108 protein-coding genes and 2 tRNA genes (1 of these 110 cut by a window edge) are annotated in these 114109 nt (G+C 70.9%); 54 read left to right on the plus strand and 56 right to left on the minus strand.

Annotated elements, in window-relative coordinates:
* Positions 1-109: 109 nt before the first annotated feature.
* Positions 110-1237 (minus strand): CapA family protein, encoded by a 1128-nt coding sequence (locus tag Q5425_RS30105; RefSeq protein WP_308675719.1) that lies wholly within the window; start codon positions 1235-1237, stop codon positions 110-112.
* A 367-nt stretch (positions 1238-1604) separates the two neighbouring features.
* Between Q5425_RS30105 and Q5425_RS30110 the strand changes: the two genes are divergently transcribed.
* From Q5425_RS30110 to Q5425_RS30130, 5 genes are all read left to right on the plus strand, one after another.
* Positions 1605-2579: a substrate-binding domain-containing protein gene (locus tag Q5425_RS30110; protein WP_308675720.1), complete on the plus strand. Its 975-nt coding sequence runs from the start codon at positions 1605-1607 to the stop codon at positions 2577-2579.
* A 91-nt stretch (positions 2580-2670) separates the two neighbouring features.
* Complete coding sequence (locus Q5425_RS30115) at positions 2671-4209, plus strand: sugar ABC transporter ATP-binding protein (protein WP_308675721.1); 1539 nt, start codon at positions 2671-2673, stop codon at positions 4207-4209.
* Positions 4206-5231, plus strand: coding sequence for an ABC transporter permease (locus Q5425_RS30120; RefSeq protein WP_308675722.1), 1026 nt, complete (start codon positions 4206-4208; stop codon positions 5229-5231). Before Q5425_RS30115 ends, Q5425_RS30120 begins: the two co-directional genes overlap by 4 nt.
* 2 nt (positions 5232-5233) lie before the next feature.
* Entirely contained in the window at positions 5234-5890 is a 657-nt protein-coding gene (locus tag Q5425_RS30125) for an FCD domain-containing protein (protein ID WP_308675723.1), read from the plus strand.
* A 134-nt stretch (positions 5891-6024) separates the two neighbouring features.
* Entirely contained in the window at positions 6025-7119 is a 1095-nt protein-coding gene (locus Q5425_RS30130; RefSeq protein WP_308675724.1) for a glycoside hydrolase family 88 protein, read from the plus strand.
* A 59-nt stretch (positions 7120-7178) separates the two neighbouring features.
* Here the strand turns inward: Q5425_RS30130 and Q5425_RS30135 are convergent, their stop codons facing one another.
* Positions 7179-8174, minus strand: a complete 996-nt coding sequence (locus tag Q5425_RS30135) for an erythromycin esterase family protein (protein WP_308675725.1) — start codon at positions 8172-8174, stop codon at positions 7179-7181.
* Positions 8175-8191: 17 nt separating this feature from the next.
* Here Q5425_RS30135 and Q5425_RS30140 point away from each other — a divergent pair, with 17 nt between their 5' ends.
* Entirely contained in the window at positions 8192-8893 is a 702-nt protein-coding gene (locus Q5425_RS30140) for a TioE family transcriptional regulator (RefSeq protein WP_308675726.1), read from the plus strand.
* Here the strand turns inward: Q5425_RS30140 and Q5425_RS30145 are convergent.
* Positions 8882-9724: an ion transporter gene (locus Q5425_RS30145; protein WP_308675727.1), complete on the minus strand. Its 843-nt coding sequence runs from the start codon at positions 9722-9724 to the stop codon at positions 8882-8884. The two genes, Q5425_RS30140 and Q5425_RS30145, sit on opposite strands and share 12 nt — an antisense overlap.
* A 202-nt stretch (positions 9725-9926) precedes the next feature.
* Positions 9927-10910: a hypothetical protein gene (locus tag Q5425_RS30150; protein WP_308675728.1), complete on the minus strand. Its 984-nt coding sequence runs from the start codon at positions 10908-10910 to the stop codon at positions 9927-9929.
* 382 nt (positions 10911-11292) lie between these two features.
* Here Q5425_RS30150 and Q5425_RS30155 point away from each other — a divergent pair, with 382 nt between their 5' ends.
* Both Q5425_RS30155 and Q5425_RS30160 read left to right on the plus strand, forming a co-directional pair.
* Positions 11293-13491: an NB-ARC domain-containing protein gene (locus tag Q5425_RS30155; RefSeq protein ID WP_308675729.1), complete on the plus strand. Its 2199-nt coding sequence runs from the start codon at positions 11293-11295 to the stop codon at positions 13489-13491.
* Positions 13492-13644: 153 nt separating this feature from the next.
* Positions 13645-13803 carry a hypothetical protein gene (locus Q5425_RS30160; RefSeq protein ID WP_308675730.1) on the plus strand — a complete coding sequence of 53 codons (159 nt, stop codon included), beginning with the start codon at positions 13645-13647 and terminating at the stop codon, positions 13801-13803.
* Positions 13804-13810: 7 nt separating this feature from the next.
* Here Q5425_RS30160 and Q5425_RS30165 read toward each other — a convergent pair whose 3' ends face one another.
* The 7 genes from Q5425_RS30165 to Q5425_RS30195 form a co-directional block, all read right to left on the minus strand.
* Positions 13811-14443: a TetR/AcrR family transcriptional regulator gene (locus Q5425_RS30165; protein WP_308675731.1), complete on the minus strand. Its 633-nt coding sequence runs from the start codon at positions 14441-14443 to the stop codon at positions 13811-13813.
* Between the two features lie 8 nt (positions 14444-14451).
* Positions 14452-15843, minus strand: a complete 1392-nt coding sequence (locus Q5425_RS30170; protein WP_308675732.1) for an MFS transporter — start codon at positions 15841-15843, stop codon at positions 14452-14454.
* A gap of 113 nt (positions 15844-15956) precedes the next feature.
* Positions 15957-16823: an alpha/beta hydrolase gene (locus Q5425_RS30175; RefSeq protein ID WP_308675733.1), complete on the minus strand. Its 867-nt coding sequence runs from the start codon at positions 16821-16823 to the stop codon at positions 15957-15959.
* Between the two features lie 147 nt (positions 16824-16970).
* Positions 16971-19073 carry a hypothetical protein gene (locus Q5425_RS30180; protein ID WP_308675734.1) on the minus strand — a complete coding sequence of 701 codons (2103 nt, stop codon included), beginning with the start codon at positions 19071-19073 and terminating at the stop codon, positions 16971-16973.
* Positions 19074-19242: 169 nt separating this feature from the next.
* A tRNA-Glu gene (locus tag Q5425_RS30185) sits at positions 19243-19314 on the minus strand.
* Positions 19315-19698: 384 nt separating this feature from the next.
* Positions 19699-20097, minus strand: coding sequence for a hypothetical protein (locus Q5425_RS30190; RefSeq protein WP_308675735.1), 399 nt, complete (start codon positions 20095-20097; stop codon positions 19699-19701).
* A 171-nt stretch (positions 20098-20268) separates the two neighbouring features.
* Positions 20269-20341, minus strand: a tRNA-Thr gene (locus tag Q5425_RS30195).
* A 179-nt stretch (positions 20342-20520) separates the two neighbouring features.
* Here Q5425_RS30195 and Q5425_RS30200 point away from each other — a divergent pair.
* The 6 genes from Q5425_RS30200 to Q5425_RS30225 all read left to right on the plus strand — a co-directional run bounded on the left by Q5425_RS30200 (position 20521) and on the right by Q5425_RS30225 (position 28734).
* Positions 20521-22020 (plus strand): threonine/serine exporter family protein, encoded by a 1500-nt coding sequence (locus Q5425_RS30200; RefSeq protein ID WP_308675736.1) that lies wholly within the window; start codon positions 20521-20523, stop codon positions 22018-22020.
* Positions 22021-22102: 82 nt separating this feature from the next.
* Complete coding sequence (locus tag Q5425_RS30205; RefSeq protein WP_308675737.1) at positions 22103-23545, plus strand: trehalose-6-phosphate synthase; 1443 nt, start codon at positions 22103-22105, stop codon at positions 23543-23545.
* 34 nt (positions 23546-23579) lie between these two features.
* Positions 23580-26114: a trehalose-phosphatase gene (otsB, locus tag Q5425_RS30210; protein ID WP_308675739.1), complete on the plus strand. Its 2535-nt coding sequence runs from the start codon at positions 23580-23582 to the stop codon at positions 26112-26114.
* 79 nt (positions 26115-26193) lie between these two features.
* Positions 26194-26730 carry a hypothetical protein gene (locus Q5425_RS30215; protein WP_308675740.1) on the plus strand — a complete coding sequence of 179 codons (537 nt, stop codon included), beginning with the start codon at positions 26194-26196 and terminating at the stop codon, positions 26728-26730.
* Between the two features lie 102 nt (positions 26731-26832).
* Positions 26833-27411 (plus strand): helix-turn-helix domain-containing protein, encoded by a 579-nt coding sequence (locus tag Q5425_RS30220; protein ID WP_308675741.1) that lies wholly within the window; start codon positions 26833-26835, stop codon positions 27409-27411.
* Between the two features lie 48 nt (positions 27412-27459).
* Positions 27460-28734: a serine aminopeptidase domain-containing protein gene (locus Q5425_RS30225; RefSeq protein ID WP_308675948.1), complete on the plus strand. Its 1275-nt coding sequence runs from the start codon at positions 27460-27462 to the stop codon at positions 28732-28734.
* Here Q5425_RS30225 and Q5425_RS30230 read toward each other — a convergent pair.
* A complete protein-coding gene (locus tag Q5425_RS30230; protein ID WP_308675742.1) occupies positions 28731-29324 on the minus strand; it encodes a C39 family peptidase in 594 nt (197 codons plus the stop codon). The two genes, Q5425_RS30225 and Q5425_RS30230, sit on opposite strands and share 4 nt — an antisense overlap.
* Positions 29325-29481: 157 nt before the next feature.
* Between Q5425_RS30230 and Q5425_RS30235 the strand changes: the two genes are divergently transcribed.
* Together Q5425_RS30235 and Q5425_RS30240 are read left to right on the plus strand one after the other, a co-directional pair.
* Positions 29482-30075, plus strand: coding sequence for a sigma-70 family RNA polymerase sigma factor (locus tag Q5425_RS30235; protein ID WP_308675743.1), 594 nt, complete (start codon positions 29482-29484; stop codon positions 30073-30075).
* Positions 30068-31129, plus strand: a complete 1062-nt coding sequence (locus tag Q5425_RS30240) for a hypothetical protein (RefSeq protein WP_308675744.1) — start codon at positions 30068-30070, stop codon at positions 31127-31129. Before Q5425_RS30235 ends, Q5425_RS30240 begins: the two co-directional genes overlap by 8 nt.
* Here the strand turns inward: Q5425_RS30240 and radA are convergent, their stop codons facing one another.
* Together radA and Q5425_RS30250 are read right to left on the minus strand one after the other, a co-directional pair.
* Positions 31130-32488 carry a DNA repair protein RadA gene (gene radA, locus Q5425_RS30245; protein WP_308675745.1) on the minus strand — a complete coding sequence of 453 codons (1359 nt, stop codon included), beginning with the start codon at positions 32486-32488 and terminating at the stop codon, positions 31130-31132.
* Positions 32489-32526: 38 nt separating this feature from the next.
* Entirely contained in the window at positions 32527-33219 is a 693-nt protein-coding gene (locus tag Q5425_RS30250; RefSeq protein ID WP_308675746.1) for a hypothetical protein, read from the minus strand.
* A 286-nt stretch (positions 33220-33505) separates the two neighbouring features.
* On the opposite strand from Q5425_RS30250, the gene Q5425_RS30255 reads away from it, so the two are divergent.
* The 15 genes from Q5425_RS30255 to Q5425_RS30325 all read left to right on the plus strand — a co-directional run bounded on the left by Q5425_RS30255 (position 33506) and on the right by Q5425_RS30325 (position 44998).
* Positions 33506-33997 (plus strand): CarD family transcriptional regulator, encoded by a 492-nt coding sequence (locus Q5425_RS30255; protein ID WP_004559016.1) that lies wholly within the window; start codon positions 33506-33508, stop codon positions 33995-33997.
* Between the two features lie 53 nt (positions 33998-34050).
* Entirely contained in the window at positions 34051-34665 is a 615-nt protein-coding gene (locus Q5425_RS30260) for a 2-C-methyl-D-erythritol 4-phosphate cytidylyltransferase (protein WP_308675747.1), read from the plus strand.
* The gene (ispF, locus tag Q5425_RS30265) at positions 34662-35129 is read left to right on the plus strand and encodes a 2-C-methyl-D-erythritol 2,4-cyclodiphosphate synthase (RefSeq protein WP_308675748.1); all 468 of its coding nucleotides are present in this window, start codon (positions 34662-34664) and stop codon (positions 35127-35129) included. The genes Q5425_RS30260 and ispF overlap by 4 nt, the downstream gene beginning before the upstream one ends.
* 28 nt (positions 35130-35157) lie before the next feature.
* Positions 35158-35553, plus strand: coding sequence for a PPOX class F420-dependent oxidoreductase (locus Q5425_RS30270; protein WP_308675749.1), 396 nt, complete (start codon positions 35158-35160; stop codon positions 35551-35553).
* Positions 35554-35563: 10 nt separating this feature from the next.
* Positions 35564-35959: a PPOX class F420-dependent oxidoreductase gene (locus tag Q5425_RS30275; protein ID WP_308675750.1), complete on the plus strand. Its 396-nt coding sequence runs from the start codon at positions 35564-35566 to the stop codon at positions 35957-35959.
* 21 nt (positions 35960-35980) lie between these two features.
* Positions 35981-36667 (plus strand): HAD family hydrolase, encoded by a 687-nt coding sequence (locus Q5425_RS30280; RefSeq protein ID WP_308675751.1) that lies wholly within the window; start codon positions 35981-35983, stop codon positions 36665-36667.
* A gap of 43 nt (positions 36668-36710) precedes the next feature.
* Positions 36711-38099, plus strand: coding sequence for a cysteine--tRNA ligase (cysS, locus tag Q5425_RS30285; RefSeq protein WP_308675752.1), 1389 nt, complete (start codon positions 36711-36713; stop codon positions 38097-38099).
* Between the two features lie 29 nt (positions 38100-38128).
* Entirely contained in the window at positions 38129-39085 is a 957-nt protein-coding gene (gene rlmB, locus Q5425_RS30290; RefSeq protein ID WP_308675753.1) for a 23S rRNA (guanosine(2251)-2'-O)-methyltransferase RlmB, read from the plus strand.
* Positions 39086-39137: 52 nt separating this feature from the next.
* Entirely contained in the window at positions 39138-40571 is a 1434-nt protein-coding gene (locus Q5425_RS30295; protein WP_308675754.1) for an MBOAT family protein, read from the plus strand.
* Positions 40572-40774: 203 nt separating this feature from the next.
* Entirely contained in the window at positions 40775-41128 is a 354-nt protein-coding gene (locus tag Q5425_RS30300) for a hypothetical protein (RefSeq protein ID WP_308675755.1), read from the plus strand.
* A 45-nt stretch (positions 41129-41173) separates the two neighbouring features.
* Positions 41174-41779 carry a histidine phosphatase family protein gene (locus tag Q5425_RS30305; protein ID WP_308675756.1) on the plus strand — a complete coding sequence of 202 codons (606 nt, stop codon included), beginning with the start codon at positions 41174-41176 and terminating at the stop codon, positions 41777-41779.
* Between the two features lie 72 nt (positions 41780-41851).
* The gene (locus Q5425_RS30310; RefSeq protein WP_308675757.1) at positions 41852-42433 is read left to right on the plus strand and encodes a transglutaminase family protein; all 582 of its coding nucleotides are present in this window, start codon (positions 41852-41854) and stop codon (positions 42431-42433) included.
* Positions 42434-42616: 183 nt separating this feature from the next.
* Complete coding sequence (locus Q5425_RS30315) at positions 42617-43630, plus strand: hypothetical protein (protein WP_308675758.1); 1014 nt, start codon at positions 42617-42619, stop codon at positions 43628-43630.
* 2 nt (positions 43631-43632) lie between these two features.
* Positions 43633-44271, plus strand: coding sequence for a hypothetical protein (locus Q5425_RS30320; RefSeq protein WP_308675759.1), 639 nt, complete (start codon positions 43633-43635; stop codon positions 44269-44271).
* 73 nt (positions 44272-44344) lie between these two features.
* Entirely contained in the window at positions 44345-44998 is a 654-nt protein-coding gene (locus Q5425_RS30325; protein WP_308675760.1) for an HD family phosphohydrolase, read from the plus strand.
* Here Q5425_RS30325 and Q5425_RS30330 read toward each other — a convergent pair.
* Positions 44995-45645, minus strand: a complete 651-nt coding sequence (locus Q5425_RS30330; RefSeq protein WP_308675761.1) for a class II aldolase/adducin family protein — start codon at positions 45643-45645, stop codon at positions 44995-44997. The two genes, Q5425_RS30325 and Q5425_RS30330, sit on opposite strands and share 4 nt — an antisense overlap.
* Before the next feature lie 529 nt (positions 45646-46174).
* Entirely contained in the window at positions 46175-47059 is an 885-nt protein-coding gene (locus Q5425_RS30335) for a hypothetical protein (protein WP_308675762.1), read from the minus strand.
* 286 nt (positions 47060-47345) lie between these two features.
* Here Q5425_RS30335 and Q5425_RS30340 point away from each other — a divergent pair, with 286 nt between their 5' ends.
* On the plus strand, positions 47346-48521 hold the full coding sequence (locus Q5425_RS30340; RefSeq protein ID WP_308675949.1) for a DUF445 family protein: 1176 nt from the start codon (positions 47346-47348) through the stop codon (positions 48519-48521).
* Between the two features lie 51 nt (positions 48522-48572).
* Positions 48573-49781, plus strand: coding sequence for a DUF445 domain-containing protein (locus Q5425_RS30345; RefSeq protein WP_308675763.1), 1209 nt, complete (start codon positions 48573-48575; stop codon positions 49779-49781).
* A gap of 118 nt (positions 49782-49899) precedes the next feature.
* On the opposite strand, the gene Q5425_RS30350 is transcribed toward Q5425_RS30345, so the two are convergent.
* Genes Q5425_RS30350 through Q5425_RS30360 form a run of 3 tightly spaced genes read right to left on the minus strand, consistent with a single transcriptional unit; the run spans position 49900 to position 52544 of the window.
* Positions 49900-50781, minus strand: a complete 882-nt coding sequence (locus Q5425_RS30350; protein ID WP_308675764.1) for a metal ABC transporter permease — start codon at positions 50779-50781, stop codon at positions 49900-49902.
* A 3-nt stretch (positions 50782-50784) separates the two neighbouring features.
* Positions 50785-51630, minus strand: a complete 846-nt coding sequence (locus tag Q5425_RS30355) for a metal ABC transporter ATP-binding protein (protein ID WP_308675765.1) — start codon at positions 51628-51630, stop codon at positions 50785-50787.
* 2 nt (positions 51631-51632) lie between these two features.
* Positions 51633-52544, minus strand: coding sequence for a metal ABC transporter solute-binding protein, Zn/Mn family (locus Q5425_RS30360; RefSeq protein ID WP_308675766.1), 912 nt, complete (start codon positions 52542-52544; stop codon positions 51633-51635).
* 188 nt (positions 52545-52732) lie between these two features.
* Here Q5425_RS30360 and Q5425_RS30365 point away from each other — a divergent pair, with 188 nt between their 5' ends.
* The 5 genes from Q5425_RS30365 (at position 52733) to Q5425_RS30385 (ending at position 57330) form a co-directional block, all read left to right on the plus strand.
* The gene (locus tag Q5425_RS30365; protein WP_308675767.1) at positions 52733-53833 is read left to right on the plus strand and encodes a LacI family DNA-binding transcriptional regulator; all 1101 of its coding nucleotides are present in this window, start codon (positions 52733-52735) and stop codon (positions 53831-53833) included.
* A gap of 102 nt (positions 53834-53935) precedes the next feature.
* Positions 53936-54424 (plus strand): carbonic anhydrase, encoded by a 489-nt coding sequence (locus Q5425_RS30370; protein ID WP_308675768.1) that lies wholly within the window; start codon positions 53936-53938, stop codon positions 54422-54424.
* Positions 54425-54474: 50 nt separating this feature from the next.
* Entirely contained in the window at positions 54475-55425 is a 951-nt protein-coding gene (locus tag Q5425_RS30375; RefSeq protein WP_308675769.1) for a glycosyltransferase, read from the plus strand.
* Positions 55426-55434: 9 nt separating this feature from the next.
* Positions 55435-56310: an A/G-specific adenine glycosylase gene (locus tag Q5425_RS30380; protein ID WP_308675770.1), complete on the plus strand. Its 876-nt coding sequence runs from the start codon at positions 55435-55437 to the stop codon at positions 56308-56310.
* A gap of 63 nt (positions 56311-56373) precedes the next feature.
* Positions 56374-57330 (plus strand): N-acetylmuramoyl-L-alanine amidase, encoded by a 957-nt coding sequence (locus Q5425_RS30385; protein WP_308675771.1) that lies wholly within the window; start codon positions 56374-56376, stop codon positions 57328-57330.
* 85 nt (positions 57331-57415) lie between these two features.
* On the opposite strand, the gene Q5425_RS30390 is transcribed toward Q5425_RS30385, so the two are convergent.
* A complete protein-coding gene (locus tag Q5425_RS30390; protein WP_308675772.1) occupies positions 57416-58162 on the minus strand; it encodes an alpha/beta hydrolase in 747 nt (248 codons plus the stop codon).
* A gap of 74 nt (positions 58163-58236) precedes the next feature.
* On the opposite strand from Q5425_RS30390, the gene Q5425_RS30395 reads away from it, so the two are divergent.
* Positions 58237-59643: a M1 family metallopeptidase gene (locus tag Q5425_RS30395; protein WP_308675773.1), complete on the plus strand. Its 1407-nt coding sequence runs from the start codon at positions 58237-58239 to the stop codon at positions 59641-59643.
* Here Q5425_RS30395 and Q5425_RS30400 read toward each other — a convergent pair.
* Positions 59629-61017, minus strand: a complete 1389-nt coding sequence (locus Q5425_RS30400; RefSeq protein WP_308675774.1) for an ATP-binding protein — start codon at positions 61015-61017, stop codon at positions 59629-59631. The genes Q5425_RS30395 and Q5425_RS30400 overlap by 15 nt on opposite strands.
* A gap of 50 nt (positions 61018-61067) precedes the next feature.
* Here Q5425_RS30400 and Q5425_RS30405 point away from each other — a divergent pair, with 50 nt between their 5' ends.
* Positions 61068-61379, plus strand: a complete 312-nt coding sequence (locus tag Q5425_RS30405) for an antibiotic biosynthesis monooxygenase (protein ID WP_308675775.1) — start codon at positions 61068-61070, stop codon at positions 61377-61379.
* A complete protein-coding gene (locus tag Q5425_RS30410; protein WP_308675776.1) occupies positions 61372-62184 on the plus strand; it encodes a Sir2 family NAD-dependent protein deacetylase in 813 nt (270 codons plus the stop codon). Before Q5425_RS30405 ends, Q5425_RS30410 begins: the two co-directional genes overlap by 8 nt.
* A gap of 25 nt (positions 62185-62209) precedes the next feature.
* On the opposite strand, the gene Q5425_RS30415 is transcribed toward Q5425_RS30410, so the two are convergent.
* Positions 62210-63226, minus strand: a complete 1017-nt coding sequence (locus Q5425_RS30415; RefSeq protein WP_308675777.1) for an endonuclease/exonuclease/phosphatase family protein — start codon at positions 63224-63226, stop codon at positions 62210-62212.
* Between the two features lie 105 nt (positions 63227-63331).
* Here Q5425_RS30415 and Q5425_RS30420 point away from each other — a divergent pair, with 105 nt between their 5' ends.
* Positions 63332-64318 (plus strand): ATP-binding cassette domain-containing protein, encoded by a 987-nt coding sequence (locus Q5425_RS30420; protein WP_308675778.1) that lies wholly within the window; start codon positions 63332-63334, stop codon positions 64316-64318.
* Positions 64315-65124: an ABC transporter permease gene (locus tag Q5425_RS30425; protein ID WP_308675779.1), complete on the plus strand. Its 810-nt coding sequence runs from the start codon at positions 64315-64317 to the stop codon at positions 65122-65124. The genes Q5425_RS30420 and Q5425_RS30425 overlap by 4 nt, the downstream gene beginning before the upstream one ends.
* An 80-nt stretch (positions 65125-65204) precedes the next feature.
* Here the strand turns inward: Q5425_RS30425 and Q5425_RS30430 are convergent, their stop codons facing one another.
* Positions 65205-68369, minus strand: coding sequence for a BTAD domain-containing putative transcriptional regulator (locus tag Q5425_RS30430; protein WP_308675780.1), 3165 nt, complete (start codon positions 68367-68369; stop codon positions 65205-65207).
* A gap of 149 nt (positions 68370-68518) precedes the next feature.
* Between Q5425_RS30430 and Q5425_RS30435 the strand changes: the two genes are divergently transcribed.
* Together Q5425_RS30435 and pcp are read left to right on the plus strand one after the other, a co-directional pair.
* Positions 68519-69952: a M1 family metallopeptidase gene (locus Q5425_RS30435; protein ID WP_308675781.1), complete on the plus strand. Its 1434-nt coding sequence runs from the start codon at positions 68519-68521 to the stop codon at positions 69950-69952.
* A gap of 70 nt (positions 69953-70022) precedes the next feature.
* Positions 70023-70664: a pyroglutamyl-peptidase I gene (gene pcp / locus Q5425_RS30440; protein ID WP_308675782.1), complete on the plus strand. Its 642-nt coding sequence runs from the start codon at positions 70023-70025 to the stop codon at positions 70662-70664.
* Between the two features lie 184 nt (positions 70665-70848).
* Here the strand turns inward: pcp and Q5425_RS30445 are convergent, their stop codons facing one another.
* The gene (locus tag Q5425_RS30445; RefSeq protein WP_308675783.1) at positions 70849-71511 is read right to left on the minus strand and encodes a hypothetical protein; all 663 of its coding nucleotides are present in this window, start codon (positions 71509-71511) and stop codon (positions 70849-70851) included.
* Positions 71512-71673: 162 nt separating this feature from the next.
* On the opposite strand from Q5425_RS30445, the gene Q5425_RS30450 reads away from it, so the two are divergent.
* From Q5425_RS30450 to Q5425_RS30460, 3 genes are read left to right on the plus strand one after another with little or no spacing between them, the layout of a single operon-like run.
* Positions 71674-72054: a hypothetical protein gene (locus Q5425_RS30450; RefSeq protein ID WP_308675784.1), complete on the plus strand. Its 381-nt coding sequence runs from the start codon at positions 71674-71676 to the stop codon at positions 72052-72054.
* Positions 72055-72058: 4 nt separating this feature from the next.
* Entirely contained in the window at positions 72059-73117 is a 1059-nt protein-coding gene (locus Q5425_RS30455) for a hypothetical protein (RefSeq protein WP_308675785.1), read from the plus strand.
* Positions 73110-73598: a YbaB/EbfC family nucleoid-associated protein gene (locus Q5425_RS30460; protein WP_308675786.1), complete on the plus strand. Its 489-nt coding sequence runs from the start codon at positions 73110-73112 to the stop codon at positions 73596-73598. The genes Q5425_RS30455 and Q5425_RS30460 overlap by 8 nt, the downstream gene beginning before the upstream one ends.
* 4 nt (positions 73599-73602) lie before the next feature.
* On the opposite strand, the gene Q5425_RS30465 is transcribed toward Q5425_RS30460, so the two are convergent.
* Positions 73603-75315: an Hsp70 family protein gene (locus Q5425_RS30465; RefSeq protein WP_308675787.1), complete on the minus strand. Its 1713-nt coding sequence runs from the start codon at positions 75313-75315 to the stop codon at positions 73603-73605.
* 105 nt (positions 75316-75420) lie between these two features.
* Positions 75421-77979, minus strand: a complete 2559-nt coding sequence (locus Q5425_RS30470; protein WP_308675788.1) for an ATP-dependent Clp protease ATP-binding subunit — start codon at positions 77977-77979, stop codon at positions 75421-75423.
* Positions 77980-78351: 372 nt separating this feature from the next.
* Between Q5425_RS30470 and Q5425_RS30475 the strand changes: the two genes are divergently transcribed.
* Complete coding sequence (locus Q5425_RS30475) at positions 78352-79176, plus strand: (2Fe-2S)-binding protein (RefSeq protein ID WP_308675789.1); 825 nt, start codon at positions 78352-78354, stop codon at positions 79174-79176.
* Positions 79177-79262: 86 nt separating this feature from the next.
* Here Q5425_RS30475 and Q5425_RS30480 read toward each other — a convergent pair whose 3' ends face one another.
* Positions 79263-79829: a TIGR03086 family metal-binding protein gene (locus Q5425_RS30480; RefSeq protein WP_308675790.1), complete on the minus strand. Its 567-nt coding sequence runs from the start codon at positions 79827-79829 to the stop codon at positions 79263-79265.
* 115 nt (positions 79830-79944) lie between these two features.
* Here Q5425_RS30480 and Q5425_RS30485 point away from each other — a divergent pair, with 115 nt between their 5' ends.
* The gene (locus tag Q5425_RS30485) at positions 79945-80724 is read left to right on the plus strand and encodes a DUF6597 domain-containing transcriptional factor (RefSeq protein WP_396135274.1); all 780 of its coding nucleotides are present in this window, start codon (positions 79945-79947) and stop codon (positions 80722-80724) included.
* 137 nt (positions 80725-80861) lie between these two features.
* Here Q5425_RS30485 and Q5425_RS30490 read toward each other — a convergent pair whose 3' ends face one another.
* Entirely contained in the window at positions 80862-81212 is a 351-nt protein-coding gene (locus Q5425_RS30490; RefSeq protein ID WP_020641935.1) for an Lsr2 family protein, read from the minus strand.
* Between the two features lie 145 nt (positions 81213-81357).
* Positions 81358-82869 (minus strand): lysine--tRNA ligase, encoded by a 1512-nt coding sequence (gene lysS / locus Q5425_RS30495; protein WP_308675792.1) that lies wholly within the window; start codon positions 82867-82869, stop codon positions 81358-81360.
* Between the two features lie 77 nt (positions 82870-82946).
* On the opposite strand from lysS, the gene Q5425_RS30500 reads away from it, so the two are divergent.
* Entirely contained in the window at positions 82947-83699 is a 753-nt protein-coding gene (locus tag Q5425_RS30500) for a methyltransferase domain-containing protein (RefSeq protein WP_308675793.1), read from the plus strand.
* An 83-nt stretch (positions 83700-83782) separates the two neighbouring features.
* Here the strand turns inward: Q5425_RS30500 and Q5425_RS30505 are convergent, their stop codons facing one another.
* Positions 83783-84634: an SDR family NAD(P)-dependent oxidoreductase gene (locus Q5425_RS30505; RefSeq protein ID WP_308675794.1), complete on the minus strand. Its 852-nt coding sequence runs from the start codon at positions 84632-84634 to the stop codon at positions 83783-83785.
* Positions 84635-84672: 38 nt separating this feature from the next.
* Between Q5425_RS30505 and Q5425_RS30510 the strand changes: the two genes are divergently transcribed.
* On the plus strand, positions 84673-85239 hold the full coding sequence (locus Q5425_RS30510; protein ID WP_308675795.1) for a TetR/AcrR family transcriptional regulator: 567 nt from the start codon (positions 84673-84675) through the stop codon (positions 85237-85239).
* On the opposite strand, the gene Q5425_RS30515 is transcribed toward Q5425_RS30510, so the two are convergent.
* From Q5425_RS30515 to Q5425_RS30545, 7 genes are all read right to left on the minus strand, one after another.
* The gene (locus Q5425_RS30515; RefSeq protein ID WP_308675796.1) at positions 85236-86015 is read right to left on the minus strand and encodes a type III pantothenate kinase; all 780 of its coding nucleotides are present in this window, start codon (positions 86013-86015) and stop codon (positions 85236-85238) included. The two genes, Q5425_RS30510 and Q5425_RS30515, sit on opposite strands and share 4 nt — an antisense overlap.
* Before the next feature lie 5 nt (positions 86016-86020).
* A complete protein-coding gene (gene panD / locus Q5425_RS30520) occupies positions 86021-86518 on the minus strand; it encodes an aspartate 1-decarboxylase (protein WP_308675797.1) in 498 nt (165 codons plus the stop codon).
* A gap of 9 nt (positions 86519-86527) precedes the next feature.
* Positions 86528-87433: a pantoate--beta-alanine ligase gene (gene panC / locus Q5425_RS30525; RefSeq protein ID WP_308675798.1), complete on the minus strand. Its 906-nt coding sequence runs from the start codon at positions 87431-87433 to the stop codon at positions 86528-86530.
* Positions 87430-88389, minus strand: a complete 960-nt coding sequence (locus Q5425_RS30530) for a Rossmann-like and DUF2520 domain-containing protein (protein ID WP_396135275.1) — start codon at positions 88387-88389, stop codon at positions 87430-87432. Before Q5425_RS30530 ends, panC begins: the two co-directional genes overlap by 4 nt.
* 89 nt (positions 88390-88478) lie before the next feature.
* Positions 88479-89582 carry a PrsW family intramembrane metalloprotease gene (locus Q5425_RS30535; protein ID WP_308675950.1) on the minus strand — a complete coding sequence of 368 codons (1104 nt, stop codon included), beginning with the start codon at positions 89580-89582 and terminating at the stop codon, positions 88479-88481.
* A gap of 486 nt (positions 89583-90068) precedes the next feature.
* Positions 90069-92372 (minus strand): DUF6779 domain-containing protein, encoded by a 2304-nt coding sequence (locus Q5425_RS30540; protein ID WP_308675800.1) that lies wholly within the window; start codon positions 92370-92372, stop codon positions 90069-90071.
* Positions 92373-92441: 69 nt separating this feature from the next.
* Entirely contained in the window at positions 92442-92903 is a 462-nt protein-coding gene (locus Q5425_RS30545; RefSeq protein WP_308675801.1) for a DUF3180 domain-containing protein, read from the minus strand.
* Between the two features lie 61 nt (positions 92904-92964).
* Between Q5425_RS30545 and Q5425_RS30550 the strand changes: the two genes are divergently transcribed.
* Positions 92965-93900 carry a MerR family transcriptional regulator gene (locus Q5425_RS30550; protein WP_308675802.1) on the plus strand — a complete coding sequence of 312 codons (936 nt, stop codon included), beginning with the start codon at positions 92965-92967 and terminating at the stop codon, positions 93898-93900.
* A gap of 83 nt (positions 93901-93983) precedes the next feature.
* Here the strand turns inward: Q5425_RS30550 and folK are convergent, their stop codons facing one another.
* The 13 genes from folK to dacB all read right to left on the minus strand — a co-directional run bounded on the left by folK (position 93984) and on the right by dacB (position 107487).
* A complete protein-coding gene (gene folK / locus Q5425_RS30555; protein WP_308675803.1) occupies positions 93984-94475 on the minus strand; it encodes a 2-amino-4-hydroxy-6-hydroxymethyldihydropteridine diphosphokinase in 492 nt (163 codons plus the stop codon).
* Entirely contained in the window at positions 94472-94831 is a 360-nt protein-coding gene (gene folB, locus Q5425_RS30560; protein WP_308675804.1) for a dihydroneopterin aldolase, read from the minus strand. The genes folK and folB overlap by 4 nt, the downstream gene beginning before the upstream one ends.
* A complete protein-coding gene (folP, locus tag Q5425_RS30565; protein ID WP_308675951.1) occupies positions 94824-95621 on the minus strand; it encodes a dihydropteroate synthase in 798 nt (265 codons plus the stop codon). Before folP ends, folB begins: the two co-directional genes overlap by 8 nt.
* A 35-nt stretch (positions 95622-95656) precedes the next feature.
* A complete protein-coding gene (gene folE, locus Q5425_RS30570; protein WP_308675805.1) occupies positions 95657-96271 on the minus strand; it encodes a GTP cyclohydrolase I FolE in 615 nt (204 codons plus the stop codon).
* On the minus strand, positions 96240-98645 hold the full coding sequence (gene ftsH / locus Q5425_RS30575) for an ATP-dependent zinc metalloprotease FtsH (protein WP_308675806.1): 2406 nt from the start codon (positions 98643-98645) through the stop codon (positions 96240-96242). Before ftsH ends, folE begins: the two co-directional genes overlap by 32 nt.
* 201 nt (positions 98646-98846) lie before the next feature.
* Positions 98847-99674, minus strand: coding sequence for an ESX secretion-associated protein EspG (locus tag Q5425_RS30580; RefSeq protein WP_308675807.1), 828 nt, complete (start codon positions 99672-99674; stop codon positions 98847-98849).
* A 112-nt stretch (positions 99675-99786) separates the two neighbouring features.
* On the minus strand, positions 99787-100572 hold the full coding sequence (locus Q5425_RS30585; protein WP_308675808.1) for an ESX secretion-associated protein EspG: 786 nt from the start codon (positions 100570-100572) through the stop codon (positions 99787-99789).
* Between the two features lie 56 nt (positions 100573-100628).
* On the minus strand, positions 100629-102020 hold the full coding sequence (locus Q5425_RS30590) for a hypothetical protein (protein ID WP_308675809.1): 1392 nt from the start codon (positions 102018-102020) through the stop codon (positions 100629-100631).
* 22 nt (positions 102021-102042) lie between these two features.
* A complete protein-coding gene (locus Q5425_RS30595) occupies positions 102043-102408 on the minus strand; it encodes a hypothetical protein (RefSeq protein WP_308675810.1) in 366 nt (121 codons plus the stop codon).
* Positions 102409-102565: 157 nt separating this feature from the next.
* Positions 102566-103117, minus strand: a complete 552-nt coding sequence (gene hpt, locus Q5425_RS30600) for a hypoxanthine phosphoribosyltransferase (RefSeq protein ID WP_033261644.1) — start codon at positions 103115-103117, stop codon at positions 102566-102568.
* A gap of 3 nt (positions 103118-103120) precedes the next feature.
* Entirely contained in the window at positions 103121-104080 is a 960-nt protein-coding gene (gene tilS / locus Q5425_RS30605; RefSeq protein ID WP_308675811.1) for a tRNA lysidine(34) synthetase TilS, read from the minus strand.
* Positions 104077-105087: a zinc-dependent metalloprotease gene (locus tag Q5425_RS30610; RefSeq protein WP_308675952.1), complete on the minus strand. Its 1011-nt coding sequence runs from the start codon at positions 105085-105087 to the stop codon at positions 104077-104079. Before Q5425_RS30610 ends, tilS begins: the two co-directional genes overlap by 4 nt.
* 90 nt (positions 105088-105177) lie before the next feature.
* A complete protein-coding gene (gene dacB / locus Q5425_RS30615; RefSeq protein ID WP_308675812.1) occupies positions 105178-107487 on the minus strand; it encodes a D-alanyl-D-alanine carboxypeptidase/D-alanyl-D-alanine-endopeptidase in 2310 nt (769 codons plus the stop codon).
* A gap of 175 nt (positions 107488-107662) precedes the next feature.
* On the opposite strand from dacB, the gene Q5425_RS30620 reads away from it, so the two are divergent.
* On the plus strand, positions 107663-108175 hold the full coding sequence (locus Q5425_RS30620) for an inorganic diphosphatase (protein ID WP_308675813.1): 513 nt from the start codon (positions 107663-107665) through the stop codon (positions 108173-108175).
* A 51-nt stretch (positions 108176-108226) separates the two neighbouring features.
* On the opposite strand, the gene Q5425_RS30625 is transcribed toward Q5425_RS30620, so the two are convergent.
* From Q5425_RS30625 to Q5425_RS30650, 6 genes are all read right to left on the minus strand, one after another.
* Positions 108227-109876 carry an MDR family MFS transporter gene (locus tag Q5425_RS30625; RefSeq protein ID WP_308675814.1) on the minus strand — a complete coding sequence of 550 codons (1650 nt, stop codon included), beginning with the start codon at positions 109874-109876 and terminating at the stop codon, positions 108227-108229.
* A gap of 169 nt (positions 109877-110045) precedes the next feature.
* Complete coding sequence (gene glyA, locus Q5425_RS30630) at positions 110046-111314, minus strand: serine hydroxymethyltransferase (RefSeq protein ID WP_308675815.1); 1269 nt, start codon at positions 111312-111314, stop codon at positions 110046-110048.
* Between the two features lie 142 nt (positions 111315-111456).
* Positions 111457-111879 (minus strand): 50S ribosomal protein L11, encoded by a 423-nt coding sequence (gene rplK, locus Q5425_RS30635; protein WP_308675816.1) that lies wholly within the window; start codon positions 111877-111879, stop codon positions 111457-111459.
* Between the two features lie 33 nt (positions 111880-111912).
* A complete protein-coding gene (locus Q5425_RS30640) occupies positions 111913-112431 on the minus strand; it encodes a gamma carbonic anhydrase family protein (protein ID WP_308675817.1) in 519 nt (172 codons plus the stop codon).
* Positions 112432-112576: 145 nt separating this feature from the next.
* The gene (locus Q5425_RS30645; protein WP_308675953.1) at positions 112577-113782 is read right to left on the minus strand and encodes a M14 family metallopeptidase; all 1206 of its coding nucleotides are present in this window, start codon (positions 113780-113782) and stop codon (positions 112577-112579) included.
* 106 nt (positions 113783-113888) lie between these two features.
* Positions 113889-114109 carry the end of a TetR family transcriptional regulator gene (locus Q5425_RS30650; protein WP_308675818.1) on the minus strand. The gene runs 367 nt beyond the window's last position, so only the last 221 of its 588 coding nucleotides appear in the window; its start codon lies beyond the right edge, outside the window; its stop codon occupies positions 113889-113891.

Genomic DNA, 114109 nt, shown 5'->3' on the forward strand with positions numbered 1-114109 from the left:
ACCTGCGAGACACCAGGACATCCTCCCTCCAGACCACCGTCTGGAATCAAGGTGTCCGGCCCCACGGGGCAACTCCACGTGATGCCCCTCTGATCACGCTTGATGCCCGTTACTTGCCGGGGCGGGTTAGGCCGGATTTGCCGGCCTTCAGGCTCAGGATGTTCTTGTCCGTGTCCTGGAGGGCCTTCGTGACCTGGGCGGACGGTGGGGATGTCGACAAGTCGATCAGGCGGATCGGGGTGTCCAGCTTGATCAGGGTCGGGATGTACTCGGCCTTGTCGACCTTCCAGCGGTCGCCATCGCGGACGAAGCGGAAGCGGGCCGCCGCGCCCTCTTCCGTGTCGCCCTTGGGTTCGGAGTGGCGGGCGATGCTGTTGCCGAGCCCGTAGGCCACCCACTTGTCCCCGATCTTCTCGAACGGCTGGACCACGTGGGCGTGGTGGCCGACGATCAGGTCGACGTCGTCCGACGCCAGGATCTTCTTGGCTTGCGACCGCTGCTCGGCCGTCGGGTCGTGCTGGTACTCGACGCCCCAGTGCAGGCTCGCGATCACGACCTGCGCGCCGGCTTCGCGGGCCTTGCGAGCCGCGGCGAGAACGTCGTCGACGTCGATCTGGTTGGCCAGCCACGGTTTGCCGGCCGGCACCTTGATGCCGTTGAAGCCGAAGCTGTAGGACACCTGGGCGACCTTGACGCCGTTGACGTCGAGGACCAGCGGTTTTGCGGCTTCGGCGGCCGACCGGGCCGAGCCGGTGTGTTTGACGCCGATTTCGTCGAGCTTGTCCAGGGTGCGGGTGACGCCCTCGGCGCCCTGGTCGATCGTGTGGTTGGACGACGTCGAGCAGGTGTCGTACCCGGTGTCCTTGATCGCGTCGGCGATCTCGGGCGGCGCACTGAACGACGGGTAGCCGCTGTACGGGCCGCCCTCCTTCGCCAGCGGCGTCTCGAGGTGGCAGATCCCCAGGTCGGCGCCGGAGATCAGCGGCCTGATCCCGGCCAGCAGCGGCCGGTAGTCGATCTTCCCGCCGCCGTCCGCCTCGGCCTGCTCGGTCAGCGCCGGGTGGATCAGGACGTCGCCGGTGGCGACGACGCTGAACGACCCGTCGGGCGCGGCAGCCGACGACGACGCCGTCGCCTCCGGGAACGGTGTCGGGGCCGGCCCGGACTGCGCCGGGCTGCTGCAGGCGGCCGCCAGGACGGCGAACCCGGCGAGCGCGGCGACGCGGTGCTTCGTCATCGGTCCCCCTAACGTGGTCCGGCCATCCTGCCAGCCGGGCGAACCCGGCAGAGACGGCATCCCGGTCGCCGTGAAACTTCCACCACAGTCGACAACACCGATCAGAACATCGGCACGAGACAAAACCGGACAACGCGCAGCGCAGAGCCGAAAAAATACGATAAATGACCCCCACATGCGCCACCACAGAACTACAGAGAGTAGGTCTCACTCCGCTAACTGCGCCTTGACGCTCCCCGAACGGGTGTTTTGTAATACGAGTCACTTCGCGGTACCCGACAGCCCCACTCGACCTCGGCCCCCATGGGAGCACTCGATGTCCACATACCCGCACAGGTTCCGGACCTGGAGCGTTGTTGGTTGTTGTTTGATTTCCGGAGCCCTGCTGGCCTCCTGCTCCTCCGGCAAAGACACCGCGGCGCCCCAGCAGCAGGCGCCGTCGAACGGCAAGATCACCCTCTACTACCTGCAGAAACAGGGCGACCAGCAGTACTTCGTCGAGCAGGCGCAGGGTGCGCAGGAGAAGGCGAAGGAGCTCGGTGTCGAGCTCAAGGTGGTCAACCTCGGCCAAGACGCCAACAAGGCGATCACCGAACTGGACGCCGCGGTCGCCCAAGGCGCCAACGGGGTCGCCATCGTCGTCCCGGACCAGGCCATCGGCCCGCAGGTGATCGACAAGGCCAAGAGCGCGGGCATCCCGCTGATCGCCTCCGACGACGTCATCAAGGACGGCTCGGGCGCGAAGGCCCCGTTCGTCGGCTTCAACGGCAGCCAGATGGGCGACTCGGTCGGCACCGAGGCCGGCAAGCTGTTCAAGGCCGCGGGCTGGACCGCCGCCGACACGAAGATCATCAGCGCCTTCAAGCAGGACCTGACCGTCTGCACCGACCGCGTCAACGCCTCGAAAGCCGCGTTCGCCAAGTCCGCCGGCGCGGACGTCCCGGTGATCAACGTCGGCACCGACAACTCCCCCGTCGACGCGCAGAACCGTTCCGGCGCGGTGATCGGCTCCAACCCGGGCGTCAAGCACTGGGTGGTCTGGGGCTGCAACGACGAGAACGAGACCGGTGTCGTGACCGCGCTGGCCAACTCCGGCGTCGCCGCGAACAACATCATCGGCGTCGGGCTCGGCGCCTACCTCACCTGCAAGGACTGGGCCGCAGGCAAGGACACCGGCAACAAGGCCGCGCTGTACATCTCCGGCGCCGAGGTCGGTCGTTCGGCGATCCAGGTGCTGGTCGACAAGGTGAAGAACGGCAAGGAGCTGCCCGCCGAGACGATCGCCAAGACCACGATCGTCAACAAGGACAACTACAAGCAGGCCGGCGTCAACTGCACCTGACCAGCTTTCACGTGAAAGCTGCGCTTTGTCCCGCAAAGCGGAGCTTTCACGTGAAAGCTCCGCTCCCGGGTTCCGCCGTAGAAAGGGACACATGTCCGGCTCTCCTCCCGCGCTCGCCGTCGAGGGCATCGGCAAGCGCTTCTCCGGTGTCACCGCCCTCGACGACGTCTCGCTGGAGTTCCGCTCCGGCGAAGTACTGGCCCTGATGGGCGAGAACGGCGCCGGCAAGTCGACGCTGCTGCGTGTGCTATCCGGCGACCAGGGCCCGGACGAGGGCCGGCTGCTCCTGGACGGCACCGAGGTCGCCTTCGACACCCCGCGCGCGGCGATGGCCGCCGGGGTGCGCGTGATCTACCAGGAACCCGAAATCATCCCGCACGTTTCGGTGGCGGAGAACGTCTTCGTCGGCGAGCTCCCCGCGAAGGCGCGGGTGTTCAACCGCCGCACACTCATGAAGGCCACGCACGACGCGCTCGTCGAGTACGGCTTCGAAGGCGTCCTCAACCCGGCCACGCTCGGCGTCGCCCTGTCCGCCGCGCAGCGCCAGATCGTCGAGATCCTGCGCGTGCTCACCGCGGCCACCCCGCCGAAGGTGATCGCGTTCGACGAACCGACGTCTTCCCTGTCGGAACACGAGGTGGAGGCGCTGTTCCGGCTCATCGGCCGGCTGCGCGACAGCGGGGTCGCGGTCGTCTACGTCTCGCACCGGATGAAGGAGATCTTCCAGCTCGCCGACCGCGTCGCCGTGCTGCGGGACGGGAAGCTCGTCGGCGTCCAGCAGGCCGCGGAGACCGACGAACCCAGCCTGGTGCGGATGATGATCGGCCGCGACCTCTCCGCCCTGGAACGCCGGAGCACGCAGGAGGCCGGCGAGGTCGTCCTGCAGCTGACCGACATCACGACCGACGACGTCACCGGCATCTCCCTGCAGGTCCGCGCGGGTGAGGTCGTCTGCCTGGCCGGGCTGGTCGGTGCCGGACGGTCCGAGCTGGCCCGCGCGATCGTCGGTGACCTGCCGATCCGGTCCGGGACCGTGGAACTCGCCGGGAAGCGGCTGCGCGCGCACAACCCGGGTGACGCGGTCAAAGCGGGTATCGGCTTCGCGCCCGAGGAGCGCAAGACGGACGCGTTGCTCATGCAGCGGTCCGTACGCGACAACATCTCGATCTCGGTGCTCGACCGCCTTCGCCGCTTCCGCGTCGTGAAGCGGGCAAAGGAGCGCGCCCTCGTCGAGGAGTACGTACGCGAGCTTCGCGTGCGGACGCCGTCGATGGAGCAGGAAGTCCGCAAGCTGTCCGGCGGCAACCAGCAGAAGGCCGTCCTCGCGCGCTGGCTCGCGCGGAGGCCGAAGCTGCTGATCCTCGACGAGCCGACCCGCGGGGTCGACGTCGGCGCGAAGGCCGAGATCTACCGGATCATCGACGGCCTCGCCGCCGAAGGCATCGCGCTGCTGGTCATCTCCTCGGACCTGCCCGAAGTGCTGACGCTGGCCGACCGCATCCTCGTCATGCGCGCCGGGCGCCTGGCCGGTGAGCTCGGCCGCGAGGAAGCGACCGAGGAAGCCGTGCTGACCCTCGCCATCCCCGAAACCGAACCAGCCGTGGACGAAGCCCAGGAGGTCGGCGCATGAGCACCCCCACGAAGGAAACGTCGGCCCCCGCCGCGCCACCCCAGCCGTCGGCCGCGCGCCGGGTGCTGACCGGCATCGGCGTGCAGAACTCGAGCCTGATCATCACGCTGATCGCGCTGGTGATCCTGCTGAGCGTGCTGAACGAGAACTTCTTCCGCACCAACAACCTGCTGCTGATCGGCAGCGCGATCACCATCATGGGGCTGCTGGCCCTGGTACAGACCTTGGTCATCATCCTGGGCGCGCTGGACATCTCGGTCGGCTCGATGGCCGGGCTGGCCTCGGTCATCTCGGCGATGGTGTTCACCTCGACCGGCAACGCCGAGGTCGGCATCCTCGCCGCGGTCGGCGTCGGCATCCTCTGCGGCCTGGTCAACGGCATGATCATCATCTTCGGCCGGGTCAACCCGGTGGTCGCGACGCTGGCGATGCTCGCCACCTACAAGGGCATCGCGCAGGTCATCTCCGACGGCAAGGCGCAGGGCTACACCGGCGGCGACGACCTGTTCATCTTCCTGGCCAAGGGGTCCGTGCTCGGGCTGCCGTCGCTGGTGTGGGTGTTCCTGATCGTCGCGGCGCTGCTGCACTTCCTGCTCAAGTACACCGACATCGGCCGCAACGTCTACGCCATCGGCGGCAACGACACCGCCGCGCGGCTGGCCGGCATCAACATCAACCGGTACATCATCGGCGTCTACGCCCTGGTCGGCGTGGTCGCGGCGATCGCGGGCGTGCTGATCACCGCGCGCACCGGCTCCGGCCAGCCGACGTCCGGGTCCGAGGGCCTGGAGCTGCAGGCCGTCACCGGCGCCGCGCTCGGCGGCACGATGCTCAAGGGTGGCCGCGGGTCGATCATTTCGACCGTGCTCGCGGTGGTCATCCTGGGCGTGCTCGACAACGGCATGTCCGGGCTGGGCATCAACCCGTTCTGGCAGAACGTGGCCCACGGCGCCCTGCTCGTGATCGCGGTCGTGCTGCAGCAGCTGCGCAGCGGGGAGCGGCGCGTCGGCCTGCCCGAGTAGCGGTGAGCCTCCACGCTCGGATCGTCGACGAACTGGGCAGGCTCATCGTCGAAGGCGTCCTCGGGGACGGGCAGCCGCTCGTCCCCGAGGAGCTCGGCCGCCGGTTCTCCGCGTCGCGGACGGTGGTGCGCGAAGCGTTGCGCGTGCTGGAGTCCAAGGGCATGGTCACCGCCCGGCCGCGGGTCGGGACCTGGACGCTGCCGCCCGAGGCGTGGGACGCGATCGACCCGGACATCATCGCCTGGCGCGTCGGGGGTCCCGACGGCCGCGAGCACCTGCGCGAGCTGCGGGAGCTGCGGCTGGCCATCGAACCGCAGGCGGCGCGGATGGCCGCGCAGCACCGGCGACCGGACGAGCTTTCGGCGATGGCGGCGGCCTACGCGCAGATGGCCGACGCGGTCGAGCGCGCCGACGGCGAAGCCTTCCGGGACGCCGATTCGCGGTTCCACGCGGCGCTGATCCGGGCGTCGGGGAACGCGCTGATCGCGCAGCTGCAGGTGCCGGTGGTCGCCGCCCTGAAGGCGCACGGCGAGCCGATGGAGCTCGTGGCGCATTCCCGGGTGCTGACGCTGGTGCTGGCGAAGGACGCCGACGGCGCCGAGTCCGCGTCCCGCCGGTTGCTGGAAACCGTTGCGGCGTACCGCTCATCGGCACCTTGACACGTCCACCGGGAAGCGCTTCACTCGCTGCGGACGACCGCCGCCATGACGTGCTGAGGCATCAGGGGCTTCGCCCCAAGCCGGGGGCTCCGCCACCCGGACCCCCGCAACCGACCATTGAGGAGGACGCTTTCATGCGTTTCCCGGGAATTCGCGGTTTCGGCGTGCTCGCGGCCGTGGCGTTGACCGGTGGGTTGTTGCCGACGACGGCGGTGGCTTCCGCCGCTTCCTGCGCCGTTTCGGACGAAATGGTCGCCGCGGGCAACTACTGGGCCGCCAACGGCACGAACCCCGCCGCGCCGGACTGGCAGAACGCGACGTTCCACGTCGGCAACCTCGCGCTGGTCCGGACCACCGGCCAGTCCAACCACAAGACGTACCCCTGGGCGCAGGCCAACGCCTACCAGCTCCCGGACGACCCGAAGCGGCCGTTCTTCCCCGACAACCAGGCCGCCGGCGAGGCGTACCTGGACCTCTACACCTACTTCCACCCGGAGATCCCGCTCGACTCGATCCGCACGCGGATCAAGGCCGAAGTGGCTTCGGTGCAGGCGGGCCACCGCGACTACTGGAACTACGTCGACGCGCTGAACATGGCGATGCCGTCGTTCGCGCGGATGAGCCTGATCGACCATGATCCGTCCTATTTGGACGCGATGGATCAGCTCTTCCGCTCTTCGGAACGCAAGCTGTTCAACGAGTTCACCGGCTTGTGGTACCGAGACGCGCGGTTCACGGGCTCGGGCGTGTTCTGGTCCCGCGGCAACGGCTGGGCCCTGGCGGCGCTGACGAAGGTCCTGCAGGTGCTGCCCGCCGACGACCCGCGGCGGCCGGAGTACCTGCGCGTGTTCAAGAAGATGGCCTCGACGCTGGCGCTGGTCCAGCGCCGCGACGGCTTCTGGAACTCCGACCTGCTGAACCCGTGGAACCACGGCGGCCCGGAGTCCAGCGGCACGGCGTTCTTCGCGTTCGGCATCGGCTGGGGTATCAACGCGGGCATCCTCGACGCGGCCCGCTTCCGCCCGGTGGTCGACAAGGCGTGGACGGCGCTGTCGGCGAAGGCACTGCAGCCCAGCGGCCTGGTGGGGTATGTCCAGCCGGTGGGCGACCGCCCGGCCACGGCTCACGCGACCGACACCGCGGCGTACGGGGTGGGCGCGTTCCTGCTGGCGGGCCAGGAAGTGGCCAAGCTCCAGGGCTGCTCGGCAACGGAGGCCCACCGGTCGTGAGTGGTAAGGCGGGTTAGAACCCGCCTTACCACTCACGACGGCCGCGGCAGACTGGGGACTCAGGCGATGTGCCAGACCGCGCCGGCGCCGTCGAGCAGGTCCTGGTCGAGCCCGAAGTAGCCCCGTTCGGGTTTGGTGTCGGTGCGCCGGCGGCCGGCCGGGAGGTCGGCCGTGAGTTTCCAGGTCTCCGTGCCCTGCTGCAGCAAGCCCTCGTAGGTGTCCGGCTCCGGTTCACCGAGGCCGAGGGCTTCGCTGTGGCCGAGGCTGCCGGCGACGAAGGCGTAGCGGTCGCCGAGCAGGGCCGCGACGATCGCCCCCGCACCGGAGCCCGAGCGTTGCAGGTGGCTGTTGTGCGCGAACACCAGCGTCCGGCCGCGTGGACGCTCGAAGTCGCGGATGTCCAGGAGGTTCTCGGCCATGAGCACCGCCCGCACGCCCGCGAGGCGCGAGATCCTCGTGTCCCGGTCGCCGGGCTGGGCCGAGGCCGCGTGGTAGCGCAGCAGGCCGCGTCCCGCGACGGCGTGCACCTTGGCCCGCTCCCAGGCAGCGTCCAGCCGCGGCGCGCGAGCCTGGATGGCGACGAGCAACTCGTCGGCGATGACGCGCAGCTCGCGGGCCTCGGGTGAGGCGCCGGGCGAGGCCGCCGGGTCGAGGATCGCCTCTTGACGGCTCCACCGCTCGTCGTCCCCGGTCAGGGCCGCGATGTCGACGTCGAGGCCGAGGTAGTCGCGGGCGTGTTCGAGGTAGGTGCGCGGGCTGGGCGCGCTGAACATCTCGGTCGGGGCGTCGAAGCCGTGGAACGCCAGCGGCTCGTCGGCCTGCTCGTTGTGTTCGCGCAGCCACGCGAGCAGCTGCCGGTTGGCGTCCACCTCGCCCAGGTTGTGCGAGAAGCCGCCGTCGAGCGCGGCCACCCGGTCGGTCTCCAGCGCGATCGACCGGAAGCCGTGCTCGGCGAGCTGGGCGAAGAGGTCGTTGCGGAGCCGCGCACAGGCCGGTTCGAAGTGGGTGGGCTCGCCCAGCCCGAGCAGTTCGGCGGTGAAGTCGGTGAGGTCCATGTGGTTGAATCGTATCCTTGAACACTCGGTTGAGACCTGCTGACCTCGCCCGCGAGCACGGCATCTCCACGCAGGCGGTCCGCAACTACGAACAGGACGGCTTCCTCCCACCGGCGGCGCGCACCCCGAGCGGCTACCGGGTTTACACGGAAACGCACGCCGCAGCCCTCCGGGCGTTCCTGGCTCTGGTCCCGGCCTACGGGCACGCGACAGCAGGCGGGATCATGCACGCGGTCAACGAAGACGACCTCACCCGCGCGCTGACGCTCATCGACCGCGGCCACGAGCAGCTGCTCCGGGACCGCGAAACCCTCAACACGGTCCGCAAAGCGATCGGGCCGCTGACGACCGGGCCGGTCGGCGAACCGGCCGCGACCGGCTGGTCGATCGGCGAGCTGGCCCACCGCCTCGGCGTCACCGCGGCGACCGTGCGGGCGTGGGAACGGGCGGGCATCCTGGTGCCTTCGCGGAACCGGGCGACCGGCTACCGGGTCTTCCGCGCGGCCGACGTCCGCGACGCCGAGCTGGCCCACCTGCTCCGCCGCGGCGGCTACCCGCTGGCCCACATCGCGACGGTGGTCGGCCAGGTCCGCACCGCGGGTGGCACGGAATCGCTGGTCCAAGCCCTCGAAACGTGGCAGGGCAGGCTCACCGCCCGCGGCCTGGCGATGCTCGACGCGGCCGCGCGGCTCAGCGCGTACCTGGCGTCACGGCCGTGAGCGCGGGTGCAGCCGGTCGTACTCGTGCGCGGCCGAGCGCTGGGTCCGCACCCGCAGCAGGTTTTCCTCGGCTTCGTCGTCGACCTCGTTGAGTCCGAGCTGCACGGCCAGCCGGATCTGCTCGCGGTTTTCGCGGACCACGGCGGAGAAGAAGTCGTCGATCCGCGGGTCGAGGAGGACTTCGAGCAGCACGCGGAAGGACGTGTCGACGCAGGCGCGCACGATCTCGTCGTGGAACGGCAGCCGCTTGAGCTTCCCGAGCTGCGGGTCCGCGGCGATCTTCTCGGCGATGATCGAGCGCAGCTCGTCCTTGTGGGCCCCGAGCGACTTGGCGAGGTTTTCCGGGTAGTTGCCGGTTTCCAGCACCTTGACGACCTCGTCGAGCACCGCGACGGTGACCGGTTTCTTGATCGCCTTCACGATCGGCTCGGAGAGCTTGTCGACGAGCCGGTAGGTGAACTGCTCGCCGACGGCCCGGTCCGCGGCCCGCCCGATCCGCACGAGCAGCAGCACGACGCTGACGAACCGGTGCGCGGCCATGGCCGGGTGCGCGACGGGGATCATGGCGAACAGCTCGTACCAGTTGCGCACGAGGAACTTCCTGGCCCACCGCCGTTTCCGCCACCGCCAGAGGAATTCGAGCAGGAAGATCCCGCAGATCCCGCAGTCGACGTAGAAGATCACCAGCCCGGCTTCTCTGGCGGGCGGGCTGAGCACCATGAACCCCAGCAGCCCGACCGAACCGGCGGCGAGGATGAGCATGACCCAGTCGTCGGCGCGCACGTTCCCGGGCAGCACCCCGCTGTTGAGCTCGGGTTCTCTGGTGACCATGCCCGATGATGACACGGACACCGCAGCTCAGCCGGTCCGGCTCGGTCGCCCAAGTGTCGCGTTTCTGTCCTCTTTTCGTCGCGGTGAAACCCGTCCCGATACGGCATCGTGGACGGTGGCGGTCACGGCGAGGAGGAGCATGGAGCGGACACCGCACAGCCGGCGCGCTCCGGCTTCCGTGGGAACGGCGGTGGCTGGTGGCTCAAGAAGCGGGCTGCCAGCCCACGCCGTAGGACCGCGCGGGCCGCAGGTCGTGGAAACCGGTGCGCACCTCGCCCGCGTTGTCGAGGAACAGCGGCTTGCGGGCCGGCAGCGGGTCCTGGGCATCCTTGGACAGCTCGCCGTCGATGCGCCACACGCGCAGCGGCGGCTTCCGGCGGTCGAACCGGACGTTGAGGTCGAAGCTCTCGCACGGGAATTCCGGCGTGCAGCAGTAGAAGGGCGCCGGCAGCGCGTCCACCCGGATGCGGAAGAAGAACTCGTGCTCGTCGCCGGCGTCCAGCGGCTGCGGCGGCCGCAGGCTGAACGCGACGCGGGTGGAGCTGACCATCCGCACGGAATGCACCTCGCCGCCCGCGACGACGTCGATGCCCAGGCCCGAAAGGTCCGGCTGGCCGGCCGTGCTGGCGGGCCGGGCGAGGGAGATCGCGTGCTCGACGTCGGCGAGCCCGGCGACGTGGCTGACCACCCGCCGGGTCTCGAAGACCTCGGCGGCCGCGGCCCCCGTCAAGGTCAGCCGGACGGCCAGCGCCGACGTGTGCCAGGGACCGTCCTGGCTGACGACCGAGCCGCCGTAGGGCGACGGGGCCCCGTACGCGGCCTCGGCGATCAGGTAGATGACGTCGTCGGCGCGGCGCTGCATCGTGCGCACGTTGCGGTCGGCGCCCGTGCCCAGCAGTTCGAGGCGCTGGGTGTAGCGCTCGTTCGCGCCGGTGCCGAAACCCAGGACGATCCGCGCCGTTTCCCGGTGCGATTCGGGCAGCTTTTCGATCAGCCTTCGAAGCGTTTCGACGACCTTGCCGCGAACCGTTCCCGGGGCATCCTCTTCGTCGACACCGCACACTTCGCGCAAGTGTTCGCCGACGACACCCGGCAGGGTCTTCGCTTGGATGCCCAACCCCTTGCGAAGCAGTTTCAGCTCCGCTGAGAGAGCGTTGATCTTCGCTTCGGCCGCCTCCTGAGCCAAGCCGCCACCTCCGTCGTGGTCGTTGCCGGGAAGTGTACTCGGTCCGTGACACCGTCACCCGTTTCCCCGGTGTTTCCGGATCCAGGAAACAGCGCAGGTCGAAGCGGTGTCCCCGATTCACGCGTGAGAGGCAACGGGAAACACCTGTCTTCGGGAAAATTGCCGGGTCAAGCTTACGTCGTCGAAATCCTTCGGCAACAAGGAACTCGCCGCACGGAAACGGCGGCGACGGCGATCCGGAAAGGGTGAACGCGATGCACACGCACTTCATCATCGTGCTCGGCCAGCTGGTCTCCCTGCTGGGCTGACCACGCACACCGCCGGCGGGCCCGGGCCGCCGGCGAGCCTTCCCCCCGTTCGCCCAATACAGGATGATCGATCCATGCCGGACTTTGGAGCGGAATTGAAACGTCGACGGCTCTCTGTCGGCATGTCACTGACCGGACTCGCGGCGTCCGTCCATTTCACCAAGGGCTACCTGAGCAAGGTGGAGAACGGCAAGGCCCGGGTGAACCGGGACCTCGCCAAGGCCTGCGACCAGGCACTGGACGCCGGCGGAGAACTGCTCGCCCTCGTCGCGGAATCGGCATTCCCCGCGCGCCGCAGCGCCGGCGGCATCGTCGGGCTGCCGGACAGCGGCCGGTACTTCGTCGGCCGCGAAACCGAACTCGAAGCCCTTTCCGCGCTGCTCCTCGGCCCGGACGACGCCCGGGTCGGCGTGGTCCACGGCATGGCCGGGGCCGGCAAGACGGCGCTGGCCGTCGCCGCCGCCCGGCGGGTCGCGGACACCTTCCCGGACGGCTGCCTCTTCTTCGACCTCCGTGGCCACACCCCCGGCGTCGTCGAGCTTTCGGCGGGCGAGGCCCTGCACCGGCTGCTGCGGCTGCTGGACGTCTCGGCCGATCAGCTCCCCGCCGACGAAGACGGCCTGGCCAACCTGGTCCGCGACCAGCTGCGCGGGCGGCGGATGATCCTCGTGCTCGACAACGTCCGGTCCGCCGAGCAGATCCGGGCCATCGTCGACGGCGAGACGACGTCCCGGATCCTCGTGACCAGCCGGGGACGGCTGCCCGCGCTCGACGACGCCTGGCACTTCCCCGTCGGGGTACTGCCGCTCGACGACGCCGTGCACCTCCTCCGGTCCGTCGCCGGCGAGCACGCGCCGGACGACGACGAGGTGGCGACCGAGATCGTCCGGCACTGCGGGCAGCTGCCGCTCGCGGTGCGCATCGTGGCCGCCCGGTTCATCGCCGGCGGCTGGACGGCGGCGAGGCTGCGCGACCGGCTGGCCGACGAAACCACCCGGCTCGGCGCGCTGGAAGACGGCGAGCGAAGCGTCGCGACCGCCTTCACCGTCTCCTACGACGCGCTGCCCGGCGACCAGCAGCGGATGCTGGGGCTGCTGGCCCTGCACCCCGCCGCCGCCGCGGAAACCGGCGCCGTCGAGGCGCTCGCCGGCCTCGACGCGGGCGAAGCGGACCGGCTGGTGGACCGGCTGCACGACGCCCACCTGGTCGTCCGCGACGAACGCGGGTACGTCGAGCTCCACGACCTGATGCGCACCTTCGCGGCGAAGCACGCCCTTCCCCAGGTCGAGCCGGACGACCGCGAAGTCGCGGTGCGCAGGCTGGTCGAGCACCTCGTCGCGCTGACGGTGGCGGCCGACGAACTCGCCGAGCCCTACCGGTTCCGCCCGGCGACCGGCCTGCCGGCCCCGTCCGCCGTGCCTTTTTCCGACTCCGAAAGCGCGCTCGCCTGGCTGGGCGCCCAGTGGCCGACGCTCGCCGACATCATCGAGTCCGCCGCCCGGCACCGGCTGTACGACCGTTGCTGGCAGCTCGCGTTTGTGCTCCGGGCGTTCTTCTTCCGCGAGAAGCTGTTCGAACCGTGGATCCGGACGCACGAGTGCGCGCTCGGAGCCGCGCGAGCGGCCGGCGACCCGAGTGCGACGGGGATGATCCTCAACAACCTCGGCATGGCCTACATCGAGTCGGGCCGCGTCGACGACGCCGTCCGCTTCCACCAGCAGGCCCAGGAGCAGTTCGCGCTGGCCCGCGACGACCGGGGCGCGATCGACGCGCTGTCCAGCCTGGCGTGGGCGCGCCTGTACCGCGGTGAGGCCGGGCCGTCCCTGGCCGATCTGACGACGGTGCTGGCCGTCTACCGCCGGACCGGGCGGACGCGGAACGTGGTGATCGCGTTGCGCGGCATCGCGCTCGCCTCGGTGGCGCTGGACCGGTTCCCCGAGGCGCTGGCCGCCGCGCAGGAGGCGACGGAGCTCGCCCAGCTGCCGGTGGACCGGGCGATGTCGGCCAACTGCGAGGCCTGGGTGCACTTCCGCGCCGGCCGGTGGGACGAGGCCGAGCGGCGCTACCACCGCGCGGCCGAGGTGGCCGACGACGCGGGCAGCGAGTACGAGCGGGCCCGGGCGTTGACGGGCCTGGGAAACACGGCGGCCGGACGCGGAGACCGGCCGGGCGCGGCCCGCTGGTGGGCGGAGGCCGCCGCGTACCGGGTCACGCTCAACCCCGCCGTGCTCGGCGAGGCCGAATACCGGAACCGGCCGGCGTTCGCGGGGTGACGCCGGCCGGGTTTCCCCGCGACAGCCGTTTCCGGCAACGGGAAACGCCTTGTCGGCCCCCGGTTCCAGGGCGCACCATCAATGCAGACCGAATTTCGCGAACACGCAAAATCAATCGAATCCCGTTACCGGGGAAATTGCGAGGAGCCTGCCATGATGGTCGTCTGTTCCCTTTCCGCTCTCCTCCGCACGGCCCTGTTCATCGTCACGCTCGCGCTGGTCGCCGGTTTGACCCTCGCCGGGCCCGCCGCGCCGGCGAGCACGCCCGGCTCCGGCCCGGCGGTGTCCACGACGGAACCCGTCACGCACTGACCGGCCGTCAGCGCTCTTCCGGCCCCAGGTGCTCGATCAGCCGGGCCAGCTGGTCGGCGTACCGCCGGACGAACTCGGGCGAGTCCCCGTCGGCCCCGGTCAGCCCGGCCACCACGTGCGGCAGCGTCACCGGGGCCATCGCCGCGGCCATCAGCAGCACCGTCAGGCAGGCCGGGTCGACCCACTCCGGCAACCGGCCCTCGGCCTTCAGCGCCGAGATGTGCTCCACCGTCCCCGCCAGGCGCTGCGTGCGCGGCGCGTGGTCGGGGTCGGTTTCGGGGCCCTCGTACTCCAGGCCCGACCACGCCAGCAGCCGGACACCGTCGCGGCCGGTCAGCGTCTCCAGCGTGAACCGCCGCACCAGCTCCGACAGCGGCAGGCCCGGGGCCGCCAGCTCGTTCTGCCGCTCTCCCCACTCCTCCGACATCGCGCGGTACAGGCCTTCTTTGCCGTCGAAGTAGTACGAGATCAGCTGCTGGTTCACCCCGGCTCGCGCGGCGATCGCCGCGATCCGCGCCCCCGCGTACCCCTTCGCCGCGAACTCCTCGCCCGCCGCCGCCAGGATCAGGCGCCGGGTGCGCTCCGGATCCCGTTGACGCTCTTGGGGCTTCGGCGAACGGCGGGGCTTCGACGCGGTCACGCCGCGAACTATACGTCAACCAACCGCTTGACTCTGTCAGCCGAACGCCACGACAGCGCGAAGGCCGGCACCAGCACCGCGGCGCTGACCGCGAGTGCGCTCGCCGTCGCGGACGCGGACCCGCTGTCCAAGCGGGTGAAGAAAACCGTGCCGGACAGCGCGATGCCGGTTGCCGTGCCGAGCTGGACGGTCGTGTTCACCACGCCCGACGCGGCACCGGCCCGCTCCGGCCGGATGTCCGCCATCGAAGCCGCGAACAGCGCGTTGAACGCCGCGCCCATGCCCAGCCCGACGGCGATCACCGGCACCGGCAACGCCCACCCGCTCAACGCGGAACCCCGCCACAGCACCAGAACGCCGATCGCGGCCAAGCCGGCCAGCAGCACCGCGACGGCGCCCGCGGTGAACACCCGCCCGAGTTTCGGGGCGAGGCGCATGGCCAGGACGTTGCCCGCGACGATGCCGAGCGTCGACGGCGCGAACGTCAACGCCGCTTCCCACGGCGAGAAGCCGAGCCCGAGCTGCAGGTGCAGCGTCAGCACGAAGAACACGCCGACCGCGGTGTTGACGCAGAACAGGACCGCCTGGCTGCCGGCGAGGTGGCGCAGCAGGTCCGGCGGGAGCAGCGGTTCGCCGCCGCGGCGGAACTGGCGCCGCTGGTGCCACGCGAACACCCCGGACAGCGGGACGGCGGCCGCGAGCAGCACGACGGACCACGCCGGCCAGCCCAGCTCGCGCCCCTGCACCAGCGGGTAGAACACCGCGAACAACGCGGCGGTCAGCAGCGCGAGGCCGACCGGGTCCATGCGGTGCCGGAAGAAGCCCGGCCGGCCCGGCATGGTCGCCACGGCGCCGGCCAGTGCGAGCACCCCGATGGGCAGGTTCACCAGGAAGATCGCCCGCCAGCCGGTGCCGAACAGGTCGGCCTCGGTCAGCGCGCCGCCCAGCAGCGGCCCGGCGAGCCCGCCGACCGGGAACGCGGCCGCGCACCAGGTCATCGCCTTGGGTCGCTCCCGCTCGTCGAACTCCGCGTGGACGAACGACAGGACCTGCGGCACCATCAGGCCGGAGCCGACGCCCTGCACGACCCGCGCGGCGATCAGCACGCCGACGTTCCCGGCGAGACCGGCGGCGAGCGAGGCGGCCGTGAACACGAGCATGCCCGCCACGAACAGCTTCTTCGTGCCGTGGCGGTCGCCCAGGCGCCCGCCCGTGATCAGGGTGAGCGCGAACCCCAGCGCGTAGCCGGCCGAAATCCACTGCAGCGCGGACTCCCCGGTGCCGAGCTCCCGCCGGATGGTCGGCAGGGCCACCGCGACGATCTGGTTGTCGATCATGTCCACCAGCACGGCCAGCACCGCGACCGCCAGTGCCCACCACCTGAGCGCGTGTCTGTCCACGACGTACCCCTTTTTCCCGACAGTGACCGTGACCCAGCCATGGTCAACCAGTCGGACGACTCTGTCAACCATACGTTTGATTGAGTCCGGCAGTCGGTGGAAAAGGTGGGGGATCAGCCCTCGAGGACCTCCCGCAGCTTCTTGGCGAAGGCTTCGGGCTGCCCGGCGTAGCCGAACTCGCCGCCGAGGAAACCGCCGTGGTGACTCGGGAACACCGTGGCCTCCTGCCCGAGCAGCGCGGCGGTGCCGACCGCGGCACGCCCGGTGAGGACCTCGCGGGACTCCTCGCCGACGGCGACGACGATGCGCGTCGGCGCCGCGGTCAGCGCCTCGACGTCGAGCCGGTAGGCGGTCACTGCCAGGGAGCGGTCGGACAGCAGCGGGTCGTCGCGGCGGCCGTCGTCGTCGGCGGGCAGGCCGAACTGGGCCGGGTCCGCCGGCGGGAGCGCGAAGTAGGCGTCGGTGAACTCGCCCGGCCACGACGTCATCGCGAAGAACGCGGCCATCCCGGCCCCGAAGCCCTTGGCCCGGTAGGCGTCCCGCATCGCTTGCCCGGCCCGCTCGGCCGCGGCGGCGTCCGGCAGCGACCCGAGGAGCGGCGGCTCGTGGGCGACCAGGGTGCTGACGTCCCCGGGGTGGGCGGTGACCAGCGCGAGCGTGGCGACGGCGCCACCGCTGCTCCCGAACACCTCGACGGCGCCGGCCCCCAGCACCTGGATCACGGCGTGGAGGTCCTCCGCCTGGACGGCGGGGACGTGGTCCTCGCGCCCGTCCTTGCGGACGCTGCGCCCGAGCCCGCGCGGGTCGTAGGTGACAACGGTGCGGTCGGTGAAGTGCGAAGCCAGCGCGCCGAACCCCTCGGCGGTCATCGGCTGCCCGACCATGAGCAGCGGTGGCCGCGGGCTCTCGGCGGGCGACGGGCCGTGGACGTCGTAGACGATGTCGGCCTCGGGCGTTTCCAGCGTGTGCGTGGTGGCCATGGGTTCCTCCCCGGTTCAGGACTCTTCGGAGACTAAACCGGGGCACCGACAATTTCCGTCGAAGCGAGGAAGGCGAGCGGGCTAAGCCGTTACAAGGAGTAGAAGGAAGCCCGCTCATGGCCTCGCGTCGACAGGATATCCGGTGGGTCAGGCCGGGACCAACCGGTTAAGGGTCTCCAGCGTGATCACCGTCGACCCCGCCGGCAGCCCGTCCGGCCGGTGCAGGCCGACGAACGTGACCGGCTCCGCCGGCCGCGCGCCCGGCTCCCACACGCTCACCTCGGTGCCGCGCAGCAACCCGACGAGGTACCCGACGGTCAGGTACTTCCGCTCCACCAGGCCGCGCGCCAGCACGCTCGTGCTCGCCTGGTTCGTCTCGAGCCGGTTGAACCGGGGCGCGCCGGCGAGGTACAGGTGCAGCCAGGTCGCCGTCCACGTGCCGGCCCGGTCGCGCCCGAAAACCATCGGCAGCGCAACGCGGCCGCGGCCGCGCAGGTCCGAGCGGGTCCGCACGGTGCGGGGCTCGAACGGCGCGCCGGCCTGGGCCCGGTCGCGGAGCATCCAGCCGAACATCGACTCGGCGACGTCGTCGAAGCCTTCGCCGGAGAAGACGTTGACCTGCGGCACCACGTACGCGGCGTCGAGCGAGTCCAGCGGGATGTCGATGAACTCGGTCGCCCCGTGCGGTGCCTCGGTGAGGTCGCCCGAGTACACCGCGCCGCGGTCGTGGTAGTTGGTCCACGAAACGTGCCCGGCGTACCGGAAGTGGGAGTCCAGCAGCAACGCCGACAGGTCGAAGTCGGTGGATTCCCGCGCCTGCCGCCAGTAGGTGAAGAACCGTAGCACTTCCCCTTCGACGTGGGTGCGCGAACCGCGCGGCAGCACGGCGAACCCGTCCTCGGTCGCCTTCCCCGACAGCGGCAGCGCGACGTCGAGCACCGCCGGGTCGACCACCAGGCGCCCGAGGGCGGGCAGGCGGGCGGCGAGTTCGGCGTCGATCAGCGCACCGGCCCGGTCGATCACCTCGCGCGGCAGCGGCGGCCGGGTGTCGTCGGTGACCCACGCGCGACGGCCGCGCGTGGTGAACGCGCGAGCGGCGTCCGGCGAGGCCCGGTTCATCAGGTGCTCGCGCACGGAGCACAGCACCCGTCCGGACACCGAACCCAGCACCTGCCCCATGGCCGCGAGGACGGCGTCCGGCGCGTCGGCCTGCCGCAGCAGCCGGTCCAGCGACCGCATGAGCAGCCCCGGCGCGGCGGTCAGGACCTCGGCCGCGCGCGAGACGTCGCCGTCGGCGAACGCGCGCTCGGCCCGGCCGGCCACCGACGGCACCTTGCGGTCGCCGCGGGCGACGTCGAACACCTCGCGAGCACCCGGGTACGCCGCGGTCTCGTAGGCGTGCAGGTAGCTGCCCAGCCGCTTGAAGCGCTCGGCGAAGCGGGACACGTCACCGAGCTTGCCCGCGTTGTCCGCGACGACCCGGTCGAGCGCGGCCAGCAGCACGCGCCGCTCGCGGCGGGTGAAGCTGCGGAACCGGGTCGGTTCGGCCAGCGTGACGTCGCCGCCGCTGGCCTGGCACGCCGCGCGCAGCACGTCGGTCACGGTGTCCACCGCGACCAGCGGCCGTCCCCCGGCCAGCCGGGCCGCGTTGACCACGGCCCGGTTCTCGCGCACCGGCACGGCGTCGAGCTCGACGTCGCCGCAGCCGACGGCCAGCTCGGCGAGCAGCAGCAGGCCGGCCTCCCCCAGCGGGGTGACCGACTCGGCCAGGGACCGGTACAGCGAGTGGGTTTCCTCCTCGAGCGTGCCGCCCAGGTGGACGACGGTCACCCGGTCCTTGACCGACGCGATCAGCTCGTCGTGCTCGGCGAGCATGTCGGCGAAGCTGTGCTGGTACCGGCCGTAGCCCGGCAGCGTGAGCAGGTCGACGACCTCGGCGCCGCCGGTGTGGCGCAGGCACGAGACCCAGAATTCGACGGTGTCCGGCACGCGCCGCGGGAACTTCTTGAAGTAGGCGTTGTGCCGCACGTGGTCGCCGACCAGGCCGCGGACCGCGTCGACGACGGCCACGGCGAGGTCCATCGCCGCGCCGGTCTCGAGGGCGGCGAGGTGTTCGAGCAGCGCGCGATCGGCCTTGAACCCCACCGAGAGCAGGACGACGTCCAGCTGCCGCGCGACGGCCGATCCATCGCCGGCCGGTGCGGCGGCGCGCGGGACGCGCAGGGTGTGGCGGATGATCTTCTGCAGCATGGTCGGTCCCCAGGTCGGTGGTCGCGCGCCGTGGTGTCGATCCACGTCGGCGGAGCTTATGAGGCTCCGCTGGTTGCCGAACCGCACGCGTGGGTTGGCCGACCGGACTCGCACCGGTTTCGCCCGGGGTCACAGCCCGGGGCCTCGTCTCCTTCGGCTTCGGCCAACGTAGCGCGTCCGGGAGTCGAACCCGGGTCTCCCGGGTGAAAACCGGGAATCCATTCCACTGGACCAACGCGCCGAGCGCGCCCGCGTCCGTGCACTGATTGCGACGAAGACGAGCGCCGGAAAAAAGTTCGTGAAGCACGATATGAAGAAAAGCCGCCCGGATCGGTTTCCCGACGGGCGGCTCCCTGGCCATGACGAGCACTACATCATGACGGGGAGCCGGGAAGATGGTGCCACCGCAGGAAGAAAGCCATCGGCACACACGGGGCAGCGGCGGTGCGCCACGCCTCTCGCGTCCACATGTGCGTCATGACCACTCCTGGGGTTTCGTTGGTGTGGAGCCATCCTGCGACAGGCGAGCGCGGGAGGTCAACGCATTTACCGCATCGAGGCCAGGACCCGCCGGTCCCGGCCTCGACCGCGGAGAACTTCGTCAGTCAGCCGAAGGGTTTACCGGTCACTTGTAGAAATCGGCGACCTCGGTCCAGTCGCCGGTACTGTTGTTGACCAGGTAGACCTCGACGTAGTTGATGCCGCCGACCGGACCCGACTCGCTGAAGTGGAACGACTTCCGCTCGTTGTTCGCGGTCCGCGTCTGCTCACTCCAGAAGCTGCCTCCCGCGTAGAACCAGAACACGGCGGTCGTCGATCCGGCATTCCGGTCGTCGAAGACGGATCCCACGGCCGTGGCCGAACGGTTCGAGAACGAGATGTCCACGGTGATGCAGCCGCTGGTGCCGTTGCAGAGATCACCGACCATCGCCGACGACGCGAGTGCGGGCGCCGCACTCGCCGGGAAACCGGCCCCGACAAGACCGAGCACCGCGAACAAGGCAACCAGCAAAGAACGCTTCATTGTTTCCTCCCCTGAAAGGACGAATCGCTGCCAATACCGGCAGTGCCACGCGCAGCTCACCAACCCGGTTGATCCCCGGCGGCGTGGATCACCCGGATGGTCCAGACAGGCACGGCGATCGCGAGAGGGGCGGACGTGCGGGGCCGGGCTGAGACCCGAGGCCCTTCGAGGAGCCGGCAAGGGGGCTCGAACCCCTGACCTTCTGTTTACAAGACAGATGCTCTACCAGCTGAGCTATACCGGCCTGGCGCCAAGACGCCGCACACAGTGTACCGAGCCGCGTCCCATGATCCGTTCGGGAGGCAGGATCTGCAGGTCCAGGCCACTATGGAGCAACGTGGTGGACGCCACTGGATGATCCGTGCAACGGTCGGCGGGTGGGCGTCGATGGTCATCGGGAACGAGCGAGGAGGTGGATGGATCATGAAGATCAACGAGCGCACCAACGGGGGCCGGGCGACCAGATGGCCGCTCCTCGAACCGCCCGCTCAACGACCCCGGAGCCACCGCCCCAACCTGCTCAAGAGACGGCCGTGGCACGTGCTCGAAGCGCCCACCGGTGAGCTGCCCGCCGTCGACGCCGAAGAGGCCATGGGGCCACAGCTGCCCGATGAGGCCACCGTCAACTTCGTCCTCGACCTCAGCCTGCGCATCGGCGAGGTCCAGATGGCCAGCGGCGCCGGCGCGTCGGACGTCACCGCGACCATCATCGCCATCGCCGGCGCGCTCGGGCTGCCGCACTGCGAGGTCGACGTCATCTTCACCTCGATCACGGTGACCTGCCACCGCGGCACCGACCTGACGCCCATCACCGCGCTGCGCGTGGTGCGGAGCCGGAGCCTCGACTACACCCGGCTGACCGAGACCGAGAAGCTCGTCCGCAAGATCGTCCGCGGGCACATGGGCGCCGAGCAGGCGCAGACCGAGCTGGAGCGGATCACCTCGGCGCCGCACCCGTACCCGCGCTGGGTCGCGACGCTGTCCTGGGGCGGTGTCGCCGCGTTCGTCACGATCCTGCTCGGCGGCGGGTTCGACATCGCACTCGTCGCGTTCGTCATCAGCGGCGTCATCGACCGGGTCGGCCGGGTGGTGAACCGCTACGGGCTGCCGTTCTTCTTCCAGCAGGTGATCGGCGGCCTGGTCGCGACGCTGTCGGCCATGGTCATCGTCAGCGGCAACGTGCTGACCACGGACAAACCGACGCTGGTCGTGGCGGCCGCGGTCACCGTGCTGCTGTCCGGGCTGTCCACCGTCTCGGCCGTGCAGGACGCCATCACCGGCTACAACGTCACCGCCGCCGGCCGCACCATGGAGACCGCGCTGATGTCGGCGGGCCTGATCGCCGGGGTCGTGCTCGCCCTGCGGATCGCCGTCATGCTCGGCCTGCCCCGGACCCCGCTGCCGGAGGTGACCGGGTCGACGCCGCAGCAGCTGCCGCTCGTCGTGCTCGGCGGGGCCGGCGCGGCCGCCTGCTTCGCGCTCGCGAGCTACGCCAAGGTGCGCGCCATGCTGGTCGCGGCGGCCGCCGGCGGCATCGGCGCCGCCGTCTACGGCTCGCTCATGCTGGCCGAGCTGGACGGCGTCAGCTCGTCCGCGGTCGCCGCGACGCTGGTCGGTTTCTGCGGTGGCGTGCTCGCGCGACGACTCGGCGTTACTCCACTGGTCGTAGCCGTGTCCGGGATCACTCCGCTGCTTCCGGGCCTGTCGACCTACCGTGGTCTGTACCAGATCGGGGTCGAGCCGAGCGGCAACATCTCGACGCTCATGACAGCCGTCGCAATCGGGCTTGCGCTGGCCGCGGGCGTGGTACTCGGGGAATGGCTCGCCCAACCGGTCCGCACCGGGCTGGGCAGGCTCGAGCGGCGGTTCGCCGGACCACGCATGGCTGGTCCGCTCGAACCGACCGAACGGAGCTTGGAGTAACCCAGAGGTCACGGACTGTTCATCGCGCACGCGATAGGGTTTAACTCTGGGGCCGCGACCCAGGACGCGAGGAGCAGCAACTGTGAGTGACCAGAAGGAGAACTCGAACCAGGCCGATTTCGTCGTGGTGGCGAACCGGCTTCCGGTGGACCTCGAGCGCACGGCCGAAGGCGAGCGCCGCTGGACGGCCAGTCCCGGAGGGCTGGTGTCGGCGCTCGAGCCGTTCCTGCGGTCGAGGAAGGGCGCCTGGGTCGGCTGGCCGGGCGTGCCCGACGTCGACGTCGAGGAATTCGACGACGACGGCCTGGTGCTGCACCCGGTTTCGTTGAGCGCCGACGAGGTGCGCGACTACTACGAAGGTTTCTCCAACGCGACGCTCTGGCCGCTCTACCACGACGTCGTCGAGCGCCCGGTGTTCGACCGCGCGTGGTGGAACAGCTACGTCAAGGTGAACCGCCGGTTCGCGCTGGCCAGCGCCGAGGTCGCCGCCCCGGGCGCGACCGTGTGGATCCAGGACTACCAGCTCCAGCTGGTGCCGGCGATGCTGCGCGAGTTGAGACCGGACCTGCGCATCGGCTTCTTCCTGCACATCCCGTTCCCGCCGGTCGAGCTGTTCATGCAGATGCCGTGGCGTGCCGCGATCATCCGCGGCCTCACCGGCGCCGACCTGGTCGGCTTCCACCGCCCCGGCGGGGCGCAGAACTTCCTCTGGCTGTGCCGCCAGCTGATCGGCCTCGAGTCGACGCGTGGCGCGGTCGGCGTCCGGTCGCGGCCGGGCACGATGCAGGTCGGCGACCGCACCGTGCGGGTCGGCGCCTTCCCGATCTCCATCGACGCCGCCGGGCTCGACTCGCTGGCCCGCACCAAGGGCGTCCAGGAGCGGGCCGCCCAGCTGCGGCGCGACCTGGGCAACCCCAAGACGGTCCTGCTCGGCGTCGACCGGCTCGACTACACCAAGGGCATCGACCTGCGGCTGCAGGCGCTGCACGAGCTGCTGCACGAGGGCAGGCTCCAGCCGGACGACGTCACGTTCGTCCAGCTCGCCACCCCGAGCCGCGAGCGCGTCGAGCACTACCAGCGGATGCGCGGCGAGATCGAGCAGATGGTCGGGCGGATCAACGGCGAGTTCTCCCGCGTCGGCCACCCGGTTGTGCACTATTTGCACCAATCGGTCGACCGCACCGAACTGGCCGGCTTCTTCTCCGCTGCCGATGTCATGGTGGTGACACCGCTGCGCGACGGCATGAACCTGGTCTGCAAGGAGTACGTCGCCACCCGGCACGATCTGGGCGGTGCGCTGGTGCTTTCCGAGTTCGCGGGTGCGGCCGCGGAGCTCTCTAGCGCATTCCTCGTCAACCCCCACGACCTGGACGGGGTGAAGGACGCACTAGTGGCTGCCATTACGCTCGACCCGGCAGAGGGCCGTCGCCGGATGCGCGCCATGCGTCGCCAGGTCCTCACTCATGACGTCGACCGCTGGGCGCGCTCGTTCCTGCAAGCGTTGGGTGCCGAGGGGGTCGACTGACAGTCTTTGACCATGCATGAGCTCCTGAGGAGGAGTGTTGACTGCCGAGGCCCTGCCCGCCGAGCTACGGCGCGCGGTCGTCCAGATCGCCCGTTCTCCGCGTTTGCTGGTCGCCTGCGATTACGACGGCACGCTGGCACCCATCACGCTCAACCCGGACGAGGCACGCCCGCTGCCCGAGTCCGTCGGGGCCCTCAGATCGCTCGCCGGTCTGCACGAGACCACCACGGCGGTCATCTCCGGCCGTGCGCTGCGCGACCTGGCCACGCTGTCGCGGCTGCCGGCCGAGGTGAACCTCGTCGGCAGCCACGGCTCGGAGTTCGACATCGGCTTCATCCACGCCCTCGACGACAAGGCGCGGGAGCTGCACCGGCGGCTGGAGTCCGAGCTCGAGCAGCTCGTGCTGGACGTCCCGGGCGTGTCGCTCGAGGTCAAGCCGGCGAGCATCGCGGTGCACGTGCGCCGCGCCGAGCACGAGGCGGGCCGCCGCGTGCTCGCGGCCGTCCACTCCGGACCCTCCACGTGGGAAGGGGTGTCGACCACCGACGGCAAGGAGGTGGTCGAGCTGGCGGTCGTCCAGACGGACAAGGGCCGCGCGCTGGACATCCTCCGCCACCAGGTCGGCGCCACGGCGGCGATCTTCCTCGGCGACGACGTCACCGACGAGAAGGCCTTCGCCCGGCTCTCCGGCCCTGACCTGGGCATCAAGGTCGGTGACGGCGAGACCCTCGCCTCGTTCCGCGTGCCCGACACCGTGGACGTCGCGCTGGTCCTCGGCTTCCTGCTCGAGGAGCGCCGCAACTGGCTCTACGGCGAGTCGGCCCCGCCGATCGAGCGGCTGTCGATGCTGGCCAACGAGCGGTCGGTCGCGCTGCTGACCCCGGACGCCAAGCTGACCTGGCTGTGCCACCCCGGCCCGGACGCGCCCGCCGTGTTCGCCGACCTGCTCGGTGGCGAGGGCGCGGGCCACTTCTCCATCAAGCCGCACCGCAACGGCCTCCCGCTCGGCCAGCGCTACCTGCCGAACACGATGACGGTCGAGACGCGCTGGTCGCGCCTGCTCGTCACCGACTACCTCGAGCCGGAGAGCGCGCCGCACCGGACGGACCTCGTGCGCGTGATCTCGGGTGAGGCGGCGGCGAGCGTCAAGTTCGCGCCGCGGCCCGAGTTCGGCGGTGTACCGGTGAAGCTGGAGATCGTCGAAGGCGGCGTCCGGGTGCTCGGCACGTCGGAGCCGTTCGTGCTGTACTCGCCCGGCGTCGAGTGGACCATCACCTCGGACGGCCTGCACGACACGGCGGCCGCGCTCGTGCAGCCGACGCCGACCCGGCCGGTCGTCCTGGAGCTGCGCTGCGGCACCACGGACCTCGGCGAGCACGAATTGTCCGAAGTGGAACGCCGGGACCGCGCGGGCCGCTACTGGAGCGAGTGGACGTCGAAGCTGCAGCTCCCGACGGTGCAGACCGATCTGGTGCTGCGCTCGGCGCTGACGCTGCGCGGGCTGGTGAACACCGACACCGGTGGGGTGCTCGCCGCGGCGACGTCGTCGCTGCCGGAGGAGATCGGCGGGGTCCGCAACTGGGACTACCGCTACTGCTGGATCCGCGACGCGGCGATGACCGTGCGGGAGCTCGTGCACCTGGGTTCGATCGAGGAGGCCGAGGGCTACCTGCGGTGGCTGCACGGCGTGCTCGCCACGCTGGCCGGCCCGGAGCGGCTGCACCCGCTGTACACCCTTGCCGGCAGCGTCATCGGCGCCGAAGCGGTGATCGAGTCGCTGCCCGGTTATGCCGGTTCCCGGCCGGTCCGCGTCGGCAACCTGGCGAACCACCAGGTTCAGCTGGACGTCTTCGGCCCGGTCGTCGAGCTCGTGCAGACCCTGGCCACGGCGCGCGGCGAGCTGCGCGACGAGGACTGGCAGATGGTCCGCGCGATGGCGGAAGCCGTGACCCGGCGCTGGAACGAGCCGGACCACGGGATCTGGGAGGAGCGGCACGTGCCGCGCCACCGGGTCTACTCGCGGGTCATGTGCTGGGTGACCATCGACCGCGCGATCAAGCTGGGCGAGCAGTACGGCCGCGAGATCCCGGGCAACTGGCCGGGCCTGCGCGAGGACATCAAGTCCGACGTCCTCACGCACGGCTGGAACGACGAGGTCCAGGCCTTCACCACGGCCTACGACGGCACGGACCTGGACGCGGCGTCGCTGTTCGTCGGGCTCACCGGGCTGATCGACCCGGCCGACGAGCGCTTCCAGCACACGGTGACCGCGATCGAGGCGGAGCTGCGCAGTGGGTCCACTGTGTACCGCTACCGCCGCGACGACGGCCTGCCGGGCGGCGAGGGCGGCTTCCACATCTGCGCGGCGTGGCTGATCGAGGCGTACCTGCTCACCGGGCGGCGCACCGAGGCGCAGGAGCTGTTCGACCAGATCGTCGCGGCGGCCGGCCCGACGGGTCTGCTGCCGGAGCAGTACGACCCGATCGCGGAACGGTCGCTGGGCAACCACCCGCAGGCGTATTCCCACATCGGGCTCATCCGGTGCGCCAACTTGCTGGCGGCGAGTTAGCCCTTTCGGTCCGAAAGCCCCCGAAGGCCACCATGACGGCACCCAGTGCCCTTATGGTGGCCTTCGGAGCATTCCGGAGGTGAGCAGGGTGCAGGGGACGTTCGGACAGGTCGAGTTCGTGCCGCTGCCGCCCCGGTTCGCCGAGCGGGTGCGCTGGGGCTCGGTGGTCGTCGGCTGCTCGATGATCGCCGGGATGGTGCTGCTGTTCGGGCTGACGACGTACCTGCAGGGAGTCGTCCACGGGCACGCCTTCCCCGACACGCTCCTGGGCAAGGCCGCCGCCGTGCTGCCGCCGCTGGGCGTGCTGGCGATGGCCGTGCTGGTCCTGACGTGCCGCCGGTGCCTGCGCGGCGACTACCTCGTGGTGGCCAGTGCCGCGGCGACCCGCAACGCACTGCTGTTCACCTACGTGCTGACCCTGGTGCTGGTCCTCGGGTCGTGCGCGGTGCCGATCGTGTTCCGCGTGTGGCACGACACCCCGGACCTGCAGGCACCCGACCTGCTCACGACGTTCTCCACGCTCGCCTTCGCCACCATGGGGTTCCTGGCGGGGCTGGTGTACGTGCGGCCGTCGGTGCAGACGCTGCGGAAGTTCAGCGACCACCCGATCTGGTAAGCCCCAGTCCAAAGTAGACACGCGGTGCCCGGCCGGCGTCCGTCTGCGCCGAGTTGCAGAGATTTCTTTGCACAACTTTCTCTGCACGGCTACAGTGAGGTCATGACCAGCGCTCCACCACCGGAAGAGCTCGATCCGGACGCCCTCAAGGCCGTCACGCACCCGCTGCGCCGCCGGATTCTCGGCGTGTTGTCGGCCGGGCCGGCGACGGCCACGAAGCTCGCCAAGGCACTGGGCGAGAACACCGGCGCGACCAGCTACCACCTGCGGGAGCTGGCCCGGTTCGGGTTCGTCGAGGACGCCCCGGAGCTCGCGCGGGGCAAGGAACGGTGGTGGCGAACGCGGCCGCGGGACATCCGCTGGCCGCGCCGCAGCGAGCAGAGCGCCGAATCCCGGGTGCTCTTCGACGACATGCAGCGGCAGGGGTTCGAGGACGACCTCGAAAAGCTCAACCGGTTCGCGGAAAAGCGCGAGGAGCTGCCCGGCGGCTGGCCGGACGCACTGCTCTTCGCGCGCGGCGCCACGTGGCTCACCGAAGAGGAGCTGCAGCAGCTCTGGCAGGACTACATGGAGCTGTTCCGCCGGTACTGGCGACCCGAAGGCAACCCGCCGGCCGACCGGTCACCGGAAGCGCGGCGCGTGCTCGTGCGCTGGCTCGCGTTCCCGGATCCAGGGGAATGACATGACACCAGGGGGTTTTCCATGCGAAGAGGGGTTCTACTGGCCGGGGTGATCCTGGCGGTCACGGCGTTGGCGCCACCGGCGTCGGCGGCTTCCGTGACCAGCAACGACGTGACGTTCCGCAACGGCGGGGTGACCTTGCACGGCACCGTCGTCGCGCCGCCCGGCGGGACGAAGCTGCCGGGGCTGGTGATGGTCCACGGCTCGGGGGAGCACAGCCGGGACGACTACCGGTTCGAAGCGGAAGCCTTTGCCCGGCAGGGCATCGCGACACTCGTCTACGACAAGCGCACCGACGGCTATTCGCAGTTCGAACGCTCGTACTCGACGCTCGCGGACGACGCACTGGCCGCCGTCGAGGCGCTGCGGAAGCAACCGGGGGTCGATCCCGCCCGGGTCGGCGTCTGGGGGTTGAGCGAAGGCGGCTGGGTGGCGCCGCTGGCGGCTTCGCGCTCTTCCGACGTCGCTTTTGTCGTGACGCTGGGCGCGAACGGCGTCGAGCCGTCGCGGCAGCAGGCGTGGGCGATCGAGAACCAGCTGCGACGGCTGGGCATGGCCGGTTCGATCGTGCGGATGGCGTCGTCGACGATGATGCGCCAGCTCGTCGGCGGCGGGGTGTTCCCGGAGGCGCACTACGACCCGGTGCCGGTGCTGACGAGCCTGCGGCAGCCCGTGCTCGGGCTGTGGGGCGCGAAGGACGTCCTGACGCCGCCGGGCGAAGCGGTCCGGATCTTCCGGGAATCGGTGGCCCACCACACGTTGCGGGTCTTCCCGGACGCGCAGCACCAGCTGCGCCGGACCACCGACGGCTTCGACAAGCTGCCCGGGTACGCGCCCGGCTACCTCGAGCTGGTGGGCAGTTGGGTGAACCACCCGCCCGCCGCCTCGACGGCCGACGCACCGCCGGCGCAGGACCGGCCGAGCACCGCCGTGACGCCGCTCGCCTGGTACGAGCCGACGTGGCTGCAGCTCGCCGTGCCGGCGCTGCTGCTGGTGGCGTTCGCCTGGTACCCGCTTCTCCGGCGCGGTCCCGGGGCACGGCCGGCCCGCTGGCTGTCGGCGACCGGGCTGCTCACCGTGCTCGGTTTCCTGGTCGTCGACGTGCTGATCCAGCTGACCATGGGCAGGGGACTGGGCCCGGTCGTCGCCGGCCGGCCGCTGCCGTGGCTGGTGTTGCAGCTGCTTTCGCTGGGCGCGGTGGCCGCCACCATCGGCACGGCGGTGGCGTGGTGGCGGACCCGCGGCCACCGGCTCGGCGTTGTGCTCGCCGGCGGCGTGGTGTTCGTCCCGTGGGCGGTCTACTGGGGCCTGCTGGGCGTCTAGGCGGCGTAGCCCTTGGGCGGGATCAGCGTCGCGAGCTGGTTGAACGTCAGCCAGTAGAGCTGGTTCCCGCCGAAGTTCGCCGGGTCGGCGATCTTGACGGTCATGTCGGAGCTGTCGTACCCGATGACGGTGAAGTAGTGGTAGATCGTGTAGTTCGGGTAGCCCGGCGGGTGGTTGTTCGCGGGCGCGACGATGTTGGCGACGATCGGGTAGCCGTTGTTGATGTCGAGGACGATGTCGCGCCAGAGCAGATCACGCTGGGCCTGCGTGGGCGGGTCGTTCGGCATCTCCTTGGTCTCGTACCAGGAGGTGCCGAGGTCCCGGTTCAGCACGCCGGTGACCTGGCCGATCCAGTCGGTGCCGTTGGTGGTGGTGCCGAGCTGGGCCGCGAGGGTGGCCTGGCTGGGCAGGTTGCCGGTGCGCGCGGACATGGCGATCCGCGTGGCGGCCGGGCCGCACCAGTACCCGGTCTGCTGAACCTGGTATTGGACGTTGAGCACGGCTTCGGTGGTGGCTTGCGCCACGGCGGGCAGGGCGACGAGCCCCATGGCGGCCACGAGCGTGACGAAGCCCAGGCGGAATCTGCGCATGATGATCCTTCCCCAGTTTCGGCGCTGGTTGGCCAGCACCTCACCCGGGGATGATCTCGGCAAACTTCGCCGCTTGTCCCTCACCCGCACCCGGACGGATCACGACGAAGGTAGGTTCGCCCGTGAACGCTCGCGAAGGCTGCGGGCAACTGGGGGCATGCAGGTGATCCACGAGGGTGCGGAGCTCGGCGGGCCCGACCGTCCGGACCTGGGCGGACCCGAGCCCGGGCCGGCGTTCGGGCGGCTCTTCGACGCCCACGCCGCGCAGCTGCGCCGGTACCTGGCCCGGCGGGTCGGCGCCCAACCGGCGGACGACCTCGTCGCCGAGACGTTCCTGGTGGCGTTGCGCCGGCGCGAGAGCTACCGGCCGGAGCTGGGCACCGCCCGCTCGTGGCTCTACGGCATCGCCACGAACCTGCTGCGCCACCACGTGCGGTCCGAACTGCGCGGGCTGCAGGCCACCGCCCGGCTCGCGCGGACCGGCGAAGCCAGCCACGCGGGTCACGACGGCCGCGTCGCCGAGCAGGTCGACGCCCAGGCGCGCGCGGCTCAGCTGGCCGGCGCGCTGGCCCGGCTCAGCCCCGCCGACCGCGACACGCTGCTGCTCGTGTCGTGGGCCGGGCTGGAGCCGGCCGAGGTCGCCGAAGCACTCGGGATCCCGCCGGGTACCGTCCGGTCCCGGCTGCACCGGATCAGACGCTGGCTCAGGACGAACGCCCCGGCCCAAGAGGAGGTGCAGGATCTTGCCTGAAGACAACGTCCGGAAGATCTGGTCCGAAGCCGAACTCGACGCGGCCCTCGGCGACCTGCACAGCGACGTCGGCGACGACGACGGGCTCGCCTTCGCCCGCGCGTCGCTGCTCGCGGCGGCCGGCGTCGAGGAAGCCCCACCCGCCGGGCCGCGCCGGTCCGGGGCGTGGCGCTGGCTCGCCGTCGCCGCGGCCGTCGTCACGCTGGTCGGCGGCCTCGGCGTCGCCGCTGCCCGGTGGACGCCGGACGCGCCGGAGACGTCCCGGCCCGCCGCGCTCCCCGACCTCGACCGCCCGCTCGTGCCCGGCGAGTTCCGCTACACGGAGATGCGGGACTGGACCCTCTACGCCCGCAACGGGTTCCCGGCCAAGGCCCAGCGGCGGATCGAACTCTGGATCCCGGCCGATCCGGCCGGCGTTTGGCACCGGCGCACGACGCTGACGGACGCGGAGCACCGGGCGGACGGCAAGACCGCCGAACCACCCCCCGGCCCCGTCGACGAGTACGGGCCGGGCGGGGTGTTCGCCGCTCAGCACTACCTGAACTGGCTGACCCCCGACGCGGCGTTCATCGCCTCGCTGCCCCCCGACCGGCAAAAACTGGCCCAGCGGCTGGCCTCCGACACACTCGACGTCGACGACCCCCGCAAAGGCCGGATGCACTCCGCCACGGACGCGCTCGGCATGGTCCGGAGCGTGCTGGAAACCGGCCTGCTCCGGCCGGACGTCCGGTTCGCGCTGCGCGACGCGCTCGCGAGCTTCCCGGGCATCGGCGTCATGCCCGGCCGGACGACCTCGGACGGCAGGACGGCCACCGTCTACGTGGACCTCAAACTGGGCGGGCGGCTGTTCCTCGACCCGGCGACGGCGCACCTGCTGGCCGCGGACCGCGCGCCGACCCCGGCGATGCTCTCCGACAAGGAGACACCGCTGAACCCACCGCAGAGCGGCGTGAGCGTGCCGAACACCACGACCACGCAGCGGCCCCTTTCCCCGCAGCGGCCCGAGGGCCCGGACACGGAGTACTCCTACGCCATCACGCGGACCTCGGGGTGATCAGCGCGCGTGGCCGGCGGCGTTCAGCGCGTCCGCGACGTTCGCCACCTCCAGCACCCGGATCCCGGCGGGCGGCTTGCCCGAGTCCGGCGGCACCAGCGCGTGCGTGAACCCGAGCCGGGCCGCCTCCGCCAGGCGGCGGCCCACGCTCGGCACGCGCCGGATCTCCCCCGCCAGCCCGACCTCGCCCACCGAGACCAGCCGTGGCGAGAGGGCGACGTCTTCGAAGCTCGACGTCAGCGCCAGCACCAGCGCCAGGTCGATGCCCGGCTCGGTGATCTTCATGCCGCCGACCGTGGCCGCGTAGACGTCCTTGTCGCCGAGCTTCAGCCCGCCGCGCTTCTCCAGCACGGCCAGCACCATCGCCACCCGCGCGGAGTCGAGGCCGCTGACCGCGCGCCGCGGCTGGGGCGCCGACGTCGCCGACACCAGCGCCTGCACCTCGCCCAAGAGCGGCCGCTTGCCCTCCATCGAGACCGTGATCGCCGTGCCGGACACCGGCTCGGCCGTGCGGCTCATGAACAGCCCCGACGGGTCCGGCACCCCGACGATGCCTTCTTCCTGCAGCTCGAAGCAGCCGATCTCGTCGGATGCGCCGAACCGGTTCTTGATGCCGCGGAGCATCCGCAGCGTCGAATGCTTGTCGCCCTCGAACTGCAGCACCACGTCCACGAGGTGCTCCAGCACGCGCGGGCCGGCCACCGAGCCGTCCTTCGTGACGTGCCCCACCAGCACCACCGGCAGCCCGCGCTCCTTGGCCAGCGCGACCAGCCCGGACGTCACCGCGCGGACCTGCGTCACGCCGCCGGGCGAGCCGTCGACCTGCGGGGACGCCATGGTCTGCACCGAGTCGACGATCAGCATCCCCGGCTTGACGTCGTCGACGTGCCCGAGGATGGCCGACAGGTCGCTCTCGGCGGCCAGGTACATCCGGTCGTGGACGTTGCCCGTTCGCTCGGCGCGCAACCGGACCTGGCCCGCGGACTCCTCGCCCGTGACGTACAGGGAGCGGTCGACCGTCTTGGCCCACTGGTAGGCGACCTCGAGCAGCAGGGTCGACTTGCCGACCCCCGGCTCACCCGCGAGCAGCACCACCGCGCCCGGCACCAGGCCACCGCCGAGCACCCGGTCGAGCTCGGACACGCCGGTGTGCCGGGCACGCGCCGCTTCGACGTCGACTTCGCCGATCGGCCGCGCGGGCGCACTCGGCGCCCCGGCCGCGACGCGCTGGATGGCCGGCTTGGCCGGCGCCCCGCGCTCCTCGAGCGAGCCCCATTCCTGGCACTCCGGACACCGGCCCAGCCACTTGGCCGCTTCGTAGCCGCAGCCGGAGCAGCGGTAGGTGGTCCCCTTCTTCACCCCGCGAGGCTATCGGCGACCACCGACAAAACCGGGACCTACTCCTTGACGTGCGACGGCGCCGCGACCGGCAGGTCGACCGTGACCGGTCCGGCGTTCTTGAAGACGAACGTGACCTTGATGACCTGGCCGGGCCAGAGCGGCTGCTTCAACGCGGACAGCGTCACCGTGGCCTGGCCGATCTTCTCCGGCGCGGTCGGCGTCGCGGCCGGGCCGGACGACGGGACCTCGGAGGTGGCCGTGGCGGTCAGGTTGCCGGGGCTGTTGGAGGCGGAGCTGCTGCCGGCCGGCGCGCTCGAAGACGTCGGAGCGCTCGACGACGAGGACGGCGCACCCGAGGACGTGGGCTGCACCTCGTTCGTGGACTCGGCGGCGTCGTCCGGGCCGATCACCAGCGAGTGCGCCGCGACGATGGTCTTGGAGCCGTCGATGGTCGCCTGGCCGCCGCCTTCGGTGGTCACCGAGACGAGTGAGTCGTCCTGGGCGCCGCGGTTCACGATCGTCAGGGTCAGCGCCGGGGTCGCGCCGGCCGCGTAGCCCGGGCCGGACGTCGGGTACTGGACCGCGGCGTTGCGCAGGTCGATGTTCTTGACCTGGGCGTGCGTCCCGTTGACCGCGGCCTGCTGCGTCGAGGTCTGGGTGATCTGGCCGGCCCCGCACCCGGCGAGCACGAGCGCGGCACCGAGCGCCAGCACGCCCGCACCGAGCACGCGACGATTCTGCAGCCTCACGTCGCAGTCCTTCCCTTTTCACGGCCTCGTCGCCCCGAAGACTAGCCGGGGTCGATCTCCCGCGCGGAACCGGTGTGCGCTGCCGGGCCGCCCCGACCAAGATCAACCGTCCACAAAGGAATTCCCGGCCTGTGACGAAACGCTTCCCCGCTACCTGCGTGAGCACGGGGGTCCGACGTTTGTCAACCCCCGCTCAGGCCGCTGACCTGCGAGGACGAGTCCGGCCCGCTAGGTGGGCACTGGCGGCCCGTGCTAGGATGGAGTCAGCGAAAGGGGCAGAGGACACATGGTTTTCAAGGTCGGAGAGACCGTCGTCTACCCGCACCACGGTGCCGCACTCATCGAAGCCATCGAGACCCGCGTGATCAAGGGCGAGGAAAAGAAGTACCTCGTCCTCAAGGTCGCGCAAGGGGATCTCACGGTTCGCGTGCCCGCAGACAACGCCGAGATCGTCGGCGTTCGCGATGTCGTCGGGCAAGAAGGACTGGACAAGGTCTTCGACGTGCTGCGTGCTCCGCACACCGAAGAGCCCACCAACTGGTCTCGTCGGTACAAGGCCAACCTCGAGAAGCTCGCCTCCGGCGATGTGAACAAGGTGGCCGAAGTGGTGCGCGACCTCTGGCGGCGAGAGAAGGACCGCGGACTTTCAGCCGGCGAGAAGCGCATGCTGGCGAAGGCGCGGCAAATTCTGGTCAGCGAGCTCGCGCTCGCGGAGGGCACCGACGAGGACAAGGCTGAGGTCCTCCTCGACGAAGTTCTGGAAACCGCGACGGTCTGAGCCCAGGGCATCCCGCTCGCCGGGCGAGTGGGTGCCTCTACGATCGCGTACCGATGAACGTCGTCGTGATCGTGACCGTCGCACATCATGCCTCCGACTGGGAGCTCGCTCTCACGCCGGTCCATGGTGAGGCGCTACTCACGCACACCGTGCGGGGGCTGCTGGACGTGCCGGAAATCTCTTCGGTGTTCGTGGCGGCCCCCCAGCGGTGTGCGTCGTCGTTTTCCGAGGCGGTTCGCGGCCTCGGCTGCCGGGTCGTCCCCGGCTCGCTCCGGCAGGCCTTCGCCGCCGTCGAGCCCGAGCTTTCCCGTGACTCAGTTGTACTCCTCCATGACGCTCTGCGTGCCTTCATTCCTGCGCAAACGGTGAGTGACGTAATCAGCGCGGTCCGTGACGGCGCTGATGTGGTGGTTCCGGTGCTGCCGATGGCCGACACGGTGAAGGTGACCGACGCGGCTTCCCTGATCGTCGGCACGGAGGACCGCACGCGGCTCCGCACCCTTCAGACGCCGGTGGGTTACACGCTCGCGGCGTTCCGGCCGGACCTCGCCCCGGCGGGTGCGGCGACGGTCCCGGGCCACCCGGATGCGATGCGCGTCACCACCGATTTCGAACTGTCACTGGCCGAGGCGATCGCGGCGGCACCGAAGAACGAGGAGACGCTGTGAGGATCGGCAACGGGGTGGACGTCCACCCGATCGAGGCGGGCCGCGAGTGCTGGATGGCGGGCCTGCGGTGGCCGGGGGTGGACGGCTGCGCGGGCCATTCGGACGGCGACGTCGCCGCCCACGCCCTGTGCGACGCCCTGCTGTCGGCGGCGGCCCTCGGCGACCTCGGCGCGGTGTTCGGCACGGGCGACCCGCGGATGGACGGCGCGCACGGGACGGACATGCTCGCCGAGGTCAGGGGCCTGATCGAGGCGGCGGGCTGGCGAGTGGGGAACGCCACGGTCCAGATCGTCGGCAACACCCCGCGGGTCGGGAAGCGGCGCGAAGAGGCCCAGAAGGTGCTGTCGGAAGCGGTGGGCGGCCCGGTGAGCGTTTCCGGGACGACGTCGGACGGCTTGGGGCTGACCGGCCGCGGCGAGGGCATCGCGGCCTTCGCGACGGCGTTGCTGCTCGCGGCGGAATAGGGCCGCACCGGCGCCGGTTCGGCGTGATATGGCCCTCACTCTTCCGGACGCCGTCCGCGCGCTGATCGACGGGAAGAACTTCGCCACGGTCGCCACCCTCGATCCCGACGGCGGACCGCAGACCTCCGTCGTCTGGGTCGGTCTCGACGACGGCGAGCTCGTCTTCAGCGCGACCGAGGACCGCCGGAAGGTCCGCAACCTGCGGCGCGATCCCCGCATCAGCGTCTCGATCACCGACGCCGAAAACCCGTACCGGCACACGCAGCTGCGCGGCACCGTGACGATCACCCCCGACCCCGGCAAGGCGCTCCCCAGGGCCCTCAGCCACAAGTACCTCGCCCAGGACCCACCGCCCGAGGGCGCCGACGTCCAGCGGGTGATCGTGCGGCTGAAAGCCGAGAAGATCGCCGGCAACGTGAAATAGGGTCCAGACCATGGGTGTGACATTCAACGAGGCCACCAAGGCCCTGCTCGACGGCACCAGCTACCCCGTCGTCGCCACGACCAACGCCGACGGCTCGCCGCAGACCTCCGTCGTCTGGGCCAAGCGGGACGGGGACACCGTCGTCTTCGTGACCGTCCAGGGCCGGCGCAAGGAGCGCAACATCCGGCGCGACCCCCGCGTCTCGCTCTCCGTCTTCGACCTGGCCGATCCGGAGAACTACGTCGAGATCCGCGGCCGCGCCGAGGTCACCGCCGAAGGCGGCCGCGAGCTGAACGACGAGCTGGCCCGCAAGTACACCGGCACGGTCTTCCCGCCCGAGCCCGCCGACGTCGTGCGCGTGCTCGTGCGCGTTGTCCCCGAACACATCACAGGGCATTTGGCCTGATGGTCCCGTTAGGCTGACGTCATGACGATCAGGGCGGTGTTGTTCGACTTCTCCGGCACGCTCTTCCGGCTCGAGCAGGACGAGTCCTGGCTCACCGAACTGACGAACCACGACGGCGAGCCGCTCGACGTCGAGGCGCAGGCCGAGCTGATGCGCCGGATGACCGCACCGGTCGGGCAGGTCGTCGAGCTCGACGCCGAGCACGTGCACGCCTGGCAGCACCGCGATCGCGACCCCGCGCTGCACCGGAAGGTCTACCTCGAGGTGCTCCGGAAGTCGGGCGTCCCGCACGCCGGCCAGGCGCAGGCCCTCTACGACCGGCTCATCGATCCCAGCCAGTGGACGCCGTACCCGGACACCGAAGCGGCGCTCAAGGCCGCCGCCGAGCGGGGGCTGAAGGTGGGCGTCCTCAGCAACATCGCCTTCGACATCCGGCCCGCTTTCACCGCCCGCGGGTGGGACGCCTACGTCGACGAGTTCGTCCTGTCCTTCGAGGTCGGGGCGGTCAAGCCGGAGCTGGAGATCTTCCGCAAGGCCGTCGCGAGCCTCGGCGTGCCGGCCACCGAGACGCTGATGGTCGGCGACAGCGAGGAGGCCGACGGCGGCGCCCGCGCGCTCGGCTGCGAGTTCGCGCTGGTCGACCCGCTGCCGACCGCCGAACGACCGGACGCCCTGCTCACGGCGTTGCGCGGCTTCGGCGTCGCCTGAGGGCCAGAGACGTCCCTCACGCCGCACCCCGTACCCTTTGAGGGTGGCCCTTCACCTTTTCGACACAGCGACCCGGAGCGTGCGGGAGTTCCACCCCGTCCGTAGCGGAACGGCGTCGATCTACGTGTGTGGGGCCACCGTGCAGGGCGTTCCGCACATCGGGCACGTGCGCGGGGTGCTGAACTACGACGTCCTGCGCCGCTGGCTCGTCCACAGTGGACTGGACGTGCTGCTGGTCCGCAACGTCACGGACATCGACGACAAGATCCTCGTCAAGGCCGCCGAGCACGAGCGGCCCTGGTGGGAGTGGGGCGCGACGCACGAGCGCGCCTTCGAGACCGCGTACGAGCAGCTCGGCTGCCTGCCGCCGTCGATCAACCCGCGCGCGACCGGGCACGTCACCCAGATGGTCGAGCTGATGGAACGCCTCATCGAGGGCGGCCACGGCTACGTCGCGGACGGCGACGTCTACTTCTCGGTGAAGTCGTTCGACGACTACGGCAAGCTGTCCGGCCAGGTCCTCGAGGACGTCCAGCAGGGCGAGACGCCGACCCGCGGCAAGCGCGACCCGCGCGACTTCACCATGTGGAAGAGCGCGAAGCCGGGCGAGCCGTCGTGGCCGACGCCGTGGGGGCAAGGCCGGCCGGGCTGGCACCTCGAGTGCTCGGCGATGGCGACGGCGTACCTCGGCGCGGAGTTCGACATCCACGGCGGCGGGATCGACCTGGTCTTCCCGCACCACGAGAACGAGCGCGCCCAGTCCAACGCGGCGGGCGACGCGTTCGCCCGGTTCTGGCTGCACAACGCGTGGGTCACCATGTCGGGCGAGAAGATGTCGAAGTCGCTCGGCAACACCGTGTCGATCCCGGCGATGCTGGAGCGCTACCGGGCGCCGGAGCTGCGGTACTACCTGGTCCAGCCGCACTACCGGTCGACCATCGAGTACTCCGACAAGGCGCTTTCCGAAGCCGCCACCGGCTACCAGCGGATCGAGCAGTTCCTGCGCCGCGCCGCCGCGGCGGGCGAAGTGACGATCGGCACGCTCCCCGAGGCGTTCGCGAACGCCCTCGACGACGACCTCGCCACCCCGCAGGCGTTCGCCGTGGTCCACACCACGGTGCGGGACGGTAACGCCGCCCTCGACGCGGGCGACACCTCCAAGGCACTCGGATTCGCCGCGGCCGTCCGCGCGATGACCGACGTGCTCGGCCTCGACCCGCTGTCCGCGCGCTGGTCCGAGGCGGGCGGTTCCGACACGCCCACCAAAGAAGCGCTGTCCCGGATCGTCGAAGGGCTGCTGGCCGAGCGCCAGCAGGCCCGGGCCGAGAAGGACTTCGCCCGCGCGGACGCCGCCCGTGACCGCCTCCAGCAGGCGGGCATCGTGGTGGAGGACACCCCCAACGGTCCTCAGTGGACTGTGAAGTCCGACTGAACCGTTCTCTACGCAAGGAAACTTTCACCATGGCAGGCAACTCGCGGCGCCAGGGCGCGATCCGCAAGACGGGCACCAAGAAGGGCGCCGTCGTCGGCTCGGGCGGTCAGCGCCGCAAGGCCCTCGAAGGCAAGGGCCCGACCCCGAAGGCGGAGGATCGCCCCGGGCACAAGGCCTATCGCCAGAACAACGCGGCGGCCAAGCGCGACCAGGCCCGGCAGAAGAAGGCCGACAAGCCGGAGCTGATCGCCGGGCGCAACCCGGTGGTCGAGGCGCTGCGCGCGGACGTCCCCGCGACCGCGCTGTACGTCGCGCTGAACATCGAGGTCGACGACCGCGTGAACGACGCCGTCCGGCTGGCCGGCGACAAGGGCATCTCGATCCTGGAGATCCCGCGCGAGGAGCTGGACCGCAAGACCAACCGGGCCGTGCACCAGGGCCTGGGCCTGCAGGTCCCGCCGTTCGAGTACGCCCACCCGGACGACCTGATGGCGGCGGCGCGCAACTCGGGCGAGGTGCCCCTGTTCGTCGCGCTCGACGGCGTCACCGACCCCCGCAACCTGGGCGCGGTGATCCGCTCGGCGGCCGCGTTCGGTGCGCACGGTGTGCTGCTGCCGGAGCGGCGCAGCGCGGGCATGACGGCGGTGGCGTGGCGGACGAGCGCGGGCACGGCGGCGAAGCTGCCGATCGCGGTGGCCACGAACCTGACGCGTCAGCTCAAGGCGTGGGCGAACGACGGCCTGATGCTGGTCGGCCTGGACGCCGACGGTTCGGTGGACATCGACGAGCTGGAGCTGGCCGCGGACCCGCTGGTCATCGTGCTGGGCTCGGAGGGCCGCGGCCTGTCGCGCCTGGTGCGCGAGACGTGCGACGCAACGGTGTCGATCCCGATGGCGGCGGGCGTGGAGTCCCTCAACGCCTCGGTGGCGGCGGGTGTGCTGCTGGCCGAGGTGGCGCGGCGGCGCCGAGCCGCCGGGCGGGTCTGACACCGCCACCCAGTCGGGTTAAGGTCACCGTCGGATAGACCGAGGGGACCCGATGTCGTTCGTTTCGCCGCTCTTCTTGTGGTACTTCATGCCGGCGGTGCTCATCGCCGTGCTGGTGTGCCCGCGGAGCTGGCGAAACGGCATCATCGCGGTCGGCAGCCTGCTGTTCTACACGATCGGCGCCGGCGGCTTCGTGTTCCTGCTGCTCGGCTGCATGGTCGTCAACTTCCTGGTCGGCCCGATGCTGGCGCCGAGCCCGTGGGACGTCCAGGGCGTCCGGCGCCGGCGCATCCTCATCGCGGTGGTGGCGCTGGACGTCGCGGTGCTGCTGATCTGGAAGTACGCCGGGTTCGCCACGCAGCAGATCGCGGCGGTGGCGCACTGGTTCGGCGGCAGCGTGCCGGTCGCGAGCCTGGTGGTCCCGATCGGCATCTCGTTCTACACGTTCCACCACATCTCGTACGTGGTGGACATCTATCGGGGCGAGCGCCAGGCCCTGCGCAACCCGGTGTCGTTCGCGGCGTACATCGCGATGTTCCCGCAGCTGGTGGCGGGCCCGATCGTCCGGTACCGCGAGATCGCCGACCAGCTCCCCCAGCTGCGTTCCCACCGCCTCGACGACATCGCGGCGGGCTTCCCGAGGTTCGCACTGGGCCTGTGCAAGAAGACGATCATCGCGGACTCCCTGAGCCCGCTGGTCGAGGCGTGTTTCAAGGTCCCACCGGACCAGATGACGTTCGCCACGGCCTGGCTCGGCGCAATCGGCTACACGCTGCAGCTGTTCTTCGACTTCTCGGGTTACTCGGACATGGCGATCGGCTTGGGCCGCATGCTGGGCTTCAGGTTGCCGGAGAACTTCGCCAGACCGTATTCCGCGGTGACGATCACGGAGTTCTGGCGCCGCTGGCACATGAGCTTGAGCCGCTGGTTCCGCGACTACGTGTACATCCCCCTGGGCGGCAACCGCCACGGAGCAGCGCGCACGTATCGGAACCTGTGCATAGTGTTCGTCTTGACGGGCTTCTGGCACGGAGCGCAGTGGACGTTCCTGGTGTGGGGCTGCTACCACGGAGCACTGCTGGTGATCGAGCGCCGCTTCGCCCTGGACCTGGATCCGGCCACCCCGTGGAAGCGCTACCTCCGCAGAGCCCTGACGATGTTCCTGGTGGTAATCGGCTGGGTGTTCTTCCGCAGCCCCGACCTGGGCCACGCACTGTCGATGATCGGCCACATGCTCCTCCCCGACTTCAATGGCCTGGGCGCAGGAGTGGACCAAGCGCTGACCAACCAGCGCACGATCTTGATGCTGGCAGCCTTGACGGTGTTCGTATTACCGGCCCACCCGGTAACGGGCCCCCTACTGGAGTCTTCCCGCAGCCGCCCGGCAACGGCACTGCGAATAGGAGTGATGACGGTGGGCTTGCTGTACGCGGCAATCCTGATAGCAACAGGAACATTCAGCCCATTCTTGTACTACCAGTTCTAAGGCCCCCGCCACACACCCACCGCAGCAGACCCACACACGCACGCCCCCCGGCCACACCCCCCACCGACCCGATAAGCAGCCATCTTCAGCGGCCGCCGCACCGGGTCAAGGCACGCTTTCCCGCCTTGACCCGGTGTGGCGGCCGTTGAACGATCAGGCGTCGGGCCGGTGGAAACTCCCGACCAGGAACAGGAAGCCGAAGGATGACCGACCTCGCCAAGGTCCCCGGAGTAATCCCGTACGTGGACAACCACAACGGCCCCCGCCGCCTCCTGACCGTAGAAATCCCCCACCTGGGCCACACAGTCCGCGCCTACGCACCGATAGCCAGCATCGACGGCCGCCAATACATCGTCTCCTGGGGCTCGGTCTCCTTCGAAATCCCCGCCGACCGCAACGTCCACGTGAGCGTCCACCTCCACACGAACAGCGGCCACGAACACACGATCACCCCGTTCGCCTCGCTGGTCCTCTCCCCCCACCCCGCCCCGATCCGCCTGGTCGCCCAGTTCGTCCCCACCCAGGGCCCGGAAGGCGCACTGGTCCCGATCGGCTGACACCCGATCAGCGGGGCCGTCACGAACGCGTGAAAGCCTGACCCGGTGCTGACCACGCGGTACCTCTTCCTCACCCGCCACGCCGAAGCGGGCCGGGACGGAAGACTCACCGAAGCGGGCCGGCGCCAAGCCGTCCTGCTCGGCCGCCGCCTCCGCGACGTCCCCGTCACCTCGATCCACCACGGCCCCCTCCCGCGTGCCGCGCACACCGCGCACCTCATCGCCGAGCAGCTCCCCGGCGTCCCCCTCCACGTCGAGGAGGCAGCGGGCGACTTCGTCCCCTACACGCCGAAGCGCGAGGAACTGCCCGAGACGTCCGGCGATCTCCTGCTCGCCTTCGCCCGGCAGTTCCCGCCCGCCGACGAAGACCTGGCCGCCGAGGCCGAGCGCCGGTTCAGCGGGGCGGTACCGGGCGGCGAGCCACGCTACGAAGTGCTCGTCACGCACAACTTCCTCGTCGGGTGGCTCGTCCGCGCCGCGCAGGACGCGCCGCCGTGGCGGTGGCTCACCTTCAGCCACGCCCACGCCGGCCTGACCGTCCTGCAGTACTCGCCCGGGCGGCCCGCCTCGCTGCTGACCTACAACGACCTGAGCCACCTCCCCGCCGAACTGCGGTGGACGGGCTTTCCGCCGGATTTCTACGTTCCGTAATCGATGGACGCGGAGCGTAGTAGCCCGGAAAACCGCTCTCGCCCGAATGGCCGAGCCTGTCAGGATGCGCGGATGAGCCCCGTTCCGTCGCCCACGTCCGATCGGCCGAGTGACTACCTCGCCGCCGACGCCGTCGTCGACCACGAGCACCCGTCGATCCGCGCGCTGATCGGCACCTTGCGACCTGCCGGCGACAATCCCGCCGAACGCGCAAAAGCCGCGTTCCTCTTCGTGCGCGACCAGGTCGAGCACGTCATCGACGCCGGCGATCCGCGGGTCACCTGGCGGGCGTCGGACGTCCTGCGCGAGCGCGTCGGGATCTGCCACGCGAAGGCGCACCTGCTCGCCGCTTTGCTTAGGGCACAAGGGATTCCGGCCGGTTTCTGCTACCAGGAGCTCTCCGCGCTGCACGGGTTGACTGCCGTGTACCTGCACGGCAAGTGGTCGCGCCTCGACGCCCGCGGCAACCGCACGGGCGCCGGCGGGGAGTTTTCGCTCGACGTGGAGAAACTCGCCTGGCCGGTGGACACCGCCCGCGGCGAGCGCGATCACCCGGAGATCCACCCGGCTCCCGCACCGGTCGTCGTCGACTTCCTGATGACCGTCGAGCCGGGTCCCGGCTGGTACGAAAAGGGGCTGCCGCGCACCCTTTGATCATGGTTTTCCGTTATTTTCGGAAAACCGGCCAACTCGGTGAATTATTGCCGAGAGTGACGTCCGTCCGTCAGCCCTGTCCCCCGAACTTCTTATTTCGCGCACCCCATGAGGCGCGTAAAGTGACTCCCCGCGCTCGAACAGACACTTTACGCATTCGTCCGTTCGAGTGGTTCGAGGGAGGTGAAGCACGTGGCCGCGGCTGGCGGACGCCTCCGCCGTACCCCACTGCAAGAGATCTTCTGGACCAGGACGAGCCTGCTCCTCACGGTGCTCGTCGTGGTCGCCGGCCTGAGCCTGTGGATCGCCGGCCTGATGGAACCCGGCACCGGAAAGAACCTGGTGACGTCGCTGGGCACCGGCACTCTGATTTCCGCCATCGTCGGCTTCGGCCAGACGCTGATCACCGCCAGCGCGTCGCAGAAGGCGCTCGTGACACCGGTGATCGAGGAGAGCAGGCGCGCACTGGAAGACCTCAGCGCCGAATACCGGGCGCTGAACAAGGAGTTCTTCCCCACCGACGTGTTCGAGGCGACCACCGACCCCGACCCCGCGTTCAACCGCGCGCTGATGGCCGACCTCGACGCGACCCGGCAGTACTTCTTCCGCGGCTTCTCCGGGCGGCACGCGGCCGCCCGCGTGCTGCTTTCCCGCAGCGAGCGGGAACTGCGGGCCGTCATCGCCGATCCGCGCGACGCGACGTCGATCAGCGGGCGCGCCCGCTACCTGCTGCGCCGCGAGGCGGCCGACGTCGACTCCGAACAGATCCAGTCCCGGCTCCACGAAGAGATCCGGATCGGGCTCGTCGGCCTCTTCCTGGCCCGCAGCCGCTGCGCGCAGGTCGACATCACCGTGGTCGCCGACCCGCCGCTGGACCGGCTGGAAATGTTCGACGACAGCGTGTGGGTGTCGCTCTACAGCGACGTCCGCGGCGCCACGAAGCTGTACCCGCGGTCCCTGCGGTTCACCGAAGGTTCTTTCCTCTACAACATGGAACGCGCCGAGTTCGTGCGCGTCTCGCAGTCCCGGACCGGCCGCCACTTCCGCATCACGCCCGCGACGACGCGGGCGGATTTCCTGGCGCTGTTCGAGAAGATCACCGGATCCCCGTTGTCCGAGGAGCAGTTCCGCGAGCTGGAGGGCAAGTTCCACGCCTTCCGCGCGGAGTTCTCCGCAGTCGCCGAGCTAGGGAGCTGACCTTGCTCACCCGCCTGTCCCCCCTCTCCGAACTGGCCACGCGCCTGCGCACGGCCAGGTTCCCCCTCGCCGCGGACTGGCACGCGGTCGACGGCTGGTTCCGGCCGTGGGCCATCCAGGCCGGGCTGCGGGACGAGCTGCGCACGCAGCTCCGCTCGCTGTCCGCCGCGCAGGCCACCAAGGTGCTGCGCTCGTCCCGGGAAACGACCACCCACTTCGCCTGGTGCCTGCTCGATTCCCCGGCCGACCCGTTCTCCTTCTGGCTGCACGAATACAAGGCGCAGCAGGATTGGCGGGAGGGCTACGCGGATTCCGTGCACAACCACAGGTACCACTTCTGCACCACCATCCTCCGTGGTGACTATCTCCACGAAAGGTACGAAACGACGATCGACGACGGCACCGGGTTGATCGCGTCCGCGCGGTTGCGCCGCCGGACGCGGTGTGCAGCCGGCGCCTGCGCCACCATGCTGGCCGACGAATTCCACCGGATCCCCGAAGCCGCCACCGGAACGATGACTTTCCTCGTGAAATCACGCCCGGTGAGCAGTTTCAGCTTGTCTTTCGACCCGGCCAGCGGAATCGGTCATCGTCACGTTCCGGTCGAGGTCCGATTGGGGGAACTGGCCGACCGCATCTAGCTACACACCGGCGTCAACGCGCTTACCATTACTCCACCCGTCTGAAATACCACGGCCGGGATGGGAGAGGTATATGCGCACGCAAGAAAGCACGATCGACCACGCCGTCGTCGGTGCCGTCGAAGGAAGGGTCCACCGGCTCTGCCGGCAGTACGCCGATCGGCTGCAGTTCCACGGCTGGCACCACGTGGGTTTCGTCCGCGCGAAAGCGGTCGGGTTCGCCCGGCACAACGGCGCCGATCTCACGGTGGTGGAAGTGGCCGCGCTGGTGCACGACGTCAACTACCTGGTGCTCCGGAACTCGCCGGCCGCGGCGGGGCAGAGCCTGCGCCTGGAGATCCTCGCCGAATGCGGCGTGCCACCGCACATCGCGCGGTGGATCGACGAGATCGTCGACGAGGCGGAGATGGCCACGCGCGGCCGGGACATTTCGCTGGAAGCGCAGGCCCTGAGTGACGCGGACACGTTGTTCAAGGCGCTGCCGGTGACCCCGGTGGTGCTGGCGCACCGGTACCTGCGCGAGAACGGGCTGAGCTTGCGCGAGCTGGCGCACAAGATCGTCGGCGAGCAGTGCGACGTCCACGACGAGGGGTATTACTTCTACAACCCGGAGGCGGCGGCGACGTACTCGCGCTGGGCGACGGCGAACCTGCAGCTGTGGCGGTGCATCAAGGAGGCGGTCGACGACCCGACGGTGGTCGAGCTGCTGGACGCAGTCGCTTCTTAGCCCTGCCCATAGCCGCGAAGCCGTTCGACGACATTGGCGACCTCGGGCGGCGGCAGCAGGCTGGGCCGGCCGGCGCTCTGGGCGAGCAGCCACACGCGGCAGGCCCATTCGAGCTGCTGGGCGCGGTGGTAGGCGGCCTCGAGGCCGTCGCCGTAGGTGAGGGTGCCGTGGTTGGCCATCAGGCAGCCACGGCGCCCTTCGAGCGCTTCCAGCACGGCGGCAGCGAGCTCCGGCGTGCCGTAGGTGGCGTAGCGCGCAACGCGCACGGAGGGCCCGATGGTGGCCACGATGTAGTGCACGGGCGGAACCTCCCGCACGAGCGTGGAGACGGCGGTGGCGTGCGGAGAGTGCGTGTGCACAACGGCGGTCACGGGCTCACCGTCCGGGTCACGAGCGTCCCAGTACACGGACAGGTGCACGGGGAGCTCACTGGTCGGCTTGAGCGAGCCGTCGACGACCTGCCCACCCAGATCGACGACGGGGATGTCGGCGGGGGTGAGGCTCGAGTAGGCAACACCGGTCGGGGTGACGGCAACGAGGTCACCGCCCCGCAGGGAGACGTTCCCGGAGGTACCGACAACCAGGCCGTCACCGACCATCCGCCGCGCGTAGGCACAAACGGCGGCCCGCTCGGTCTCGAGGATCATGCGCAGGTCCCGTCTCGTGGGTGATCAAGCAACTGCTGTGCAGATTGCCAGCCACCCGCGGGCCTCGGCCACCTCCCCGGACGGGGGATTTACACGCTTCGCCTGGTTGGGCGGCCCTGCGGCGGCCGCGGCGGCCGCCCGACATGCCGCCGCCGGGCCGGGGCTGCGGTGTCGCGAATGAGTCATTGGGGACGCCGGAGGTCGCGAATGACTCATTCGCGACGTTGGGTCACCTGTCGAACCGATCCGAGCTGCGCAGCGATGGGGGCCGCCCCGTACCCCGCCTCGGCAAGTCGGCTCCGCGCGGGTTGTCCCGACGTCGCGACGGCAAAGACAGCCGCTACCGGCGTCACCACGACAATCGCAGACCCAAGCGAACCCTGAGCTGCCGGCGGTGCAGCCGTCCACAGCCACTCACCACACAAGCCCCCACCCGTCCCGGGGGGCGTCCCTAGTCCAGTCTACCGCCCCTGACCTGCCAAAACGCCCTCTCCCGAAATCTGTGGACAACCCAACCAGATGTGGACAACTAAGCCTTCGCGGGCGCAGCCGGAGCCTTGGCCACCGGAGCCGGAGTAGGCTTCCGGTCCCCGTTCGCCGGGCCCTCCTCCGCCGGGGCCAGCAGCCGCATGGCCTCCTTCACCGCCACGTCCGTCGCCGCGATTCGCTCCGCGACCTTCGACCGCAGGTCCAGGGCCAGCTTCCGGTTCTGGTCCGCCGAAGCCTGCGACGCCTGCGCCGAAGCCAAAGCCGCCTCGGTCTCCTGCTTCTTCCGCGCGAACTCCTCCTCGAAGGCCTTCTTGCGCGCGGCCAGCTCCTCCGCCGCCTTCCGGTCCGCCTCCTCGCGGGCAGAAGCCGCTGCCGCCTCGGCTGCTGCGTCCGCTTCCTTGCGGGCGCGGTCGGCCGCCGCGGCCAGCTCGACCCTCTTGGCTCCCGCCGCTGCGTTCAGCTTCTCGATCTCGCCCTTCGCCTGCGACAGCAGCCGGGCGCGCTCCTCCTCCGCGTCCTTCGCCAGCTTGTCGGCCGTTCGGCGGGTCTCGTGCGCGTACTTGTCCGCCTGGTCGCGGGTCGAAGCCGCGTCCGCCTCCGCCGCCGCGCGGAGGTCCGCGATCTCCTCCTCGGCCAGCTGCATCATCATCCGGACGCGCTCGGCCATCGCGCCCGCGCCGGACGGGCTCGAGCTCATCCTGGCCAGCGCCGCCTTCGTCTCGGCCAGCTCCTTCTGCGCGTACGCGAGGGCCTTCGTCAGGTCCGAGGAGGTCGCGACGGCGTCGTCGCGGTTGCGGGACGTCTCGCGCAGCTCCTTGGTCAGCTCGGCGAGGCGCTCGTCGACCTGGCGCTGGTTGTAGCCGCGGACACCCACGGCGAACTGGGCGGTCTTCGGGGCGGGTTGGGGCTTCTCAGGCGCGACCATCGGGCCACCTTAATGAGCCGGGGTCCGTGAAGACGTACCGCCAAACGGATGCATCACGTATTCGAGAACCCCCGGTGACGCATGGCGTTCTGACCGCAGCTGACCAGCGGTTGCCGCGAGGAAGCCACTGTGGACATCCAGGCCGGCCTCGCGGACGCTGCCGGCAGTACCAAAGCACGACGGTGGCCTGGTGGGTGAACTGCAGGTGCTCCTCCTGCTGCACCGGCTCCCGGCCCGATAGCGTGCGCGAGTGGACTTCGGCACGCACTGGCAGGTGTACGTCACCATGCCGTTCATCGCGGCGCTGATCGGCTACGTCACCAAGCGCGTCGCCATCGAGATGATGTTCCGGCCGGTCGAGTTCACCGGGATCAGGCCGTTCCTCGGCTGGCAGGGCGTGCTGCCGGCGAACGCCGAGCGCATGGCGGCCACCGCCACCGAGATGCTGACGACCAACCTCGTCGACCCGAAGGAGATCTTCGCGCGGCTCGACCCGGCGCAGGTGGCGAAGGAGATCGAAGAGCCGCTGCTGCGCGTCGTCGAGGACGTCACCCGCGAGGTGATGGAGACCTACCAGCCGCGGCTCTGGGAAGTCCTGCCGAACAGCGCGCAGCAGCTGCTGCTCAAGCGGGTCCAGGCCGAGGCGCCGAGGGCGATCACCAAGATCATGCGGGAGATCGCCGGCAACATCGAGGACGTCCTCGACCTCAAACACATGGTCGTGACGAACCTGGTCCGCGACAAGGCGCTGCTGAACCGGCTGATCCGCGACATCTCCCGGCCCGAAATGCGGTTCATCGCCCGCTCGGGCATCTGGTTCGGGTTCGGCCTCGGCTGTGTGCAGCTCGTGGTCTGGGCGCTGACCAGGTCGCCGGTCGTGCTGCCGCTGTTCGGCCTCGGCATCGGCTGGCTCACGGACTGGCTGGCCCTGAAGATGATCTTCCTGCCGCGCGAGCCGCGCCGGTTCTTCGGCCTCTACACCTGGCAGGGCGTCTTCCAGAAGCGCCGCGACCAGGTGGCCGCCGACTACGGCGACATGATCGCGCGCGAAATCATCACCGTCCCGAACCTCCTCGAGGCCGTGCTGCGCGGCCCGAAGTCCGACCGGCTGTTCGCGATGATCACCCGTGAGGTGCAGAAGACGATCGACGCGCAGGCGAGCGTCGTCAAGCCGTTCGTCGCCATGGCCGTCGGCACGAAGAAGTTCCAGGAGATGAAGCAGTCGGCGGCCGCGAAGGCCGCGGAACGCGTGCCGGAGACGATCCGGCACGCCGAGGACTACGCGATCAACGCGCTCGACGTGCGCAACACGATCGTGGAGCGGATGCGGAAGCTGAGCGCGCTCGAGTTCGAGCAGCTGCTGCGGCCGGCGTTCCGGCAGGACGAGTGGAAGCTGATCGCCGTCGGCGCGGTGATCGGCGGGCTGGTCGGCGAGTTGCAGGTGCTGGCGCTGCTCGGGTAGCCGGTACGGTTTTGACCCCGGGAGGTTTTCGGGACCGCGAGGGAGGCCGGAATGGACGCTGTCCTGCCCGACCTCGCCCTGCACTGGCCGCTGTACGCGGCGATGCCGTTCGTCGCGGCGCTGATCGGGTACGTCACCAAGCGCGTCGCCATCGAGATGATGTTCCGGCCGCTGGACTTCGTCGGGATCCCGCCGCTGCTCGGCTGGCAGGGCGTCGTCCCGAAGCACGGCGGGCGGATGGCCGCGGTCGCGACCGAGCTGCTGACGGCGAACCTGCTGGACCTCAAAGAGGTGCTCGAGCGGATCGACCCGGTGATCATCACCAGCGAGCTGGAGCAGCCGCTGCTGCGCGCGGTCGACCACATCTCGCGCGAGGTGCTGGCCGAGCACCACCCGCGGCTGTGGGAGGTCCTGCCGACGCTGGCGCAGGAGATGCTGATCAAGCAGGTCCAGGCGTCGGCGCCGCGGCTGGTGCGGGAGTTCCTCGACGACGTCCGCGAAAATCTCGACGAGGTGCTCGACGTCCAGCACATGACGGTCCAGCGGCTGACCCGGGACAAGGCGCTGCTGGTGCGGCTGATCCGCGAGACGTCCCGCCCGGAGATGGCGTTCATCGCGCGGATGGGCATCTACTTCGGTTTCGGGCTCGGCCTGGTGCAGACGATCGTGTGGGCGTTCACGCGCGAGCCGTGGGTGCTGCCGGTCTTCGGCGGGGTCATCGGGCTGTGCACCGACTGGCTGGCGATCAAGCTGATCTTCGTCCCGCGCGAGCCGGTCCGGGTGGGCCGGGTGATCTTCCAGGGCAAGTTCCAGCGCCGCCGGGCCGAGGTGGCGCGGCAGTACGGCGAGCTGATCGCGACCGAGGTCCTGACGGTCCAGAACCTGCTCGACGCGGTGCTGCGCGGCCCGCGGGCCGACCGGCTGGCGGCCCTGGTGGAGCACCTGGTGTCGGAAACGGTCGACGCGCAGATGCCCCTGGCGTGGACGGTGGGCGGCGCGCGTCTGAAGGAGATGAAGCGCGCGGCGGCCCGGAAGGCCCTCGAACAGCTGCCGTACACCGCCCGGTACGCCGAGGGCTACCTGACCGAGGCGATGGACGTCGCGAAGGTGATCGAGCAGCGGATGCTGGCGTTGACGCCGCTGGAGTTCGAGGGCCTGCTGCGGCCGGCGTTCCGCCAGGACGAGTGGAAGCTGATCGCCGTCGGCGGGGTGATCGGGTTCGTGGTCGGGGAGCTCCAAGTCCTGCTCATGCTCGGCTAAGCATCACTTTCCCTACGAAAGTGCAGCTTTGCGCCACAAACCACGTTGGGTTGCAAAGCGTAGCTTTCACGTGAAAGCTCTCACCTGGGGCCCGAGCTTTCACGTGAAAGCTCGGGCTTCAGGCCGCCGCGATCAGATCCGGGGTTGGGTCCACTGTGCGGACCCGGGTCCGGCGGTCGCGCTGCCAAGCCAGCATGCGGCACACCACGTAGATCAAGAACGAAATCGCCGTCACGAATGCGCTCACCGGCAGGCCCGGGGCCAGCGACAGCACGATGCCGCCGATCGCCGACACCTCGGCGAACACCACCGACAGCACCGTGGCCTTCCACGGCGACGCCGTCACGCGAGCCGCCGCCGCGGCGGGCGTCACCATCAACGCCACCACCAGCAGCGAGCCGACCACCTTCACGCTCAGCGCCGTCGAAATGCCCACCAGAAGGGCAAAAACCACGGTCAAGGTCTTGACCGGGACCCCGCGCGCCACGGCCACGTTCCGGTCCACCGAAGCGAACAGCAGCGGCCGGTACACCAGCCCCAGCACCACCAGCACCACCACCGACGACACCACGAACAACGTCAGGTTCGTCGAGTCGATCGTGATGATCTGGCCGGTCAGGATGCCGAACTTGTTCCCGGACCGTCCTTTGTAGAACGACAGGAACAGCACGCCCATGCCGAGCCCGAACGACAGGATGACGCCGATCACCGAGTCGCGGTCGGCGTCGCGCGCGCCGAGGATGCCCAGCAGCAGCGCCGCCACCACCGCGCCGATCAGGGCGCCGTACTCGACGCCGATCCCCAGCAGCAGCGCCGCCGCGCCGCCGGTGAACGCCAGCTCGGACGTCCCGTGCACCGCGAACGACATCCGCCGCATCACGATCAGCGGGCCCAGCACGCCGGCCACCAGGCCGAGGATCGCCGCCGCCAGCAGCGCCGTCTGGACGCCGTCGAGCTCGGTGATCAGCTCCCAGGTCTTGCCGAAGTCGAACAGATCCAAGACTCAGCCCACTTGCTCTTCGACGTCGTGTTCGTGGTGGTGCGGCTCCGCCTCGCACAACGCGCTCTGCGCGCCCGCGATGTGGATCTGCCCGCCGACCTTCAGCACCTCGACGCGGGTGCCGTACAGCTGCGACAGCGTCTCGGTGGTCATGACCTCGTCCGGCTTGCCGATCCGGAACTGGCCGTTGACCAGGTACAACACCCGGTCGACGAACGGCAGCACCGGGTTGATCTCGTGCGTCACGAACAGCACCGCCGTGCCCGCCGAGCGGCGCCGGGAGTCGATCAGCTCGCTGATCGCGCGCTGGTGCGCGAGGTCGAGTGACAGCAGCGGCTCGTCGCACAGCAGCACTTCGGGGTCGCCGACCAGGGCCTGCGCCACCCGCAGCCGCTGCTGCTCGCCGCCGGACAACCGGCCGACGGGCTGCTTCGCGTACCGGGCCGCCCCGACGGCGGAGACGGCCGAAGCGACCTGACGACGTCGTGCCGCCATGCCGAAGAAGCCCGGCCCCCAGCGGTGCCCGTCGAGACCCAGCCCGACCAGGTCGACGCCGCGCAGCGTCAGCGACTCGTCGATCGCGCGCTGCTGCGGGATGTAGCCGACCTTGCGGTTCGCGCCACCCGGACGGCCGCCGGCGATCTCGACCGTGCCCGCCGACAGGTCCTGCATGCCGAGCAGGGCCTTGAGGAAGCTGCTCTTGCCGGACCCGTTCGGGCCCAGCACGGCGAGGAACTCACCCGGCTCGACGACGAGGTCCAGCCCCGACCAGAGGGTCCGGGGCCCGAAGGCCAGCCCCGCCCCGCGGACCCGGACCGCGGGGCGCACGTCGTCCGATACGGGTGCCATGGCTACTTCAACGCCCCAGCCAGCTCGTCGACTTCCCCGGTCATCCAGCCAATGTAGTCCGTCACACCCGCGGGCAGCGTCTCGGTCACGCCGACCACGCCGATGCCGGCGTCCTTCGCCTGCTTGACGACGTCCTGGGTCAGCGGCGTCACCGTCTGCTCGTTGTTGATCAGGGCCTTGACCTGCTTGGTCGCGATGAGCTGCCGGTAGGCGCTGACGGCGTCGGCCGGGACGTCGGTGTCGTTCTCCACCGCGTCCGAGAACGCCTTGGGCGTCGCGTCGGTGATCTTCGCGCTCGCCAGCAGGTAGTGCGCGACGGGCTCGGTGACGACGACCTTCGTACCCGGGTGGGTGGTGCCGAGCTCTTCGAGCCGCTTCTCGAGCGCGTCGACCTTCGCCTTGAACGTGGTCGCGTTGTCGGCGAAGAGCTGCTTCGACGCCGGCCGCAGCTCGCCGAGCTGCGTCGCGAGCTGGTCGGCGACCTTGCCGACGCCCGGCAGGTCGTACCAGACGTGCTCGTTCTCGTCGCCGGTCGCGGCGATGTCGTAGGCGACGAGCTTCTTCGCGCTCCCCGCCTGCTCGGTGAGCTTGCCGAAGAACTCGTCGTAACCGCCGCCGTTGGACAGCAGCAGCTGCGCGCCCTTGGCCGCGAGCGCGTCGTCCGCCGTCGTCTCGTACGAGTGCGGGTCGGCGGACGGGTCGTGGATGATCGACTTGACCTCGACCTGGTCGCCGCCGACGGCGCCGGCCACGCTGCCCCAGACGTCGGTGGACGCGACGACCTCGATCTTCCCGGCGGCCCCGGGCTGTCCCCCGCCGTCCGAGCTCGACGTCCCGCCGGAGCACGCGGCCAAGGCGAAGACGGACAGGGCCGAAGCGGCGGCGAGCACGCTCCTGGTGTGGCGGGAACTCATCGAGGCACTCCTGTGAGAGAGACGCAGACGCTAATGGAAACCGTTGTCAGATTCACCTTACCCCATCCGGATGACTTTCTGGCCATAAGTTCCCGCTTTGGTGTATGCGACTTCGCGCATGCGGATCGAGACATCGACCACGCGGGGTGTCTCTTCAGGAAACCGATCTGAACCGTTACGGTTTGCTGATGGGACGTCCTATTCGCACCCGGAGGCAGGCGACACTGGCGTCGCTCGCGGCGGAGCTCGGTGTGTCCAGGACCACGGTGTCCAACGCCTACAACCGGCCGGACCAGTTGTCCCCGGAACTGCGCCGCCGGGTCCTCGAGACCGCGCGGCGGCTCGGCTACCCCGGACCCGACCCGGTCGCCCGCTCCCTGCGCACGCGCCGGGCGGGCGCGGTCGGGCTGCTGCTCACCGAGAACCTCTCCTACGCCTTCCGCGACCCCGCCGCCGTCGGCGTGCTCGAAGGACTGGCGCTGGCCTGCGAAGACGCCGGCGTCGGCCTGCACCTCGTGCCGGCCAGCCCGGGCCGCGAGGACGTCGCCGCGGTGCACCGCGCGGGCGTCGACGGCTTCGTCGTCTACTCCGTGCCGGACGACGACCCGCACCTGGCCGCCGTGCTCGAGCGGCCGGTGCCGACGGTGATCATCGACCAGCCGAGCCTCGACGGCATCGACCGCGTCGGCCCGGACGACGCCGCCGCGGTGGGCAAGATCGCCGAGCACCTGGTCGCGCTGGGGCACCGGCAGGTCGGCGTGATCTGCATGCGGCTGGCCCGCGAGCGCAACGACGACTTCGTCTCCGCGACGCGGCAGAGCGGCGCCCACTTCCACGTCCAGCGCACCCGGCTGGAGGCGCTGGCCGTCGCGTTCTCGGCGGCGGGCGTCGACTGGGCGGGCGTGCCGGTGGTCGAGCGGTTCGACCACACGGTGGACGACGGCGCCTCCGCGGCCCGCCAGCTGCTGGACGCGTACCCGCAGATCACGGCGGTGATCTGCACCTCGGACATCCTCGCGCTCGGCGCCATGGCCGAGGCCGAGCGGCGCGGGCTGCGGGTGCCGCTGGACCTCACCGTCACCGGCTTCGACGGCATCGCCGAAGCCGAGCGGATCGGGCTCACCACGGTCCACCAGCCGGTGCTCGAGAAGGGCAAGGCGGCCGGGCGGCTGCTGCTCAGCTCGGGCGAGCGCAGCGCACCGAAGACGATCACCCTGCCGACCGAGCTGCGCGTCGGACGGACGTCGGCGCCGCCGCGGACGGTCGAGGAGCCGTGGTTCGGCGGCTAAAGAGGCCGTGACATTGCTCGTGGCGCATTGCTCGTTCGAGCACGACCCGATCAAATAGAGGGGTACGCCCGCTCCGCGGGGCCACTGGCCGGAAGGTGACCGATGACCTCGATCGACGTACTGCTCAAGCGGAACCAGGAACTCGGCGAGGTGACGCCCCCCGAGCGCCCAGCACCGCCCTCCCTGGAGGTGGCCGTGCTGACCTGCATGGACGCGCGCATCCGGGCGGCCGACCTCTTCGGCTTGGAGCTGGGCGAAGCCCACATCCTGCGCAACGCGGGCGGTGTCGTGACCGACGACGTGATCCGTTCGCTGGCGCTTTCGCAGCGCAAGCTCGGCACGACCGGGGTGATCATCGTCCAGCACACCGGATGCGGCGTGTCGACGGTCACCGAGGACGACTTCAAGGACGAGCTGGAGCAGGAGACCGGCCTGCGGCCGACGTGGTCGGTCGAGGCGTTCCGCGACGTCGAGTCCAGCGTTCGGCGGTCGATGGAACGTGTGCGGCGCAGTCCCTACCTACCCCACGCCCAGAACGTGCGCGGCTTCGTCTACGACATCAAGGCCGGCGGGCTCACCGAGGTCCAGTAGCACCGCTATCGTTCCCATTCAGATGTTGTCAACATCCGGATGGGAACAGCATGCGCATCCTCTTCGCCGGCCTCGCTTCGGCCGGTCACACGTACCCGATGATCCCGCTCGCGCAAGCGGCGCGGGACATCGGGCACGAGGTGCACTTCGCCGCCGGTGACCACGTCCACGCGCCGCTGCACCGGCTCGGCCTCAACCCGTTCCGGCCCGCGGATTCGTTCTACGAGATCTACGCCGAAGACCTCGAGCCGGACCTGGCGCGGCTGCGGCCCGGCCTGGTCGTGCACGGGTGGGGACTGCCGGAGGTGGCCGTGGCCGCGCAGCGCGCCGGAATCCCGTCGCTCTGGCACGGGTTCGGCCGGATGTTCCCGCCCGGCATCGGGTTCGAGCGCCCCACCGGCGGTGTGCACCTCGACATCTGCCCGCCGTCCCTGCAGGACGCGGACTTCCTCGCGACCGCGGACCGGATCGCCCTGCGTCCCGTGCCCTTCTCCGAGCCGGGCGACTTCCGAGGGCCGCTGGTCTACCTGACCCTCGGCACCGCCTTCGGCACCCCGGAGGTGCTCACGACCGCGATCGAAGGACTGGCGGCGCTCGACGTGCCCGTCGTGGTGGCCACCGGCCGGGTTTCCCCGGAGGAGCTGGGCCCGCTGCCGGGCAACGTCACGCTGCGCGCCTGGGTGCCGCAGGCGGCGGTGGTGCCGCACGCCGATCTGGTCGTGCACCACGGCGGCAGCGGCACCACGCTGGGCGCGCTCGCCGCCGGCGTCCCGCAACTGGTCCTGCCCCAGGGCGCCGACCAGTTCGCCAACGCCGAGGCGCTCGTCACCGCGGGTGCCGCACTGCGGCTCCTGCCCGCCGAACTGAGCGCGGAAGCCGTCGCTGAACAGGCCCGGAAGGCGTCCTCCTGCCGTGACGCGGCCCGCGCGATCGCGGAAGAGATCGCTGCCATGCCGTCGCCGGACGAGGTCGCCCGAGAGCTGCCGAAGCACGCGAAGTAGCCTCCCGGCGTGGCTGTGGACGCTGACGTACTGCTCGACTGGTTTTCCGCACACGGCCGGGACCTGCCCTGGCGCGAGCCGGACTGCTCGGCCTGGGGCGTGCTGGTCAGCGAAATCATGCTGCAGCAGACGCCGGTCGTCCGCGTGCAGCCGATCTGGCTCGAGTGGATGGCGCGCTGGCCGGTGCCCTCGGCGCTGGCGGCGTCGTCGCAAGGCGAGGTCGTGCGGGCCTGGGGCAAGCTCGGCTACCCGCGCCGGGCGCTGCGGCTCCACGAGGCCGCCGGGGTCATCGCGAAGGAACACGGCGACGTCGTACCGTCCGATGTGGACACTCTGCTGGCGCTGCCCGGCATCGGCGCCTACACCGCGCGCGCCATCGCCGCGTTCGCCTACGGGCGCCGGGCGCCGGTGGTCGACACGAACGTCCGGCGGGTCGTCGCGCGGGCGGTGCACGGGGCCGGGGACGCCGGGCCCGCGTCCAACACGCGCGACATGGCCGACGTCGAGGCGCTGCTGCCGGCCGAAGACGCGCCCGCCGCGAGGTTCTCCGCCGCGATCATGGAATTGGGCGCGCTGATCTGCACCGCGCGCGCCCCGAAGTGCGCGGACTGCCCGATCTACGACGAGTGCGCGTGGCAGCACGCCGGGCGGCCGGAGTACACCGGCCCGGCCAAGCCGGTGCAGCGGTACGCGGGCACCGACCGGTACGTCCGCGGACGGCTGCTCGACGTGCTGCGCGGCAGCGAAGGCCCGGTCGAGAAGGCCCGGCTCGATCTCGTCTGGCACGACGGCGGCCAGCGCGACCGCTGCCTCGACTCCCTGCTGGTCGACGGTCTGCTGCAGCAGACCCGTGACGGCCTCTTCGCCCTTCCGGGTGAACACTAACGCGCTACAACCAAAGTTGGTCAATAGTTGTCAATGGCGCGGTGCGGAGTTACCGTTTCCCGCATGGTCACTGTTGACCGCCGGACCCTGCTCAAGGCGGGGGTGACCGCGAGTGCGGCCGGCGCACTGGGGATGACGACCACGGGGACGGCCACCGCGGCCGTGCCGACGCCGACGATCCACCCGACGTCCGAGTGGGGCGCCCGGCCCGCCACCGGCACGATCGTGGTGGAGAACCACAAGCCGACGTACATCGTCGTGCACCACGCGGTCGACCCGCCGATGAACAACGACTTCTCGCTGGCGCGCGCGTTCTACGTCGCGAAGTTCATCCAGAACCTGCACATGGACAAGAACGGCTGGATCGACAGCGGCCAGCAGTTCACGAACAGCCGCGGCGGGCACATCACCGAAGGCAGGCACCGCAGCCTGGAGATCCTGCGCGGCGGCACGCAGCACGTGCAGGGCGCGAACGTCGGCAACCACAACAGCGAGGTCATCGGCATCGAGAACGAAGGCCTGTACAGCACGGTGGACGTGCCGCAGGCGCTGTGGAATTCGCTGGTCTCGCTCGTCGCCTACATCGCGCACCAGTACGGCATCGCGCCGGAGTTCATCAAGGGCCACCGCGACTTCAACTCGACGGAGTGTCCGGGCCAGGTGCTCTACAACCGGCTGCCCGAGCTGCGGACCGCCGTCGGTCGCGTCCTCGGCGTCTCGGTGGCGCGTGCCGAGGCCGAGTGGCCCCTGCTCAAGCCCGGCGACACGGGCCGGAAGGTGCAGCTGGCGCAGCAGTTCCTGCGCGACGCCGGGTTCGGCGTCCCCACCGACGGCGTCTTCGGGAAGTCCACGACGGACGCGGTGACCGCGTTGGCTGCTCAAGCCGGCCTGCCGCGCGACACGTGCACCGCGGCGAAGGTGGCCGACGAAGCCGGCTTCCTGGGCGCGGACGTCTGGCCGCTCATCGTCCCGTCCGGCCGCTCCACGGCGGCCTGGCGAGCGGACCTCACCCAGGCGTGAGAATGCAGCTTTCACGTGAAAGCTGCGGCGAGGAGGTCGGTGCGCCGGGCTCAACGGCGCGCACGGTGCACCGTCCTTCTCGCCGTCAACGGGCCAGGACCTCGGAGAGGAAGGCTTCGACGGCGCCGCGGTAGATCTCCGGGGCTTCGTCGTGGGGCAGGTGCGCCGAACCCGGCACCACCAGGTGTTTCGCGCCCGGGACGCGGTCGGCGACGAGCGCCTGCTGACCGGGCGGCATCGCCGTGTGCTCGCCCTCGACCAGCAGCAGCGGGCAGCGGATCGCCTCGACGACGGGCCAGTAGTCCCGGCGACCCCACTCGGCGGCGACGACGTACAGGTCCTCGAGGTCCGCGACCAGGTGGAAGCCGTCCTCGCGCTCCTCGACGCAGTCCGCGAAGTACTCGCCCGCGTCGCCGAAGAACGCCCGGACGTGGTCGAGCGAGGAGAACGGGACCGGCCAGCTCTCGAAGTACCCCCGCCAGGTCTCCACGGTCCGGCCGCGCTGGTCCGGCGCGAAGTCCTCGGACACGACCGCGCGCACCAGCTCCGGGTACCGCGCGGCGGTCGCCCACGCGTGCAGGCCGCCCATCGAGTGCCCGATGAGCACGGCCGGGCCGGCGTCGAGGGCCCGCACCGCTTCGGCGACGTCGTCGGCGAAGCGCTCGGTCGTCCACGGGCCGACGCGCGGTGCGTTGCCGTGGCCGCGCGCGTCCAGGCCGTACACCGCGCCGTAGGGCCGGAGCCACTCCGCGACCCGCCACCACGTCCGCGCCCGGCCCATCAGGCCGTGGAGCAGAACGACCGGCACACCGCGGCCACCGAAACAGAGCACGCGGTCACCTAACCACAAAACCCCTGGTACAGAACGTGACCGAGTGATCGCTTTTGATGACCTATGGTGGTGGTGTGCGCCGCCGACTCACCGCTCTCGCCGTCTGCGCCGCGGTGGTCATCGCCGCGGCGTGCGGCGGTGACGCCGTCGCGTTGCCGCCCCCGCCGCCGCCCCTGCACCCGGTGGCGGGCGCGGCCGGCGCCGGTGATCCCTACTACCCGGACGACGGCAACGGCGGGTACGACGCCCTCGGCTACCAGGTCGACGTGAAGTACGACCCGCCGAGCGGGCACCTCGACGGCGACACCACGGTGACCGCGAAGGCCACCCAGGACCTGAGCCGCTTCGACCTCGACCTGCGCGGGCTGGCCGTGCGCGGCGTCGAGGTCGACGGCAAGCCGGCGAAGTTCACCCGCGAGAAGGCGTTCGAGCTGGTCGTCACGCCGCCGGAACCGATCCGGGCCGGCACGACCTTCCGCACGCGGGTGACGTACGGCGGCGACCCGGCGAAGACCCCGCACGACGGCGGCAGCGAGAACGGCTGGAGGCATTCGGTCGACGGCGGCGCGTACATGGTCGGCGAGCCGCACTCGGCGTCGTTCTGGTACCCGGTCAACGAAACCCCGCGCGACAAGGCCACCTTCACGCTCACCGCGCACGTCCCGGCGGGCTGGACGGTCGTCTCGAACGGCCGCGAGGGCCCACCGGGCACCTGGACCGAGACGAACCCGGTGGCGAGCTACCTGACGACGATCGCGATCGGCAAATTCAGTGTCGACTCCTCGACACTGAACGACGGGACGCCGGTGGTCTCGGCGTACGCGCCGGGCGCCGAGGCCCGCCGCGCGATCGGCGACCGCCTGCCGGAGGTGCTCGGCTTCCTGAGCGGCAAGTTCGGCCCGTACCCGCAGTCGGCGGCGGGCGGGATCTTCCTGAACGAGGACGTCCCGTTCTCCCTCGAGACGCAGACGCGCCCGACGTACGCGAAGTGGGCCGACCTGCCGACGCTGGTGCACGAGAACGCCCACCAGTGGTTCGGCGACTCGGTGTCGGTGCGGAACTGGGCCGACATCTGCCTGAACGAGTGCTTCGCGTCGTACGCGCAGTGGCTGTGGGCCGAGCGCGAGGGCCAGAACCTGGACGACCGCTACCGGGCGGCCATCGAGATCACCCACGGCAGCACGGACTTCTGGGGGCAGCAGCTCGTCGGCATGGGGCAGGGCCACGAGTTCGAGGGCGTCTACAACAAGGGCATCCTGGCGCTGCACGCGCTGCGCCGCGAAATCGGCGACCCGGCCTTCGCCCGGCTGCTGAAGGAATGGCCGTCCCGCTTCCGCCACGGCAACGCGACCTGGGCCGACTTCGAGGCGACGGTGACGCAGCTCAGCAGCAAGAACCTGCGGCCGTTCTTCGACACGTGGTTCCGCGGCACGAAGCTGCCCGCCGATGCCGACCTCTTCCCCGGCTCACTGCGCAGCTGAACTGCCCAGCAGCGACCGCGTCAGCGCGTTCCGCGCTTCCTGCATCTCCCGCAACGCCGCCGTCAGCTCCTCGTCCCCGACCACGACGTCCTCGTCCGGACGCACCGCCAGCGCCTGCAGCGACGCCCGGCGCAGCAGCTCCTTCGCGAACGACGCCGTCATCCCCGCCGTCGCCGCCACGATCGGGCCGAGGTCCGCCGTCAGCTTCAACCCGCGCGAGTACAGGCGGAGCAGCGCTTCGCGCCCGGCCGCGTCCGGCAGGGGGATCTCCACCGCGAGGTCGACGCGGCCCGGCCGGTCCGCGAGGGCCTTCTCCAGCTCGCTCGCCCGGTTGGTGGTGAGCAGGAACGTGACGTCGGCGTCGCCGCCCACGCCGTCCATCGCGTCGAGCAGGGTGAACAACAGGGGCTGGACCTGGGGCCCGTAGCTGCGGTCCTGCGCGATCAGGTCGACGTCCTCCAGCACGACCACGCTCGGCTGCAGCCGGCGCGCCAGCTCGGCGGCCTTGGCGACGAACAGCATCGCCGTGCCGGTCAGGATCACCACCGTGGTCTCCGGCAGGCGGCCCATCAGGTACCGGACCGTGTGCGTCTTGCCCGTGCCGGGTGCGCCGTGCAGCAGCAGCCCGCGCTTGAGGTGCTGCCCCGCCGCCAGCAGCCGCTCGCCGTGCCGGGCGATGCCGACGGTGTGCCGCTCGATCGCCTCGAGCACGCCGTCGGGCAGCACGACCTCGTCGCCCCGCAGCCTCGGCCGGGGAAGGAAGGTGAGCAGGTTGTTGCCGCGGTTTTCGCTGGTGCCGAAAGCCAGCACCTGGCCGCGCAGGACGTCGTGCTCGGTCATCAGGCGCTCGACGCGGTCCCGGACGCCGGTGGCGATCACCCGTGACGTCGCGAGCACCTCCAGCCGGCACTGCTCCTGCCCCCACTGCGGGTTCGCGCCCCGCACCGCGAGCAGCACCGGCTCGCCGCCCGGTGCGTGCGTGCCGACGAGCCCGAGCTGCACCGCCTCGGTCGCGTCGTCCGGCCCGATCGCCGTGGTCGTGTAGTCCACCGAGCCGAGCTCGTACATCCCCTGCCTGCGCGCGGTGGCGAGCATCCCGATCAGGTCTTCGTGCGTGCGCTGGCCGCCCGCGATGCCGAACCAGTCCACGGCGGTGCCGTGTTCGGCCAGGTAGGCGTCCACGCTGCGCTGGATGTTCGCGTGCTCCCACATCGGCCAGTTGCGGGTCACGACCACCACCTCCGGCAGCGGCGCCCCCAGGTGGCCGGTCACGCGCTCGATCAGCTCGCTGCTCCGGCCGCCCGCGACCTCGTCGGCGGTGGCGCGGACGATCCGGGCGAGGTCGGCGGCGAGGTCGCGCTCAGTGCTCCCCATGGCATCCACAGTGGCACGGATCACATCCCGGAGCCAACTAAGGTGGAGGCATGAGTGTCGTGAAGATCAACGCGATCGAGGTCCCCGAAGGCGCCGGCCCCGAACTGGAGAAGCGGTTCGCCGCCCGCATGCACTCCGTCGACCAGCAGCCGGGCTTCCTCGGGTTCGAGCTGCTGCGGCCGGTCTCCGGCGAGACGCGCTACTTCGTGTACACGAAGTGGGAGACCGAGGAGCACTACCAGGCGTGGGCGAAGGGCGGCCCGGCCGCGGCGACGCACTCGGGCGAACGGGCCAAGCCCGTGTCGACCGGGGCGAACCTCCTGGAGTTCGAGGTTGTCCTCGGCTCACAGCCGGGTGCGTGAACTCGCACGGGCCGCGGAACTCCTGGACGGCGCCGGCGCGCTCCTGATCTGCGCCGGCGCCGGCATGGGCGTCGACTCCGGCCTCCCGGACTTCCGCGGCGGCGAAGGGTTCTGGCGCGCGTACCCGCCGTACGCCCGGCTGGGGCTGCAGTTCGAGGAGCTCGCCGACCCGCGGCACTTCGCCGACGACCCGGAGCTGGCCTGGGGTTTCTACGGGCACCGGCTTTCGCTGTACCGCAAGACCGTGCCGCACGAGGGCTTCCGGCTGCTGCTCGAACTCGGCTCCCGCCTGCCGGGCGGCGTGCGGGTGTTCACGTCCAATGTGGACGGCCAGTTCCAGCGGGCGGGCTTCGGGTTCGTGGCCGAGGCGCACGGCTCGATCCACCACCTGCAGTGCCTCGCCGGGTGCACGGACACCATCTGGCCCGCCGGCGCGGACGTGGTGGTCGACGAAGAGACCATGCGCGCGGTGCCGCCGCTGCCGTCGTGCCCCCGCTGCGGCGGCCTCGCGCGGCCCAACATCCTGATGTTCGGCGACTTTTGGTGGGTCCCGGACCGCAGCCAGGCCCAGCTGGACGAGCTGACGACGTGGCGCCGGACGGCCCGCGACCTCGTGGTGGTGGAGCTGGGAGCGGGCACGGCGGTCCCGACGGTCCGCCGCTACGCCGAACTGGCCAGCGCGGCGACCGGCGCGTTGATCCGCATCAACCCGCGTGAGCCGCAGATCCGCCACGGCCGCGGGGTGTCGATCGCGGCCGGCGCGCTCGAAACCCTCCAGGCCCTCGTGAGTGAAAAAGCGGGTTAGAACCCGCTTTACCACTCACGACCCGTCACGGCAGGCGCACTTCGGCGAACACCGCACGGTGGTCGCTGCCCGGGACGTCGAACACGCGGTAGTCCAGCACCGCCGCGCGGTTGTCCACCACCACGTGGTCGATCGTCACCACCGGGAGCGAGGACGGCCACGTCGGGGCCAGTCCTTCGCCGCGCTCCTCCGCCGCGTCGTGGTAACCGCGGGCCAGCACCGTGCGGAAGGCCACGTGGTCCAGCGTCGCGTTGAAGTCGCCCGCCAGGATGCGCAGGCCGTGCTCGCCCGCCGGGCGGGAGAGGTCCTTGATTTCGCGCTCCCACTGCGGCTTGTCGACGTCCGGGGAGATCGGGTGGACGGCGACGACCTCGACCACCACGCCGTCGCCGAGGTCGGCCTCGGCCCCCGGCTGCTTGGCCGCCGAATCGCCGCTCAGGTTGACCTCCTTCAGCGGGAAGCGCGACACGATCCCGGAGCCGAACGCGCCGGGCGCCGGGTGCAGCACCCGGTACGGCAGCGTCTCGAACAGCCCGGCCGCGGTCAGCCCGTCGACCGCGCGCGGGGTCAGCTCGACCAGGTTCAGCACGTCGATCCGCTGCGCGCGCACCAGGTCGACGACGGCCTTCGGGTCCGCCTGGCCGTAGAGCAGGTTCGAGGCGAGGACCCGCAGGGTCCGGCCCTGCACCTCGCGTTGCTCGCTCGCCGCCAGCCGCGGGACGACGAGGGCGGCCAGCGCGACCGCCAGCACCAGCGCGACCCCGCCGATCCACCACCTCCGCAGCGCCAGCGCGACGCCGCCGAGGAGCACACCTGCCGCTGCGACATAGGGCGTCAGCGACAGCGCGATCAGCGTGTACCAGCCGCCGTCGAAGCCGATCAGGCGCAGCGCCGCCAGCACCGCCAGCGGCACCACCGGCACCACCAGCAGGCCCGTGACCAGCGGGTTCTTCCGCCGCGACCGCGTCTCTTCCGCAACCACCATGCTGCCGAGTATGCCGAGACCGGCGCCGGGCGGCCCGCGCGGCGACAACTCCTCCACAAGATCTCCACCAGCGGCTGCCAGCCGCTGCCAGCGCGCTGTGCGTGATCTGCCAGGCACCGCCTCCATAGTTCAACTCAACGCGACAGCGAAGGAGGAACGCCCATGTCGCACGCGATCCAGGCCGAGGGCCTGGTCAAACACTTCGGGGACACCAAGGCGCTGGACGGGGTGGACCTCGAGGTCCCGTTCGGGCAGGTCGTGGGGGTGCTGGGGCCGAACGGCGCCGGCAAGACGACCGCCGTCCGGATCCTGGCGACCCTGATGAAACCGGACGCCGGGAGAGCCACGGTCGGGGGCTACGACGTGGTCACCGACGCCGTCCGGGTCCGCAGCATGATCGGGCTGACCGGGCAGTACGCGTCGGTCGACGAGGACCTCAACGGCATCGAGAACCTCGTTCTGATCGGCCGGCTGTACGGCTACTCCCGGGCCGATTCCCGGGCCCGCGCCACCGAGCTGATCGAGCGGTTCGAGCTGACCAAGGCGGCCAAGCGGCCGATCCGCACCTACTCCGGCGGCATGCGGCGGCGGCTCGACCTGGCGGCCAGCCTCGTCGGCCGGCCCGAGGTGCTCTACCTCGACGAGCCGACCACCGGGCTCGACCCGCACGCCCGCAACGAGGTCTGGGACGTCGTCCGCAACCTCGTCGCCGAGGGCGCGACGGTGCTGCTGACCACGCAGTACCTGGAGGAGGCCGACCAGCTGGCCGACAAGATCACCGTGTTCGACCACGGCCGGGTCGTCGCCGACGGCCGGGCCGACGAGCTCAAGCGCCGCGTCGGCGGGCAGACGCTGCAGGTCCGGCCGACCCAGCTGTCCGACATGGACGCCGTCAACCGGATCCTCGGCGACCTGTCCGGCGTCCGGCCGACCCGCGACGACGCGTCCGGCCTGCTCACCGCGCCGGTCAACGACCCGGTGCTGCTGTCCACCCTGGTCCGCAAGCTGGACGAGGCCGGGATCACCGCGGACGAGCTGGCGCTGCGGCTGCCCAGCCTCGACGAGGTGTTCCTCGCCCTGACCGGCCACACCGCCGAAGAGTCCGCTGCGTCTTCTTCGGACAAGACCCTCGAAGGGAGCCTGGCATGACGACGCTGGCCCTCGACCGCCCGGCCCCGCCGCGGCACATCAGCCCCGGCAAGGGGTTCCAGCACGCGCTTTCGCTGGCGTGGCGCGGCATCCTGAAGATCCGCAAGAACCCCGAGCAGCTCGCCGACGTCACGCTGATGCCCATCATCTTCCTGGTGATGTTCGTCTACCTGTTCGGCGGCGCGCTGTCCGGCTCGACCGACGCCTACCTGCAGATGGTCGTGCCCGGCATCATCGTGATGAACATCCTGCAGGCGTGCCTCAGCGTGGGGACGAACCTCAACACCGACGTCACCAAGGGCGTGTTCGACCGCTTCCGGAGCATGCCGATCGCCCGCTCGGCCCCGCTGATCGGCGCGGTGCTCGCCGACGTCGTGCGGTACGTCGTGTGCCTGACGGTGCTGATGGTCGTGGCGACGATCATGGGCTACCGGATCGCGACCAGCCCCGGCGAACTCGCCGTGGCGATCCTGCTCGCGCTGGCGTTCGGGTTGTGCTTCTGCTGGGGTTCGGTGTTCGTCGGCATGGTGATGAAGTCGCCGGGCTCGGCGCAGGCGCTGATGTTCGTCTTCATCATGCCGCTGACGTTCGGCAGCAACGTGTTCGTGCAGACGTCCACCATGCCGGGCTGGCTGCGGGCGTGGGCGGACATCAGCCCGGTCAGCCTGATGGCGAACGCGCTGCGCGGCCTGATGAACGGCGGGCCCGTCGCCGGCCCGCTGGCCGGGGCGCTGGCCTGGATGGCCGGTGCGGTGGTCGTGTTCTTCCCGCTGGCCACCTGGGCCTACCGCCGGCGGGTCGGATAGGCGCACACACGGGGGTGGGTCGCGCCACCGGTCGTGAGTGGTAAGGCGGGTTAGAACCCGCCTTACCACTCACGAGCGCGTCAGCCGAGCTCGGCCAGCAGCCAGGCGATCACGTCCTTTTTGGACTGACGGCGGACTTCTCCGTGGATCGCGTCGTAGTCCGGCAGCGCCGCCCGCAGGTCGGCGATGAGCGCCCGCACCTCGGGGCTGCCGAGGTCCAGCCGCCCGCGGACGACGGCGGACGCGGCGAGCACCCTGGCTGCCGTCTCGGGCCGGCCCTGGCGCGCGCGGACCATCGCCAGCAGTTCCACCGCCCCCGCCATGTCCGGCATGTCGCCGCGCTGGTTCGTCGCCCGGATCGCCACCGCGAGGTGCGGCTCGGCCTCGTCGACGCGGTCCTGGGCCAGCAGGATCCGCGCCTCGAACGCGTGGATCCACTCGTCGCCGATCCCGCCGGGGAACCAGTCGTCGTCGCCGCCGAGCACGGCGACGCGGTCGAGCATCGCCCGCGCTTCGGCCAGCTCTCCCGTGCGCAGCAGCAGTTCGATCCGGCCGAACATCAGGATGGCCCGCTGCTGCGGGTTCGTGATGTCCCGGCCGTAGCGCTCGGCGGCCTCCTGGTCGCGCCAGGCCCCGGCGAAGTCTCCGGTCCGCGCACGCTCGACGGCCAGCCGCCACCAGTGCTGCACGGCGTCCTCGTGCGACCGCAGCTCCATCGAGAGCGCCAAGCCGCGCTCGTAGATCTCGATGGCTTTCGCGCTTTCGCCGTCCTGGGACAGCGCGTAGGCCTTGAAGCTCAGCGTCATGGCGATGCCCCAGCGGTCGCCGACCGCCTCGAACCCGGCGTGGGCCAGGTCGCGCGCCCGGTCCGCGCCTTCGACGTCGCCCTCGTCGTCGAGCAGGAAGCTGTCCACCCAGTAGCCGCCGGCGCGGGTCCACGGGTCGGAGTGCTGTTCGGCCCGGCGCACTTCGCGGACGGCGACCTCGCGATCACCACCGAGGAACGCCAGCATCGGCAGGGCCACCGCGAGCCCGGGGTAGCGGTCGACCGCGCCGGTGCGCACGCAGTCGTCGACCAGCTCCATGATTTCCGCCCGGTCCGACCGCACCGGGACCTCGTCCATGAGGTAGACGAGCGCCCGGTAGGCGGCCAGCACCTCGGCGGGCAGCCGGTCGCCGAACGCGAGCGTGTCGCGGATCAAGCTGCCGGCCCGGCCACCCTGGCCGAGGATGGTGAGGTACCAGAACATCCCGTCCAGCAGGGCGACCGCATTGTCCGCATCGGACATCTCGATCGCGCCGCGCAGGGCCGCGAACATGTTCGCGCTCTCGGCTTCGAACGCGTCGATCGCCTCCAGCTGCGCGCCGGTGCGCAGTGTCGGCTCCAGCTGCTGGGCGAACTCGGCGTAGTAGGCCGCCATCTCCCGCCGCGTCCGGTCGTACTCGCCCGACTCCACCAGCCGCTCGGTGGCGTACGCGCGCAGCGTCTCGAGCATCCGGTACCGCGGCTCGCCGCTTCCGGTGTCCGCGCTGTCCACTATGGACTTCTCGACCAGGCTGCCGAGCACGTACGGCACGTCACCGGCGGGCAGCCGCTCGTCCGCGCAGACGGCCTCGATCGCCACCAGCTCGGCACCGCCGGTGAACACCGCGAGCCGCCGGGCCAGCACCAGCTCGGCCTCGGTCAGCAGGTCCCAGCTCCACTCGACGACCGCGCGCAGCGTCCGCTGCCGCGGCAGCGCCGTGCGGCTGCCCGAGGTGAGCAGCCGGAAGCGGTCACCGAGCCGTCCGGCGATCTGGGCCACGGTCATCGACCGCAGCCGCGCCGCGGCCAGCTCCAGCGCCAGCGGCATCCCGTCGAGCCGGCGGCAGATCTCCCCGACCTGGTCCACAGTGGACTCGTCGAGCACGAAGTCGGGGCGGACGGCGGCCGCGCGGTCGAGGAACAGCCGGGTCGAGTCGAGCTCGGCGGCCTCCGCGGGCGCGGCGCGTTCCGCGGGCACCGGCAGCGGGCCGAGCGGGCACAGCGCCTCCCCGGTGATCGCCAGCGGCTCGCGGCTGGTCGCGAGGACCCGCAGCTTCGGGGCCCGGTGCAGCAGTTCGTCGGCCAGCCGGGCGGCGGCGTCGACGACGTGCTCGCAGTTGTCCAGCACCAGCAGCGCTTCCGCGCCGCCGAGCACCTCGACGGCCTGTGCCACCGGGTCCGGCGGCCGGCGGTGCACCTCGGTCTCCGTGCGGATGTCACGGACTTCGAGCGCGCCCAGCAGCGCACCGGCGACGTCGTCGGGATCGCGGACCCCGGCCAGCGCCGCGAACCAGACGCGGCCCTGCTGGTGCGCGGGGTGCCGTGACGCCGCCTCGGTGGCCAGCCGGGTCTTGCCCGCCCCGCCCGGCCCGGTCAGGGTGACCAGCCGGGCGCCGCCGAGCAGTTCGGCCAGCAGCTTGAGCTCGTCGTCGCGGCCGATGAACGTGGTCAGCCGGGTCGGCAGCCGGTCGGCCACCGGCAGCGGCGGCGCGAACTCGCCGCGCAGCGCGGCCAGGTGGATCTCCTGCAGCTCGGCCGAGGGGTCGACGCCGAGCTGGTCGGCCAGGGTGCGGCGGATCCCGGTGTAGACGCCCAGCGCCTCCGGCTGCCGGCCGGCGGCGCACAAGGCCCGGATCCGCAGCCCGGCGAGCCGTTCGCGCAGCGGGTCCGCGTCGGCCACCGCGGTCAGGTCGGCCAGGACGCCGGCGTGCTCGCCCAGCCGGATCAGGGCTTCGAACCGGTCCTCGGCGGCCTCGGCCCGCAGCTCGGTGAGCCGCCGGGCCGGTGCCGGCGCGAACGGCGCGTCGAGGACGTCGGCGAGCGCGGCGCCCTGCCACAGCGCAAGGGCCTCGGTGAGCAGGTCGGCCGCGCGCGCGTCGCGGCCCGCGGCCAGCTCGCGGCGGCCCTCGGCGGCGAGCCGTTCGAACCGCTCGGCGTCGACGTCACCGGCCGCCAGCGCGAGCCGGTACCCGCCCGGCCCGGACTCGACGGCCACCGGCAGCGCCTTCCGCAACCGGGAGACCAGCGACTGGAGGGCGTTGGCCGCGTCCGACGGCGGTTCGGCGCCCCAGAGCCCGTCGACCAGCGCGTCGGCCGGGACCGCGCGCCCGGCGTCCAGCGCGAGCCTGGCCAGGAGCATGCGGAGGCGGGCGCCGCCGATGTCGATCGGCGTGCCGTCGTCTTCCGCTGCCCGCAGCGGGCCCAGCAGCGCAACGCGCATGCGTCCAGCTTTCCAGACGGAGGGACGGCGCCGGGGCGGGCCGACGGAAGTGCTGATTATCCGGACAAAAGCGACGCGATCTCCCGGATCACCCGATCGTGGCGATACGTTGCGGACGAGGTCCACACCTGACACGGACAGGAGTGTTCATGAGGGGACAGAAACCGGTCGTGGTGGCGGCCGCCGTGGTCGCCAGTCTCTGCCTCGGCACCGGTGTCGCCGCGGCCGGCGACGGCTGGGGCCCGGCGAAGCCCGGCAGCGACGGCGCGGGCGACAGCTACTACCCGCAGGACGGCAACGGCGGCTACGACGTCGCCGACTACCACCTGAAGGTCGGCTACGACCCGGCGTCGCACCAGCTCACCGGGAACCAGGACATCTCCGCGCGGGCGACGCAGCCGCTCAGCTCGTTCAACCTCGACCTGCACGGCCTGACCGTCGACTCGGTGAAGGTCGACGGCCGGGACGCGAAGTTCGCCCGGACCGGCGACCACGAGCTGGTCATCACGCCGTCGCGGGCGCTGTGGCGCGGCCAGCGCTTCGAGGTCAAGATCGCCTACCACGGTGTGCCCGCGGCGATCGACGACCCGGCGCTCGGCAACAACGGCTGGCAGTACGCCAAGGCGGGCGGCGCGTTCGTCGCCGGCGAGCCGAGGTCGGCCACCACCTGGTACCCGGTCAACGACACCCCGCTCGACAAGGCCACGTTCCACCTGGCGATCACCGTGCCCGACGAGTGGGGCGTGATCGCCAACGGCCGCGAGCGCGGGACGCACAAAGCGCCGGGCGGCACCACGCACGTGTGGGCCGAAGAGACGCCGATCGTGCCGTACATGACGACGGTCGCGATCGACAAGTGGACCTTCGACCGGCAGAAGCGGGCCGACGGAACACCGATCGTCAGCGCGTTCGCCCCCGGCGTCCCCGAATCGACGAAGCAGGCCGAGGCGCGGCTGCCGGAGATCCTCGACTTCCTCGAGTCGAAGTTCGGCAAGTACCCGATCGACGCGGCGGGCGGCATCTTCCTCAACGAGGAGATCGGCTTCTCGCTGGAGACGATGAGCCGGCCGATCTACTCCGCGGGCTGGGCGGGCACGGTCCCGACGATCGTCCACGAGAACGCCCACCAGTGGTACGGCGACTCGGTGGCGGTCGCGCACTGGCGCGACGTCTGCCTCAACGAGTGCTTCGCCTCCTACGCCACCTGGCTGTGGGACGAGGCGAAGGAAGGCGTCGACCTCGACAAGCAGTACGCCGACGACGTCAAGAAGGCTTCCACGACGTTCTGGAACGGGAAGCTGTACGACATGGGCCAGGGCAACGAGTTCACGTACGTGTACTCGAAGGGCCCGATGATGCTGCACGCGCTGCGCAACTACGTCGGTGAGCAGGCCTTTTCCCGGGTCCTGAAGACCTGGCCGTCGCTGCACCGCGACGGGAACGCGAGCATGCAGGAGTTCCAGCGGTACACCGAATTCGTCGCGCACCGGAGCCTCAAGGGATTCTTCGACGCGTGGGTGTACGGCACCGGCAAGCCCGCCGACCAGTACCTCTTCCCGGGCGGCCTCAAGCCCGCCGCCTGAGCGCGGTGGTCGTCGAGGCCACCCTGCGGACGTAGGGTGGCCTCGACGCTCTTCGCTTCGGGAGGACGGCATGGCCAGGGTGCTGATGACGGGGTTCGCGCCGTTCGGCGGCGAGCCGGTGAACCCGTCGTGGCAGGCGGTTTCGCTGCTCGCCGCGCGCCGGGACGACGTCGCGGCGGTCGAGCTGCCCTGCGAGTTCGCGGCGTCGCTGCCCGCGCTGCGCCGGGCTCTCGGCGAGCACCGGCCGTCGCTGGTGGTCTGCACCGGCCAGGCCGGCGGCCGGGCCGAGGTGACCCCGGAGCGGGTCGCGATCAACCTGATCGACGCCCGCATCCCGGACAACGCCGGCGCCCAGCCGCTGGACGCCCCGGTGGTCCCCGACGGCCCGGCGGCCTACTTCACGACCCTGCCCGTGAAAGCGTGCGTGGCGGCGATCCGCGCGGCGGGCGTGCCGGCGTCGGTGTCCCACACCGCCGGGACGTACGTGTGCAACCAGGTGTTCTACGGCCTGATGCACCTGCTGGCCACGGAATTCCCCGGCGTGCGCGGCGGTTTTGTGCACGTCCCGTTCAGCCCCGAGCAGGTCGCGGCCTCGGGCAAGCCCGAACCGTCCCTGAGCGTGCCCCGGATCGCCGACGCGCTGGAAGCGGTGGCGGACACGGCTTCGTCGGTGACCAAGGACCTGCCGATCAGCGCGGGCGCAGAGCACTGACCGCCGTGATGCCCTTCCAATCACGCGAGATGCCTCCCCAATCACGCGAGTTCCGCCCCCAATCACGCGAGTTCCGACCCCGATCACGCGAGTTCCGCCCCCGATCACGCCGCCGATGCTTGGGCGGCTTCCGGAGCGCGCTGCCGGGGGAGGTTCCGCGCTCTCGGTCACCCGGGCGGCCCCGCTAACCGCCGCGACCGGTGAGTTCGACGAACGCCGCCGGGCCCGGGACGTTGTGGTGGAGCGTCAGGTCCGCCACGCGATCGCCGCTCCAGGCCGGCGTGAAGCTCACCACCAGCCTGCACCGCCTGCCCGGCGCGACCTCATGGCCGACGCACGCGCTCGCGTCCACCGCGAAGTCCGTGCTGTCCAGCTCCACCCCGCTGACCCGCAACGCGCTCGCGCCGACGCTGCGGACCGCCACCACGCACGTCGTCGTCGTGTGCACCGGGGTCGTGCCGCAGGCGACCGACTCCGGGACGATCACGCGGGCCACGTCCGCCGTGTCCGGTACGCCGGGGAACGTCGCCGGGCGCCCGCGCACGAGGTCCAGCACGGTCACCCCGGTCACCGTGAGGACCAGCGCGCCCGTCGCCAGCAGCACGATCGCGATCGCCTTGATGCCACGGGCGCTGCCGTCCTTGGCGGTGAACCCGCCGGCCGCCAGCACCGTGACCACCAGCGTGGAAATCAGCGTGGCGTCGGGGCCGGCCCCGATCGCGGCCGGGACCAGCGTGCCGAGCAGCGACGCCCCGACCGTGACGGCGAATCCGGTCCAGGAGAAGCGTTCCGCGTCGCGCAGCCGGCTCCGCACGGTCGGTGCGCGGGGTTCCGTCACGGTGCTCATGCAGGTAGGAGGGCCGGGCCCGGCCAGCACGGACGAAATTCCCCCGTTCGGCGGTACGGCGAGCGGTTCGTGATCTGAGGCACACCACCGGCAAAGCACCCTGCCGGGTGATCGAACGGTGTTTACATGTCCGGAACGCGCAGCCCGAAGAAGAGGTGAGTGATGATCGGATTCGAGACCGACCTGCAGGACCTGCGGGACTCGGCCGGAGCCCTCCAGGGAGCGGCCGACGCCGCGGAAAGCGCGTCGAACGGCCTGCGCGGCACCGACGTCCCGCTCAGCTCCGGCGGCGGCGGGTTCTTCGGCGGTCTCACCGGCATGTTCCCCGCGGACAACGCCTTCGGCCGCACGCTCGGCATGCCGGCCGTCGCGGCGGCCTACAACGACCACCTGGCGAAGATCCAGAAGCTGGTCGCGCAGCTGCACCAGACCACCGCGGACACCAGCCACGCGCTGATGCGGGTCGCGGAGCTGTACGAGAAGGCCGACGAGGACTCGAAGCAGCACGTCAACCGCGCGGCCGCGGGCCTGGAAGGGAACTGACGGCGTGGACGGCTACTTCGACTCCGGGCTCGACGCCCAGCCGATGTCCGAGGGCGACGACCGCCGCGCGGAGCTGCTCGAAGGGGTCTCCGAGGACCTCAAGGAAGGCGCGACCGACGCACTCGACGCGCTCGAGATCCTGCGGATGACCGACTGGATCTTCAGCCTCGGCACCGACGACGCCGGCTTCCGGAAGATGCAGGACGACACGGCCGCCCTCTACCGCGAGTTCTCCGACGCCGACATCGACCACGAGTCGGCCGAGGGCCTGCAGAGCCTGATCATGAAGCACGACGCCGTCTGGAAGGCGCTGCAGCGCGACTCGAAGCCGAAGCTCGACGACGCCCGGCAGTTCCTCGACGTCTGGCGCGGCTCCGCGGCGAACGCCGTCAAGGCCTACCTCAACGAGCTCGCGGACGCCTTCACCGAGGTCGAAACCAAGATCACCGTGCTGGAGAGCGACCTCGTCGCCGCGCGCGAGGCGATCGCCGCCGCCCGGCAGGACCTGAACAACCTCGGCTCCACGTTCAAGAAGACGGCGGAGGACTACCAGAAGTCGCAGGAGCGCAAGCGCGAAGCGGCGATGTCGAAGGTGCTGGCGGCGACGTTCGCGGGCGCGGTCACCGGGCTGCTCACCGTGGCCACCGCCGGCGCGGGTGCCGCGGCGGGCGCGACGATCTTCACCGCGGCCAACGGCGCGCTGATCGCCGGGAACGCCGCCGGCGGCGCGATCACCGCGGTGGTGGCCAACCAGGCCGAGATCACCGGCGACAACGCGTTCGACCTGTACCAGAGCTTCGCCGACAGCGCGGGCAAGATCCGCGAAGGTGCCGGCGAGGCGGCGCAGACGCTGGCGAACCGCATCGGCGACGAAGCCGTCGACCTGCCGAAGATCCCCGACGCGCCGGACGTCAGCCCGGGCTCGAGCTTCGACCCGGACAACTTCGAGACCGACCACACGTCGCGGCAGACCGAGAAGAACGTCCGCGACAGGAACGTGGACATCGCCCCCGACGGCCGGGTCTCGCACGACAACGGCACCGTGGGGCTGCTGAATGGCTGACCACCCGGCCAAACCCGACCGCGAGACCCTGCTGGCCGACCTCGAGGCGCTGTCGGCGACGGCGACGTCCGCCGACGGCGCGGTTTCGCTGTCGGTCAACACCGACGGCGTGCTGACCGCGCTGCGGCTCACCGACGCCGTCTCGGGGATGTCGCCGTCCGAGATCGCGGACGCCGTCCTGCGCACCTACGGCCAGGCCCAGCGCGATTCGGCGAGGCGGACCGGGCAGCTGCTGGCGCCGCTGGGCACCGGCGGCTACCTGATGGACCGGCTGCGCTGGCGGGCGCAGTTCGCGCCGGCTCCGGTTCCGGCGGCTTCGGTTCCGGCGGCCCCGGTTTCCGCGCCGCCGGTTCGTGCCGAGCGGGAGGACGCCGTGCTGCAGGACCGCTCTTCGGACGCCGCAGCCGCCGCACCGCCGTCCGGGCCGGTGCCCGACGACGACTGGTACGCCGGCGGCATGCGGTTCGACAAAGCCTGGTGAGCCGTCAGGCCGGCTTGAGTTCGCGGGTGAAGAAGGCGATCAGGTCGGCGGTGCGGCGCGTGTCGAGCGAGGTGTAGAGCCCGGCCGCCCGGCGGTCGTCCGAGCCGAAGAGCACGATCCCGGAGTAGCTGCCCACCCCGGCGATGTACCGGCCGTGCAGCCCGCCGCCGTCCCAGCTGCCCTGCTCGATGTTGCGGGCGCCGGCCTGCAGCTTCGTGCTCGCCTCGATCTCCTCGACGGTGACGCCCTGGTAGTAGCTGACGACGTTGCCCTTGCCGATCCCGCAGGTGACCGCGGCTTGGGCGTGCACCAGCCGGCCCACGGAATCGGCGGCCTGGCAGGTGGTCCGGTCCGGGACGGTGCCGGCCAGCGAGCGCGTGCAGGGGGTGAAGCCGGCCCGGTCGCGCTGGGCCGTGGTTGTGCAGTCCACTGTGGACTGAGCCGACTCGCTCTTCGTCGCGAGCACGACGATGGTCACCGCGACCGCGACGACGACGAGCACCGCGATGCCGATGAGCAGGGCGCTGTTCTTCTTGCGCGGCTTCGGTTGAGGCGGCGGCGGCGGCACGTACGGCCGGGCGGGTTGCTGCCACTGTTGCGGACGCGGCGGCGCCGCCGGCGGGCGGACGGGCGCGAACGCGGGCACGGTGAGGTCGGTGGGGGTGCCGAGCGGAACGTGGTGCAGTCCGAAGGCGACGGCCGTCTCGGGCTGGTCCTGGGTGGTCGGCACGACCCCGAGCTGCCGTCCGAGCAGGGTGGCCAGCAGCGGCATCCGGCTCGGCCCGCCGACGAGGTAGACGCCGCCGAGCTGCGCGGGAACGAGGCCGGCCCGGCCGATCGTCGCGGCGAGCAGCTCGGCGCTGCGCAGCAGGCTGGGCCGCACGAGCGCTTCGAGCTCGTCCCGGCTGACGAGGACGTCACCGAACGGCTCGGGCATCGGCACGTGGGTCTGCGCGTGCCGCGAGAGGCTTTCCTTGGCGTCGCGGACGTCCTGCAGCAACGCCCGCCGCGTCCGGCGGTCGGCGGTGGTCTGCGGGCGCAGGAGCCGTTGCCACTGCGCCGGATCGGCGTGGGACACCGCGCGTCCGATGTGGACAAGCAGGGCCTGGTCGATGTCGAGACTGCCGAGGTCGGGCAGGCCGTCCTCGGCGAGCACGGTGAAGCCGTGCTGCGTCATGCCGACGACGGCGCAGTCGAAGGTGCCGGCCCCGAGGTCGTAGACGCCGATGGGCCCGCTGGTCCGGCTCCCGAGACTGGCGTAGTGAGCGGCGGCGGCCACCGGCTCGGGAATCAGCCGCACGTCGGCGAACCCGGCTTTCGCACCGGCGACCCGGAGGACCTCCTGCCGGTCGGCGCCCCAGCCGGCGGGGTGCGCGATCCGCGTCTGCGCGGGCGGACGGCCCAGCTGCCGCCCGGCCTCTTCGCCGATCCGGCGCAGAACGGCGGCGAAGGCGTCGGCGATCTCGATTTCGGTCTCGCCGAGCTGCAAGCGGCCTTCGTCGATGCGCCGCTTGGGATTGGGTTCGAACCGGCTGGGATCGAGCCGCGCCCGCCGTTCGGCATCCTGCCCGACGACGAGCAGGCCGTCATCGTTGACGTAGACGGCGGAGGACATGGTGACGGACCCGTCGACCTCAATGGCCCGGGGCCCCCGCCCGAAGGCGGAGAGAACGCCGACGGTGCTGGAAGTCCCGAAGTCGATCGACAGCACGTCCAAAGCGGTCCCCTCCCAAGGTCCGCGGGCATCGTCTCACGGGCCCGGACAGCGAGAAGGGCGGCTCCCCTTCCGGGGAACCGCCCTTCCTGCGAACCACTCAGGCGATCACTCGCCTTCGGCTTCGCCGCCGTTCTCCTCGTGGCCGGCGCCGATGCTGACCGGCGGGGCGTCCGGGATCGACGACGGACGACGCTCACCGCGGAAGGTGAACTTGGCCTGGTCGTCCTTGTCCTCCGGGTTGCCGCTCCAGCCCTCGACGTCGACCAGGATGATCTGGCCGGGCTCGACCTCGCCGAAGAGGATCTTCTCCGACAGCTGGTCCTCGATCTCGCGCTGGATCGTCCGGCGCAGCGGCCGGGCGCCGAGCACGGGGTCGAAGCCGCGCTTGGCCAGCAGGGCCTTCGCCTTCGACGTCAGCTCCAGCTCCATGTCCTTGGCCTTGAGCTGCGTCTCGACGCGGCCGATCATCAGGTCGACCATCATGATGATCTGGTCCTGCGTCAGCTGGTGGAACACGATGATGTCATCGATCCGGTTCAGGAACTCCGGGCGGAAATGCTTCTTCATTTCCTCGTTGACCTTCTGCTTCATCTTCTCGTACCGGGTGCCGGTGTCGTTGGACCCGGCGAACCCGAGCGAGACGGACTTCGAGATGTCCGACGTGCCCAGGTTGGACGTGAAGATGAGGACCGTGTTCTTGAAGTCGACCGTGCGGCCCTGACCGTCGGTCAGGCGGCCGTCCTCCAGCACCTGCAGGAGCGTGTTGTAGATCTCCTGGTGCGCCTTCTCGATCTCGTCGAACAGGACCACCGAGAACGGCTTGCGCCGCACCTTCTCGGTCAGCTGGCCACCCTCTTCGTAGCCGACGTAGCCCGGAGGGGCACCGAAGAGCCGCGAAGCGGTGTAGCGGTCGTGGAACTCGCCCATGTCGATCTGGATGAGCGCGTCGTCCTCGCCGAACAGGAACGCCGCCAGCGCCTTGGAGAGCTCGGTCTTACCCACACCGGACGGGCCGGCGAAGATGAACGAGCCCGACGGGCGCTTCGGGTCCTTCAGACCGGCACGCGTACGGCGGATCGCCTGCGAGACGGCCTTGACCGCGTCCTCCTGGCCGATGATGCGCTTGTGGAGCTCGTCCTCCATGCGCAGCAGCCGGGTGGTCTCCTCCTCGGTCAGCTTGAACACCGGGATGCCGGTCCAGTTGGCCAGCACCTCCGCGATCTGCTCGTCGTCGACCTCGGCGACGACGTCGAGGTCGCCGTCCTTCCACTGCTTCTCCCGCTCGCCCTTCTGGCCGAGGAGGGTCTTCTCCTCGTCACGCAGGCGGGCGGCCCGCTCGAAGTCCTGCGCGTCGATCGCGGACTCCTTGTCGCGGCGGACGTTCGCGATCTTCTCGTCGAACTCGCGCAGGTCCGGCGGCGCGGTCATCCGGCGGATGCGCATCCGGGCGCCGGCCTCGTCGATCAGGTCGATCGCCTTGTCCGGGAGGAACCGGTCGTTGATGTACCGGTCCGCCAGGGTCGCGGCGGCGACCAGCGCCGAGTCGGTGATCGAGACGCGGTGGTGCGCCTCGTACCGGTCGCGCAGGCCCTTGAGGATCTCGATCGTGTGCTCCAGCGACGGCTCGCCGACCTGGATCGGCTGGAACCGGCGCTCGAGGGCGGCGTCCTTCTCGATGTACTTGCGGTACTCCTCGAGCGTGGTCGCGCCGATCGTCTGCAGCTCACCGCGGGCGAGCATCGGCTTCAGGATCGAAGCCGCGTCGATCGCGCCCTCGGCGGCACCCGCCCCGACCAGCGTGTGCAGCTCGTCGATGAACAGGATGATGTCGCCGCGGGTCTTGATCTCCTTGAGCACCTTCTTCAGGCGCTCTTCGAAGTCACCGCGGTAGCGGGAGCCGGCGACCAGCGAGCCCAGGTCGAGCGTGTAGAGCTGCTTGTCCTTGAGCGTCTCGGGCACCTCGCCCTTGACGATGCTCTGCGCGAGGCCCTCGACGACGGCGGTCTTGCCGACGCCCGGCTCGCCGATGAGCACCGGGTTGTTCTTGGTCCGGCGGGACAGCACCTGCATGACCCGCTCGATCTCCTTGCCGCGCCCGATGACCGGGTCGAGCTTGCCCTCGCGGGCGAGCACGGTCATGTTGCGGCCGAACTGGTCGAGGACCAGCGACGACGACGGGGTGCCCTCACCGCGGCCGGAACCGGTTTCGGTGGACTCCTTGCCGCCCTGGTAGCCCGAAAGCAGCTGCAGCACCTGCTGGCGGACCCGGTTGAGGTCCGCTCCCAGCTTGACCAGGACCTGCGCGGCGACGCCCTCGCCCTCGCGGATCAGGCCGAGCAGGATGTGCTCGGTGCCGATGTAGTTGTGGCCGAGCTGCAGCGCTTCGCGCAGTGACAGCTCCAGCACCTTCTTGGCGCGCGGCGTGAACGGGATGTGCCCGCTCGGCGCCTGCTGGCCCTGGCCGATGATCTCCTCGACCTGCTGGCGCACGCCCTCCAGGGCGATGCCCAGCGACTCCAGCGCCTTGGCGGCGACACCCTCACCCTCGTGGATCAGACCCAGGAGGATGTGCTCGGTGCCGATGTAGTTGTGGTTGAGCATCCTGGCCTCTTCTTGAGCCAGGACGACCACCCGCCTCGCGCGGTCGGTGAACCTCTCAAACATGTGCACTCCCTCGACTGCTGCGCCGGCGGCCCGTTTCCATCGCGTGCTTTCACCGCGATGGATTCAGCACCGTGAGACCACTCTAGTAGCCAAGCCGTCGCACTGGCGTACCACTACGGCTCTCGGCGGTCGTTTCCGCACCCGGACGTGGCATCTCCCGGGTGTTCCCATCATCAGGTTGCCCTGCACCTTTACGTCAACCCCAACGTGCGAGCGGCCACGCGGATTCCGCCATCCGCGCCCTGTCCGCTCACCGCGAACAGTCCGCAACCTGGGAGTGCCGGATCACGGTGCCACCCGATTGGCTCAGCAGCCGTCAGCCTGTAAGGTTAGGCACGCCTAATCCCCTACGGCGCTCGAGGAGGGCCGCGGTTGAACCAGCAGCGGTCCTTCCGTGACGCACGCGAGGTCGGCGACGGCCTCGCGTCGTCGTTGCAGCGGGTCTCCGGCCTGCAGGAGCGCAGTGAGCTGCGCCGCGACGTCCCGGCCGGCTGGATCCGCTGCTCGGAGCTGCTGGAGACGCCCGCGTACTTCGACGAGTGGCGCGGCCTCCTCGGCGACTGGCTGCTGCGCGAGCACGACGCGACCCCGGCCAGCACCACGGCCAGCTGGGTGCTGACCTGGTACCTGCACGTGCCGGCGTACGTCGGCGCGCTGCTGCTGCACCACGAGCGGCGGGTGCCGTCGCTGAAGCCGTCCGAGCTGGCGTTCCGCCTGGCCGACGACCGCCCGCACCCGGACGGCATGGCGGTGCTGGGTGACGCGTTCCACTGCCTCCCGACGGACCCCGGCTCGGCCCGCCCGGAGGCGACGGTGGTCCGCGACGAGCGGGCGCTGGCGGCGGTCCTGCGGGCGCGCTACCTGGCCCACGCGGCCCAGTTCGTCCAGGCGTACGCGCCGGTCAGCAGGCTGGGCCGGCGGACGCTGTGGGCCGCGGCGACGGACGCGCTGGAGAACTCGCTGTGGTGGGCGGGCCGCCAGGGCGGCACCCCGGAAGCGGAGGGCGCGGGCGTCGCGGACGCGGCCCTGGTCCTCGACCGGCGTTATCCGCCGCTGACGTCGGCCTCGACGTTGCGCCTGACGGAGGGCCCGGACGGCCACCGCGAGTGGACCCGCCGCCGCGAGAGCTGCTGCTTTTCGTACCTGCTCCCGTCGGCCGACGAGTGCGACGGCTGCCCGCGCACCTGCTCGCGCTGAAGTCAGGCCGTCCAGCCCGGCCGCACCCCGCTGCGACCTTGGCGGAGCCGGCTTTGCCGAGCCGAGAGCGACCCCGGCCGACCAGCTCAGGGCGTCCAGCCCGGGTCCCGCCCGGCCGCACCCAGCGCCCGCTCCAGCGGCGACGCGTCCTCGGCGACGGCCACCGCCGGCCCGTAGACCCCCATCGCCCGCGCCTGGTCGCCCATCGCCACCGCGGACTCGTACACCGCCGTCGCCGCTTCGGGCGCGTAGGTGCACGACTGGCCGCTCGCGCGGGCCAGGTCCCAGCCGTGCAGGACGAACTCACCCAGCACCATCGCGCCGACCAGCGCCGACGGCATCGGGGCCGTCCCCAGGGCCGTCGTGCCCGTCCACGCCGACGGCGTCCCGAAGACCTCCACCAGCGTCTCCGTCTGCTTGTCGAGTGCCGCGGGCCAGTCGTCCGCCACCAGCGCCGCCGCCGCCTCGCCGCCGGGCGCGGGCGGGTCCTCGCGCCGTCCCGCGGCGATGAGCCACGGGCCCCAGTACAGAAGGTGGTTCAGCAGCCCGCGGACGTCGTAGCCGGCGCACGGCGTCGGGGCGGTCAGGTCGGGGACCGCGTGGGCGATCCGGCGGAATTCGGCCGCGGCGGGGCGCAGCAACTCGGCAGTCATGCCGGAGATCCAAACCGCTCGCCGCGGGGCCGTCTTGAAGGAACGCGACAGCTAACGTGGGCCCGTGACGCACCGGATCCCGCGCGGCATCGTGGCCGAGGCCACCGCGCGCACGATGTTCACGCTGACCCGGCACCCGCCCGCACCGGAACTCGCCGAATTCGTCGAATACCACTGGGTGCTGCGCTGGGACCTGCGCGGCAAACCGCCGTACGAGCAGCGGGTGCTGCCGAACCTCGCGGTCCACGTGACGTTCTTCCCGGGCGCTTCCGGGGTCCACGGGCCGGCCCGCGCCGTCTTTTCGCATCGGCTCCAGGGCCGCGTCCAAGGCTTGGGCGTGCGATTCCGGCCGGGCACCTTCCGCGCGTTCCTCGGCGGACCCGTACGTGACATCGCCGACCGGGCCGTCCCGCTCGTGGACGTTTTCGGCCCGGCGGCGGTCGCGGCCGCGGAATCGGTGCGCTCGGCGGACGAGGACGCGCAAATGGTCCGTGCGGTCGACAACTTGCTGATCGCAAATCCCGAGCCGCTCTCGCCGGCCGCGCGGGAGGCGGCGGAGGCCGTGGAATCAATCGCGCGGGATCCGGGAATTACGCGGGTCGCGCAACTGTGTGCGGATACTGGACTAACCACCAGGTCTGTCCAGCGGATGTTCGCCGAACACGTCGGCTGCCCGCCCAAGTGGGCGATCCGGATTTACCGGCTCAATGACGCAGCGCAGCGGCTCGTCACGGAAGGAGATCCCGATTACGCCGGTCTGGCGCTTCGACTGGGCTATAGCGACCAGTCGCACTTCATCCGCGATTTCCGGACGGTGACCGGCCAGTCGCCTGCCGAGTACCTCCGAACAGCCCGCGCGGCGGCCGAACGGGAACCGGACAGCGATCGGACATGAAGAAAGCCGCCGGGCGCGAATTCGCCCGGCGGCCACCTGGTAAACCCCTGCGTCGACCGATTTGCCACCCCGCCCGTACGGGCCACCGCTGGTCAGCGCCCGGCCGCCGGCCCGCACGCGGGTAGGGTGAACAATCTTCAGTTCTTCTTGTGGTAAGCCTCGACGACCTCGGAGGGGATGCGGCCGCGGTCGGAAACCGCGTAACCGTTCTTGCGCGCCCACGACCGGATGGCCTGGTTCTGCTCGCGGTCGACAGCGGCCGGACGAGCCGAACCCTTACCCGCGACCGGGCGAACCGAAGCGCGCTTGCGACCGCCCGCACGGCGCGCGTGCTCGACATACTGAGCGAGCGCGTCCCGCAGCTCCTCGGCGTTTTCCGAGGAGAGATCGATCTGGTAGCTGACTCCGTCCAAACCGAACTCGACGGTCTCTTCCGCCTCACTGCCGTCGAGGTCGTCGACCAGCGAGACGAGCACCTTCTGTGCCATCCGATTCCTCCTGCGGGGCTTACTCAATGATCTGGTACGGGGCGAGCCCCGGGACAGAAGACTTTGTCTAGAACATTAGTACCCGCTTCTGGAGTGCAGCGCAAATCTCATATGCATAACCGGCCGCTATCCTCACACGGCCGGGTTATTCGGGTCGTACCAGCGGGAAGAGGATCGTCTCCCGGATACCGAGCCCGGTCAGCGCCATGAGCAGCCGGTCGATACCCATTCCGACGCCGCCGCTCGGCGGCATTCCGTACTCCAGGGCACGCAGGAAATCCTCGTCCAGGCGCATGGCTTCGCTATCGCCCTGCGCGGCCAGCAGGGACTGTTCGGTGAGCCGTTCCCGTTCGACGACCGGATCGACCAGCTCGGAGTATCCGGTGGCGAGTTCGAATCCGCGCACGTAGAGGTCCCACTTCTCGGCCACGCCGGGCCGGGAGCGGTGCTGCCTCGTCAATGGCGAGGTCTCCAGCGGAAAATCACGGACAAACGTCGGGGCGTGCAGGTGATCTCCGACGAGGTGTTCCCACAGTTCCTCGACGAGCTTCCCGTGGCCGAGCTTCGGATCCACTTCCAGGCCCCTGGCCTGCGCGAATCCGAGCAGTTTGGCGGCCGGCGTCTCCGGCGTGACCTCTTCGCCGAGGGAATCGGACAACGACTCGTACATTCCGAGCGTGGTCCATTCGCCGGACAGGTCGTACTCCGAACCGTCCGGCAACGTGACGACCAGCGTGTCCAGCACCTCCTGCGCGGCCTCCTGGATCAGCTGCCGCGTCATCACCGCGTTCGTGTCGTACGTGGCGTAGGCCTCGTAGTACTCGAGCATCGCGAACTCCGGCGAGTGCGAGGAGTCGCTGCCCTCGTTGCGGAAGTTGCGGTTGATCTCGAAGACCTTCTCGATGCCGCCGACGACGCAGCGCTTGAGGTAGAGCTCCGGCGCGATCCGCAGGAACAGCTCCATGTCGAACGCGTTGGAATGCGTGACGAACGGGCGGGCCGCGGCGCCGCCGTGCAGCGTCTGCAGCATCGGCGTCTCGACCTCGGTGAACCCGCGGCGGTGGAACGATTCCCGCAGCGACCGGACCACGCCGGCCCGCGTGCGCACGACGTCCCGCGCGCGGGGGCGCATGATCAGGTCGACGTAGCGCTGGCGGATCCGCGTTTCCTCGGCCAGCTCCTTGTGGGCGGTCGGGAGCGGGCGCAGCGCCTTCGACGTGATGCGCCAGGCGTCGGCCATCACCGAAAGCTCGCCGCGCTTGGATGTGATGACCTCGCCCTGCACGAACACGTGGTCGCCGAGGTCGACATCGGACTTCCACGCCGCCAGCGCGTCCTCGCCGACCTTCGCCAGGCTGATCATCGCCTGCAGCTCGGTGCCGTCGCCTTCGCGGAGGCTTGCGAAGCACAGTTTGCCCGTATTGCGCAGGAACATCACCCGGCCGGTGACGCCGACCTGCTCGCCCGTGGCGGTGTCGGCGGGCAACCCGGAATGCGCCGCCCGCACTTCGGCGAGCGAGTGCGTGCGGGGTACCTCGACCGGGTAAGGATCGATACCCTCGGCGAGGATCCGGTCGCGCTTCTCCCGGCGCACCCGCATCTGCTCGGGCAGTTCGTCTTCGGCGGGCTCGCTGGTGGAAGCGGGGTTTTCGGTCATGGCCATAGGGTACGAACCCGGCTGTCCGCTACGCCAACCGGATTACCTTTACCTTTCCCTCCATTAGCCTGGCCGACGTGAGTGATCCCACACGAGCTCAGCGCGCTTCTTCCTTCGGCAGCCGCGCGGCCGCATACGCCGAGCACCGGCCCGATTACCCGCGGGAAGCGCTCGAGTGGGGGCTTTCCGGGGCGAGCGGAACACCGCGCCGGGTGCTCGATCTCGGCGCCGGAACCGGCAAACTCGCCCTCGGCCTCACCGCGCTCGGGCTCGACGTCACCGCGGTCGAACCCGACCCGGAAATGCGCGCGGAACTCGAGCGGGCCGTGCCGTCGGCGACGTCACTGGCGGGGCAGGCGGAACGGATCCCGGTGCCCGGCGGCGGTGTTGACGCGGTTTTCGCCGGCCAGGCCTTCCACTGGTTCGACGTACCCGCGGCGATGACGGAGATCGGCCGCGTGCTGCGTCCCGGCGGCGTGTGCGTGCCGATGTGGAACTACGAGGACGAATCGGTGCCGTGGGTGGCCGAGTTCACCGCACTGGGCCGCGACGGCACCCGCCGCCCGGCGAGCGTCGAAGATCTGCGCGAGGTGACGCACCCGGCCTTCGAATCGTTCGAAAGCGACCGGTTTCACCACACGCAACGGCGGACGGCGGAGAGCCTGCTGGAAACGATCGCAACGTATTCGAAGGTGATCGTCGCGGCACCGGAGGAGTCGGCGGCCCTGCTGGGCAGGCTCCGGCAGTTCCTCGCGGAGAACCCGGCCACCGCGGACGGCGAGTTCGACCTGCCGCTGGTCACCACGGTATTGCGCGCGCGGCGGCGCTGAGGTTTCCGGGCCGGATCGGGAATCGCCGGGGCGAGCCTGATCTCGCCGACGTCACTCGTGAGAGCGGCCCGTACCGACCGAACTCACCGCGGGAAGTACGGCCGCAGCGTCGCCGCGGTGATCCGATCGAGCAGCCGATCCGGCAGCACGCGCACCAACCGCGTCAACAACCCCGCATCCCGCCCGATCGCGTAGCGCGTTCGCGGCCGGCGCGCCGTCGCCGCGCCGGCCACGATGCGCCCCGCCTTCTCCGCCGGCATCCCCGCCCGCGTGAACCGCAGCGAATGCGCGACCACGGCCTCGACGAGCCCGCCGTACCGCCGCTGGTGCTCCGCACTCATCTCCGAAGCGAGACCGGTCGCCGTGGCCGCACCCCGCGCGCCCATCTCGGTCCGCACCGCGCCCGGCTCGACCACGACCACCGCCACCCCGTGCGGGGCGAGTTCCCGGCGAAGCGCGTCACTGACCGCCTCGAGCGCGAACTTCGTCCCCGCATACGGCCCGTAGGTCGCCAGCGCGACCTTCCCGCCGACCGAGCTGATGTTCACGATCCGCCCACCGCTGGAGTGCAGGAACGGCAGCAGCGCCTGCGTCACGGCGACCTGCCCGAACAGGTTCACGTCGAACAGCCGCCGCCATTCGTCGAGCGGCAAGGTCTCGACCGGGGCGTTCACCGAGATGCCCGCGTTGTTGATCAGTGCGCGCAAGGGAAGCCCCGAAGCAGACACCCGCGAAGCAAGGGAAGCAACGTCCGAAGGCCGCGTGATGTCCAGGATCACCGGCGAAATGCCCTCCGCCCGGATAGCGGAAGCGTCGGCTTCGCGGCGGACGCCCGCCAAGACCTGGTAGCCCCGAGCGGCGAGCGCGCGGGCGGTCGCCAAACCCAGCCCGGTCGAAGCACCGGTGACGACCATGAGTTCATGTGACGTTGTCATACGAACCACTGTCCAGAACTCGTGTGACAATGTCAACCATGGTGACCCGAGCGGAAAGCGCGTCCGCGACCCGGCAGGCCCTCGTGCGCGCCGCGGCCGAGTTGCTCGACGAGGGCGGACCCGACGCCGTGACGCTCCGCGCGGTGGGCGCCCGGGCCGGCGTCTCACGCGGCGCGCCGTACGGGCACTTCGAAGACAAGGCGCACCTGCTGACCCAGCTCGCCGTCGACGCCTGGAACTCACTGGCCGACGAGGTCGCACAACTGCGCGCCGAACCGGCCGCCACCCCGGCCGAGACGCTCGAACGAGCGCTCCTGGCTCTCATCGGGCTCGGCCGGCGGCAACCGCACCGCTACGCGCTGATGTTCAGCACCCCGGCCGACGCCCCGGACGCCGCCGCAGCCGCGAGCCGCGTCGAGAACCAGTACCTCGACGCCGTCGCCGATCTGGTCGGGCAGGACAACGCCCGCCGCTACGGCGCCCTGCTCATGTCGAGCGCGCACGGCATCGCCGGGCTCGCACTCACCGGCCACCTGGCCAAGGAGAAGTGGGACGTCGACGGCGAACAGCTCGTGCACATGCTCGTCGGCGCGATCACGAACTAGGGCCGGATGTTGCGCTCGTACACCAGCCGCAGGCCGAGGAGGGTCAGCTCCGGCACGTGGTCGGTGATCGTCTCCGACTCGCCCAGCACCAGCGGGGCCAATCCACCCGTCGCCAGCACCGCCACCGGTTCGGTGCCGCTCGGGGAAAGCTCGCGGACGATCCGGCGCACCAGCCCGTCCACCTGGCCCGCGAAGCCGTACAGGATCCCGGACTGCAGGCACTCCACCGTGTTCTTGCCGATCACCGACCGCGGCGGCGCCAGTTCCACCTTCCGCAGCGCCGCCGCGCGCAACGCCAGCGCGTCCACCGAAATTTCGATGCCCGGGGCGAACGCGCCGCCCAGGAACTCACCACGGGCCGAGATCGCGTCCACGTTCGTCGACGTGCCGAAGTCGACCACCACGCACGCCGTACCGCGGTGGAGGTGGTGCGCGGCCAGGGTGTTCGCCAGCCGGTCCGCGCCCACCTCCTTCGGGTTGTCCACCAGCAGGGCCACGCCGGTGCGCACGCCCGGCTCGACCACGATCTTCGGCACCCCGGCGTAGTACCGGCCGAGCATCACCCGCAGCTCGCGCAGCACCGCCGGCACCGTCGACAACGCGCTGATCCCGGTCACCGCGTCCGCGTGCGGGCCGAGCAGCCCGCGGACCGTCAACGCCAGCTCGTCGGCCGTGATGCGCGCGTCCGTCCGCATCCGCCAGTCGCCGACCAGCGCGTCCCCGGACCACAGCCCCAGGACGATGTTCGTGTTGCCGACGTCGACGGTGAGCAGCAAGCGGGTCAGCTTTCCGCGTGCAGGAGCGCGTCGAGGCGGCGGGCGTCCGCCGTCTCGGCGACCGGGAAGATCGCCGTCTCGTCGTCCGGCGGCAGGGTCACCGTGCCGGACAGCAGCCCCGACCCCTCCGGTGCGTGCCCCGGGTCGGTGTGCCGGTGGACGATCCGGTTGTCGGCGTCGACGAACACCACGCGTGGTTCGTACGTCGCCGCTTCGGCGTTGTCCATCTGGCCGTACGAGATGAGGATGACCAGGTCACCCGGGTGCACCAGGTGCGCCGCGGCGCCGTTGATGCCGAGCACCCCGCTGCCGCGCTCGCCCTTGATGACGTAGGTCTCCAGCCGCGCCCCGTTGGTGACGTCCACAATGGACACCTGTTCCCCCGGCAGCAGGTCCGCGGCCTCCATCAGGTCCTCGTCGACCGTCACCGAACCGACGTAGTGCAGGTCGGCCTGGGTGACGGTGACCCGGTGGATCTTCGACTTGAGCATCGTGCGGTACATCGTGGACTCCTATTCCCCTGCGTCCAACCGCTCCGGGTGTTCGACGGCGGCGCCGAGCAACACCGGAACGTTGTCGATCAGCCGGGTACTCCCCACCCGAGCTGCGATCAACAGCCGTGCTTCACCATCGACGGGCGCGGGCCCGAGGTCGGTTCCCCTCAACTCCAGGTAATCCACCTCGACCGCGGGCCGCGCGGCGAGGGTCTTCCACGCGGTCTCCAGGACCGCGTCCGCACCGTCCCGGCCGACGAACGCCCCCGCGGTGAGGGCGGCCGACAGGACGATGGCGTCTTCGCGCTGTTCGGGCGTCAGGTAGACGTTGCGCGACGACAACGCGAGCCCGTCACGCTCCCGTACGGTCGGCACGCCGATGACGCGCGTGTCGATGTTCAGGTCGCGCACCATCCGCTTGATCAGCACCAGCTGCTGGTAGTCCTTTTCGCCGAAGAAGGCGTAGTCCGGACGGAGCAGGTTGAACAGCTTCGCCACGACGGTGAGCACGCCGGCGAAGTGGCCGGGCCGGGCGGCGCCCTCCAGCTCGTCGCCGAGCGGGCCCGGGTGCACGGTCACCACGGCACCCTCGGCGTAGAGGGCGTCCGCGGCGGGCGTGAACGCGATTTCGACGCCGTCCTCGCGCAGGATGCCGAGATCGGTCTCCAGCGGGCGCGGGTACGCCTCGAAGTCCTCGCCCGCACCGAACTGCAGCGGGTTCACGAAGATCGAGGTGGCCACGACGGTGTTCGGCAGCCGCTTCGCGCGGCGGATCAGCTCGCGGTGCCCGGCGTGCAGGGCGCCCATGGTCGGCACGAGCGCCAGCTTGCGGCCGACGCCGTGCAACGCCCGGCTGACCTGGCTCGCGTGCTCGGGCGAGGCGAACGCGTTCAGGGTGCCGCGGCTGAATTTCGGTGTGGTCACTGGTCTTGGTGCCCTTCGGCGGGATCGTCGAGGAGTTCGGTGAGGTCTTTGGCGGCCGCGGTGTCCAGCAGCCCGGCAGCCGTCGAACGCGCCACCGTGCGCCTGGCCAGCGCGCGGTAGGCCGGCGCCACGTCCGGCGCCCGGTCCGCGAGCACCGCGAGGTGCTTGCGGACGGTGCCGAGATCGCCACGCGCGACCGGCCCGGTGAGGGCGCGGTCGCCGTGTCGCAGCACATTATCCAATGCCGCCGACAGCAGTGGTGCGACCAGGCGTTCGGACTGCTCGATCCCGGCCTGCCGCAACAGGTCCGCGCAGTCGGCGACCAGCGTCATCAGGTGATTTGCGCCGTGGGCCAACGCAGCGTGGTAGAGCGCTCGCGCGGAGTCGGGGATCCGCACCGGCTCGGCACCCATCTCGACGGCCAGCGCTTCGCCGACGTGCCACGCCGCTTCGTCGTCCTCGGCCGCCGTGACGCCGATGCTGCAGGCCGCCAGCCGCTCGAGGTCCTCCTCGCGGCCGGTGAACGTCATCACCGGGTGCAGGGCGAGCGGCAGGGCGCCGGCCTCGGCCGCGGGGGCCAGCACGTCGATGCCGTGCGCGCCGGAGGTGTGCACGACGATCTGCCCCGGCCGCAGCGACTCGGTGGCGACGAGCCCGCGGACCATCCCGGCGAGCGCGTCGTCGGGGAGGGCGAGCAGCACCAGGTCCGCCCGGCGGACGGTCTCGTCGGGCGGCAGGAGGGGCACGTCGGGCAGGAGGCGTTCGGCACGGGCCAGCGACGAAGCGGACAGCCCCGACGCGGCGACCACGGTGTGCCCCGCCCGGGCCAGCGCGGCGCCGAGCACGCTGCCCACCCGGCCGGCGGAAACGACGCCGACCGCGAGGCGGGCGGGCCTCATCATGGCGTGCGCCTGTGGACGCTCATGCTTGGCAGACTCCCTCTGCTCTCGTTCCAGTCCCGCTCCGGGTACCGGACGACGGCGCGAGACTAACTCGGGCAAGCGGGCGTCGTTGAGCCCGGGTGACCAGCTTCACCCGGACCGGTTCACCCGCGGGCGGCCTCGTCGGCGAGGCGCGTGGCCTCCGCGCGAGCGGCCTTCAAGGTGCGCAGCAGCTCCTGCTGGCGCTGCCGATCGGTGTTGTTGGTGAGCTGGTGCCGGTCGAGGAACGCGAGCTCCGTCACGCTCGCCTGGTAGACGGCGACGGCCTTCGCGGCCTGCTTGCCGGACTGGCGTTTCGCCTGCCGGCGCCAGGCCCGGCGGCCGGGCAGGCTGGCCAACAGCTCGACCTCCGACGGCGCGATCCACCGCGCGGCGGCCATGTGCGGCAGCGCGGCGGCGATGATCCGCTGCTCCCGTTTCCGCTGCAGGACGACCAGGTAGACGACCCCGACGAACAGCGGCAGCATGATCAGGAAGTAGACGGTGAGGAACTTCGAACCGCCGAGCAGCGCGGCACTGTTCCACAGGGCGTGCAGGCAGACGGCGGCCAGGTACCCGGCCACCGGCGCGACGATCCTCAGCGCCTTGGTGGTCGTCCGCGCGGCGATGCCGATCCCGATGCCGGTGAGCACGGCGAACAGCGGGTGCGTGAACGGCGCGAGCACCCCACGCAGGAAGAACGCGGTGATGACGCCCTGGCTGTGCCCGTCACCGAAGCCGTAGTCGGCGAAGGCGCGCCCGAAGTAGTAGATGTTCTCCGTGAAGGCGAACCCGGCGGCGCTGAAGCCGGCGTAGACGACCCCGTCGACGACGCCGTCGAACTCGCTGGAGCGCCGCCAGACGATGAGGACGACGAAGAGCGCCTTCGCGGCCTCCTCGACAACGGGAGCCGAGACGAGCGCGGCGAGGGTGTTGCCGCTGCCGCTGCCGAGCAGCTCGTCCCCGACGGCCTCGGCGGTGGTGTTGATGAGCAGCGCGGTGATGGTCGCGATGCAGGCACCCCAGGCGAAGGCGAGCAGGAGGAACTTCGCGGGTTCGGGTTCCCACCGGTCGACCCAGAGGAACCCGGCGACAACGCCGGCCACCGGCACGAGCGCGGCGAGAACGCCGATGGTGACGGCGAGGGGGCCGACCCGCGCGGTGGCGAGCCCGAACAGGAACAGGCCGCACAGGGCCACCACGATCAGCCCGAGCACCGGCAGCAGCACGGTGACCCGGCGAGGCCGCCGTCCGCGATCCAGCCCCGTCGCGGGCGAGAGGGTTCCGCTCACAGCGGGTCACCCTACGCAGCGGGCGGAAAGACCGGAATGCCGCCTCAGCTCTCGCGGCCTCGCCCACGGCTAGCTTCAAGCGCCCCAAGGCCACATCGGGGCGCTTGAGGGCACCGAACGCCACATTGGGTGCACCCAACGCACCGAACGCCACATTGGGTGCATCCAACGCACCCAACGCCACATTGGGTGCATCCAACGCACCCAACGCCACATTGGGTGCATCCAACGCACCCAACGCCACATTGGGGGCATCCATCCCCAACGCCACATTGGGTGCATCCAACGCACCCAACGCCACATTGGGTGCATCCAACGCACCCAACGCCACATTGGGTGCATCCAACGCACCCAACGCCACATTGGGGCGCTTGGGGCCTGGCGTACCGAGGGGTCCCGGGGAACCGGGGGGTACCGGGGTGCTCAGTCCTCTGCGCGTCGGCGGCGGCGGGGCGTTGAGCCCGTGCCGCCGTTGGCCGCCAGTAGCTCGCTCACCGAGCGGCCCGCCGCGTGGGAACCGCTGCCGGGCGCCGGCTCGGGGGCTGCTCGGTGGCCGTTGCGGGCGCCGTTGTGGCCGTTGCCGTTCTGCTGCTGCTCCACGTCCGCCGGGTCGACCGGGGTCATGTTGCGGCGGGACAGCGAGGCGCGCTCGGCGACCATGCCCTCCCAGGCCGGCGGCTCGCCGTCCGGGCGACGGCGGCGGCCGCTACCCGGCGGCTCCGGTGCCGGCACGGGGGGCATCTGCTGCGACTCGTCCGGCTTGCGGCGACGACCGCCGGACCGGCCCTGGAAGTTGCGGACCGACTCCGGCAACGTCGGGTTCACCATCGGCGCTTCGGCCTGGGCGGCAGCCTCCGCGGGCGCGCGGTGCGAACCACCGTGCCGGGACGGCGGCTCCTCCAGGATCGGCGACATGTCGGCCCGCGAGAACTGCTCCAGCCGCGACGGGCGGCGGCCGTCGGCGGCCGGGACCGGCGTGGTCGGCGGCACCACCGGCGGCAGGTCGGTGCGCGACGGCTGCCGCGGCGCCGGGTTCTTGCTCGGCACCGGCGTCGTCGGCGGGGCGACCGGCGGGATGTTGGTGCGGGACCCCGCGGCGTCCCGCGGCATCGGCGGCGGGACCGGCTTCGGCTCGGGCGGCTTCGGCCGGTTCGGCCGCTGGCGATCGGCGAAGTCGTCGCGGTTCTGGAAAGCCGCGCTCAGGTCCTTGACCGGCCGGATGTCCGAACGCGACATCTCGGACGGGTTCGGCGGCGGCACGTTGGCCGCCGGACGGCCCGGCACCGGCCGCGGCGGCTCAGGCGCCTTGCGGGGATCGGGGCGCACGCCGTTCGGCTGGCCGCCGACGCGGGGAAGGTCCGAACGGGACATCTCCACGCGAGGAATATCGGGCCGCGACATCTCCACCCGCGGAATGTCCGAACGCGACATCTCCACCCGGGGGATGTCCGGCCGCGACATCTCCACCCGCGGAATGTCGGACCGCGACATCTCGACGCGCGGGATGTCCGGACGCGACACCTCGGCCGGCGGGACGTCCGCACGCGGCGCTGCCACCCGGGGGAGGTCCGGCCGCGACATCTCCACGCGAGGAATATCCGGCCGCGACATCTCGACCCGCGGGATGTCCGGCCGCGACATCTCCACCCGCGGAATGTCCGAACGCGACATCTCCGCCCGGCGCGCGGGCGGCGGCTCGGGACGGCGGATCTCCGTCTGCGGCTCCTGCGGGCGGCGGATCTCGGTCTTCGGCTCCGCCGGACGCCGGATCTCGGTCTTCGGGTCGGGCCGCGGCACGTCCCGGCGCGTCGGCTCGGCCGCGGCCTCCGGACGGCGCTCGGGCTGCTTCGCCACTTCTTCCTGCTTCGGCAGCCGCATCGGCTGGGATTCGGCCTGGCGGCGCGCCGCCTCGGCGCGCAGCTCGGCGGCCTTCAGCTCACGCTGGGCGGCGTTCAGCGCCGGGTCGACCGGCGGCACCGGCGGACGGCGCTCGCTCAGCGGCTTCGGCCGGGCCATCTGCTGGGTGCTCTGCACGGAGACGTTCGCCGGGACCTTGGGGGCCGGCTTGCCGCCGAAGCCCTTGCCCTTGCCGAGGCCCTTGCCGTTCGCGGGCTTCCCGCCCGAGGCCTTGCGGCGGCGCTCGTCGAGGACGCGGTCGATCAGCTCGGTCGGCCGCTCGCCGCCCTCGACCACCGGCTTCTTCCCGGCCATCAGCTGGGCGGGCTTCTTCTTCGGCGCGCCGTCGGGAATCATGCGGTTCTCGTCGGACAGCTTGCGCATCCGGGTCGCCTGCGCGGTCAGCGCGACGCGCTCGAGCAGCACCTCGCCGCCGAACAGCGACTGGAGGCTGTCGCGCAGCGCGGACACCTCGGCGCGCAGCGCCTCCAGTTCCTCGCGGCCCTTGGAGTCGGCCGCGGTGCGGGTCTCCGCCTCCATCTCCAGCTCGTACTCGCGCCGGGCCGCGATCTCGCGTTCCAGCTCCAATTCGTACACAGCCTGCGCCTCGGCGACCGCGTCCTCGCTCTGTGCCGCGTGCTTGCGGTACTTCACGGCGAGGAAAGCGCCGATCAGGGCGGCCCAGAGGGCCGCGACGATCCCGAGCCGGAGATAGCGGAGATCGTCGCTGAGCACCAGTGCGAGGGTGGCTCCGATGGCGAGGACAAAGCCGACAACGAGCCACGGCCTGCCCAGTAGGCGGCCGCGCGAGTCGTCACCCACGCCGGTCATGACTGACACCGTACCTGCTCGTAATCCGAACGAGACCTACTCGGTCCAGCGAGCGGTGGGATTCCAGCGCTAACCGGTCGTCCCGCGGGTGCGCTCACGATCTTGGTCACGGGGCGTCCGGCAGCAGTGCTCGAGCCACAAACCCGCTGCTACCAGGGCCGCAGCGGAAACGGCGCCGACCGCCGCGGCGCGCGTGTCGAGCACCGCGGCGACGAGTTCGTCACGTCGGGGAAAAAGATAGGCGAGCGCGGCCAGCCAAGCGCCCGCCATGAACGCTCCGGCGAGTGACGAAGCTTTCGCCAGCGCCACCGATCGGGCTACCCCGATAGCGGCAACGAGACGGCCGCTCTTGATCCGCGATCGGATCGAGAACGCCAGTACGACCTCGATCACGGCCAGCACGGCGAAGGTGACGCCGGCGAGCAGCGGCAGCTGCGGCAACGAGCCGTAGGCCATCTGGAAGAGCAGGTAGCCGAGGCCCAAGCCGAGCAGCCCGGCCACCACCAGGTCACGGGGCCGGGTGAAGTGCATGCTGCAACCGTACCGTGAAAAGGTTGACTCTCCACCGACTGGAGACTTCATCATGCGTCTAGTGGGCACCACCGCAACCTTCACCATCGGCGAGCTGTCCCGGCGGACCGGCCTGCCGGTCAAGACGATCCGCTTCTACTCGGACGAAGGCCTCCTGCCGCCGACCGAGCGGACCGACGCCGGCTACCGGCTCTACGACGCGGCGGCGATGGCCCGCCTGGAACTGGTCCGCACGCTGCGGGAGCTGGGCTTGGGCCTCGCCGACGTCGCCGCCGCCTTGAGCCAGTCGACGACCGTCGGCGAGCTGGCGGTTCGGCACGTCGAGGCGCTCGACGAGCAGATCCGGCGGCTGCGGCTGCGCCGGGCGGTGTTGCGCGCGGTGGCCAAGCGCGATTCCGAACTGGAGGAAGTGAACCTGATGAACCGTCTCGCGTCGATGTCCGACGAGGAGCGCAAGCGGCTGGTCGACGAGTTCTGGGACGAGATGGTCGCCGGACTCGACATCGACCAGGAGTTCTACCGGCGGATGCGGTCGGGGAAGCCGGAGCTGCCGGACGATCCGTCGCCCGAGCAGCTCGAGGCCTGGATCGAGTTCGCCGAGCTGATCCAGGACCCGGACTTCCGGGCCTTGATCCGCCGCATGAGCGAAACCCAGGCCCAGCAGATCGAGGACGGCGAGTTCCAGCAGCCGGCGGAGGCCTGGCAGCAGAACTGGCCGGTCTGGGTGTCCCGTGCGGAAGCGGCCGTGGCGGCGGGCGAATCCCCCACGTCGGAGACGGGGCAAACGCTTGCGGCCGACCTCGCGGCGGCCTCCGCCCGCCCGGATCAGGACCCGGCAGCACCGGAGTTCCGCGCGGAACTGGCCGACCGCTTCGCGACGAGCGGCGACCCGCGGGCCGAGCGCTACTGGCAGTTGCTGGCGACCATCAACGGCTGGCCCCCGGTCCCGACGGCCCAGCCGGCGGTGCGCTTCATGATCGACGCGCTGCGCGGCTGACCGCACAGCGACGGCAGCTCGGCGACGAACCGGGGGTGATCGGTAACGGCCACCGCCGGTTCACCGATATGCCGCCTCCCGCGTCAGCGCAGGCCGAAATCCGTCCGGCGGACCGTGGCCACCTCGTCCGCGGGACGGGCCTTCAGCAGCTCGGCGATCGGGCCGTGGCCCGGCAGCACCGCGTCCGGGGCGATCTCCACCCACGGCACCAGCACGCTCGCGCGCTCCGGCGTCCCCGGGTGCGGCAGCAGCAGCTGGGGGTCGTCGGACGTCACGCCGTCGACCGTGACCACGTCGACGTCCAGCGTGCGGGGGCCCCAGCGCAGCTCGCGGACCCGCCCCGCCGCCTGCTCGGCGGCCTGCCCGGTGCGCAGCCACGCCCAGTGGTCGCGCGCCGGGTCGTCGACGATGCACACCGCGTTGAGGAAGTCCGGCTGGTCCTCGACACCCCACGCCTCGGTCTCGTACACGCTCGACACGGCGACCAGCGCCGGCCGCACCGCGTCCAGCGCCAGTTCCAGGAACCCCAGGCGGTCACCCAGGTTGGACCCGAGCGAAAGCACCGCACGGCTCATCGGTCGCGCCGCACCGTGACGGCCACGTCGTCGAACGTCAGCGGGATCGGCGCGGACGGCTTGTGCACCGTCACCTCGACCGCGTTCAGGCGCTCGTCGCGCATGACCTCGTCGGCGACCTTGCCCGCGACGCTCTCGATGAGGTCGTACGGCTCGCCCGCGACGATCCCCGCCGCCAGCTCGGCCAGCTCGCCGTAGTGCAGGGTCTTGGTCAGGTCGTCGGACGCGGCGGCCGGCCCGAGGTCCAGCCACACCGTGATGTCGACGACGAACTCCTGGCCGTCCCGCTTCTCGTGCTCGAACACGCCGTGGCGCCCGAACACGCGCAGGCCGGTCAGCGTGATCCGGTCAGCCATCGGTCCTCCAAGCGGCGGCCACCGCGACCGCGTCCAGCGACGCCCCGACCTCGTGCACGCGCACGCCCCAGGCCCCGGCCGCCGCGGCGAGCGCGGAAATCGCGGCGGTGGCGTCCTCCCGGCCGTCCGGCGGCCGCGGCGTGCCGTCCTTTTCGGACAACAGGCGGCCGAGGAACCTCTTGCGCGAGGCCCCGACGAGCACGGGGAAACCGAGGGAAAGCAGCGAATCCAGCCCGCGCAGCAACGCCCAGTCGTGCTCGGCGTTCTTGGCGAAGCCAAGCCCGGGATCCAGCACGATGGCCCGTTCGGACACCCCGGCCGCGAGCGCGGCGTCCACCCTGGACCGCAGTTCGGCGCGCACGTCCGCCACGACGTCCGCGTACTCGGCGAGCGCCTGCATGTCTTTGCTGTGCCCGCGCCAGTGCATCAGCACCCACGGCACACCGGCCTCGGCGGCGACACGCGCCATGTCCGGATCGGCCAGCCCGCCCGAGACGTCGTTGATCACCTTCGCCCCGGCGTCGAGGGCGGCCGCGGCGACGGCGGCGCGAGTGGTGTCGACCGACAGCTCGATGCCCTCGCCGGCGAGGGTGCGGATGACGGGCAGGACACGCCGCAGTTCGGTGCCCGTGTCCACCCGGGACGCCCCCGGCCGCGTCGACTCGCCACCGACGTCGATCAGGTCGGCACCCCGCGCCCACATCCCGCGGGCGTGCTCCAGCGCCTGGTCGAGCCCGAGGTAGCGGCCACCGTCCGAAAAGGAATCAGGCGTCACGTTCAGCACGCCCATGACGACGCACCGGCCGGGCGCGGGGAGCCCCACGCTCACCGGCGCGCCCGGATCAGGTCGAGCGCCTCCGCCCGCGAAGACGGCGAGTCCTTCAGCTGCCCCCGCACGGCGGAGGTGGTGGTGCGGGCACCGGGCTTGCGGATGCCGCGCATGGCCATGCAGAGGTGCTCGGCCTCGACGACGACGATGACCCCGCGCGGTTCGAGCTTCCGGACGATGGCGTCGGCCACCTGGGAGGTCAGGCGCTCCTGGACCTGGGGACGCTTGGCGTAGAGGTCGACCAGGCGGGCGAGTTTGGAAAGCCCGGTGACCTTCCCGTGGGCGTTCGGGATGTACCCGACGTGCGCGACGCCGTGGAACGGGACGAGGTGGTGTTCACACTGGCTGAACATCGGGATGTCCGTAACCAGCACCAGCTCTTCGTGGGCCTCGTCGAACGTCCGGTCCAGCACCGCGTCCGGCTCGGTGTAGAGCCCCGCGAACATTTCGCGGTACGCGCGGGCGACCCGGGCGGGAGTGTCCTTCAGACCGTCCCGCTCCGGGTCTTCGCCGCACGCCAGAAGAAGCTCGCGGATCGCCTTCTCCGCCCGGTCGTGGTCGAAGACCGGGCGGTCGGCGTCACTGGGGCTTCTCTGGTCCGTCCACGTCACGACGCTCCCCCTCGCTCTGCTGGTTGCCGGCTTGGTCGGCGAACCAGCCGTGCTCACGAGGGCGTTCGTCACCACCGGGCCGCCACGACTGGCCCGGCTGACCGCCCGGCGAGGTCGCGGGCGTCCAGCCCGGAGGGGCACCGTAGTTCGGCGGGCCGCTCTGGGCCGCCGGACCGCCCGGCTGCTGGCCGCCGTAGTTCTGCGGCCAGTGGGCCGTGCCGTTCGGGCCACCGTTCGGGCCGCCGTAGGGACGGCCGCCGTTCGGGTAGGCGCCCGGCTGCGGCGGGGCGTACGGGTTGGCGTTCGGGTCGACCGGGGACGGCGACGGGTACGGCGGACCGCCCGGCAGGTCGCCCGCGCCCGGTGCCGTGCCGACCGGGGTCGGCTCCGGCTTCAGGACCGGCTTCTCCTTCTCCGGCGGCGGCCACGGCTCGCCGCGCTCCATCGCCAGCTCGCCCGGGGTCTTGATCGGCGGCTTGTCCGACGGCGTCCGCTCACCGAACTCGTTGAACACGGTGATGTGCGGGCGCTTCTCCACCGTCGCGAAGATCCGCTCGAGGTCCTTGCGGGTCAGCGTCTCCTTCTCGAGGAGCTCGATGACCAGCTCGTCGAGCACGTCGCGGTAGGTGTTGAGCACGTGCCACGCCTCGGTGTGCGCCGTCTCGATGAGCTTGCGCACCTCCTCGTCGATCTCGTGCGCCACTTCCAGCGAGTAGTCCGCCTGCCGCCCGGCCGACCGGCCGAGGAACGGGTCGCCCTGCTCCTGGCCGTACTTGACCGCGCCGAGCCGGGCGCTCATGCCGTACTCGGTGACCATCGCGCGGGCGATCTTCGTCGCCTGCTCGATGTCGGACGACGCCCCGGTGGTGGGCTCGTGGAAGACGAGCTCCTCCGCCGTGCGGCCACCCATCGCGAAGACCAGCCGCCCGATCATCTCGGAGCGGGTCATCAGGTCCTTGTCGTCCTCGGGGACGAGCAGGGCGTGGCCGCCGGTCCGGCCGCGAGGCAGGATCGTCAGCTTGTAGACCGGTTCGATGTCCGGCATCGCCCACGCGGCGAGCGCGTGCCCGCCCTCGTGGTAGGCCGTGATCTTCTTCTCCTTCTCGGAGATGATCCGGCTCTTGCGGGCCGGGCCGCCGACGACGCGGTCGACCGACTCCTCCAGTGCCGCGTCGGTGATCACGTGCCCGTTCTGGCGGGCGGTGAGCAGCGCGGCCTCGTTCAGCACGTTCGCCAGGTCGGCGCCGGACATGCCGACGGTCCGCTTGGCCAGGCTGGTCAGGTCGGTGCCCTGGGCGATCGGCTTGCCCTTGGCGTGCACCTCGAGGATCGCCTTGCGGCCGCGCAGGTCGGGCGCGGACACCGGGATCTGCCGGTCGAACCGGCCGGGACGCAGCAGCGCCGGGTCGAGGATGTCGGGCCGGTTCGTCGCCGCGATCAGGATGATCCCGCCGCGGGCGTCGAAGCCGTCCATCTCGACGAGCAGCTGGTTCAGGGTCTGCTCGCGCTCGTCGTGCCCGCCGCCGAGGCCGGCGCCGCGCTGGCGGCCGACCGCGTCGATCTCGTCGACGAAGATGATGCACGGTGCGTTCTGCTTGGCCTGTTCGAACAGGTCACGGACGCGGGAGGCACCGACACCGACGAACATCTCGACGAAGTCCGAGCCGGAGATCGTGTAGAACGGCACGCCCGCCTCACCGGCGACGGCCCGCGCGAGCAGCGTCTTGCCGGTACCCGGCGGCCCGTAGAGCAGCACGCCCTTCGGGATCTTCGCGCCGAGCGCCTGGTAGCGCGCCGGGTTCTGCAGGAAGTCCTTGATCTCGTACAGCTCTTCGACGGCCTCGTCGGCGCCCGCGACGTCCCCGAAGGTCGTCTTGGGCATGTCCTTGTTCAGCTGCTTGGCCTTGGACTTGCCGAAGTTGAGGACGCGGTTGCCGCCGCCCTGCGCGTTGTTCATCATCCACATCAGCAGGCCCAGGACGAGGGCGAGCGGGATGGCGAAGATGAGGATCTGCGTCAGCACGCCCTGCTGGGTCACCTTGGTAGTGAACTTGACCCCGGCGTCGCCGTTCTTCGCGGCCAGCAGCTTGTCGTAGATCTCAAGCGACGCGTTGGCCGGGTACTGCGAAATGATCTGGGTGACCTGCTGCCCGTCGACGTCGATCGGCTTCGAGAGGAGCAGCTTGACCTGCTGTTCCTTGTCCTCGAGGCTGGCTTCCTTGACGTTGTTCGAGGTGATCTGGGAGTTCGCCACCGAGATGGGTGCCTGGGTGTACCCACGATCACTGTCGAAGATCGTGTTGTACGCGAACAACGCCAGCAACCCCGCGACGATCCACAGCAGTGGGTTCCTGAGCACGCTCTTCCGGTTCATACGACTCGGCCCTGGTGGCCTCGACCCTCCCTGGTTGGGCGGCTCCTGTGATACCCGCCATCACGATCTTGACAACCCGTGGTGCCTGGACACCTGCCCATCAGGGTACCGTCCGCTGCCGCGTTCATCCCCTGTGAGCCTCTCGCAGGTCAACGGGCGATACCGCCCCTGGGTTCCCGGCCGGTGTCCTCGCCGGTCACGCTATCGCGTGCCGTCGGACACACTGCTCACCATCTCGCCCAGCCGGGTCCGCAGCGTCGCCGCGTCCGCGGGGGCGACGGTGACCCATTCACGGCCGTCCGTACCCGCGCGGGAGAGGCTCAGGTAGCGCCCGGTCGTGGTGTCGAACCAGGCCAGCACGCGGGACCGCTGCTTGGTCCCGACCTGCGAACGGCTGTTCGCGGCCAGCTGACCGCCGCGCTGCCGGGGCTGCCCGGCGATGCGGCCGTAGGCCTCGCGCGGATCGGCCGTGAGGCGTTCGCTCAGCGGTGCCCGGCGGGACCGGCCCCGCCGTTTGTCTTCTTCCCCGGCCGGCGCCGACGGCAGCGACACCGGCACCCGGATCGGGGCGGTGCGCAGGGCGTCGTCCAGCGGGAGTGTGACCGACGCCTCGCTGCCGCGCGGCCCACCGGGCAGGATTCCGACGACGGCCGAGACCAGGCCGTCCGGCGGGGCGTCCCGCAGCCAGATCCCGTCGGCGTCCTGGACCGCGAGCACCCCCTTGGTCTCGTCGGCCGCCGCGAGCACGCCGACGGTCGGGGCCTCGAACTGCGGGATGTGCAGCGCGTCGATGGTCAGCGGGGCGAAGGCCAGCAGGTGCAGGGCGTCCTCGATCGGCGGCGCGAGCCTGCCGCGCGGGTCGCGGATGCCGCGCGCCTTCAGCTCGACGTCGGCGCGGTGGCGCAGCGAGACGCGTTCGTCCTCGGTGGCGCCGTGCGACCGGACGATCAGCGGGTACGGCAGCTCCCCGACCTGCGCCGACTCCCAGAGGAAGTCGAACGCCAGTGGCGAGAAGAACTCTTGCATCATTACTCTCCCGGATCGGACTCTTGCTCAGCGTAGCCCGCACCACCGACAGAACCGGCCGGCTCCGGTGGCGGGCCGGGCACGTCCGGAGAACCCGGACCGATCCTCCCAGAGCTCAGACCGAGCTCGTCGTCGCGGCTCCGGCGAGCATCTCGCCGAGGCGGTGGCGCAGCGTGGCGGCATCGGCGGGGGCGATCGTGATCCAGTCCCGGCCGTCGCGGCCGCGGGTGGCCTGGGTGAAGTAGCGGCCGGTCTCGGTGTCGAACCAGCTCAGCACCGGTGTGCGGGTGCGCCCGCCCATCCGGTTCCGCGCGTTGGCGCCGATCTGGCCGCCGCACAGCCGCGGCTGGGCGTGCAGCCGGGCCAGGGCCTTGCGGTCCTCGTCGGCCGAAGTGCGCTCGTCGCCGTGGCCGCGGCGCTGCATGAAGTCGACGCCGTGCGCACCGACCAGCTGCTCCAGCGGCACCGTGATCGACTTCTCGCTGCCGCGCGGCGCGCCCGGCAGCAGCGAGACGATCGCGCTCGCGAGCCCGTCGGCCGGGCACGGCTGCAGGTGCAGGCCGCGGGTGTCCTGCACGGCCAGCAGGCCCTGCCCGCCCAGCACGCCGGCCACCGAGAGGAGCGGTTCGGCGTCCGGCGCGATCAGCTGGACCGCGTCCAAGCTCAGTTCGGGTGCGGCCAGCACGCCGAAGTAGTCCTCGAGGTGCGGCTCGGGCCGGCCGCGGCCGTCGGCGAGACCGCGCGCGGTGAGGCCCTCCAACGTGCGCCGGCGCAGCAACGACCGCTCGTCGACGGTCGCGCCGTGCGACCGGATGCGCAGCGGGTACGGCAGCTCGCCCAGCCCGGCGGACTCCCACAGGAAGTCCACCTCGACCGGGGTGAGCAGCTCAGCGTTCGGCATCGAGCCACCCCCAGGAAGGAACGAGCCGGGCGCGCGGTGCGCGCCCGGCTGCGAAATCAGCGGTCTTCGTCGTCCCCGGACCACGCGCCGATGACCGGCGGCGGGGTCGCCTGGTTCGCGCCGAAGGCCTCGTCCGGGTCCGCCTCGATGAGGAAGGACGCGTGCGTGTGCTCCTCGTCCTGCTCGGGCTGGGCTCCCTGCGGGGCCATGCCGCCCATGCCCGGGCTCATCGGCGGCGGAGTCTGCCCGCCGATGGTGCCCGCCGACGAGACGACGCCCTGCTGCGGGCCCTGCGCCGACGCGGCGCTCTGGCCCTGGCCCTCGGCCGACGCCAGGTTCGTGTCGTTCTCGGACTTCGCACCGGACTTGCTGCCCGCGCCCAGCGCCCGCGACGCCAGCGCGCCGAGGCCACCGGCCACCCCGCCGATGCCGAGGCCCATGCCGACCTTGCCGAGCGGGTTGCCGCCACCGGACTGCGCGCCGCCCGGGGCGACGCTGCCCGCGCCGGTGCCGGTGCCCGCTCCGGTGACCGAGCCGCCGGCGCCGTCGCTGCCGAGCGTCGCCGCGTCCTGGCCGAAGCCCGCGCCCGCGACACCGCCGTGGACGCCGTTCGGACCGACGCCGGCGTGCTGCGCGTCGAAGGCGCCGCCGTGGCCGCCGAAGCCCTGGCTGCCCGACGCGAAGACCGCGCCGCCCGCGCCGGAGAGACCCTCGACCGGGCCCGTGCTGCCGACGCTGTGCACCGCGTTGAACGAGATCGAATTGTGCGATCCCGTCGGCTTCATGCCGAGCGACTCCGGGCCGAAGCTCGGGGTCGAGTTGTCGACCTCCTTCATCGCCTGCGTGTAGGCGTTGAAGAACGCGACCTGCTGCGCCTTGACGTCGTTGGCCGCGTCTGCCTGCGCCTTCTGATCGGCGATCAACGCCGCCGGACCGCCGGCCAGCGCGGCCGCCATGGACTGCTTGGGGTCGTAGTCCTTCGGGGCGGGCATCTTCTTGACCTCGGCGGCCGCCGAGGCCTGCTTGGCGAGCCGGTCGGACATCGTGTGCGCGGCGTCGGAAGCCTGCGAACCGGAGTTCGCGATGGCCACCAGCGCGCCCTGCGCACCCGCGGCGCCCCGGCCGACCCACGCGTTGCCCAGCTCGGAAATCGCGTTGTAGAGGTGGTCGGAGGCCTGCTTCAGCTCGGAGCCGTGGTGCGCCCAGACGTGCCCGGTCGCCTCAGCCGTGCCGGGGTCGTTGTTGTTGACCGCGCCGGCGTAGAGCTGCTGGCTTTCCTGCGCGTTCCAGTTCGGCGGGTTGGCGATCGCCCGGTCGCTGCCCATGTCGAAGCCGCCGGCGCTGCCGCGGGCGCTCTCGACGATGTTCTGCGCCGACGAGTTGTCGCCGAGCGGGACCAGCGAGCCCGGGTCGTTCGAAGACGGCTGGTCGGTGTGGTTCGGAGCCATGACTACGAGTTCCCCTCTGGACTCAGGCGTTGCGGAACGGGTCGGCGGCGGCCTGGTCGATCTCGTGGTACCGGGACATCGCCGTGACGATGCCCTCTTCGGCGGCGGAGTACTGATCGAGCAGGTTCTGCAGCGCGGCGGCGTAGGAGTCGCCCCCACCGTCCGCGCGCTGCACGAACTTGGCGGCCATCGCGTTGCCGACCGGGTTGTCGCCCAGCTTCGGCGGCTGCGCGAGCGTGCCCGCGCCGGCGAGCAGGGTCTCGACCGCGTCCTTGCCGGTGCGGATCTTGTTCAGCACGGCCTGCGCGGCGTCGGGGTCGATCCCGACCTGACCCGCCGCGGCCGCGGCCTTGAAGGCGTTCGCGTCGGCAGCGCTGCTGTTCGCCATCTGCACTCTCTCCCGTTCCCCCGACCCGGTCACCGCGGGCACGACTGGTCTTCGCATAGGTTAACGCACGTGATCAGAGCCTATGACGCAATCGGCGACGCCGGGGTTCCGAAAATCCGGTGGTTGCGGTGAACGGTCGGTGAACTCCGCCGGTGCACTACGCCGTGTAGACCTTCGGGTCCAGGGTGCCGATGTAGGGCAGGTCCCGGTACCGCTCGGCGTAGTCGAGGCCGTAGCCGACGACGAACTCGTTGGGGATGTCGAAGCCGATGTACTTCACCGGCACGTCCACCTTGACCGCTTCCGGCTTCCGCAGCAGCGAAACGACCTCGAGCGACGCGGGGTTGCGGCTGGCGAGGTTCTTCAGCAGCCACGACAGCGTCAGGCCGGAGTCGACGATGTCCTCGACGATCAGGACGTCCCGGCCCGCGATGTCGCGGTCGAGGTCCTTGAGGATGCGCACGACGCCGGACGACGACGTCGCCGACCCGTAGGAGGACACGGCCATGAATTCCAGCTGCGTCGGCAGCGGCAGCGCACGGGCGAAGTCGGTCATGAACATGACCGCGCCCTTCAGGACGCCCACCAGCAGGAGTTCCCCCTGCCCGTTGGCCGGATAGTCGGCAGCGATCTGCTCCGACAGCTCCGCGATCTTGTCCTTGATCTGCTGCTCGGTGACGAGCACGGAGGCGATTTCGCCCTCGTACACGGGTCATTCCCCTCGGGTGGTGGGTTGGGAGACGACGCAGAGCCTGCCACGGCACCGGCGTGCTTCCAAGTTGCCCGGCAACCAGACACCGCCCTGACCACGCCACCGGGCGACCAGTGCGTCGACCGCGCGCAGGTGCGCGTCGGTGAGCTCGCGCACACCCGATTGCAGCAACCACCTGCGAAGAACCCGCCGCCGCAGTGCCGCGGGCTCGGCCTCGAGGACGCCGACATCCAGCCCTTCGGCACCGCCCGCGCGGGTGAAGATCATGTCCGCCATTGTGTCCAACGCCTCGTTGTCCTCGCGCAGTTGCGCCGCCGTGCGGGCCAGTGCGGCGGCCACTCCGCCGTTGAGGACGTCTTCGAGGAGGGGCAGGACTTCGGTGCGGAGCCGGACGCGGGTGAAGCGCGGCTCGGCGTTGTGCGGGTCGGCCCAGGGTTCGACGCCGAGTTCGGCGCAGGCGGCCCGGGTGGTGGCGCGCGGGACGGCGAGCAGGGGCCGTCCCCACGGCGGGTCGTGCGGCCGCATCCCGGCGACGCTGCGCGGGCCGGAGCCGCGGCCGAGGCCGAGCAGGACCGTTTCGGCCTGGTCGTCGAGGGTGTGGCCGAGCAGGACGAGGCCGTGGCCGGCCAGCGACCGGTAGCGGGCCTTGCGCGCGGCGGCTTCCGGCCCGCCCGGGCCGCGGACGTCGGCCCGGCGCACCTCGGCTTCGTCGACGCCGAGGGCCTTGGCCGCGCCGGCCGCATCGAGAGCGATCTTCGCCGAGCCCTCCTGCAGACCGTGGTCGACGACCAGCGCACGGACGACGTGGCCGCGGTGGTGCCCCACGTACGCGGCGGCCTCCGCCAGCGCGAGGGAGTCGGCGCCGCCGGAGACCGCGACACAGAGCTCGGGCGGCGCGTCGACGGTCTCCAGGAAGGCGCGGACGGCCCGCCGGACGGCCGCGACCGCCGGCCCGGTCATCCGTGCAGGCGCCGGACCCACGCCGCCGGGTCGGCGATCTCGGCGCGCGACGGCAGGGTGTTCGGCGACCGCCAGACGGCGTTGAAGCCGTCCATGCCGACGGCGTCCACGACGTGCTTCGTGAACCTCGCGCCTTCTTCGTACTGACGGATCTTCGCGTCCACGCCGAGCAGCGCGCGCAGCAGCCGGTCGAAGACACCGCCGCCCTTGCGCCGGGCGGTGAACCGCGCGCGGATCGTGTCGACGCTCGGCACGACCTGCGGCCCGACGGCGTCCATCACGTAGTCGGCGTGCCCTTCCAGCAGCGTCGACAGCGCCAGCAGCCGGTCGAACACCGCGCGTTCCTTCGGCGACTGCAGCAGCTCGGCGAGGTTCAGCTTCGGGCCCTGCTTGATCGCCTCGGGCAGCCTGCCGAACAGGTCGGCCAGGCTGTCGCTGCCGCCGCCGGCGAGACCGGAGACGAGCCGCTCGACCTCGTCGGCGAAGTAGTCGCGCAGCCACCTGACCGCGGTGAACTGGAGCCGGTGGGTGCACTCGTGCAGGCAGACCCAGAGCCGGAAGTCGTGGCCGGGCACGTCCATCGCCTGCTCGGCGGCCACGACGTTGGGCGCGACCAGCAGCAGCCTGCCTTCCCGGTCCGGTCCGCCGAAGGGGTCGTACTGGCCGAGCACGCGGCTGGCGAGGAACGCCAGCACCAGCCCGGTCTGCACCCCGGCGCCGCCGGCCAGGATCGGGCCGAGCGGCCCGCCCTGCTGCGGCAGCGCCCGGCCGGTCAGCGCGTCCAGCCCGGCCGCGGCGGAGCGGACCCAGCCGGGGCGGTCGACGACCTCGCCGGGCAGCAGCGGCAGGTCGAGCCCCAGGTTCGTCAGCTGCCGCACGTGCCCTTCGGCCTCGACGGTCAGTTCGCGCAGGTCGGTGACGGCTTCCTCGGCCCGTTCCCGCGGAACCTGCGGACCGCCGCGCACGAGCAACGCGCCGGTCTGCGCCGCGATCGCCCAGTCGACCATGGGCCGGGTCTGCGTTTCCTGACTCACCCTTCCGACGCTACCTGCCCGGTGCGGTTTTCCGGCCACGATCTTCGTACGGTTCGGCGTCCGCTAGGCGCAGCCGCACTTGCGGAGGCTCGTCGCGAGCACGTCGAGGGCGTCGCGGCCGGAGTCGGTGTCGGAGCCGTTGGACATGAACGCGAACACCAGCACCCGGCCGTCCTGGTCGAGCACCAGCCCGGCGAGGGTGTTCACCCCGGTGAGCGTGCCCGTCTTGGCCCGCACCCAGCCGCGGCCCGCCTGCGACGCGGCCGTGTCGAACCGCTTGTCGGCGAGCGTGCCCGAGCCGCCGGCCACCGGGAGGCCCGCCAGCACCGGACGCAGTTTCGCGGTGTTCGGGTCCTTGCCATCCGGGGCCGCCGCGGCCGCCAGGAGCTGGGTCAGCAGCCGCGCCGGGATACGGTTGAGCGACGAGATGCCGCTGCCGTCGGACAGCGCGACACCCGAGACGTCGAAGCCGTGGTCCTTCAGGACCTTGATGGTCGCCTTGGCGCCGCCGGCGTAGCTCGCTTCCTCACCGTTCGCCAGCGCGACCTGCCGGGCGACCGCCTCGGCGAGGACGTCGTCGGACAGCTCCATCAGGTCCGACACCAGCTCGGTCAGCGGGGCCGACTTGACCTCGGCGACCATCTTCGCGTCCTTGGGCGCGGTCGCCTGGCCGCCCGCCGAAGCACCCAGCTTCGAAGCGATCGACGAGGCGAGCGCGCTGCCCGCGTTCGCCGTGCGCTGCGAGTTGTTGTCCTTGGCGTTGATGCGGCCGCCGTCGGCCATCACGGGCGCCATCTGCGTCGCGTACGTCGACGGCGCGTCACCGGCCTCCCAGCCCGGCGCGGTCGTCGCCCCCTTGAACAGCGTCAGGTCGACCTGAACCTTCTTGACGCCCGGCACCGCCTTCTTGACCTGCGCGACCAGGTCGTCGACGTGCGCGGCCCCCGGGTACAGCGGGGAGTCGGTGCCCAGCGGCAGGTTGGTGATCGTCGTGTCGCCCCCGCCGACCAGGATCACCGTGCCCGGGTCCGCGCCCTGCACGATCTTGGTCGGCAGGCGCAGGTTGTGGTCCAGCGAAAGCAGCGCGGCCGCGGACGTCAGCACCTTCGTCGTCGACGCGGGCGTCACCGGCGTCGACGAGCTGCGGTCCCACAGCACGGTGCCGGTCACCGGGTCGATCACGCTGCCGGTGAGCTGCCCGAGCGCACCGTTGCCGGCCGCCGGGGCCAGCGCGGACTTGACGCCGTTCGCCGTCGGCGCCGTCCCGGACGTGGCCGGTCCCTGCAGCTGCCGCGTGGCCGCGGACGGCGACGGCGGGTCGCCCTTGGGCGCGTTCGGCGCCCACGGCAGGCCCAGCCGGTTCGCCACCTTCGGCGTCGCCGCGGCGACCCCGCCGCCGGCCAGCACCAGGAGGACGACCACGACCAGCGCGATCAGCTTGCCCTTGCGCCGCTTCTTCGGCGGCTCGCCGCCGGACGGCGCCTCGGCCGCGGACGGGGCCGGCGGTTCGGCGGGCGGCTGATCGTTGCGGGGCGGTTCGGTGCGGAGCTGGGGCTGCTGCTGGAAGACGCCGGGGAACTGGGTGGGGCGTTCGATCCCAACGGTCGCTTCGGCGTCGAACCGCTGCCCGTCCGGCTCGATCCGCTGGGGCCGGGCCAGCGACCCGGCGGACGCCGACGGCACCACCCCGCGCGGCGGCTCCGGCGGCAGCGCGGGACGGCGGTCGCCCGGTTCGGCCGGACGGTCGCCGGCGCGGTCCTCCCGCAGCTCGATGCGCTGGCTCCAGGGTGCGTCGGGACGCTGCTGGGTCTCCGGCTCTTCGCTGCGCTGCGGTCCCCCGCGGTTCAGCTGCTCTTCGCGGCGCTGCTGTTCCTGACGCCAGTGCTGCAGCTCTTCGCGCCACTGCTGCTGCGGCTCGTCCGGTTTCTGCTCCTCCCGGGGCGGAACGTGCCGCTCGATCGGCACCACCGGCACCTTCGCGGGCTTCTCCACCTCGATGAACTGGGTGCTCTCCGCGGCCGCCGCGGGCTTCGGCTGCTCGACCTGGATGTACTGGGTGCTCTCTTCAGCAGGCTTCGGCGGCTGCAACGGCGCGCGGCTGCCGAGCCGGTCGGCCAGGTCCTGCTTGGCCGGGCTCGGCGGGGGCGGCGGCTCTTCCGCGGGCGCGTTGAGGCCCGGGACCGGCTCGGGCGGGACGTTCGGCGCGAACCACGAGCCCTTCGGAGCCTCGCTGCTTGTGACCTTGGGCACGCCCGCGCGTTCCCCGCCGCTCTCCGGCGGGTCGGGCAGGGACATCGGAGTGGTCTCCCGCGCGCCGGACGACGAGCGGTCTTCGTCCGACGAAGGCCACATCGGCTGGTCGTTTTCCGGCACCCACCACTCCTTCTCACCTGCCCCGGGAGGGGCCAAGCTCACATGCCGCGTGGCCGACATCGATGCGGTCCACCGGCAGGGCGTAGTCCACACTAGGAGACGTCAAGACAGTCATGAAGGTTGCCGCCCGCGACGCGGGGCGTGCCATGGATCCGACAGAAGCAGCGAGGACGGCGTGGAGTTCGACGTCACGATCGAAATCCCCAAAGGGGAGCGCAACAAGTACGAGGTCGACCACAAGACCGGCCGCATCAAGCTGGACCGGACCCTGTTCACGGCCACGCAGTACCCGGCCGACTACGGGTTCATCGACGACACGCTCGGTCAGGACGGCGACCCGCTCGACGTGCTGGTCCTGGTGCAGGAGCCGACGTTCCCGGGTTGCCTGATCCGCTGCCGCGCGATCGGCATGTTCCGGATGACCGACGAGAAGGGCCCGGACGACAAGGTCCTCGCGGTCCCGAGCGCCGACCCGCGCCTGGAGCACCTGCGCGACATCCACCACCTGAACGAGTTCCACAAGCTGGAGATCCAGCACTTCTTCGAGGTCTACAAGGACCTCGAGCCCGGCAAGAGCGTCGAAGGCTCGTCCTGGGTCGGCCGCGCCGAGGCCGAGAACGAGATCGCCCGCTCGTACGAGCGCGAGACCGACCGGCTGGCGAAGGAAAACGCCAACGGCGGCCACTGACCATGCGAAAAGGCCCCCTCGGGAATTTCCCGAGGGGGCCTTTTCACGCCGTCAGTGCGCGAGGGCGAGCGCCGGGGCGTCCTCGGCCTCCGCGCGCTGCTCCATCGCCGACTTGTCCGACAGCGGCTTCTCCTTGAGGAACCAGACCAGCGCGAAGCCCACGGTCAGCACGACCCCGCCGACCAGGAACACCGTGCTCATCGACTCGGCGAAGCCCTGCAGGATCGGCCGGGCCAGCGTCGGGTCGAGCGTCGACAGGAACGACGTGTCGTTGACGTCGAGGCCGCTCTGCAGCTGCTTCGCGAACTCCGGGTGCTGCGCCAGCTCCGCCGTGTAGGCCGGTGTGGTCATCGCCGAGCGGAGTGCGTTCGCGATCCGGTCGCCGACCGTGCCGAACAGGATCGACAGGAACACCGCGGTGCCCGCCGTGCCGCCGATCTGCCGGAAGAACGTCGCCGCCGAGGTGGCGACGCCGATGTCCTGCGGGCGGACGTCGTTGGTCGCGGCCAGCACCAGCGTCTGCATCGAGGAGCCGAGGCCGAGGCCGATCACGAAGGCGATCACCATGACGAAGGACAGCGAAGTGTCGACGCTGATCGTCGACAGCGCGAACAGCGCCGCTGCCATCAGGCCGACTCCGGCCACCGCGAACATCTTGTACCGGCCGGTCCGGGAGATCACCACGCCGCTGCCCAAGCTGGCGATCATGATGCCGAGCGTCAGCGGGAGCATCTGCAGGCCGGCCTGGGTCGGCGTCGCGCCCTTGACGATCTGCAGGTACAGCGGCAGCGACATCATCGCGCCGAACATCCCGGCGCCCTGCACGACCGTGACGATCGTCGACATCCGGAACACGGACCGCCGGAACAGGCGCAGCGGCAGCAGGGCGGCGTCGCCCATCCGGCGTTCGATCCGGACGAAGGCGGCCACCCCCAGCCCGCCGACGACGTACATGGCGACCGAAGCGGCGGAGCCCCAGCCCCATTCCCGGCCCTGCTCGGCGACGATCAGCAGCGGCACCAGGCCGGTGGCCAGCGCCACGGCACCCCAGTAGTCGACCTTCTGGTCCACGCGGGTGTGCGGCAGGTTCAGCACCTTGGTGACGACGACCAGCGCGGCGAGCGCGATCGGGACGTTGACCAGGAAGACCCAGCGCCAGCCGGTGATGCCCGCGAAGGTGTCGATGCCGGCGAAGAAGCCGCCGACGACCGGGCCGGCGACGCTCGAGATGCCGAACACGGCCATGAAGTAGCCCTGGTACTTGCTGCGCTCACGCGGGGCGGTGATGTCGGTGATGATCGCCAGCGCCAGCGACATCAGGCCACCGGCGCCGAGGCCCTGGAAGGCGCGGAACGCGGCGAGCTCGTACATCGACGTCGCCATGCCGCTGGCCAGCGAGCCGACCAGGAACAGCGAGATCGCCGTCAGGTACATGGGCTTGCGGCCGTAGAGGTCGGACAGCTTGCCGTACAGCGGCGTCGAGAGCGTGGCGGTGATGAGGTAGGCGGTGGTGGCCCAGGCCTGCAGGGACAGGCCGTGGAGCTCATCGGCGATGGTGCGCATCGACGACGACACGATGGTCTGGTCGAGCGCGGCGAGGAACATGCCGAGCATCAGCCCGGACAGCACGGTCAGGATCTGGCGGTGGGTCAGCTTGCCTTTCGTAGCGGCTGCTCCTTCCGCCGTGGTGGGGTCGCTCATGGTGGTCTCCCTCGAAAGCCTGCGGCGTAGTTGCTTGTACCTCTCAACTACTTGCTCGACCCAAGTATTCCCCCAGAAGCTTGTACCGTGCAATCAAATATTGTGTGACGCCCGTCTCGGACACGCCGAAGGCGGCACTTTCACGTGAAAGTGCCGCCTCCGGGAGGGGTCAGGCGGAGTAGCCCGGGATCGGGAACGGCGCCAGGAACTCGCGGATCTCCGCGGCGATGGTGTCCAGCGAAGACTCGTCGTCGGCGGCGGCCGCGGTGATCGTGCGGTCGATCCACTCCGCCACCTGCACCTGGTGCTGCGGGCGCAGACCGCGTGTCGTGATCGCGGACGTGCCGAGCCGGATGCCGGACGGGTCGAACGGCTTGCGCGGGTCGAACGGCACCGTGTTGTAGTTCAGTTCGATGCCCGCGCGATCGAGGGCCTGCGCGGCCGGCTTGCCCGCGACGCCCTTGTTGGTCAGGTCGATCAGCAGCAGGTGGTTGTCCGTACCCCCGGACACGAGGTCGTAGCCGCAGGCGAGCAGCGCGTCGGCCAGCGCACGGGCGTTCGCGACGATCGTGTGCGCGTAGTCGCTGAACGACGGCTGCTGCGCCTCCCCGAGCGCGACGGCGATCGCCGCGGTGGTGTGGTTGTGCGGGCCGCCCTGGAGGCCGGGGAACACCGCCTTGTCGACGGCCTTCGCGTGGTCGGCGTCGGAAAGGATCATCGCGCCGCGCGGGCCGCGCAGGGTCTTGTGCGTCGTCGTCGTGATCACCTGCGCGTGCCCGACCGGTGACGGGTGCGCGCCGCCGGCGACCAGGCCGGCGATGTGCGCGATGTCGGCGACGAGCACGGCGTCCACCTCGGCGGCGATCTCGGCGAACGCCGGGAAGTCGATCGTGCGCGGGATCGCCGTGCCGCCGGCGAAGATCAGCTTCGGCCGGTGCTGCCGGGCCAGGTCGCGCACCTGGTCGAGGTCGACGCGGCCGGTCTCCTTGGCGACGCCGTAGCGCACCGGCGTGAACCACTTGCCGGTGGCGGACACGCTCCAGCCGTGCGTGAGGTGGCCACCGTCGGGCAGCGCCATGCCGAGCACGGTGTCGCCCGGCTGCGCGAAGGCGAGGTACACGGCCAGGTTCGCCGGCGAACCGGAGTACGGCTGGACGTTCGCGTGCTCGGCACCGAACACGGCCTTCGCCCGCTCGATGGCGAGCCGCTCGACCTGGTCGATGAACTGCTGACCCTCGTAGTACCGCTTGCCCGCGTAGCCCTCGGAGTACTTGTTGGTGAGCACGGTGCCGGTCGCTTCGAGCACGGCCTGCGAGACGTAGTTCTCCGACGCGATCAGGCGGATCTTGTCGTGCTGGCGCTTGGCTTCGTCCTCGACGAGCCCGGCGATGGCGGGGTCGGCGGCGGCGAGTGCGGTCAGTTTCGGCTGGTGTGTCATGGCGTACTCCGGCTCTGGAGTGGCCTTCACCCAGGCGCGCGGTGCCGGCCTCGTCGTCGCTTCCCGGTGGTGCTCCACCTCGATGGCGCCAGTCGCTGCTGCGGGGAAGAGCCTAGTCCACGACACTCGAACCCCGGTGCGCTCAACCCACGACCACCACCCCCATCGACCGGGCCGTGCCCGCGATCGTGCGCATCGCCGCCTCGACGTCGGAGGTGTTGAGGTCCGGCAGCTTGCGCTCGGCGATGTCCCGCAGCTGCTGTGTGGTCAGCTTCCCCGCGACCTCGTGCCCGGGCCGCGCGGAACCCTTGTCCCCCAACGCCTTCTTGATGAGGAACGACGTCGGCGGCGTCTTGAGGCGGAGCGCGAACGAACGGTCCTCGAACACCGAAACGACCACCGGCACGATGTCGCCGCGCTGTGCCGCCGTGGCCGCGTCGTAGGCCTTCTTGACCTCGACGAGGTTGATCCCGGTCTGCCCCAGCATCTTGCCGAGGTCGACGACCGGGGCGTTGCCCGCGGTGAGCTCGAGGGTGACCTGGTGGGTGAGTTTCTTCGGAGCCATGGCCCGAAGCTAGAGTCTCCAGTTACTGGAGGGTCAAACCGGTTTTGTTCCCGCGCGGTGCCGGCGCGCCAGCTCCTGGTAGATCGCCGCGTTGTGCTCGACCCACATCCGCGCCGAGTCGGTCAGCGGGACGAACTTCTTCGCCGGGCTGCCCATCGCGATCACCTCCGGCGGCACCTCCGTCGACGGCGTGACGGTCGCCCCGGCCGCGACCAGCGCCCGCGCGCCGATCTTCGCCTTGTCGAGCACCGTCGAGCCGTTGCCGATCAGCGCCTGTTCCCCGATCGTGCAGTCGTGCACCAGGCACTGGTGGCCCACGGTGACGTTCTTGCCGACCTCACAGACGCCGTCGTTGACGTGGATCACCGAGTTGTCCTGGATGTTGGCGCCCTCGCGGATGACGATCCGGCCGAAGTCGGCCCGGATCACCGCACCGAACCAGATCGAGGCGTCCTTCTCGACGACGACGTCGCCGATGAGGGTGGCGGTGGGGGCGATCCAGGCGTCCGGGTGGACCTGCGGGCTGAGCCCTTCGAACGAGAACAGAGGCATGCCCGGACTTTAGACCGCGAGGGCCTCCTTCCCCGGTCCAGCGGGGAAGGAGGCCGTTCGCGAGCCGCGCGGGCTGTGACATCCGAGGCTTCGCCTCGGGCCGGGGGCTCCGCCACCCGGAACCCCCGGAAAGCACCGTGGGGGGTCAGCCGGTGATCGCGGCGTTGATCAGGATGTCGACGGCCTGGTCGTTGCGCGTGGTCTGCGGCCCGATCTGGGTGTCGCGCGGGTAGAAGCCCGGGCTGCTGCCCTTCGGGTACATCTCGAAGGTGAAGCTCCAGATCTTGTGCTGCGCCCACATCCAGTCGTTGACGCTGCCGTCGGTGATGTAGAGGTCGCTGGACTGCTGCGGCGTGTAGCCGTTGGTCGCGGCCATCTGCTTGCCGAGCGTCTCGAACTTCGTCGCGTCGGCGGCGGTGAGCCCGGGCGCGGTCCGGTCGTAGGTGTAGCCGAACGGCCAGAGCACCAGCTCGGAGTAGGTGTGGAAGTCGATGTGCGTCTTGATCTGCTGGACGCCGCCGACCGCCCGCGAGTTCACCCAGTTCGAGAGGGAGCGGGTCTCGGGTGCGGAGAACGCCGCCGTGCCGCGGTAGGTCTCACTCGACGTCGAGCCCGAGGAGCCGCCGCAGCAGCCCCACTTGTAACCCCAGTTGCGGTTGGTGTCGGTGCCGGGGCCCTGGCGGTTCTTGCGCCAGCTGTGGAAGGTGCCGCCGGAGATGTCGTACTCGGAGCCGTCCGGGTTGACGCTGGGGATCACCCAGATCTCGGTGCTGTCGACCAGCCGCTTGATCGCGCTGTTCGTCGCGTACCCGCTGGTCAGCCGCTGCACGATGTGCAGGCACATCTCGGTGGTGAGGTGCTCGCGCGCGTGCTGGTTGCAGGTGAAGAGGACCTCGGGCTCGTTCTCGTCCGTCGCGGCGTTGTCGGAGATCTTGAGCAGCGACAGGGCCCGGCCCTCGTACGACGTGCCGGCACTGCCCAGTTTCGTCAGCGACGGGTAGTTCGCAACGGCCTTCTGCAGCTCGGTCTGCGTCTCCGCGTAGGTGTGGTAGCCGGTGTAGCCGGCCGGGAAGTCCTCGACGGTCGCGGTGCCCTGCGGCCGGTTCACCTTGCCGAGCGCCTTGACGCCGAAGCCCTTCGCGCGCAGCTGGGCCGCTTCGCCGGGGTTGGCGATGACCGTGGTCGTCGCGCCTTCGCTGTCGAGGATGTCCGCGCCGGTCCGCGCGACCTCGGTGCGCTCCTGGGCGGTAGCGGCCCCGGTCACCTCGTACACCTGCGGTCCGTCGGGCTGGGCGGCACCGGCCTGGCCGCCGGCGGTGAGCACCAAGAGGGCGGCGGCCGCCGCGGCCATGCACGTTCGTGTGCGCATCACGTCTCCTGCTCTCGGGGGTTCCTCGACCTTGGCCGGAGCCGGACGTAGTGCGCAATCCGGGAGGGTACGGATCTAATGGCGGTTTCTAGCCGTAGTTCGCAAAACAGAGAGCCTCGATGTCGGCACGCAGCGTGGCGAACGGCCGAGGGCGCACCCGCTGCTGGACGACCGTGCCCAGCAGGTACGACAGGAGCGCCCGGGCCCTGGCCCGCGGGTCGTCGACGTCGAGCGGGGCGAGGAGCTCGGCGAGCAGCTCCGTGAGCGACGTGAGCATGACGTCGATGGCCTGCGGGTGCTGCGCCCGTC

Source organism: Amycolatopsis sp. A133, from assembly GCF_031082405.1.
In the GTDB taxonomy this organism is placed as follows: Bacteria; Actinomycetota; Actinomycetes; order Mycobacteriales; family Pseudonocardiaceae; genus Amycolatopsis.

Bases quoted from the DNA above. Each gene is read 5' to 3' on its own strand.
- Q5425_RS30105 (WP_308675719.1), bottom strand. From the start codon at position 1,237: ATGACGAAGCACCGCGTCGCCGCGCTCGCCGGGTTCGCCGTCCTGGCG.
- Q5425_RS30115 (WP_308675721.1), top strand. From the start codon at position 2,671: ATGTCCGGCTCTCCTCCCGCGCTCGCCGTCGAGGGCATCGGCAAGCGC.
- Q5425_RS30120 (WP_308675722.1), top strand. From the start codon at position 4,206: ATGAGCACCCCCACGAAGGAAACGTCGGCCCCCGCCGCGCCACCCCAG.
- Q5425_RS30130 (WP_308675724.1), top strand. From the start codon at position 6,025: ATGCGTTTCCCGGGAATTCGCGGTTTCGGCGTGCTCGCGGCCGTGGCG.
- Q5425_RS30135 (WP_308675725.1), bottom strand. From the start codon at position 8,174: ATGGACCTCACCGACTTCACCGCCGAACTGCTCGGGCTGGGCGAGCCC.
- Q5425_RS30145 (WP_308675727.1), bottom strand. From the start codon at position 9,724: ATGGTCACCAGAGAACCCGAGCTCAACAGCGGGGTGCTGCCCGGGAAC.
- Q5425_RS30155 (WP_308675729.1), top strand. From the start codon at position 11,293: ATGCCGGACTTTGGAGCGGAATTGAAACGTCGACGGCTCTCTGTCGGC.
- Q5425_RS30160 (WP_308675730.1), top strand. From the start codon at position 13,645: ATGATGGTCGTCTGTTCCCTTTCCGCTCTCCTCCGCACGGCCCTGTTC.
- Q5425_RS30175 (WP_308675733.1), bottom strand. From the start codon at position 16,823: ATGGCCACCACGCACACGCTGGAAACGCCCGAGGCCGACATCGTCTAC.
- Q5425_RS30180 (WP_308675734.1), bottom strand. From the start codon at position 19,073: ATGCTGCAGAAGATCATCCGCCACACCCTGCGCGTCCCGCGCGCCGCC.
- Q5425_RS30190 (WP_308675735.1), bottom strand. From the start codon at position 20,097: ATGAAGCGTTCTTTGCTGGTTGCCTTGTTCGCGGTGCTCGGTCTTGTC.
- Q5425_RS30200 (WP_308675736.1), top strand. From the start codon at position 20,521: ATGAAGATCAACGAGCGCACCAACGGGGGCCGGGCGACCAGATGGCCG.
- Q5425_RS30220 (WP_308675741.1), top strand. From the start codon at position 26,833: ATGACCAGCGCTCCACCACCGGAAGAGCTCGATCCGGACGCCCTCAAG.
- Q5425_RS30230 (WP_308675742.1), bottom strand. From the start codon at position 29,324: ATGCGCAGATTCCGCCTGGGCTTCGTCACGCTCGTGGCCGCCATGGGG.
- Q5425_RS30235 (WP_308675743.1), top strand. From the start codon at position 29,482: ATGCAGGTGATCCACGAGGGTGCGGAGCTCGGCGGGCCCGACCGTCCG.
- Q5425_RS30255 (WP_004559016.1), top strand. From the start codon at position 33,506: ATGGTTTTCAAGGTCGGAGAGACCGTCGTCTACCCGCACCACGGTGCC.
- Q5425_RS30260 (WP_308675747.1), top strand. From the start codon at position 34,051: ATGAACGTCGTCGTGATCGTGACCGTCGCACATCATGCCTCCGACTGG.
- Q5425_RS30270 (WP_308675749.1), top strand. From the start codon at position 35,158: ATGGCCCTCACTCTTCCGGACGCCGTCCGCGCGCTGATCGACGGGAAG.
- Q5425_RS30275 (WP_308675750.1), top strand. From the start codon at position 35,564: ATGGGTGTGACATTCAACGAGGCCACCAAGGCCCTGCTCGACGGCACC.
- Q5425_RS30280 (WP_308675751.1), top strand. From the start codon at position 35,981: ATGACGATCAGGGCGGTGTTGTTCGACTTCTCCGGCACGCTCTTCCGG.
- rlmB (WP_308675753.1), top strand. From the start codon at position 38,129: ATGGCAGGCAACTCGCGGCGCCAGGGCGCGATCCGCAAGACGGGCACC.
- Q5425_RS30295 (WP_308675754.1), top strand. From the start codon at position 39,138: ATGTCGTTCGTTTCGCCGCTCTTCTTGTGGTACTTCATGCCGGCGGTG.
- Q5425_RS30300 (WP_308675755.1), top strand. From the start codon at position 40,775: ATGACCGACCTCGCCAAGGTCCCCGGAGTAATCCCGTACGTGGACAAC.
- Q5425_RS30310 (WP_308675757.1), top strand. From the start codon at position 41,852: ATGAGCCCCGTTCCGTCGCCCACGTCCGATCGGCCGAGTGACTACCTC.
- Q5425_RS30325 (WP_308675760.1), top strand. From the start codon at position 44,345: ATGCGCACGCAAGAAAGCACGATCGACCACGCCGTCGTCGGTGCCGTC.
- Q5425_RS30330 (WP_308675761.1), bottom strand. From the start codon at position 45,645: ATGATCCTCGAGACCGAGCGGGCCGCCGTTTGTGCCTACGCGCGGCGG.
- Q5425_RS30335 (WP_308675762.1), bottom strand. From the start codon at position 47,059: ATGGTCGCGCCTGAGAAGCCCCAACCCGCCCCGAAGACCGCCCAGTTC.
- Q5425_RS30340 (WP_308675949.1), top strand. From the start codon at position 47,346: ATGCCGTTCATCGCGGCGCTGATCGGCTACGTCACCAAGCGCGTCGCC.
- Q5425_RS30345 (WP_308675763.1), top strand. From the start codon at position 48,573: ATGGACGCTGTCCTGCCCGACCTCGCCCTGCACTGGCCGCTGTACGCG.
- Q5425_RS30355 (WP_308675765.1), bottom strand. From the start codon at position 51,630: ATGGCACCCGTATCGGACGACGTGCGCCCCGCGGTCCGGGTCCGCGGG.
- Q5425_RS30360 (WP_308675766.1), bottom strand. From the start codon at position 52,544: ATGAGTTCCCGCCACACCAGGAGCGTGCTCGCCGCCGCTTCGGCCCTG.
- Q5425_RS30365 (WP_308675767.1), top strand. From the start codon at position 52,733: ATGGGACGTCCTATTCGCACCCGGAGGCAGGCGACACTGGCGTCGCTC.
- Q5425_RS30370 (WP_308675768.1), top strand. From the start codon at position 53,936: ATGACCTCGATCGACGTACTGCTCAAGCGGAACCAGGAACTCGGCGAG.
- Q5425_RS30375 (WP_308675769.1), top strand. From the start codon at position 54,475: ATGCGCATCCTCTTCGCCGGCCTCGCTTCGGCCGGTCACACGTACCCG.
- Q5425_RS30385 (WP_308675771.1), top strand. From the start codon at position 56,374: ATGGTCACTGTTGACCGCCGGACCCTGCTCAAGGCGGGGGTGACCGCG.
- Q5425_RS30400 (WP_308675774.1), bottom strand. From the start codon at position 61,017: ATGGGGAGCACTGAGCGCGACCTCGCCGCCGACCTCGCCCGGATCGTC.
- Q5425_RS30405 (WP_308675775.1), top strand. From the start codon at position 61,068: ATGAGTGTCGTGAAGATCAACGCGATCGAGGTCCCCGAAGGCGCCGGC.
- Q5425_RS30420 (WP_308675778.1), top strand. From the start codon at position 63,332: ATGTCGCACGCGATCCAGGCCGAGGGCCTGGTCAAACACTTCGGGGAC.
- Q5425_RS30425 (WP_308675779.1), top strand. From the start codon at position 64,315: ATGACGACGCTGGCCCTCGACCGCCCGGCCCCGCCGCGGCACATCAGC.
- Q5425_RS30430 (WP_308675780.1), bottom strand. From the start codon at position 68,369: ATGCGCGTTGCGCTGCTGGGCCCGCTGCGGGCAGCGGAAGACGACGGC.
- Q5425_RS30435 (WP_308675781.1), top strand. From the start codon at position 68,519: ATGAGGGGACAGAAACCGGTCGTGGTGGCGGCCGCCGTGGTCGCCAGT.
- pcp (WP_308675782.1), top strand. From the start codon at position 70,023: ATGGCCAGGGTGCTGATGACGGGGTTCGCGCCGTTCGGCGGCGAGCCG.
- Q5425_RS30445 (WP_308675783.1), bottom strand. From the start codon at position 71,511: ATGAGCACCGTGACGGAACCCCGCGCACCGACCGTGCGGAGCCGGCTG.
- Q5425_RS30450 (WP_308675784.1), top strand. From the start codon at position 71,674: ATGATCGGATTCGAGACCGACCTGCAGGACCTGCGGGACTCGGCCGGA.
- Q5425_RS30460 (WP_308675786.1), top strand. From the start codon at position 73,110: ATGGCTGACCACCCGGCCAAACCCGACCGCGAGACCCTGCTGGCCGAC.
- Q5425_RS30470 (WP_308675788.1), bottom strand. From the start codon at position 77,979: ATGTTTGAGAGGTTCACCGACCGCGCGAGGCGGGTGGTCGTCCTGGCT.
- Q5425_RS30480 (WP_308675790.1), bottom strand. From the start codon at position 79,829: ATGACTGCCGAGTTGCTGCGCCCCGCCGCGGCCGAATTCCGCCGGATC.
- Q5425_RS30485 (WP_396135274.1), top strand. From the start codon at position 79,945: ATGTTCACGCTGACCCGGCACCCGCCCGCACCGGAACTCGCCGAATTC.
- Q5425_RS30490 (WP_020641935.1), bottom strand. From the start codon at position 81,212: ATGGCACAGAAGGTGCTCGTCTCGCTGGTCGACGACCTCGACGGCAGT.
- lysS (WP_308675792.1), bottom strand. From the start codon at position 82,869: ATGACCGAAAACCCCGCTTCCACCAGCGAGCCCGCCGAAGACGAACTG.
- Q5425_RS30505 (WP_308675794.1), bottom strand. From the start codon at position 84,634: ATGACAACGTCACATGAACTCATGGTCGTCACCGGTGCTTCGACCGGG.
- Q5425_RS30510 (WP_308675795.1), top strand. From the start codon at position 84,673: ATGGTGACCCGAGCGGAAAGCGCGTCCGCGACCCGGCAGGCCCTCGTG.
- panD (WP_308675797.1), bottom strand. From the start codon at position 86,518: ATGTACCGCACGATGCTCAAGTCGAAGATCCACCGGGTCACCGTCACC.
- Q5425_RS30540 (WP_308675800.1), bottom strand. From the start codon at position 92,372: ATGACCGGCGTGGGTGACGACTCGCGCGGCCGCCTACTGGGCAGGCCG.
- Q5425_RS30545 (WP_308675801.1), bottom strand. From the start codon at position 92,903: ATGCACTTCACCCGGCCCCGTGACCTGGTGGTGGCCGGGCTGCTCGGC.
- folK (WP_308675803.1), bottom strand. From the start codon at position 94,475: ATGAGCCGTGCGGTGCTTTCGCTCGGGTCCAACCTGGGTGACCGCCTG.
- folB (WP_308675804.1), bottom strand. From the start codon at position 94,831: ATGGCTGACCGGATCACGCTGACCGGCCTGCGCGTGTTCGGGCGCCAC.
- folP (WP_308675951.1), bottom strand. From the start codon at position 95,621: ATGGGCGTGCTGAACGTGACGCCTGATTCCTTTTCGGACGGTGGCCGC.
- ftsH (WP_308675806.1), bottom strand. From the start codon at position 98,645: ATGAACCGGAAGAGCGTGCTCAGGAACCCACTGCTGTGGATCGTCGCG.
- Q5425_RS30580 (WP_308675807.1), bottom strand. From the start codon at position 99,674: ATGATGCAAGAGTTCTTCTCGCCACTGGCGTTCGACTTCCTCTGGGAG.
- Q5425_RS30585 (WP_308675808.1), bottom strand. From the start codon at position 100,572: ATGCCGAACGCTGAGCTGCTCACCCCGGTCGAGGTGGACTTCCTGTGG.
- Q5425_RS30590 (WP_308675809.1), bottom strand. From the start codon at position 102,020: ATGGCTCCGAACCACACCGACCAGCCGTCTTCGAACGACCCGGGCTCG.
- Q5425_RS30595 (WP_308675810.1), bottom strand. From the start codon at position 102,408: ATGGCGAACAGCAGCGCTGCCGACGCGAACGCCTTCAAGGCCGCGGCC.
- tilS (WP_308675811.1), bottom strand. From the start codon at position 104,080: ATGACCGGGCCGGCGGTCGCGGCCGTCCGGCGGGCCGTCCGCGCCTTC.
- Q5425_RS30610 (WP_308675952.1), bottom strand. From the start codon at position 105,087: ATGGTCGACTGGGCGATCGCGGCGCAGACCGGCGCGTTGCTCGTGCGC.
- Q5425_RS30625 (WP_308675814.1), bottom strand. From the start codon at position 109,876: ATGAGCGACCCCACCACGGCGGAAGGAGCAGCCGCTACGAAAGGCAAG.
- glyA (WP_308675815.1), bottom strand. From the start codon at position 111,314: ATGACACACCAGCCGAAACTGACCGCACTCGCCGCCGCCGACCCCGCC.
- rplK (WP_308675816.1), bottom strand. From the start codon at position 111,879: ATGGCTCCGAAGAAACTCACCCACCAGGTCACCCTCGAGCTCACCGCG.
- Q5425_RS30640 (WP_308675817.1), bottom strand. From the start codon at position 112,431: ATGCCTCTGTTCTCGTTCGAAGGGCTCAGCCCGCAGGTCCACCCGGAC.
- Q5425_RS30645 (WP_308675953.1), bottom strand. From the start codon at position 113,782: ATGGCCGCGGCGGCCGCCGCCCTCTTGGTGCTCACCGCCGGCGGCCAG.